The organism is Sphingomonas sp. CFBP9019 (genome assembly GCF_034045155.1).
GTDB lineage: Bacteria > Pseudomonadota > Alphaproteobacteria > Sphingomonadales > Sphingomonadaceae > Sphingomonas > Sphingomonas aerolata.
The window spans coordinates 1-114,884 of sequence record NZ_JAXCWK010000002.1 but is presented as its reverse complement, the minus strand read 5'-3'; the positions used below and the strand labels follow the sequence as shown (position 1 = coordinate 114,884).

Sequence of the window (114,884 nt, the reverse complement as noted above, 5' to 3'; positions counted from 1 at the left end):
TCGTAATAGCCGCCATTATAATAGCCGCGGTCGACATAGCGGTCGCGGTTGCTGCTCGCGATCGCCGCACCGACACCGAGCCCAAGGATACCGCCCAGCACCGCCGCACCCGCGACATTGCCGCCGCCGCGATGGTGATACCCACCCCAGCCGCCGCCGCGATAGCCGCGACCCCAACGCTGCGCATCGGCTGGCGCTGCCGCGGTCAACGCGGTCGCCGCAAGTGCGATGCCGAGACCTGCCTTTTTCATCAATCCGTTCATCGAGAACCTCCTCTACGTCCGGTCCGCATGAAGCAAACGCATGAACCGCGACCGTGGTCCCGCTCTATCCGAGTCGGGCTGAACCGAAGCGGAATGTGCTGTTAAGCTGAGGTTTAACGGCATGGAGAGCATCTCCGCCCCGCCCTCACGGCGTGCTAGGTCTCGTCGCGATATTTCATCTCGAGGAACCGACCGCGCGTCGCCAGCGTGTCGAGATCGTCCTGCGCGAGCCTTTGCGTCATCTCGCCAATCTCCTGCTCGATCAGCGACAGCCCCGCGACGAGTTCGGCATCGGGCGTGCGGCCATTGCGCGGCGTCGTGCGCAGCGCCTGGGGCACGCGTTCGTAATCCTTGACGAACGCGGGCAGCTGCTCGCCGACCAGCTTGCGCACCTCGATCGCCTCGGGCGCGTCGTCGGCGAACCGCGCGAGTTGCGGCGCGAGCGTTTCGAGCCGCAGGCCGATCCGGTCGACCAGGGTCACTGCGGGCGCGGGCAAGGCGGGGCGCTGCGCCTCGAGCCAGCGTTCGGTCTGCCGCGGCAGTGCCTTGATATCGACCGACGCGAGCCGCTCGGGCGTCGGCGCGCGCTCGGCGGGCCACACTGCGAACAGCAAGGTCGCCGCGACCAGCAACGCCATCACCAGCATCGCCCCGCCGATCCCGAGCGGCACCACCCAGCCGATCACCATGGCGGCAATCAGGATCACCGCATCCGCCACGACGATCCGCGTCAGCCGCTTGCCGATCGCCTGCGTATTGCGCGCACGGGCCCGCGTCGGCATCCGCGCCGCGCCGACGGCGCCGCGGTCGTCCGAGATCCGCGACCAGGAGGCGCGCGCGCTGGCGATGGCGTCGTCGACTTCGCTCACGCCCTACATCGCCTCCAGCTTGAACGCGCTCGGCGACGGGCCGCCCAGCTGTCCCTGCGTCGCCCCCTCGGCCCGCGCGATATAGCCGCGCGACTTGTCGACCTCGTTCGACAGCGCGCCGACCGTGGTCTTCATGCTGTCGAGCGCCTTCAGCTTGAACACGTCGATCGCGTCCATCGTGTCGTAGATATTCTGGAACGCGCGTTGCAGCGTTTCGAGCGGGATGGTCGCCGATGCGGCCTGTTCGTGGATCTGCGCGGTCTGCGATTTCAGCAGCTTGCCGGTCGAGTCGATGATGTTCGCGGTCGTCGTGTTGAGCGCGGTGATCTGTTCGAGCACCAGCTTCTGGTTGGTCAGCGCCTGTGCGACCGTCACCGCGGTACGCAGCGCGGACACGGTCGTGGTCGAGGCGCGATCGACGCCCTTCACCAGCTCGACATTGTTCTTCTTGACCAGGTCGAGCGCGAGATAGCCCTGCACGGTGACCGCCATCTGCGTCAGCAGGTCCTGCGTGCGCTGGCGGGTGTAGAACAACGCCGTCTCGCGGATCGCCTTGGCCTTGGCCGGGTCGCTGTGGTCGAGATCGTTCGCGACGTCCTCGAGCTTGGCATCCATCGTCTTCGACAGGTGGATCATCTGTTCGAGCCGCCCCATCGCCGCCCACAGGTTCGCGCGCTCGGTATCGATCGCGGCATTGTCCATCAGCAGCTCGTCCTTGCCCGACGACAGGCTCTTCAGGATCTGCGCGATATGCGTTTGCGACGATTTGTAGCCGTCGAAATAGTTGCGCATCTTGCCGCCGAACGGGATGATCCCGAACAGCTTCTGCGGCGCGGTCAGGTTGCCCTTCTTGCCGGGATCGAGATCCTCGACGACGCGGCGCAGCTCGGCCAGATCCTTGCCGACGCCGGTTTCCTGATCCATCGCGCGGACCGGGCGATCGAGGAACCGGTTCGACTGGCCCGCCGCCTCGCGGATTTCCTTCGCCCCCATCGCGGTGATCGCATCGACGCGCTTGCCGAATTCAGGGCTGTTGACGTCCTGCGCGACCAGATCGGTGACAAAGCCTGCGACGCGATCGTCGAGCTGCGACTTCACCCCCGCATCGACCGGCACGAGCCCGGCGGCCTTCGTCGCGGAGACGGTCGGCACGGGGTCGGGCGGCGTCAGGACCAGGCCAGGCTCGGTCGTCAGCGTCTCGGGTGTCGTCGCCATGCAATCCTCCAATCGGTGCCGCATCCTAGGGGAACGACACCCGCATTCAACTGTGGTGTCTAGATAATACACGCAGGCCACGCAATCGTCTTGGCGGCTCGCCCGGAGACCGGTGCGGCCCACCCCGAAACAGGCTCGCGATCGGCGATTTTTCCGGCAGCGGGGAACCATTCGGCCGGCAATCGAAACGCCAAACTTGCCGCATCGCGGAATAAACGCTAAGCGCGCCTGCAAATTCCGTCCAAACCGAAAGCATTCCCATGAGCCTCCGCAACGTGGCGATCATTGCGCACGTCGATCACGGCAAGACGACGCTGGTCGACCAGCTCTTCCGCCAGTCCGGCACCTTCCGCGACAACCAGCGCGTCGAAGAGCGCGCAATGGATTCCAACGACCTCGAAAAGGAGCGCGGGATCACCATTCTCGCCAAGCCGACCTCGGTCGACTGGACGCCCCCGGGCGAGAGCGAGAGCATTCGCATCAACATCGTCGACACGCCCGGCCACGCCGATTTCGGCGGCGAAGTCGAGCGCATCCTGTCGATGGTCGACGGCGTCGTCCTGCTGGTCGATTCGTCGGAAGGCGCGATGCCGCAGACCAAGTTCGTCACCGGCAAGGCGCTGGCCCTCGGCCTCAAGCCGATCGTCGTCGTCAACAAGGTCGATCGCAACGACGCGCGCATCCAGGAAGTGCTCGACGAGGTGTTCGATCTGTTCGTGTCGCTCGACGCGAATGACGAGCAGCTCGATTTCCCCGTGCTCTACGCCTCGGGCCGCAACGGCTATGCCTCGACCGACATGGACGCGCGCGAAGGCACGCTGATCCCGATGTTCGAGACGATCGTGAAGCACGTGCCGCCCCCCGCCGTGGAAGTCGCCGGCGTGCCCTTCACCTTCCTCGTCACGCTGCTCGACCGCGATCCGTTCCTCGGCCGCGTCCTCACCGGTCGCGTCAATTCGGGCACCGTGAAGACCAACCAGGCGATCCACGCGCTCGATAACGACGGCAAGATCATCGAGACGGGTCGCGCGTCCAAGATCATGTCGTTCCGCGGCCTCGACCGCGTGCCGGTCGACGAAGCCAAGGCCGGCGACATCATCTCGCTCGCAGGGCTTTCGGTTGCGACCGTCGCCGACACGATCGCCGACATCACGGTGACCGAGCCGCTGCACGCGCAGCCGATCGATCCCCCCACGCTGTCGATGCGTTTTGCCGTGAACGATTCGCCGATGGCGGGCCGTGAAGGCACCAAGGTGACGTCGCGCATGATCCGCGAGCGCCTGTTCCGCGAAGCCGAGTCGAACGTCGCCGTGAAGGTGACCGAGGCAGCCGACAAGGACAGCTTCGAAGTCGCCGGTCGTGGCGAGCTCCAGCTGGGCGTGCTGATCGAGACGATGCGCCGCGAGGGCTTCGAGCTCGGCATCTCGCGTCCGCGCGTGCTGTTCGGCGAGGACGAGGACGGCAAGAAGACCGAGCCGTACGAGACCGTCATCATCGACGTCGATGAGGAGCATTCGGGCACCGTCGTCGAGAAGATGAACATCCGTAAGGCCGAGATGACCGACATGCGTCCGTCGACCGGTGGCAAGACCCGCATCACCTTCTCGGCGCCAAGCCGCGGGATGATCGGCTATCACGGTGAATTCCTGTCCGACACGCGCGGCACGGGCATCATGAACCGGCTGTTCGAGAAGTACGGTCCGCACAAGGGCCAGATCGAAGGCCGCAAGAACGGCGTGCTGATCTCGAATGGCTCGGGCGAAGCGAACAACTACGCACTGGGCCCGCTCGAAGAGCGCGGCATCCTGTTCGTGGGTCACGGCGAGGCACTCTATGAGGGCATGATCGTCGGCGAGAACGCCAAGCCGGACGACCTCGAGGTCAACCCGATGAAGACCAAGGCGCTGACCAACTTCCGCGCAAGCGGCGGCAAGGACGACCAGGTCCGCCTGTCCCCGCCGAAGCGTGCGACGCTGGAGCAGGCGATCGCATACATCGACGACGACGAGATGGTCGAAGTCACGCCGAAGTCGATCCGTCTGCGCAAGCGCTTCCTCGACGCGAACGAGCGCAAGCGCGCGAGCCGGGCTAAGCAGAGCGCGTAAGCCTGGCATGGCGAAGCCGGCCAGGCTTACAAGCTCGGCCGGCCTCGCTCACGCGAGGTCCGACGACGCGGCTTAGCCGCGGCGCTCCCCAAAACGAAAAAGGCCGGAGGGAAACCTCCGGCCTTTTTCGTGTCCAGCGAAGCGCCCAGCCCTACCCTAGAATAGCCGCCGCCCGATCCGCCAGCCGCGCGATCGCCGCGCGGTGGATGCCGCGGGTGCTCGCGACAACCCCGAACGCCTGCGGGCGCGGCTTATTGAACACCAGCGGGATGCCGACGGCGTCGGTCACTGCGGCGCCCGCCTCGCTCGCGACCAGCGCGGCGGCGGCGATGTCCCACTCATTTCCCCAGCGCAGCGTCGCGACCAGATCCGCCCGGTCGGCCGCGACCATCGCGATCCTGAGCGCGATAGAATTGGGTTTCTCGACCACCACGAGATCGCGGTCCGCCTTGGGCAGCGCATCGGTCGGCACGCGCGATCCGGGAAAGTCAGTGCGGGATCCGGCGCGCAGCACTGCACCGTTGAGCGTCGCGCCTTCCCCCAGCGCCGCCGACCAGATCTCGCCTCGCGCCGGCGCATCGAGCACGCCGATCACCACCCGCCCGCGCTCGACCAGCGCGATCGACACGCACCAGCCCGGACGTGCCCGGATATAGTCGCGCGTGCCGTCGATCGGGTCGACGACCCAGAGCCGGTCGCGCGCGAGCCGCGCGGGATTGTCGGCGGTTTCCTCCGACAGCCAGCCGGCATCGGGCAGCAGTGCGGACAGCCGCACCTTCAACATCCGGTCGATATCGATATCGACCTCACACACCGGGCTGCCCGGCGTCTTTTCCCAACGGTGGAAATCGGTCCCGAACCGCGCGAGCGCCATCTGCCCGGCTTCGGCAGCGATCGATTCGACCGCCGCGCGCAACGTCGTGACGGGACCCGGGGGCGGTTCAGCCACTCGCCACCGTCATCCCCTCCACGCGCAACGTGGGCACGTTGATGCCGTAGCGGAATTCGAGATCGTTGGCGGGGGTCATCGCCAGGAACATGTCCTTCGCATTCCCCGCGATCGTGAATTCGGCGACCGGCCCGGTGATGACGCCATTCTCGATTCTGAAACCCGCCGCGCCGCGGCTGTAGTCGCCGGTGACGCCATTCGCGCCGCCGCCCATCAGTTCGGTGACATAGACGCCCGACACGATATCCTCGATCAGCGTCTCGGGGGGCATCGTGCCCGCTTCCATGAAGACGTTGCTCGTCGACACGCCCGGCGCGCCGTTGACGCCGCGCGCGGCATGGCCGGTCGGCTCGAGCCCCAACTGCCGCGCCGAGGCCGAATCGAGCAGCCAGCTTTCGAGCATGCCATGTTCGATGATCGCGGTCGGCGACACCGGCAGGCCCTCGCCGTCAAACGGCCGGGATCGCAATCCGTAGGGCCGATGCGGATCGTCGCGGATCGTGATGCCGTGCGCAAACACCTGCGAGCCGAGCGAATCGAGCAGGAAGCTCGTCTTGCGCGTGATCGCCTGCCCCGCGATCGCCGCGATCAGATGGCCGAGCAGCGAGCTCCCGACACGCGGATCATACACCACCGTCATCGGCCCGCTCGCGAGCCGCCCCGGATTGAGCCGCGCGACCGCCTGCTCGCCCGCGCGCTGCCCGATCGCCTCGGGCGATTCGAGATGCTGGCGGTGCCGCACGCTGTGATAGGCATAGTCGCGCTGCATCGCGCCGCCCTCGCCCGCCAGCACGCTCGCCGACACGCCGTAGGCGGTCGAGGCATAGGCGCCCGCGAACCCATGGCTGGTGGCCAGCGCCCAGACGCTGCTCGACGCGCTCGCGCCGCCGCCTTCGCTGTTCGTCACGCCGGGCACCGCGCGCGCCGCATCCTCTGCAGCGGTCGCCGCATCGCGCAACTGCTCGGGCGAGACCTCACCGTGATCGGCAAGCCCGAGCATCGGCGGTACGCCGTGCAACAGGCGGTTTTCGGGGGCGAGGCCGGCCCAGGCATCCTCGGGGGCCTCGCGCGCCATCGCCACCGCGCGCGCCGCGAGCGCGTCCATCGCCGCGGACGACAGGTCGGAGGTCGAGACGCTCGCCGACCGCTTGCCGACGAACACGCGCAACCCCAGGTCCTCGCTCTCCGACCGGCCGATATCCTCGAGCTTGCCGAGGCGGATCGAAACGTCGAGCGAGGCATCGGCGGCGAAGACCGCATCGGCGGCGTCCGCGCCGGCGGCCTTGGCGCGCGCTACGATGTCATGGGCGCGGTCGCGGGCTTGATCGGGTGTGAGCATGTCGCCGATCTAGGGTCACAGGCTCGTGCCGACAACCACGCAGGCGAGGAAGATCAGCAACCCGGTGAAGCGGTTGGCGCGGAATCGGGCGAGCGCACCGGCGCTGTTGTCCGCGCGCAGCGTGACGACCTGCCACCCCAGATGCAGCGCGGCGGGCGCCAGCGCGGCGATCGCGAGCGGATCGGGCCGCATCGTCCAGAACGCCGCGGCCCAGAACCCGACCGCGATCGCATAGAAAATCCCGACCCCCGCCTTTACATGCCGCCCCATGCGCAAGGCGGACGACCGGACGCCGATCATCGCATCGTCCTCGCGGTCCTGCAGCGCATAGATCGTGTCATAGCCGATCACCCAGGCGATAGACCCCGCATAGAGCAGCCACATCGGCAACGTCAGCGCGCCGGCGATGTCGCTCCACCCGACCAGCAACGCCCAGCTGAACACCAGCCCGAGCCATGCCTGCGGCCACCAGGTGATGCGCTTCATGAACGGATAGGCGGCGACCGGCGCGAGGCTCGCCAGCGCGACGACCGCGGCGAGCGGCGTCAGCTGCAGCAGCACGACCAGCCCGACGAGCGCCAGCGCGCCGAGCCAGATCCACGCCAGCCGCAACGAGACGAGCCCGCTCGGGATCGGCCGCGCGCGCGTCCGCGCGACCTGCGCGTCGAGATCGCGGTCGACGATGTCGTTGAACACGCAGCCTGCGCCGCGCATCGCGATGCTGCCGAGCAGGAACCACGCGATCAGATCCCAGCGCGCCCACGCCCCGCCCGCCAGCGCGATCCCCCAGGCGCCGGGCCAGAACAGCAGCCACCAGCCGATCGGCCGATCGAACCGCGCGAGCAGCGCCAGCCCGCGCAGCGTCGGCGGCAGCCGCGCGACCAGGCCGCGATGTTCGCTGTCGGGGACGATGTCCATCGGGCTCGGTGTGGTCTGCATGACGCGGGGCGTAGGAAGACGGCGTTTGGCGCGCAAGCCCGCAGCGGCTAGGATAGCGGCAGTGTCGCGTTCGAGCCCCTTTGCATGATCGGCCTGTCGGTCGCGGTCGGCCGTTTCGTCGAGGCGCTCTTCTGGGGCATCTTCCGCGTCGCCGGCGCGGTCGCGGGCGCGCTGATCCTCGGCATCGCGGTCGCGATCATCGTATGGATCGTCGCCCGCAAACTCTGGAACCGCCGCTAACCAATCCCCCCTGACGGCGGAGGATCGCGAACGAGCGAAACGCCCTCCCCGCATGCGGTGGGATTTGCTAGGCCCCCGCCATGCCTGCAACCCCAGCCTGGCCGCCGCAATCCACGCCGCGGCTGTTCGTCGACACCCCGCTCAGCCCCGGCCCGCTGCCGGTCGACGGCCCCGCCGCGCATTATCTCGCCGGCGTCATGCGGCTGAAGATCGGCGACCCGGTCAAGCTGTTCGACGACCGCACCGGCGAATGGCTCGCCACCGCGACCAGCGTCGGCAAGCGCGACCTCGTCCTCGATGTGACCGAGAGTCTCCGCGAACGCGAGGCGGTACCCGATCTGTGGCTCTGCGCCGCGCCGCTCAAGAAAGGCCGGGTCGACTGGCTCGCGGAGAAGGCGTGCGAGCTCGGCGTCGACCGGCTCGTCCCCGTCGTCACGCGCCGCACCGTCGTCGACAAGCCCAATACCGACCGTCTGCGTACGCACATGATCGAGGCGGCCGAGCAATGTGGGCGCACCGCGCTGCCGCAGGTCGCCGAACCCGCAAAGCTCACAGCGCTGCTCCGCGACTGGCCCGCCAATCGCATCCTGTTCTTCGCCGACGAGACCGGCGGCGCGCCCGCGTTGGCGACGATGCGTGCGCATGCCGGTCCCGCGGCGATCCTGATCGGCCCCGAAGGCGGTTTCGACGCCGACGAGCGCGCGGCGATTCGCGCGCATCCCCAGGCGGTCGGCATCGGGCTCGGCCCGCGCATCCTCCGCGCGGAAACCGCCGCGGCGGCGGCGGTCGCGCTGTGGATGGCGGCGGCGGGCGATTGGGCGGCCGAACCGCCCGTCCCGTCACCCGTCGCGTGACATTGCTACCGACCGGTCCGAATCCCCTCTAGCACCCTCGTTCATCGCCGCGTAAGGCGCGGCGATGACGAGCAAGACCGCCCCTGCAAAGACCAGCCCGACGATCGAGTCGCGCGACCAGTTGATCGCCAGCTTCGCGCGTGGTGAAAAGCCCAAGGACCGCTGGCGGATCGGCACCGAGCACGAGAAATTCGTGTACGCGAAAGACGACCATCGCGCGCCTTCGTACACAGAGGCGAGCGGCATCCGCGCGCTGCTCGGCGAGCTTGAGCAATATGGCTGGGCGCCCGTGTTCGAGCGCGGCCCCGATGGTACCGAGAACGTCATCGCGATGACCGGTGCGGACGGGAGCATCAGCCTGGAGCCCGCGGGCCAGTTCGAACTGTCGGGCGCGCCGCTCGAGACCCTTCACGAAACCTGCGCCGAGACCGGCCGTCATCTCGAACAGGTCAAGGCCGCGGGCGAAAAGCTCGGCATCGGCTTCCTCGGTCTCGGCATGTGGCCCGACAAGACCCGCGCGGAGCTGCCGATCATGCCCAAGGGGCGCTATGCGATCATGCTGCGGCACATGCCGCGCGTCGGCAGCATGGGGCTCGACATGATGCTGCGGACCTGCACGATCCAGGTGAACCTGGATTACGCGTCGGAAGCGGACATGGTGAAGAAATTCCGCGTCGGCTTGGCACTCCAGCCGCTCGCCACCGCGCTGTTCGCCAATTCGCCGTTCACCGAGGGCAAGCCCAACGGCATGCTGTCCTATCGCAGCCATATCTGGTCCGACACCGACCCGCACCGCACCGGCATGCTGCCCTTCGTGTTCGAGGACGGCTTCGGCTATGATCGCTACACCGACTATGCGCTCGATGTGCCGATGTACTTCGTCTACCGCGACGGCAGATATATCGACGCGGCGGGGCTCAGCTTCCGCGACTTCCTGAAGGGCGAGCTCAGCGTCCTGCCCGGCGAGAAGCCGACGCTCGACGACTGGACCGATCATCTCTCGACCGCCTTCCCCGAGGTGCGGCTGAAGACCTTCCTCGAGATGCGCGGCGCCGATGGCGGACCGTGGAACCGGATCTGCGCGCTGCCCGCGCTCTGGGTCGGGCTGCTCTACGATCAGGGTGCGCTCGATGCGGCCTGGGATCTGGTGAAGGACTGGACGATCGACGAACGCCAGTCGCTGCGCGATGCCGTGCCCAAGCTCGGGCTGAATGCGCCGATCGCAGGTGGCGGCCAGTTGCGCGACATCGCTGCACAGGTGCTCGATATCGCGGGTGCCGGCCTGTCGTCGCGCGCGCGCCTGAACAAGGCGGGCGACAACGAGACCGGCTTCCTCGATCCGCTGCGCGAGATCGTCCGCTCGGGCAAGGTCCCCGCCGAGCTGCTGCTCGACAAATACAACGGTGTCTGGGGCGGCGATATCGCCAAGGTATACGGCGTGGAAAGCTTCTAGGCGCCTGACGCTCGGCGCGATCCCGCCACCCACGCCAGGAGGCGCGGTACCGGTCCGTTGCGCGCCATCCAGTCGCTATAGGCGCGGTAATCGGGGTCGAGGCCGAGATGCCGCTCCTCGGTCCGCGCACGCCAGTAATAGACCCCGCTGACCGCCGCGAGCAGCAGGGTCGCGCGCATCGCGTCGATCGGCGTCCCCGTCGTCAGCACGGGGATCGTCGACAGCCACCAGAACAGGTTCTTCGACAGATAGGCGGGGTGCCGCGACCAGGCATAGGGCCCGTGCGTCAGGATCCCGCGGTTGGTGAGATTGGAGAATTGCAGGCCGAACGCCATCGTCGCCCACGCATAGATCGCGGTCAGCGCGACCAATACCGCGCCGATCAGCACCAGCAGGACGGGGTGATACTGGAACCAGACGTCCCATTCCTGCGTGCCCGGGTGATAGTCCATCGGTCCGCCGTCGCTCATGAGGATGATCGGCGGATAGCACATCAAGGCCGCCATCCAGGCGGCTGCGAACGGATTGGCGCTGCGGATATGCGAATCGAGCGGTCGCAGCGTCAGGACATAGCCGACCGTCGCAAAGGCGACGTCGATCAGGAACATGAAGGTGATCAGCCACCTGGCGAGCGCGACAGGGTCGCGCAGGATCGCGCTTGTGTCGCCGCGGATGAACTCGCCGAACCCGCCCGGCACGATCGCGAGCATGAAGGCGAGGAAGAACGCCTTCACTCCCCAGCTGCGTAGGTGGTTGTGGAGCGCAGCACGATCGACCCCCGGCTGCCCGGTCAGCCATGCCCCGAGCGACCACGCTCCGTCCTTCGGCGCGACCAGATAGCGGTCGAGCCAGAGGACATAGGGGATCGACACGAGCACGAGGATCGGCGCGGCGTTGGTGAAGCACCACATCGCAAAGGCGAAATTCCCCTCCCAATAGAATCGCCCGGTGCCATAGATCACCGCGATCCCGGCCCAGGTCACCCAGAAGGCGGCGAGCTTGGTCAGGCTGACGTCGATCGTCTCGCGCCATGGCCGGGGCCGCGACCAGTCCAGCCCGGTGCTCGGCCGGCGATGGACCTTGTCGACCAGCACCGACCACAGGATCATCGGGACCGCGCAGGCGAGCAGGTTGACCAGCGCGGCATAGGGCCCGTCCATCCCCCAGCCGCGCGCGCACGCCACCCAGCCGAGCACCCCCGCCAGCCCCGCCAGCCCGGCGCCGTGACTGACCGCGGACGCGGGGCGCGGATCCGCGGCGCGGCGCCGTTGCAGGGTCAGGCTCGTCGTCTCGGGAAGCACAGGCGCGTCGGACATGGCGCCACGGGTAGCCGATTTTCGTCAGCAAACCATGAACCATCCTGCCCCGGCTTGCACCACCCCACGACCCGCGCTATCGCGACCCTACACCTTCTGCCGCCCGTCTCGCCTTCGCGACGGTCAGAGCGGGGGCGCAGGCCGCGGCAACGCCGGCTTCGCGGGTATAGTACAATGGTAGTACAGCAGCCTTCCAAGCTGAATACACGGGTTCGATTCCCGTTACCCGCTCCATCGTTTCCAATAGCGCCGACCAGTCTTGACGGGCGTGACCCGATCATTGCCTGACTATGCCGTGAGATGCGCTGTTATAGGCGGCGATAGCCGGCATGGCGAACTCTGTGCCTCACAGCACCCGCCCCGCCGCATTTTCTGATTATTAGAAGTCGGGCTCCCCATTCCGATTTCGACATGACCCGTTTGCTGATTTCTGGTAACTCTATGGCGCATATTACCGATGATTTCGGGATGAAATACTATTAGCAAGTCTTTTCAACGATGGGACGTCGACTTCACCCTTTCGCTTCACAATCGAACCGGAAAGTATTTTATCGGCAGGGATATCATCGACACGCTGCCGGATGTATTTCGCAGCGTGAAGATATGGAGACTTCCCGAAAGGGTCGGCGTCAATGCCTTGTCCCGCAAAGTCATCGGTCGATTATGGGCCGAAGAAGATCGCCTCAGAGCCCGGTATCCCAGGCTGCTGCCGCGACAGCGGAGCCGACGCGCGGTCCTTCATCTCGATCCGATGACCGTGCTGGGCTGGCACGTCACGTCGCATGATGCCGTGCTGTGCCACGATCTCGGCCCCCTGACGCATCCCGAACTCTTCGCCCCGTCCGTCACCGCGCTCTACGAGCGGGTCTATGCACGCATCGCCGAACGCCAGCCCCGCATGGCCTTTGTCAGCCAGGCATCCAAGGCGGCATTTCAGCGCCTCTATGGCACCGGGTCCCCCGCCACCGTGATCTATCCACCGATCCGCACGGGCGTGGCGGGTGGCGCGCAACACGCCGTGGACGGCGTTGAAGGCCTGTTTCTGCTGACCGTGGGGAGCATCGGGCGCCGCAAGAACCAGCTGGCCAGCATCCGCGCATTCGCACGCGCGGGCCTTGCCGATGCGGGCTATCACTATGTCATCTGCGGCAGCCGCGAACCGGGATCCGAGGCCGTCATCGCCGAGGCGGAGCAAACCCCCGGCGTCATCCTCCTGCCCTATGTCTCGGACGAGCAGTTGCGCTGGCTCTATGCGCATGCGCGGGGGTTCGTGCTGGTGAGCCTTCTCGAAGGATTCGGCGTCCCCGTCGCGGAAGCGATGCGCAACGGACTGGTGCCGCTGATCAGCGCCAACAGCGTCCTCGAAGAGGTCGCGGGACCAAGTGCGATCGCGGTCGATCCGCACTCCGTCGAGGCCATCGCCGCGGGAATGACACAGCTCGCCGAACTCCGCTCGGACCAGATCGCGGCACGGCGGGTCGATCTCGAGGCGCGTCTCGACGCGTTCTCAATGCCGACCTTCGTCGATGCGTGGAGGGCCTTTCTGGGTGCCGAGGCCGAGCATCGGCCGGCGCCGCTCGTCGCATCGCGCTAGCCGACCGAAACGGCGCGACGCGGGAGGAGCAGGCGCGCGCCCAGAAAGGCGAGCGCCGGCTTTTCGACGAAACGGCGGACGATCTCCGCCACGATCAGCGCAGCCCCCACGATACCGACCGCTGCGATCAGTCGCTCGGCGAGCGGCTGGCCCGCCATCAATCGAGAGAGCAGCATGACGACCGGCAGATGCGTGGCATATAGTGGGAAGGAGACATTCCCCAGCCATGTCAGCACGCGCGACTGCTCTCGTTGCCCAAGTGCGCCGAGCAATACGATCATCGGGTTGGCGCACAGGATGTAGAAGAGCGACAGCGGGATGCCAAACCAGGAGACGCCGGGCACGATCATCGGAAAGAGGAGTGCGGCGATCAGGATCACGGGCGCAACATCCGCCTTCACGCGACGCGCCTCGTAGATCCGGTATGCGACCACCCCCATGCAGAAGGACGCCAAGGCCCTGACCGTCGTTGGCACGATCATATCGACCGACTGATAAAAGAAATGGACGCTATTATGGTCGATGGCGACCCAGGTGATCGCGACCGAAAGGACGAAGGCGATCGTGATCAGCCCGCGATTGCCGAGGGCCTTGACGGATACCGCCCAAAGCAGATTGACGAGGATCTCTGCAAAAAGCGACCAGTAGACGCCGTTGAACCAGACCAGATTCTGCCCCTCGAGCCGCGGCAGGACGATGAGGGACAGGGCAAACGCCCGATAGGCGGATGACGCCCCCGGGCCGCCCGCCATGCCGAGCGCCACGAGCAAGGCCGCCACCGATCCGGCGAGCACGCTCGGCCAGAGCCGAACCACCCGTGACATCAGAAAGCGAGCGAACTCACCGCCGCCCTCGCGCAACCGCCGCTCATGCGCGAAGGCGAGGACGAAACCGCTAAGACACAGGAAAAAGTCCACCGCGATATTGCCATGGACCGTCATTCCGCTCGGAAACTTCAGGAAGATGCCGATATGATATGCCACGACCATCAGCGCCGCGACCCCCCTCAACCCATCTAATGCGACAAAGCGACGTTTCGAGTGTTCGGCGGCCCGGACAGGCTGCATATACATTCCCCCAGCGCTTATCCCGATTAGGCGGGGCAAAACACAAATATCGGGAGAACTGTCGGGGGCATCGACAGACAAGTCTATCGTGTTTTTTGACCAAGACCGTCCCAGGTCGACATGATTTCGACGGCTTTACTATTCTGGCGTTCTGATGTTCGCTCACGCATGACCGCAAGGTGGCCGATCTTCGTTAGCGGGGCGGATCGGATATGGGGCATTTCCCGCCAGCAGGGCCCGCGTGCGTGCCATAGCTTACCCCTCCCCGGCAATGCCGGGGAGGGCGCGGTCGAGGACAGCTGTCAGAGGGCGAGGTCGGGGCTGCGGTCCGCCTTGACGCGCATCGCGGCGGGGCGGGGCTTGGTCGCGACATGGACCGCCGGCGAGGCGATGGCGAGTTGCAGCGTATCGGCGGTATTGCCCCAGTGATCGGCGAGCAGTTCGGGATGCTCATTGAGCTTGATGCCGTAGCTCGGGACGATCTCGCGGATCTTGGCCTGCCAGCCGGCGGTCGACAGCCGGTTCGGAAACACCTTCTTGAGCAGGTCGAGCATGATCGACGGCGCGGTCGACGCACCCGGCGACGCGCCGAGCAGCGCCGCGATCGAGCCGTCCTTCGACGCGACGATCTCGGTGCCCAGCTTCAGCACGCCGCCCTTTTCAGGATCACGCTTGATGATCTGCACGCGCTGGCCCGCCTGCCACAGGCGCCAGTCGCCGTCCTTGGCGCCGGGGAAATATTCGCGCAACGCCTCCATCCGGTCGGCATCCGACATGATCAGCTGCCCTGCGAGATATTCGACCAGCGCGAAATCGTCCCAGCCGACCGCGACCATCGGCCGGAAATTGTCGATCGTCACCGATGCAGGCAGATCGAAATAGGACCCCTGCTTCAGGAACTTGGTCGAGAAGGTCGCGAACGGTCCGAACAGCAGCGCCTGCTTGCCGTCGAGATAGCGGGTGTCGAGATGCGGCACCGACATGGGCGGTGAGCCGACCGCGGCCTTGCCGTAAACCTTGGCGAGATGGCGGTGCGTGATCTCCGGCTTGTCCGCGACCAGGAAGGATCCGCCGACCGGAAAGCCGGCATAGTCGTCCGCCTCGGGGATGCCCGACTTCTGCAGGATCGGCAGTGCGCCGCCACCCGCGCCGGCAAAGACGAAGCGCGCATTGATGACCTGCTTGTCGTCGGTCTTCATGTCGCGCGCGGTGACTTCCCAGCCGCCCTTGGCATTGCGCTCGAGCGAACGGACCTCATGCCCCGTCGTCAGCGTGAAGTTCGCCTGCTTGTCGAGCGCGGCGATATATTGCCGCGTCACCGCACCCCAGTCGCAATCCGTGCCGAGCGGCGAGCGGGTCGCCGCAAGCGGCAGCGCCGGATCGCGGCCCTGCATCATCAGCGGCACCCATTTGGCGATCTGGGCGCGGTCGGTCGAGAACTCCATGCCGGAGAAGAGCGGACTGGCGCCCAGCGCTTCCCAGCGCTTGCGAAGGAAGGCGACATTGGCGTCGCCCCAGACGAGGTTCATGTGCGGGGTCGAGTTGATGAACGTCCGCGGTGCGCCGAGCATGCCGGCCTTGACCTGGTGGCTGAGAAACTGGCGCGTGACCTGGAACTGCTCGTTGATCTCGACCGCCTTGGCGATCTCGACACGGCCGTCGGCCGCGTTGACCGGCGTGTAGTTGAGTTCGCACAGCGCCGAATGGCCGGTGCCCGCGTTGTTCCAGCCGCCCGAGCTCTCCTCGGCGACCTTGTCGAGACGTTCGACCAGCTCGATCGTCCAGCTCGGCTCGAGCTGGCGCAGCAGCACGGCGAGCGTCGCGCTCATGATGCCGCCGCCGATCAGCAGCACGTCGACCGAACGTTCCGTCGTCGCGGCCTGCGCCGGCGACAGGGGAACCATGGCGGAGGACCCTGCGACGCCCGCAACGATCGCCGAGCCTAGAAGATTGCGGCGCGTTACGCCCGTGCCGGCCGCTGGAGCTTCGCCTGACTGCTCGGCGGTCCGCGTGTCGTCGTTCGATCCAATTCGCACTATGATGCCTTTTTCGTTACCGCCTGCCCGCCCCCGATCCCGGCCCCCGAGGGGCGGAGACGGCTAAGGGCGCATCGCCGGATGATGGATGGGCTGCGCAGGATCGGCCGAAAGACGCACAGAAGCGATCGACCGAGCACAACGGTTGCTCAAAGTCCTCGCCCATTTGCCGGAATTTATTGGGAGGCCCGCAAACCAGTAAAATTGACGGGTATCCGAGACTTATATGCCATCGCAGGCGCAATTTTTCAAGCTTTGGATGGCGGATGGCCGGATCGGGGCCCGCCATGCGCGGCGTATCGAGCCGCGCGGCAGCAGCCGCGAAGACGCCCGGTCGGCGCCGGCCGCAGGGATCTTGTTCGTCCGTCCGCCAAGCTCGACCGGTCACCCGGCCAGCTTGCGGATCAGCAATCCACCAGACCCGCGAGCAGATCGCTCATCCGCTGACGCCCGACGACCGACAGCTGAATATGCGATCGTCGACCGTCATTTTTGTCGCGGGTCCGCAGGACGAGACCCGCCTCCTGCAGGATCGCAAGGTAGCGCAGCGCCGTCGCCGAGGGCGCCCGCGCGCCGATGCACACCGCGGACACGCTGAGCTGACGCCCCTCGTGATGCGAGATGAACAGGTCGAGCAGCATGTCCCAGGCGGGTTCGGAGAACAGGTCCGCGCCGAATGCCGCGTCGCGCTGGCGACGCAGTTCGTACAGATGCTTGGCAGCGCTCACCAGGCGGGCGGGATCGACGGCGGCGGGTGCAAGAGCCGGCCCGGGCCGTGCGCCGTTCAAGAGTCGCATGAAAGGAATGGCATAAGACATTTAAAGCCTCAGATGCAGGGCTAAGGAAGGGTCGGGTCCTGGCGGCTCCAGTCGAGATCCCAGCCTCGCGACCGGACCCGTCTGGCATGCCGCATCGTTCCGACGGCGAGCAGCAGGACGATGGGGTAGCTCCACATGACCGACAGGACCGCATAAGCGAGCCGGATCACGTCGGGGTTGATCGCCCGGGCCAGATGCGCCCCGGTTCCCAGTGCATGGAGCGCGGTGACCCAGGCCGGCCAGAACCGATCGGCGTGCAGCGTGATGGCGATCATCACGCCGAGCAGGACGATGTCGACGGTCATGATGCCGATCTCGACGTCGACGAACTCGCCTGCGCCAAGCTGGTGAAACATCCGCGTGGCCAGTGCCGCGAGCAGCAGGGCAAGCCCGGTCAGCCGCTCGGGGGCACCGCCACGCCAGAATGCATAGCCGGTCGCCGCCAGTTGCAGCGCGTTGAAGATCCAGACGCGGTCCACGTTATCGGGTCAAGCGATCCACCGGCCGCGTCGTCAGGCGGCAACGACGAGGTGCAGCAACGCATCGTCGCGCAGAGCCCCTTCGTTGGGCGGACACTCGCCCTCGTCACCATAGGCATAGAAGGCACCGAGGCCGATTTCGCTGCGTACCGCGACCAGCGCATGGTGCGCGTCGACGAAGCGCTGGCGGGCCTTGATCAGATCGGACGATGCATCCGCGACGAGTTGCAGCGCGGCGATCCCGGTCGCGACCGGCAGTTTTGCCGCCGCACGCTGCTGCAACAAGGTCGCGACGCACGATGCGGCGAGCGACGCGGCCTGGTCGACCGCCGCCTCCGCCTTCAGAAAGTCTGCGGTGACCCTGTCGGTTGCCTGACGACGTTCCTTCAACATGTCGAATTTCCCACCCCAGCGCGACGAATGCTCGACCCGGGGAGAGGCGGCGCTGCCGCGAACCTGCCTGAACAGGCTCGTCATGGTCATCGTCATCGTCACCAGCGCCACCGTGGTGATCGCCAGCAACGCCATGAGCCCGACCAGCCGGATCAGCCTGTCCCCCTTGGACAGGCGGTTCCGCGCCGCTCCCTCCGGTCCGCCTCTGGGCGTCATCCCTATGAAGCGGCGGACGAGCCCCCATGGATCGTCCTGGCCGACCTGTGGCGGATGCGACGGCGCGCGCGCTACGTCGATTGGTTCGGATGGGAGCCGATCATACGTCGCGACCAGCAGGTCCGACGACGGCATTGGCGACGTCCCGTCCTCCGTCCTGTCGTTCGCGGCGCGGGGCGCGGGCGTGGCGGAGGGCATGACGCGGGGCTCTGCGAGCACATCGAAATCCCCGGCGGTTTCGTGCCGTTGCAACAGCCGCGCAGCCTCGAACCGCGACCCCGCGCCCAGCACCTGAACCGCGCGTTCGATCCGCTTGTCGATCGCCGACGGCGACACGCCGAGCAGCGCTGCGATCTCCTTCGAATTGTGATGCGTCAGGACCAGTCGAAGACAGGCCCTTTGCGCTTCGGTCAGGAGATCAATGCGGCTGGCAGACATAGACCTACATTAACCGCAATTCTGCGGTTAGGCATCCCTGTTTGAAGCGCGCCGAATGCCGTCGCGGGACGCGTTTTCGCGCACGATGTCCGCACGACATCCCGGCACAGATCTGAAGGTTGTAAGGTTCGCGCCTGGCCTTGCTACCGGCGAAGGACCAAAGCTTGGGCGGTGATACCGCAAAGCTTTGGTGGACAGGGCTGCTACTGCGTACATTCCATTAAGGTCCTGTAATATGTGCATTATTCGAATTTTCGCATCGTCTAGTGCCCCCTTGCGTGCCCCCAATCGATCCCCCCTGGAAATTTGAGGGAGCAAGTTTGACCAGTGTCATGCTGGGACAGGAGGCTTCGCCAGACGCGCTTTTAGCCACGTATCGACGTCCGATTGCCACCAGCCGATGCAGCGCTTCGTGAGGGGGTGCTGGGCGGGAAAGTCGTTGTTCGCGACCATCCGGTAAATCGTCGCACGGCTTAGTCCGGTGCTCGCAATCACGTCGTCGATACGCAGGAAACGACCCGCTGCACTGGCATGACCATCTTGCTTCGCTTGGGCGACGTTCTTCATGCGGCTTCCTCGAGGCGCTCGGCGTCGTGCGACCCCGCGAAGCTGGGCTGCGCGTTATGGATCTTCAGCTCCATCTTCGGCGTGCCGTCCGCGTTCAAAACAGGACGCTTCGACTTGCGATATCGCGTCCTGCCATCGACGGGCGGCGTAGTGCGAACGACGTGCGGAGCTTGCCGGTTGTCGTTCTTTGCAATGGAAGCCGTTAATGTGGCGGCTGAAAACTTGGGGTTTGTCATCGAATGCGTTCCGGCAAGGCGGTGGCGTTCTCGGAAGCGCGTTCCGAGAGATGGCTAGAAAGGACGTGTCGAAATTAGCGGATCCGCTTAGCCTTAGGCGGTCGCAGGCGCGGCTTGCTGGTCACGCGGCGCGCCTCGGCCAGTAGCGACAGTCATCAGCGGACCAATAAGACAGAAAAAACCTCCCCAATCGGGTGGGGCCTCGGCACGGTTTCGGACGAAGTGTACCGGCAGCCGGGTCGCCAGGGCTCACGATCATGGAAAGGTACCGTCTTCCGGCCGATTCCAGACCTCATAGAGTACAGCTGTGACGTCGACCGCGATCATGGCCTTTGCGCCATCCTTGGTGGCCTCGCCGCTCGCTTTCGGACCCCATGCAAAGCGATATTCGTCGCCCTCGCCGGTGCGCCAGAAATAGGTCATTTCCTCAAGATTGGCGCTGTGGCCAGCGGGATCATCGGCCTTTGGTTGCTCGGTGACGGTTAGGTAAGCGTGTAGGTGCCGGTAAAAGTCCTCGCGCTCTACATTCTCCCGGATTTCAGCAATTTCACGAGTTAGGCGCTTTTCTCCATGCGCTTCTCCTGCCGCCGCAAGCATCGCCTCTTTAAGCTCTTCCTCCTGTTCATCTTCGGAAAGATCGACGAAAGCTGCGACAATGCTCGGGTTCTTGTCGCGATCGAAGCCGGGTGAATTTACGAGGTTCCGTAACTCCGCCTGCCTGAGCATTCTCGCAACAAAGCTATCTTCGACAATGAAAAGCGACCACAGACCATAAACTTGGTTACGGTTCAGCCCCAACCCGTCGAAGTAAGCAATGGCCTCGCGGTAGACGCGACCAATCGACAGCATACCCTCGATTTTTACCCCGAGTATGCGAAGCTGGTTCATGATCGCGGCGATATTTGCCTCATACCAGGAGAAGCGGAGCTTAAAGCCGGTTCCCGTAGGGGCTTCCATCGGACGCAGCACACCGCCGCGAACCCAGAACGTCATGACGTCCCGAGGAATTGCCGCCTTGACCATGATATCGCCGCGTAGAATCGGCTTTTGGGTAGGCATCGGCCTTCCTTATGAACAACTGACGCTCAGCATTAAGTGACAATAGGTCACTCTGCAAGCCGTGATTAGTAAGGGCTTCGTCCGCGCCTTAGCCGACTCGCTGTGCTCTGCGTCAAAAAGGCGATCCCGACACGATGCAGCGTACGTTCTTCTCGCTGTAAAAGCGGAAGCGCGACGAGACCTGTCATTGCAGATTTCCACTAGCCTAGGCGCCCCTCCCGGGCGCTGGATCTCGATTGGCATTCGTTGACGATGAAGTCCTCGCTGTCCGCAACCGATTAGAAATCGTTGGACTATGGTAGCGCTATCGATATCATTGGAAAAGAACGATAAGATCGGGAGAGCGACCATGGGATTCGGACCCCGCTTGAAAGCCACCCCTCAATGGGTTCGGCACCCTTTTTGGCACCTCTCCTGCTTGACGATTTGCGCAATTTCGCCCGCGCTGGCGCAGACCGATGTCATGGCTCGTATCGTCACCGCGGCGCAGACGAGCCCGGCCGTCAGTGATACGGGTAATCTTGCAGGAGCAAGCGCACGCCCGGCTTCCATCCTGACCGCGCGCGCAGCAGTGGCCGCAATGGTACAAGCCAATTGAAACGTGCCGTGCTCATGGCAGTTGCGCTGCTGGTGGCCGTTCCGCTCGGGGCGCAGGATCCCGCGCCCGAGCAACCGCCGCACTACACGGTGATCAAGCTCTGGCCCAACGGCGCGTCGGGATCAGTTGCGCACCGTGGCGAGGCCGAGATCGCCCGCGACTATTGGGTACGCAACATCCATGATCCGTCGCTGATCGCCTTCCCCGCCGCGCCTGCGCACCGCAACGGGGCAGCGATGGTGATCATGCCTGGTGGCGGCCACAAACTGCTCGTGTGGACCAATGAAGGAACCAAAGTCGCGACCGCACTGAATCGCATGGGCGTCACCGCGTTTGTCCTCAAATACCGGCTCGCAAACGAGCCTGGGTCGAAATACTCGGTCGAGGGCAATGCGGCGGACGATGCGCGGCGCGCGCTGCGCTGGGTTCGCGCGCATGCCACCGACTATGGCATCGACCCGACGCGCGTCGGTGCGATGGGCTTTTCAGCCGGAGGCGAACTCGTGTCGCTGATCGCGGACAATCCAGAGCCAGCACGACGCAGCGCCCTCGATGCCGTCGACAAACAATCCGCACGCCCTGATTTCCAGGTGCTTGTCTTCCCCGGACCGCGTGGCATCCCAGCCACCGCCGTCAAGAACGCGCCGCCGGCCTTCCTGGTCGCCGGAAGCCGCGATCCCTGCTGTGCAGCACCCACCGTCGCGCTCTACGAACAGCTCCGGAAGAGCGGCGTGTCGGCTGAGTTGCACATGTATGCGGACAGCGGCCATGCGTTCAACCTCGACGAGTCGGATCGGATATCGATCCTGCACTGGCCTGATCGCCTGCAAGACTGGCTGGCCGACAGCGGCTGGCTTTCGCCCCGAGGGACGAAGTGACGTGCAGATGGTACCGCTCGATCGGATCCAGCATCCTGCGCTGCGATCCGCAGTCTCCATTCACGAACTGGCATTGCCGGACGCCAGCAACCCGCGTGAGATCCGCTGTCCATTCAAATCTCCGGTTCGGGTCATGATGGCCGCCGTCGCGCTGCTAGCGTGGTCAAACACGACATCGTCCGCATCATGTTCGTCTCCGGCGGAGCAGGTGACGACATCATGATACGGTTGATGATCATCGGTGCTGCGGCGATCGCCGTTCTCGCTCCCGCAAGCGCCGACCCGACCCCTGCTGCCGACGCATTTTCCGTGGTCGTAGAGGTCGATGCCGGTCGTCCCGAACGGCCCGTGGACCCTGTGTGGCGCTTCTTCGGCGCTGACGAGCCAAACTATGCGACGATGAAGGACGGACGAACCACGCTGGCGACCTTGGGCAAACTCGCGCCCGACTACGTGTATTTCCGCACCCATAACCTTTTGACCTCGGGCGATGGCACCCCAGCGCTGAAATGGGGGTCCACTGGAATCTATTCGGAAGATGCGAGCGGTCGCCCGGTCTATGACTGGACCGTGGTAGACCGGATTTTCGACACGTACCGCGCGCGCGGCGTCAAACCCTATGTCGAGCTCGGCTTCATGCCCGAGGCAATGTCGACTAGGCCGGTCCCCTATCAGCATGACTGGCGGCCGGGCAGCGGCGCGTTGCGCACCGGCTGGGCCTATCCACCACGCGACTATGGGCGTTGGGAAGACTTGATCTACCAGTGGGTGCGTCATTGCGTCGACCGCTATGGCCGCGAAGACGTCGCGAGCTGGTATTTCCAGACCTGGAACGAGGCCAACCTGCCGCAATATTACTGGGGCGGCACGCGCGAGGAATTCTTCCGTTTGCACGATGCCGCGGTGCGCGGTGTCCGGCGGGCGCTACCCGGCGCGCGGGTCGGAGGACCGGACAATGCCGGCGCCGGTGACGACTTCCTGACGGCATTCATGGCTCACGTACAGGCGGCGGGCACACCGACCGACTTTCTCTCCTTCCATGCCAAGGGCCAGCCCGAGCTGGTCCAGGATGCGAAGGGCGGCCATGTGCGCATGGGCCTGAACACCCACCTCAAAGCCGCCGAGCATGAATTCACAGCGATTAGCGCCAACCCGGCATTCCGCAACAAACCCATCGTAATCGGCGAATCCGATCCGGAAGGCTGCGCGGCCTGCCAGGGGCCGGCCAATGCGTACCGCAACGGCACCATGTACTCGAGCTACACCGCGGCATCCTTTCCCCGCCTGCTGGCGCTTGCCGACCGCCATCGCCTCAATCTGGAGGGCATCCTGTCGTGGGCGTTCGAGTTCGAGGATCAGGCACCGTTCGCGGGCTTTCGCCAACTCACCTCGAACGGCATCAACCTGTCCGTCATAAACATGTTCAAGATGTTCGCACAGATGAAGGGGCGCTACGTCCCCGCCATGTCCGACCATCAGGTCGCGTTGGACACAGTGATGACCAAGGGCGTGCGCGGCACCGCGGACGTCGGCAGCGTCGCCAGCCTCGACGGCGATAAGCTTGCGGTGCTCGTCTGGCACTATCATGACGACGATCTGCCGGGGCCGAAAGCCGCGGTGCGACTGCAGCTGCGCCGATTACCGCGCGCCGTTGCCAAGGGCGCGACACTGACCCACTACCGGATCGACGCCAGCCACTCGAACAGCTTCGCCGCATGGCGCGCGATGGGATCGCCGCTCGCCCCGACGAACGAACAGCGTGCCACGTTGCTGAACGCCGCCGAACTCGCGACCATGGATGCCGCGCCGACGCGCCTCACGGCTCGCAGGGGTGACGCCACGCTGGCGTTCGATCTGCCGCGGCAGGGCGTCTCGCTACTGGTCATCACGCCCGCGCCACGCGAAACCGGGCATCGGCGGACCGGTGGCAGCAGCCAATGAGACGCCGGGCAAATGCCATCCGAGCCCGGCAATGTGGACGGACGTCCAGCGCCGACGCATCACGCGTTCGACGCGATAATCGGCTGGTCGCTCAATCGCGTTTGCGACACACCGGCCGCCTGTATTGAGAGGATCGCCTGTGCCTGCCTATCCTAGACTGTCCATGGCTGCGCTGTCGCTGCTGATCGGCTGCGGACCGACGGACCGCGCCGCACCACCGGCCGGCTCGCAGGCGCCCGCGCCACCGGTGAACTACGGCGCGGCGACCCCCGCGTCGTCCAAGCCGTTCAAGGTCGATCCCGTCGCCGCGTTCGACTCCCCCTGGGCGCTGGCCTTTCTGCCGGACCAGAAGATGCTGGTGACCGAAAAGCCCGGCCGGCTGTGGCTGGTCAGCGCGGCGGGCGTGAAGACGCCGGTCGGCGGGGTGCCGCGCGTCCACTTCGAGGGACAGGGCGGTCTGTTGTTCGTCGCCACCGCGCCCGACTTCGCGCAGAGCGGGCACGTCTACCTCACCTATGCCGAACCCGGCGCGGGCGGCGACGGTCTGGCGCTGGCGCGCGCGACGCTCGATCCCGGCGCGGCGCAACCGGTGCTGAAAGACCTTCGGGTTGTGTGGCGGCAAACGCCCCGCGGCAAGGGCGGGCAGTTCGGCGGCTACATCGCATTCTCGCCCGACGGCCGCTATCTTTTCCTCACCTCCGGCGAACGCCAGCGTTTCACGCCCGCGCAGGACCCCGATCAGGCGCTCGGCAAGATCCTGCGGTTGACGCTGGATGGCACGCCGGCGCCCGGCAATCCCGGCGCCGGCAAGGTCGGCGCGACCACCATCGGCATCATCGATCCGCCGGAAAATACCGGCGGTGCCGCCACCGCGCCGGTGCGCCAGGTCACGATACCCGGCCCGAACCTGACCCGGGCGGAGACCTGGACGACGGGGCATCGCAACCCCTACGGGCTGGCGTTCGATGCCAAGGGTCGCCTTTGGTCGACCGAGATGGGCCCGCAGGGCGGCGACGAGCTGAACCTGATCGAGCCCGGCAGGAACTATGGCTGGCCGATCGTATCCTACGGCAAGAACTACGACGACACGCCGATCGTCTCGCCCGCCGGCAAGACGAAATTCCAGCAGCCGGCGCTGTACTGGAGCCCGATTATCGCGCCGGCCGGGCTCACCTTCTATGACGGCACGATGTTTCCGCAGTGGCGAGGCTCCGCCTTTGTCGGCGGACTCGCATCGGAAGCGCTGATCCGCATCGCGTTCGACGGCGCGGTCCCCAGCGAAGTCGAGCGGTGGAGCATGGGTGCACGGATCCGCGCGGTCATGGCCGGCCCGGACGGGGCGCTATGGCTGCTGGAAGACGGACCTGACGGGCGACTGCTCCGCCTGCATTCCAATCGCGCGGGTTGAGAGTTCGACAGGGGGGGGAGCAGAACCAAATCTGCTAAGAGGCGCCAGCTCCGACGCGTGGCTTATGGCTTGAGAAGCCACGTTAACGCCGCACGGACGCCCGAATGGACGGTCAGCTGGTCCTTGGGGCTCTGCAACTTCAGACGCTTGTCCAAGAGGCCCGCGGCCACTGCCAACGAACGAGAATTGCGCCAAAATTCTTCAAAACTTGTCGGCACTGCGAAAAGCCAAGGTTAAGCGTAAATCACTGCTCGTGAGCCGCCGTTTAAGCGTACTGGTGGGCATGGTCATCAGCAGATTGTCGACCTAGATGGCGGCGATGATCGATAAGCGGACCTCCTCCATGCCCCCCGGTGAATTCGTCGCGTTCGTCGCCGCGCTGATGGCGGTCAACGCATTGGGCGTGGACCTGATGCTGCCTGCGCTCGCCGACATCGGCCATCAGCTTGCCGTCACGACGGCCAACCACCGACAGTGGATCATCACGGTCTACATGCTTGGCTTCGGTGCTGGACAGCTCGTCTACGGCCCGCTTGCAGACAGATTTGGCCGCAGGCCGATCTTGCTCGTCACCATTGCGGGCTTCGTGGCAGCCAGCATCTTCGCCGCAGGTTCGCAAACATTCCCCGCCCTTCTCGGCGCACGCGCACTCCAGGGCCTCATGTCGGCATCGACGCGTGTACTTGCGGTCACGATCGTGCGTGACCGCTATTCGGGTCGCCAGATGGCGCGCACGCTCTCCGTCGCCCAGATGATCTTCTTCCTGGTACCGATCATGGCGCCCAGTCTCGGCCAGGTCCTGCTGGCTTTCGGACCCTGGCGGTTCATCTTCTATGCGCTGGCGGCCTTTGCGGCTGTCGTCCTTGCCTGGTCGACGGTCCGTCTACGCGAATCCCTGCCGGTGGAACGTCGGTCGCCCTTGTCGCGGGCGTCGCTCGGCCGCGCCTACCGATTGACGCTAACGAACCGCTTCTCCGCGGGCTATGCCGTGGCGGCGTCGATGACATTCGGCGGCATCATCGCCTTCGTTTCGTCCGCGCAGCAGATCTTCGTCGATGAATTCCATGCCGGTGAACGCTTCACGATTCTGTTCGCCGTCTGCGCCTTCTCGATGGGCTGTGCATCCTTTGCCAACAGCCGCCTCGTCGAGCGGCTTGGCACCCGCCTCATCTCCCAGTCCGCATTGCTCGCGTTGATCATGCTGTCGCTTCTCCACCTCGTCGTAATCGGCGTCGGACGGGAGTCGCTGGAGACGTACATGCTGTTCCAAGCGCTCAGCATGACCTGCATCGGACTATGCGGGTCGAATTTCGGTGCGATGGCGATGGAGCCTGTCGGACACATCGCCGGTACCGCGTCCTCGATACAGGGTTTTATCACCAGCGTCGGTGCGGTGATCGTCGGCTCCATCATCGGGCAGGCCTATGACGGAACAACCTATCCGCTGGCCTTCGGCTACCTGGCGATCGGCGTTGCAGTTCTGTGCGTCGTGTACTTCACGGAAGGACGAAGGCTGTTCCAGGCTCGACATGCTAGTGGCACACAGAATTCGGGACACGAATAGACTAAATTACGGCCACTAGGCCTAATAGAATTTCCATTTTAAGCCGGACCCCCATTTAACGGACATTGCAGAGCAGTGCTGCGCACTACAATATCGTTCGATCTAATCCAACCGGCGCGTAAGTGCTCTGCTGGGCAAATGGATGGTTAGTCTCTGCCGTTCAGCTTCCTTAAAGCGAGCAGCCTTTTTCACTAGGTCACGTATGGCTGCACGACCAACAACCCTATCGCCGCCAAGCCAGCCACTGCCAAGCGCAACCGCAGATGCTAGGATAAGGAGGCCATAAGAGTCAGGTGCGAAATGCTCAATTATGTCGATGGTGCCCCTTTTGCCGTGATCGCGGCTTGCCTTCATACCGAGGCTTTCTGCTTGGCGACCGGCGGGCCTTTAGACCCACAAGCGATCGTTCAGTGCCCGAACGCGGCATCCCAGAATCGGCCGTTCGTTCACGTAACCGGCCGAGGCCATGGTGTGATCCTCAGGCTATAGTCACGCCGCTGCACGCCAGCGGAATCTACTCACATCAGCGTGCAACGGCGATCTGTTATCCGATCATGAGCTCGGAATGATCATCGCGGCGAGATCGGTGAGTAGATCGGGACCTGTAGGCTCCCATCCCAGCCGCTCCTGCGTCAAGACGCTCGACGCGGTCATGTCGAGAGCAGCGAAGGGAGCCATCCAGCCGAAGAAGCGCTCGATGTCTTCGGTTGCGATCGAACGTACCGGCAATCCGGTTCCCTCGCCGATGGCCTCTGCGATCGTGCGTGCATCGACGCCCTCCTCGACCGACGCATGGTATCGCGCGCCCGGCTCGCCGCGCTCGAGAGCCAGCACGTATAGCTTGGCGACATCGCTGATATGCGCGGCAGCCCAGCGCGTCTTCCCTTCGCCGAGATACGCCACCGCCCCGGCACGGCGGGCCTCGGCGATCAGCGGCGTGATCAGACCGGCCTTGGTAGTATCGTGCACCTGCGGCAGGCGAATGGTGCGGACATCGATGCGGCGGGCGATCAGCGCTGCGGCGGCCAGCTCCGTCACGATGCGCGGATTGGCGTGGAGCGGGTTAAGCACATCCTCGGTCGCAGGACCGCCGTTGCGCGGCGTTCCAATACCGATGCCCGAGGTTATCAGGATCGGCTTGTTGGTTCCCGCCAGTGCATCGCCCATCGCGGCGATGTTGCGTTCATCCTTTCGAGTATTCTCGACGAAGTTGGCAAAGTCGTGATCGAATGCGCAGTGAATGACCGCGTCAGCCGCAGCGACACCACTCGCAAGGGTCTCCGGTCGTTCCAGGTCGCCCCGATGAACATCGGCGCCAGCCGCTTCGAGCTGCTGCGCGCCCGCGTCGGAGCGAGTGAGCCCGAGCACATTGTGACCGCGGTGGAGTAGCTCGGGAATGACATGGGAGCCGATAAAGCCGGTCGCACCGGTCAAGAACACGCGCATGGAAATCTCCTCGTTGACGAGGGATGTATCGCCTTGCGCCCGACCCTGTTAAAGTAGTGAGCTTATCGTGGTATAAGCTGCAACAGGATACATCTTGTCTACTGACGCACCAAATTCGCTGGGCACATACCTGCGCGACCGCCGCACTCGCCTGGACCCGGCGACTTTCGGGCTCAGCGGCAGTCGCCGCCGTACGCCCGGCTTGCGCCGTGAAGAGGTTGCGAGCCGCGCGAATATCAGTCCGACCTGGTACACCTGGCTCGAGCAGGGCCGTGGCGGCGCGCCATCTGCGGATGTCCTCGATCGCATTGCGAAGGGGCTGATGCTGACCGAGCCGGAGCGCGAGCACATCTACATGCTCGGACTGGGTCGTCTGCCAGAAGCCCGCTATCAGCCGGTCGACGGCATCACCCCTCGCCTGCAACGGGTACTCGACGGGATGGTGCTCAGCCCCGCGATCATCAAGACCGCGATGTGGGACGTTGTCGGCTGGAACCGTGCCGCTGCGGTCTTACTGACCGACTATTCCAAGCTGCCGCGCGAGGGGCGCAACATTCTGCGTCTGATGTTCGGCAGCGACCATGTCCGCGCCCGCAATGCCGATTTCGACAGCATCGCCCGCTTCGTCGTCGGCGCCTTCCGCGCCGACGTGGCGCGCGCCGGCGCTAGCACCAGCGCCGAGGTGATAAAGCTCGTCATGGAGTTGTCTCGGCTCAGCCCTGAGTTCGAAGCGCTGTGGCAGGACAACGACGTGGTCGCTCACGGCGAAGGAATAAAACGTATTCACCATCCCGACGCGGGGCTGCTGGCAATGGAGTTTTCGTCGTTCGCCGTCGAAGGAAGGCCGGAACTGGGGATGATTATCTACAACCCCGCCACGCCTGACGATGCCGAGCGGCTGCGGGTGCTGCTGGATGAGCGTGAGAGCTGATCTCGGGTGAAGACGCCGGGGCACATTGGATCCATACCCGGACATTCGCGCGCCTTTCCGCGGTCCCCAACTTAAGACATTCATTCATCCCCCGCGCTGACTGAACTTGGCGCATGATCCCCCGCCATGGACGTCTTGAATGGAGAGGAGAGCGGAACAGCTGCTTCGAGCCAGGACAGGCGCGTAGCCGATTATGGTTCATGTGCAGCGGACGGCGACTTAGCGCTGTCAAACGCCCTTTAAAGGCTAAAGACCGGCGCGCAAAAGTAGCAGTTAATTAGTCGTCGAGCGGCAAAAGGGTGCGCGTTACCGCACTTGTCCCATCCCCGTGCCAATTTTCGACCACAGTGCATCTCGAAGCCAGTCGCCAACGACTGCCACGAGGCGAGGCGATCCGAGATACGGGCCCAACCTTGACGCCTCATCCGGCTCGCCTGCAACCGCGCCTTCTTGGAACGAATGACCGAGCCCGTCGAGCATTACAATTTGAGCGCGACGGTTGCTCGCCAAAGCGGCACGCGCCGCGGGTGCGTCATCCACCAGCGTATCCTTGGTTCCGTAGATCGCTAGAACGGGGATATGCAAGGCCCTGAGATCGGAGGCCGAGCGAAGCTTTCGTGCGCCCCAGGCCTCTGGAACGTCGATCATGGCGAGCGCTTGTTCCGCCTGAGCGCGCGGGAACCCCGCTGACTCGAACCGGTCGACGGCGTTGGAATGAAAACGTGCAATCGTTGCCGCATCTCCGCTGTCTACACGAGCCTGGAGCAAAGCCATGGCCGCATCCGTCGCCGGCCCGACGAGGGTGTCACGGCCCCCGCCAACCATCTTCATCATCTGCTTGTAAAGCCCCTTCCTGACATAGGGCAGCCCGTCGCCGACATTGCCCGCCAGCGTCACCACGGCCGCGATGTCGGGATCGGCAGCCGCCGCTGACGGCGCGATCACACCGCCCCCGCTATGGCCGACCAACGCAATGTGGCTGCCAATAATATCCGAGCGATGGCGCATCGCCGCGACCGCGGCGCGGGCATCCGCGGTCAGCCGCTCGACATCCTCCTCGTAGGTGCCCGTCGACTGCCCGACACCGCGCTTGTCATATTCCAGGGCAGCGATGCCGTCGGCGGACAGTCTTTTAATTATCTCGGAAAAGCCACCGCGTTTATTGGGCCCATTCCCCTCGATCAGCACGGCCAAAGGATAGGGACCCTTGCTGTGCCCTGCCGGCAGGTACAGCGTTCCCGCCAGAACAACACCCGGCTCAGATGAGATGCGAACATCGGTGGCGGTCGGCCCGGGCACGGCCAAGCGCGCGCGATTCGACGAAGGGATGCCGACCTCTGCCTGTGGCTGCGCCTCTACGCGGCCGGCGATGCCTGTCGCGAGAAGCGGAAGAAGGGCCGTCAGCATCCTATAGGGCGAGCCGCGGGACGCACTAGTCATGGTTTTCATTGTTGCTCCACTTCCTCACCAAGCAGCACGGCCGGTATGCCGTGCCGAAGTCCTTTCACCGTTCGCTGCCGAACAACCGCTCGTAACATTCAGCAGCTATCGCTCCGCATTATAGAAACATATGTAGATTTATGAGTGGTGCTAGGGCGGCTCTGACCAAATCATTCAAGCTGATGAACGGCCCCTTCGAAGTTATTTGCGAAGACGTGGCGTTGACCTTGTGAAATCATAGGGTGTCAAACCCTCATGTAACGTAATCCTGCTCGGCGTAGGTAGCCGGTCAAGGCGCAGCCTGCGCACCGAGCGTGTTCCATCCACGTCGAGCCCCTGATCGGCTACAACGCCGACGTCGACGTGGGGCAGGATGTACGGCCCATCTGCATCTCTCGCGACAATGTAGGATACCGTCCGCTGATCATTGAGCAGCATCTTGCCGTCGGCCAGCTTTACCGTGCCGCAGCAGTCGTTGGCGAATAGGCCGGCCTCCCCGGCATCAACGACAGGCTTACGCGGGAAGACGAGAAGAGTGATGAGCAAGACAGTGCCGGCAGCGACGACACCGAAACTGATAACTCGCCACATCTTCGCTCCCCTTTCACCGCGTCGGACACTGTGTCCCCGTCGGTTCTGCCCACACCTAGGCGGCGTTTTGTCGGCCGTAAGCGTCGAACCTTACCACCCTCGCTGTAGGCACAGAGCAACATATGTAGATTTAAGAGTCAAGTGACTCCGCAAAGTTCCGGTCGTTCGCCCGGATCGTCGAAAGCACCTCACACTACCGGGCGAGCAGTTCGGATGAGGCGTCCGATGAAATCCGAATGTGCCACCGCGAAATGGCTACCACCGCCACAAATTCGATCACCAGCTCCGCGATTGGCACCCCCAATGACGACAGATCGAGCATCAATACGCCCATAAACAGCGACAACGTGATCATTGCTGCTCCAATCAGCGTGCCGCACTTTACGATGCGCGGCCAATCCCCCTCTACGAGCATCCACGCGAGACAAAGGTGCGCCATACCGAGCAGAAGCCACGTGATAAGCAATATCGGGATTGCTCTGTTTTGAGACCAGATCAAATAGAGGTTCGGTCCGTCGCCGGAGCTTGGGATAACGAAAGGCGGACCGTCTGCCGAAGACAGGAAGCCGACCGCCTGCTGGAACTGCAGAGTTGCCATCGGAATGAGTAACCCCAGAGCAAGCGCGTAACTCGCAAGGATCAGGCGTCCTTCGCTGTGCTTCCCGATCTCTCGCCACGCTACGAACAGGCAGCCGAGAGCGAACTGGAATGGACGCCGATCCTCCACCGCAGCTTCGAACTCCGCTTCCATGGCCATCGCCCATGTTCGGCGATCCGAGCCGAGAGACCGACTGGCCAATGACAGCAGAGCTCGCGACACAGCTGATTTCACGCGAAGGCGGCCTTGGTGAAAGTCATTGGGCCGGCAGGTGTGGCCATACGCGCAAATGCCACTCCAGCACTCGTTAAACGGTATGCATGTCGAGCAGGACGGCCAGGGTGTTCCGGTTCACGCCACTCGGCCTCGACAAGCCCTTGGTCGGTCATGCGGATCAGTAGCGGGTACAGCGTTCCAGACAGGAGCCCCGTCTCTTTCATCAGATCGTAGCCGTGGCGCCACTGCTGAGTGTGCGCCGACAGTGCCTCCAGCAAGAGGAGCATTTGCTTCGATGGTCGACGATTACGGGCCATGCTTTTACTCAACCTAAGTAGAGTTATCTGTCAACTGTTCCCAGAAAGTATGGACCTACTATAGCACCCGATGGATGGCCGACTGTGGACGGCACTGCCCGACAGAGTGGGGCTGATAGGACCCATCAACCGCCGTCTACGGCGGACGGTACGCTTCCCAGTTTCGAACACCGGCTCATGTGTTTCGCATTAATTAAGCCAGCCCCCGTGTCCTGAGGGAAGCGTTCAGATAGAATGCCTTCACCTTTTGCGTTTAATTAGAGACGTGTGAAAGCCACTGAGAGCCCATTCGTTCGCGACATTCCTGACGGAACGTACGTCGAGCTTGTTGCCAGTCTGTGCGGCACGCGCATGCCCGCAGCGATCATGACGTTGCTGTTCCTCGTGGTTGGTGTGCTCAGCGTTCACGCCTCACGGGATATCGCTCTAGCGAGCTTGGTCGCTATAGGAACGATCGCGAGCGTAGCCCGCCTTGCCGTTTTGATCCGCGGGAGACGGCTGTGCGATAACCCCGAAATGCCCTTACTCACTGCCAAGCGTTTTGAGCGCCGGTTTGCACTCACCTATTGGGCCTTCGCGACTGTCTTCGGTCTATTTGCCGCACGATCGTACATGCTGCCGCTTGCAGAATGGCAGATGCCCATCGGCATTCTCGTCGTGGGATACGCCGCAGGAGCAGCATCTACGGTCGCTATGCGCCCTTACATCGTGATTACGAGCCTGATTGTCGCGGTAATCCCGCCAGCTTTAGTTCTTCTACTGCGGGGAGATCCGAATGCGATCGTTTCGGCTCTTTGCCTATTTGCGCTGCTCACAGGCGGCCTTCGTAGCGCTAGCCAACGATATCGTTCGCAGTTGGCAAAGACGACAACGCGACACGCCTTTGCTCGTCAGGTCAAAACGGATCACCTCACTGGGCTTGGCAACCGGCTGGCTCTCGCCGAGGCATTTGAGACAAACGCCCGGCCAGAGCGACACGGACGTATCGCGTTTCACTATGTCGACCTCGACGACTTCAAGCCGGTCAACGACCGGCTTGGTCACCAGGTAGGCGATAGCTTGCTATGCTTGGTCGCCGATAGGTTGCGGACATCTATAAATCCTGAAGACATGGTTGTTAGGCTTGGAGGCGACGAATTTGTCGTCGTGCAAATGGACTCCGAGTCTGACTTTGACGTTGAGCAACAAGGATTACGCATCGAACAGGTCTTGAACCGCTCCTATGTGTTAGAGGGCCATTCGGTTAACTGTGCCGCCAGCGTCGGATCAAGCCGCTCTACTGGTAACAATCAGAGCATGAATTGCCTTCTGGTGGCTGCGGACGAAGTGCTGAGGCGGAGAAAGGCAGAGCGAAAAAGCCGCCTTGGAAGTCCGCCTGTCAATACCGGCAGTCCCAACCAACGTGATGCGATTGATTACGTCTCGGTCGCGGAAGGACGCACAGACAGCCATTCGGTCGCGCACGACATGCTCAGTGATGGCGAAGCGTATGAACGATTAGCCGCTACCGGCATCGCCGCAACAACTTGGGAGAGTGCGCCGGATGGTCTTATTGAGACCGACAGTCCCAGCTGGCGGGCCTATACCGGTCAAAGCTATGACGATTGGAAAGGATATGGTTGGCTAACCGCCATCCATCCCGACGACCGAATAGCTACGATGCAGAAGTGGCGTGAGACCGTACACGATCGGCAAGCGGTTGACGCGGAGTACCGGCTAAGAGGGAAGGACGGGCAGTACCGTTGGATGAGTGTGCATGCCGTTCCGTTGTGCGCCAAGGACGGACAGATCGTCAGGTGGCTGGGTATCAACATCGATATTGATGATCGAAAGCAGCAGGAGCATTTACAACATAGCACCGATCTTTCGGTTAAAAATTAAAAAGACCCACAACCGGTCATTCCCATGCGAATTTCGACCTCCCAACTTCCGCCATTCGTTAATGTCCGCCGGACCTGAAGCCAGTCTTTACGGCGATAGCGTAACTGACCAATCACCGCGGGGCCGCGGTCCACTCCCCGGTTCCGATGAGCATGTGGCACAGATTTTCAGGCCAGACCTGTTCGTCGGTTACCTTAAGTTCCGCTTGGCTCCACCACCGGTGGACGGACATCACGGTATGCTCCATTTTTGGTCCAGTTAGCGGTCGACACGGTACTTCGATGGACCCGAACAACGAAAAATCGCTCGTCCGCCTCAACTATCTCGCCAGTAGGTAGTACAAAGGATGCGAGCCGCTGTGCGACTTGGCGGCCCGCTGTTTCGATCACGACACCTGTTTCCTCAAACAGCTCTCGGATAGCCGCCTGCTCAAAGGCCTCCCCTTCGGCAAGGCCGCCTCCGGGCGTAGCCCAGAAGGTTTGCCCGATCAGGGCGCCCTCCTTATGCTCGAAGCGAAACACCAAAACGCGATCGTCTGGATCAAGAATTAACAATCGGGAGGACGGTCGTCGAAGCACATCGTCCTCTAAAGCCGCAGGAACCGATCCGGCAAGCTAGAGCCGCGTCAAACACCCACCGTTTGCGGCAATCCGCGAGGCTCACGTCTCAGAAGAGCTTGCGCAGACCGAGCCGGACGGAGCGACCTAACGGATCGATGTACGCGGCTTGGAAACGGTTTGGGACGCGGTCAAGCCGATCACGCACGTTGATCCGATCGTTCAACAGGTTCTCGACAGTGAACTGCAGCATCATGGCTTTTGCCCAGGGACGTTTAACGATCTGGTCGACCTTGAGAGATGCGTAGGGCACGAGCCACGTCCGCCCCGAAAAGCGGAGGTCCGACGCTGCCAGGTCGCTGCGGATTCGGGTCGGCCCCTGCAACCGGCCGTACAGCCCAATGTTCGCAGCCCCGAGCGATCCGCTCAGGTTCAGTTCGGTTTCCCAGCGGGCCCGCCCACCGGTGCCGGTCAGCGTGTCGCCATCCAGCAAGTCCAGCGCCGGTAAATCGCTGCGCAACGACAGGCGACCGTTGAGCCGCCACGTCGTGGTCATCGACACATAGATTTGCGGCCTGGGCTTGGGCGCGGCTGGCGGCGGGCTGTCCTTCGCAGCGGTGCCGGCGGGCGGCGTCGGCGGCCGGGGGGTACGACCGATCGGCGTCGACAGGCTGAGCGTAACCTGCATCTTCTTTTCGCGTTCGCGCGCGATGTTGACCGGGCTGAGGTCGGCGCTGACGAGTTGCCCTGCGGCATTGCGCTGAAACGCGGCGGCAAACGCGCTCTGGAATGCGGCGGTGGCGCTGCCCAACGTCGCTGTCTGATTGCCGATGCGCGTTTCGAGATAATTGGCGGTAAGCCGCAGATCCTTTGCCTTGATCGGTGATACGGCCACACCCAGCGTGACGATCCTTCGGCGCTCCTGGGCCAGAGCGGCATTACCACCGGCGATCGTCGTGACGAACACACTGGTGCCGGTGGTGAAGTCGAAAAATGGCGTGTTCGGGGTGGTGACCGTCGGATTGGTCAGCAGCGCGATTGCCGGCGGAGTCTGCGCTTCGTTGACCGACGCGATCAATTGGATCGGCTGCACCGGCGACCATGTCAGGCCATAGTTGGAACTCACCAGCCGACCGTAGTCGGACACGTTCGAGACCCCGATCATAGCGTTGACCGACAACAGCCCGAGGAACGCAAGGACGTCCTGATTGGCCGAGGCGATCGGAAGATCCGCATTGACGCTTGCCCCCTTCGTCGTGCGCGTGAGGTCCAGCGTCGACTGTTGCAGACCCGGCAGGCTGCCCGAACTGCTCGATCTTGCGTAATCTCCCGTCAGCGTGATCTGCGCATCGCCGGCCGGCAGCTTGACTAGCGGACCGTTCGCGACCGCCTTCGTCAGCAAGGTGCCCGTCACGGTCCGGCTTCGATAGTCTTGACGCAGCGCGGACGCTTCGGGGCTCGGCATCGCCAGCGGATCGCCGCCGGCATCGATCGAGGCCTGCAAGTCGTCGATCGGAACGCCCTGTTGCGAACGCGCAAGCCCCCGCACCCGGTCGTAGCTGGTCGTGACGTTCCACCCCCAGCGCCGGATACTGCCCTGTAACAATCCCGAACCATGCAGGGTCAGGCTCGTGTTTCGCTGCCGGAGAACCGCGTCGGGCAGATAGCGGTATAGCAGGACGTCGTCGGCAAAGGGCAGCGCGCCACCCCCTCCCGGTACGTTCAGCAGTGCGGGCGCCAGACCGTTCAGGCCAATGCTCCGCTGCGCTTCCATCGACAGATTTAGCGATCCGCTCATCGACTTGCCGATCGGCGCCGCGACGGTGCCGCCGACGGAGATCCTGTCGGTGCGCTGCTGGAGTGAGCGATAGCGCCCGACATCGGTAACTGCAGGCGCACCGGCACCGGCACCGGAGACGTAGCCTGCCAGCGTCCGCCGACTTGCCGGATCGTTCGGCACTGCGGCGATCGTAACTGGATTACCGACCAGCGCATCCAGTGCGGGATCGATGCGACCCCCGCCTACCCCCGCAATATTGCCGCCAAGGGCATACAGCGTGTCCGGATCGGGCACGATCGCCCGTTCGCTTTGCAGGATCGGGTTGAGCCGCAGATGCGATATGGTCAGTGTCGCGCGGCGCGGGCCGTCGATACGGGCGGCGGTTACCTCGACATAGTTCGTCTCGCCCCCACCCTCCGTCGTGGTGCCGGTGGCCTGCTGATACTTGACGGCGCGAAACGTCTTTTTGGTGATGAAGTTCATTACGCGAACAGTGGCGGGGAAACCGAAGCGTGCAGCTTCGGACTCCGGCAAGACCTCGATCTTCTCCATCGCTTCCTGCGGCAGGCTGTAGAGCTCGTTCATGCTCGACATCCGCCGACCGTTAAGCAGATAGACCGGATCACCGCCGCTCGCCGACGTCGTGAGCGTTTTCAGGCGTTCAAGCAAAGTCTTCAGATCGGTCGCTCCCAGCGCCTGGATCGCCGCCTGATCCAAGGTCGCGGTCGGATCTACCGCTCCAACCGCGCTACCGGCGATCCGTTGAGCCGTGATGACGATGTCGTCCTTGCCGGACGATGGTGCCTCCGGAGGTATTTCCTGAGCCGTTCCCTCCCCGGAACATGCCGCACACCCTGCCAGAATGGCGAGCGCCGTCCGATAAGCAATAACCTGTAACTGGCATCTCGTGGGTCGGGGATCACGAAGTCTGTGATATTCGATCATCGTGACGGTCTCGCGAATGGGTTGGTCAGAGTGGAGCGAGCCATCGTGTTCGGAATGCGGCGCTTTCGGGAAATGGGAAGGGCATGAGCAGAGTCTGGTTCGTTCTCGATGCGTTAGCCGGCCAGATGGTCTCCCTGTTCGCTTTTAATGTCGTCTGATCAAAACAATCTGGAAACACGTCTTGGCGGACGCACCACGGCCATGGCCTAGATCGTTATACGGTTTTCGACCGCAGACGCGGTCCAGTCTGGATAGCTGTTGAAAGCGAGATTTTCCGCGACAGGGAGCTACTAGAAACGCCATTTAAATGTCACAGCCGCTGCCGGGGTCGTGGCAACAGGGCTCTTTTGCTGAATGACGTGGATGGTCGTGTCGGCGTTTAACGGCCCTTTGAATTCGGCAATGAGGGGCTTGGCAGCAAATCCGCTTACGTCACCCAGCCAGATGTCCATTCCCTTTGGAGCGCACACGATGATCTCGTCTAACTGCCCTCGATCCAAGCACGTCGGTTCTCTGGGGCGCACCTTGGCAAGGTCGAAATCCACGACCTTTGGAACGACCGTCATAGGTCCGGTCTGCGATGCGACCGCTGCGACGATTAGGACGATTCCCATCCGTGTCTCCCTGTTCCGGCCTGGCTATTGTCGTAGTTAGTGGCAGCTCGCCCGCGACGATGCTGCATCCAGTGCGGTCCGTATCGCCTGACGAGGGTCCACCACCCGGGCAAGCTCCGGTGCTTCGACCCGGACATGTTCGTGGCCGCTCTGCCATTGCTGGCGCCACCAAGCATTCCCAGTGCTTGCATCGATCGTCGGCAACCAGATCCGAGCACGCCGCAGCAAAGCGCTCGGAGCGATCAGCTTCCTGTCTGCGGCGATGGCGTGAGATAGATCCTTTGCCAGTTCGACGTTCTTGGCGTGGCCCATGTCTCCAGTAATCTGCTCGAGCTCCTGGATCAGGTCACGCCTCGCCCTGTCCCATTCGTCTGCAGAGAGGCCCGCCGTACCTAGTCCGCATGTGGTACGTTTGAGGTCGACCAGTGCTGGCTGCCATGCGTCGCCCGTGAAGTTGTCCCACAGCATGATAAGCCGGTGGCCTTGCTCACCATTCTCGATGAACATTCCGACCTTCCCCGACGGACTGCCAGGCTGAGCTCTTGCCAGTCGATTGTTGACCGCGCGGATCGCCAGCCTGTCCATGAGCTCTGCGTCCATCTGCGATCTTTTGGAGCCGCGTGACGAAAGTGTCGGCATCGCCACGGTGATCAGCGCTGTCCTGCGGCCCTGCGGCAGAGCCGAGAAACTGATCGGCGCGATGCGATCGTAACGCAAGCGCGGAACAGGGACGTGGACGACCGGCGACCCGATGCTTTTCCAACTTCCGAAACGTTGGGCGATAAGAGCCTTCGCGGTGGTCGGATCGACGTTTCCGACGATCACGACCATCATGTTTTCTGGTCGGTACAGGCGGCGGTATAGGGCGCGGATCGTTTCCACGCTCGCTGTCGGTACGTCGTCAGAATTCTGCCCATCGATCACGTCGGTCGGAGATCCAGGTGCTACGTCCGCGATGTAATCGGCGTAGATCACGTTGCCGGGCTTCCTGCCAGCCATCTCGCGCATCACGTCCGCACGCTGGTCGTCCACTGCATCGGACCTGAACGTGAGATCGGTCGCGACCTCGCGGAACAGACGCAGCAATGTGTCTAAGTCGGCCGTCCGCGTCGTCTTGGTCGACACGAAGTAATTGGTCTCGCGCCAGCTCGTCGTTCCGGCGGAAGGTGCGGGGAAAGTCAGCGGCAAACCGATCTTCGGCAGATAATGCAGATCGTTCGGCGCGTTTAACGTTGGACTGACGAATACGAGATGCTCGATGAGGTGTGTCAACCCGCGCTCGCCCGGCCGTTGCTCCTCGATGAAGCCACCTTCGTTTCGCATGAGCAGGCCTATGCCTGGTTCGTCTCCCTGCCTCGGGAGGATCGCATAGCGTACACCGTTCGGAAGACGCCCACTAACTACAGGCCTCCAGTCGACTTTCTGTACAGCGTTCGATTTTTCAGCAATTATCGCGGTACGGTTAACGTCGCCCGCATGTATGGCGGACCCACTGGAGAATAAGGCGACGACGCCTAGTCGGAGAAGCCAGCTCGCGAATACTCTGAAGCGCAACTTCCAGCCTCCTACCGACGTCCGGCCTGCCTTCTTTCGCCGGTCCGGAACGAAACTTGGGATATCATGCGAGGTATTTAAGGCGATAAGGTGGCAGATCGCGTGAGGCTTCCGGTCAGAACCTTGCGTCAGCGGAGACCCAGTATCGGACATTCCCCGCCCGTTTCGGCTCCCCACTTTCTGCCATCCATCCATATTGGCAGCGGAGCCGATGCCGAGCCTCGGTCTTGATTGATGCACCGCCCGCTTTCTCAAAAGGATCCCGTTCGTGAAAGCTCGGGCGTTCCGCCCTGGTCTCCGCTTTGGAAGCGTCGGCGAACACCTGCTTGGCGACAGGTCATGGCGCCGCCCGACCAATCAGAAGACCTTCCGCAGATTGAAGCTGAATACGCGACCGAGCGGGTCGAGATAGGTAGGCTGGTAACTTAGCGGTGTCCCGCCGGCGAGGTCGCGCACTTTCGGGCGGGTCTTGAAGAGGTTGGTGACGCCGATGGTGGCACGGGTACCTTTCAGCCATGCGGGGGCGTCGGAACCGCCGAAGCGTTCAGCAATGTTGGCGAATAGGTTGACGTTCACCGTCGCGAATTCGTCGAAGCGCAGGTCGTCCACGGCGTCGCCCGATCCGCGGGTCCAGGTCCCGCTCCGCCAGGTGGCCGTAACGCGGGCACCCAGACCACGCTTGAAAGCGCCGGCCTGGAACTCGACCTCGTGACGACGCCTGCCACCGCTGAAATCGACCGCACCGCCATCCAGCAGGTCGAGCGCGGGAAGTCCCGCCCGCAGGGTGATCGCATCCTGCAGATACCAGTTGTGGTATAGGCTGACGAACATCCGGCTCGTCAGGTTGGCAACACTTCGAGACATCGCGCTCCCCGTCTCGGCCCGGGTAAAGACGGCGTTCGGCAGCGCCCGCCGGGCTTCCGCCTCGCTCGCAAACATCCGCGCCCGGGCGTTCTGGATGGCTGGGGGCACCGGTCCCAGCGGCCGGGTGAAGTTGATGCCCCAACGTACCTGCTCCTGACGGGCCTCGGCGAAGTTGAGTGGACGTCCGTCGATCCGCTGAATTCGCCCTTCGCCATTGCGCGTGAAGCGATCAGAGAAGGCGGCCTCGATCCGCGGTGCCACGATCGGGAAGGCGGCGATCGGGTCGTCGATCCGCGTGGCGACATAATCAAAGCTGAAAGTCAGGTCGGTGCGGGTAAGGGGGCGGACGTTCAGCCCCAGCCGGACGACGTGACGATCGTCGGGACGCAGGGCCGTATTGCCGCCCGTTAAACGCGTGACATCGACCACCTCGCCCAGGCTGATATCAAACGTCCGGACATTGGGGGTGACCAGCAAGGGTCCGGAGAGCTGCTCCAGCGTCGGCGCGCCTTCCTCGTCGGTGACGGAAGCAATGAAGCCGACCGCATCCACCGGCGACCAGGTAAAACCGTAGCCGAAGGTTCGCAGGCTGCCGACATCGGACAATCGCTCGACCGCGAGGTTCATGTTGGCGGAAAGGTTGCCGATCGGGGACGCCATCCTGCCGGTACTGCTCAAAAGGGGAAGGTCGAGACTGACCTGCGCCGACGCCTGGCCGCGGGAGCGGTCGGATTGGCCATCCGCGCCGCCACGCGACGATCGGCCCTCGAAGCCGCGAACATCGACACCGCCGCGCAGGCTCGCCGACACTGGTCCTGTGGGTAGTTCCAGGACCGGGCCGGTCATCAGCAGATCGGCATTGGCAAGCGTGTCGATCGACCGTGCCTCGTCGCGCCTGCCGGTTGCATCGGCAATGTCCGTGCGTACCTTGGTACTGGTGCGGTCGTAGTTGCCGGTGAACGTCCACAGCCACCGCCCGCTCCTGCCGCCCAGCGTGGTGCCGAGGTGTCCGACGCGCCGGTCGCTGTCGCGGCGCAGCGGACCATCCTCGCCAAGTCCGAGCAGGCTTACGCTGCTCTTCGCGTCGAAACGGGCGTTCAGTGTCGCGGACACGTCGTTCAGGACATGACCGCTGATCAGCCCGTTGACGGAGCCCTGCTCGCTTGACGGCAACAGCGTCCGGAAACGACCGAGTTCCGGCGATCCGGAAAACTGCCGCACATCCCGGTCGCTCTCTAGCAACGACGCGGCCCGGTTGTACGTTGCGCCCAGACTGATGCGGGTATCCCCGCGGAGCTTGAGATAGTCGACATGGCCGACGCCGGTGTCGCGCCCTCCCTCAGTCGGCGCGAGATAGCTTGCCTGGCCGACGCGAGAGGTGAAGCGCTCGTACGTCATCACGTTCACGACCTTCCGGTCGGCGCGATAGCCGTATCTGAGCGCCAGTTCCTCGGGAAATACCTCCATCCGCTCGATCGCCTCGGTGGGTATGCGCGCGATCTCGGAGAAGTCCGACACGCGCCGCCCGTTGAGCAATGTGACGGGGCCGCTGTCCCCGCGCCCGCGGTTGCTTGCCACCTGCGGGCCGATCGCCTCCAGCAGCGCGCCGATATTGTCAGCACCGAACGCCCTGATATCGAGCTGATTGAACGTGCGTTCGGCTGGGAGGTCGCCGACCACCGCACCGCGCGGCCGTTGTCCGTTCACCACGATGTCGCTCCCGTTCGCGCCTGCACCGGACCCACCCGCCGCCCTCATCAAAGAGGACGGGTTCTTGCGGAACTGTTCTTCGAGCTGAAGCTGGATCTCGGGAGGCAGAGGTTTCCCGTCGGCACTGCGAAACTCCATCCGGGGTGCGGCGTCTTTGGAGGGAAGCCGAGTGTCGATCGGTAGATCCGTCCGGCCCGGCTGTGCCGGAACCTGGACCGGCGGGGAGGACGCGGCGGACTCTGGCGTCTGTGCGTCAAGCCCACCCGACGCCACGCCAGCCAACAATCCTGCCACCAGCCCATGTCCAGCCTTCATGCCATTTCCTACGAACCGTATGTCCGGCTGGCGTTCGAGCGGATTCGGGTAGCCTCGTGATGGCCGTTCGGTAGCGTGCCGTGATACGCAAATGCTACATAGCGTTGGTAGAAGCACAGCCATGGAACCCGAGCTCATCGCCGCCAGCACGATCCTCATCGTCGACGACGATGCCAGCATCCGCGATGCACTCGCAGATTTTCTTGGCGGGCACGGTTATGCGGTCCGTACCGCCGGCAACGCTGCGACGTGCGAACGCGAAGTGGCCAAAGCTTCCGTCGATCTGATCGTGCTCGACGTGATGATGCCGGGAGAGGATGGGCTGTCGCTGTGCCGCCGCCTTGCCCCCGCCGGCACGCCGATTCTGATGCTCAGCGCCCTCGACGCCGTCACCGACCGGATCGTTGGGCTGGAAGTCGGCGCCTGGGATTACTTATCCAAGCCGTTCGAGCCGCGCGAACTGCTGGCACGGGTGCGGGCGCTGCTGCGAAGGCCGGGGGTGGAGCGTCCCACTACCGCCCGCGCATCCTGCGGAGTGGTGTTCGTCGGTTGGTGGCTCGATATGGCCGAGCGACGGCTGCGCGATCCCGACGGACGCGCGCTGTCACTAAGCGAGGGCGAACACGCATTGCTCGCGGCATTCGTGCGCTGCCCAGGCCGCATCCTCACACGCAATGCACTGCTCGACCTCGCGCGCGGGCTGGATGCCGCGTCCTATGATCGGGCGATCGACATTGCCGTCAGCCGCCTGCGTCGTAAGCTGGCCGAGGCGCATCCGGCCCCCCTGATCGAAACGGTGCGCGGTGTCGGATACCGCTTCCTGCCGACGGTCCATGCTGCATGAGACGCACACCTAGTGCGCTCGTGGCGATCGGTGGCTTTGGCGTTGCCGTCGCCACATTGAGCGTCGCCACCACCGCCGCGATCGTCATCCTCGCGCCCCAGCCGCCCGTACTTCGCATCAGCGCGAGCAAAGCTATCGAAGCGTTGCACAGGCCTGTTCCCGGATTTGATCGCTATTTCGTCGCCGAGCCGCCTCAAGGTGCACGCCTGACGATGCTGGAAGGACTGATCGCAGCCGAGGTTGGCCGGTCTCCACGCGATGTGCGGGTGACATGGCCGGACGGTACGGCGCAGATCGGCATACATGTGCGGAAAACGACAATCAAAACGGTGCGAAGCCCCGGTGCCGCTGCACTGCCGCCGGCGTTCGTCCTCGTACAGCGGGCGCAGGGCCGTTTCGATATGGTCGCGCCAGGTGCCGCGGGCGGCGTGGTCCGCTCCGCACTCATCGGCCTGCCAATGACCGCCTTCACGACAAGCCTACGACAGCCGGGTGGTCGCTGGCTCAGCGTGGAACCGACGCGACCCTTCCTTGGCGGGTGGCAGCGCAACATCCTGATCGCGCTGGCCATCAGCCTTCTGCTGCTTGCTCCTATCGCGTGGATTTTCGCGCGACGACTGACCCGTCCCTTCCGCGCCCTCGCCGGGGCGCTCGACGACGATCGCGCAGTCCCGCTCCCGCACGAAGGACCGCGCGAACTGCGCGAAGCGGCTGCGGCGATCGCGGCTATGCGCGACCGGCTCGCCATCGAGGCGGTGGAACGCTCGCGAATGCTAACCGCGATTGCCCATGACCTGCGCACGCCGCTGACCGGCCTTCGCTTGCGGATCGAGGCCGCGCCCGAACCGCAGCGTGCCCGCATGGTCGAAGATGTCGAACGGATGCAGGCGATGATCGGGGAGGTTCTGGCTTTCGCACGCGACGCCGCTGCGCCTGCCGAAGTGGTCGATGTCCGGCCTCTGCTCGACGCAATTGTCGAGGATATGACTCAGGGCACCACGATTCTCCGGCTCCTGCCCGGCGACAAGGCGCGAATTGCGGCGCCCGAACTCACCTTCCGGCGCGCGGTCGAGAACCTCCTGCGCAACGCAATCGATTATGCAGGAGGCGGCAGGCTTACCGTGCGCCAGGCCGGCACCAACGTTTGCATATCGATAATCGACGATGGCCCCGGTATTCCAGCCGGGGATCGCGAGCGTCTGCTGCGTCCGTTCGAACGTGGCGACGCTTCTCGCAATCGCGATACGGGCGGAGCAGGCCTCGGCCTCAGCATCGTCCGCGACTTCGCGGCCGGGTACGGCGGTGACTTCACCTTGGCCGATGCCCCGAATGGCGGAACCATTGCGACGCTTAGCTTGCCTTCGGCGTAACGGCCCGCTCCGTTCGTCGGCGCTGCTCAGACGCTAGCATATATCTATACCGGTTCTACGCGACGTCCCCTAATCGAATTCAGTCATGTTCGTTATTAGACGGCTGCCGTCCGACCGTTTTCAAGCCGCGTACCGCAGATAGCTTTCCTTGCCTGCCCTCGCGCAGCGAGGACCCATACCCCGCCATTCGAGTGCCCTTCCCCGCTTCTCAACTTCAGACACTCATTCATGTCCTAGGCGAGGTAGTGCCGCAGGCAGTCCCCTGACTGCTCAGCGAAGCCCCTAGTCCGTTGCGTTACAAGGCGATCCCCGGCCCTAGGATCGCGACAAACGCTACCGTCGCGAAGATAGCAGCCACGCGTAGCAGCCAACTTGGCGAAAGTGTGGTCGCCGATGCGGCAGCCGTTGGCTTAACGAACCGCCCCATGCTCAACAGGCCGGCATTACCGCCGAGTGCGACCCCAATCGACGCGCCGATCGTAGACCGCCAGTCACTACCCGCCGCCAGCGCCGCAGCCAGTGAGATCGCCCCTGTCGTCATCCACACAATGACCGCACACCGCCGTGCCTGCGCCGCCAAACCTTCACCGTCTAGCATGCGCGACAGCATTCCCGCAGCGAGGCGTACGACGGCATAGTAACCGGCGATGCCGACGACCGCGAGCGCAACACGCGCGAGAACAGGATCGGTCACCCCCGCCATCACTCCGCGCCCGTTCCAATCACCGATGCCGAAGACTGCGGAGAAGACGAGATAGCCGAAGGTGGTCAATCCGTTGAGTGCGAACACGATCCAACCGGCGAGCCGCCCCCTCAGCGAGCCGCTTCCTCGCCAGACGAGCCAGCCAAGCGCGGCGAGGATGACGTTGACCGCGGTTCCAGCGCCTGCGACGATCCGCCCGCCCCACAGCGACATTGCTTGTGAGTTGCATCCGAAGTGGAAGGTGCTCCAGTTCGTTGGATCGCCCCCCATTGCAGAGCAGGCGAGGCCGTGCCCCATTCCCTCGTGCAGCGTGGCCGCCGCGACCCACGCCAGCGCCGCCAATGCGACGACGTCCGCGAGTGGCGCGCGCGGATCGGTAGACGACCGCGGCGTCATGCCGGCACCGATGTCGCGGTTAGGCGCGTCCGCACCAGCCAGCCACCGGCGCCGAACAACGCGAGGTTCAGCGCGATCATCAGGGGCCAGTGGCTGCGCGGGTCACTGAACCGGCTGATGCCCATCATTGGATTGATCAGCAGTTCGGTGACGAACGCCATCCACAGGCCGACATAGTTCATCGCCATCCGTCGCTGGTGGGTGACGAGGTCGCCAGGCTCACGCGTCCGGCGCCAACGACGTAGCGCCAGCAGCCCCATCGCCAGCGTGGCGATATTGACGAGCGCGATAACGTGAAAGACGTTGGGCCGCCCCGTGAGGTCGTACATCGACAAGGCAGTAGCGTTGATCGCCAGGATCGTGGCGGCATAGATCCTGCCAACGCGCCTGTGCCGCGCTGTCCCCTTAGGCACCATCAACACGACTGCGCCGCTGACTAACGCCACGCTTCCCATCGCGACATGCGCCGCGCCGATTGCCGATATCCCACCCATCGTCCGTTCCCTATCCCCAATACAGGAGCGGTGATGGTCAATCGATCGCGGTTCAGTAAGGTGTGATTGCGCCGGAAAGGCACAAATTTCGCGAAACCGGTTTGGCGTTACGTGAATTCGCCGCGCTCCAGCCAACCTCGCGCTCGACACAGCGCGACGCTCGTCTCGCTGACCGGCACGCGCGACCCGTCGGCGAGGTGAAGCGACCAGCGCCGCCCGGTGCGCTCACTGCCCGTAATGGCGCAGTCTGCGACCCAGGCTCCCCGGTGGACCTGCGCACCCTGCATGTCGGATAGGTCGCCGACGGCATCGCGGAAACGATAGTGCACCAGCAGCGTCCCCCCACCGCGCACGGCGAGGCGGCAGTAATGATCTTCGGCTCGAACCGACAGCAGGTCCGCCGGATCAATGCCAGCGCGGGCGAGAATGCCGAAACTCGCGGTTGGCGTCGCTGGCGAGCATGCAGTGTCTTCTACGTCGCTGTCTTGCCTAGCCAAGGTATGCCGTGCCCGCGTGGCGCGGAGAAGGACCATCACGAAGCCCGTCACCAGCAAACCATAGAAGAACGGTTTCCAGTCGACCGAGGCGTCGGCCCGCCCCATCAGGCGGTAGAGCAGCGGTACCTCGATCGCGAGCAGCGAGTTAAGGAGAAGGGCCCCCAGCGCCATCCGGCCGGGGTCGTCACGCTTGCCAGGCAGGGATCGTCGCCAGGCGGACCAGCCGAGCATGTTTACGCCGACCAGTGCGCCCCAGAAAGCGAGCGCGAGCACAGATCCGAACGCCGTAGAGACGCCAAAGGCGTCGACGATCGTGAGAATGATTGTGATGCCTAACCAGATCACCGGTGGCATTCTGCCTGGCGTCGCAACGGTCGCAAATCGTATCCTGGCGGACCCTGTCACTTAATCCTGCACCTCGGATAGCTTATGGTGGCCGTTTAGATGCGCCATTCGCTGACGTCGATGGCCTCGCCACGACGCCGGTTCCGCGGGCGGGTCTGATGTTCGGTAAACGGTTTCTGGTAACGGGCTCCCTCCAATCCGGTCAGGTTGCCCTCTCCCGCATTGGGAGCCGCCAGCAACGCTTCCCTGATCGCTCTTGCTGTATTAGGTAAGTGTTACAGCTCCACCGAAGGGTTAAAAATGCGTTGGTTGTCGAGGTTCCTGGTAACGATCGCGGCGGTATCAGGCGTGTCGGTCGCGGTGGCGCAGGCGTACCACCCCTTCGACACGAGCCGACTGAAGGGACCGCGATCCGGACTGAAGAACCAGCTGCTCGTGCTTGGGAGCACGCACCTTTCTGGCATGCCTGCAATGTTCCGACCTGAACAACTGGGTCCGGTCCTCGACAAGCTGGCAGCGTGGCGTCCACAGGCGATCGCGATCGAGGCGGTGTCTGGGTCCCAGTGCGATTTCATGCGGCACTACCCTGATCGCTACAAAGACAGCGTCGAAAGCTACTGCTGGGATCCGGTACCCGCCGCCAAAGCTACGGGGCTGGACGTGCCAGCGGCAACGGCCGCCTGGAATCAGCTGCTCGCGACCTGGCCCGCAGCACCTTTGTCTACCGACCGACGTCGCCTCGCCGCCTTGTTCCTTGCCGGCGGTGAGAGCGCCTCTGCGCTGGTTCAGTGGCTTCGCCTCCCCGAGAACGAACGTCACGCCGGCGAAGGCCTTGATACTGCATTAGTCGCGAGGCTCGAACGCCTCCGCACTCGGAATGACGAGAGCCTGCTAATAGCAGCCGCCTTGGCTGCCCGGCTCGGGCTTGAGCGCGTGTACGCGATGGACGATCACACGGCCGACGCGCCGGTTGCCGACGAGAAAGGCTACGAAGCTGTCATCTCTAAAGCTTGGGACAACGCCGCCATGGCCAAGCGCAAGTCAAGAGATGCGGCGCTGACCGCCCGGCTCGGGCAGCCCGGCGCGATGCTTGCGATGTACCGGGACTTAAATCGGGCTGACCAGGCGAAGCTCATATTCACCAGCGACTTCGGCGCTGCCTTAGAAGAGCCGTCGGCAGACCGTCTTGGCCGTGGCTATGTCGGCTATTGGGAAACGCGCAACCTGCGCATGGCCTCAAACATCCGTGACATGTTTGCGATGCAACCAGGTATCCGCGGCCTTATCGTCGTTGGTGCCTCGCACAAGCCATACCTTGAACGCTACCTCGACCAGATGCATGACATGACGGTCATCGACGCCGAGAATGTGCTTCGCTGAACCGTGCGCCTTGGTTGCTGGTACGTGGCCGCAATACGAAAGGTTGCGAAGTCATGATCAACCTCAGAGACCCAGATGCAGACATTCCGCTGGTAGCTTCGCCTCCCCAACTTCGGCCATTCATTCATGTCTGTAGCTATCGTCGGCAACCTGTCTTTACTGCAATAGACAAACCGGCCGATCGCCTTCAGGGCGCAGTCCTTTTATCCGTCTCGGTCCCCTCCCCGGGGCAGTGACTGAAAGAGGCAGACTCGTTGCCTGATCTCCGCTTTCAGGTGCGCCGACCACATGCCAGTCACGGGATACGCGACTGGGCGAAGCATCGACCACCCCTTCGGCCCATCAACCGCCGGATGATTCTGCGAACGCTGCCTTCCGACGGGCGACCGCTGGCTGAAAGGCGCTCGTCGCTCCCGGCGAACGACTTTGGCCATCCTCACAGCCGGACTGCGGTAGGGGATCGACGATGCGGACGATTGCGCGGAACCCCGCCCCCATCTCGAACGGTATGGCGGAGCAACGTGGAGCTGACCGTGATCGATCTTTCCTGCCGCGGCTTCACGGCTGATCCCTGGACGGGAAATACCGACCCATGATGGCCACGGACTGGAAGGGTGGCCAAGCCCTTCGTGCCGGTGTTCGTCTGCTGCGCTTCAAGATGTCTACCCAAGCGCTTGGTCGGATCGGGCTGTGGGCTGTCTTATCGGCCCGAACGGTCCGTAGCGCGTTCCGTGATGATTTCGGCATCGCGGCGAGTTCGATTGCGTTTGCCGCTTTTCTAGCGATGATCCCGCTCGCTGGCGTCATTGCTGGCGTTTACGGCATGGTGGTTCCACTAACCGTGGTCGCCGACAATATGTACAAGATCGTTGCCATCCTGCCGGTCAGCGCGCAGCATTTGGTGGCGGCGAACCTGAACCGCGGGCTTGCCAGCGGTCGCGACGGGATAGTCACGCTAATCGTGTCGCTCGGGATCGCGCTGTTTAGTGCGCGTCGTGCGGGACGGTCGCTGCTTCACGGAATCAACCTAGCCTATCGGATCGAACGCGAGCGTAGCGGACTGCGTCGACAACTGGTGTCGACAATCGTGGTCCTGGGCTGCGCCGCGCTGGTACTGACCGCACTTATCTCACTGTCCATCCTCACTTTTCTCCAGAGCTATGTTCCCGACGGACTGCCGGGTGCCCGGCTGGCGTCGGCGATCACACTATTCGGTTCGCTGACGCTCGGCGCAGGCGGTGGCCTGATCGTTCTCTATCGCTATGCCCCGGCGTCGGAAGCGATCGCATGGCGCAGCGCCCTGCCAGGCACGATCGCCGGCGTCGCCCTGTGGCTGACCGCTACAATGATGTTTCGCGCCTATGTCGCGCGGTTCGCGCGCTTCGACGACACCTATGGCTCGCTGTCCGCGGTCGTGGTGTTGATGCTCTGGCTGATGGTGTCGGCCTGGGCCCTTCTGCTCGGCGCACGGCTCAATGCCGAAGCCATGCGCCATGCCGGCGAACACATAAAGGAACGTGCCGAATGACCGACATCCCCGTGCAGGACCGCTATCGCAACCGCCTGCTCGGCATCATCACCGCGATTCTGCTGATCGCCGCGTTGCGCATCGGCTTTGCGGTCATCATGCCGATAGCCTTTGCCGCAATCATCGTCGCCGCGCTCTGGCCACTGAAACGCTGGCTGGCGCGGTTCATGCCCTCCTGGGTCGCCTATACGCTGACGCTCCTGTCGCTGGTCACGATCCTCGGAGCGTTCGCCGCGGCGGTGTACCTCTCGGTCGGCCAGGTGATCGGCGCGGTTGCGTCGCAATGGGCAGGTCTCGAGCGCGGTTATAGCCACCTCGCCAACTGGGCGGCGGATCGCGGCGTGCCGATCGCCGGGACGATCAACCGGCAGCGGATCACGATGTTGGTCCAGATGCTGGCGAGCGGCGTCTACGCCTTTGTCACCTATGTCGGCTTCATCGGGATCGTGGTGATGCTCGGCTTGCCTGAAGTGCCACGGCTTCGGCGCAAGCTGTACGAGATGTTCGAGGGCGGTGCGCGACGTGACATGCTCGAAGTCGGCGAGAAGATTTCCGGCCAGATCCGCCGCTATCTCGGCACCACGCTTGCGACCAGCATCCTGACCGGCGTCGCATCGTCCCTATGGTCGTGGATGACGGGGCTCGAGCTAGTGCTGGTCTGGGGTATCCTCAACTTCCTGCTCAACTTCGTCCCCGTCATCGGCAATATCGTCGGTATCGTCCCGCCCGTGGTCTTCGCGTTCATCCAGTTCGGCGGATGGCAGATGCCGTTGCTGGTGTTCGCAGGGTTCGTTGTTCTGCAGATGACGATCAGCAACGTCGTCTACCCGATCCTGCAGGGCAAGCAGCTGTCGCTGTCGCCGCTAGCTATCATCGTCGCGATGACGTTCTGGAGCTGGGTCTGGGGCATCGCCGGAGCACTGATCGCGGTGCCGCTGACCGCAGCGATCGTCATGATCTGCGGACAGTTCGATCGTAGCCGCTGGATCGCAAAGCTGCTGTCGTCGTGACGACGAAGTGAAGTGCCTGATGAGCAGGACAAAAGCCTTGGGTCCGCGATTACGCCACCAGAACATGCAGTCAAAAACAGGGGATCGAGAATGAAGAAGACACTCGTAATCGCGATTGCAGCAGGGCTCGCTTCGCTTTCGGCCTGCAACTCCAGCCCACGCGAACAGGCCGCAGACAAGATCGGATCCAACACCGAAGCGGTTGCGGGTAATCTAGAGGATGCTGCCGACCGGGTCGATAACGAAGCCGTTGAGGATCGCCTGGAGAACAAGGCCGACGCCGTTCGCGCAACCGGTCAAAACCAGGCTGAAGACATGCGAACGAATGATCCCGACACGAACCTGTCGAACGGCATGTAATTTTGCGAGACAGGACGAGCCGCTCCCAAGCACGGCTCGCTCTGGAGGGGCGTCCAAGTAACATTGGGCGCCCTTTTCCCGTTACTCCCCCTTTTTAAGCGGCCTTCAAGACAGATACTGAAAGCCCGACCTTTCCATCTATTGGCGTCCCTGACGCTGATTGACGCTCTGTGAATCTGCGGCTCCGGCGAGCACCAACGCTGCGGTGAGGGCAGCGGAAAAACATAGCTTCGACATCTCGTTCTTCTTGTTACTGCTCCTTCAATACGATGCTCGCCCCTTTCCGTCGCGCGCAAATTGAAATCACAGCGTTGCCGTCTTCTTGATCTGGCTCGAACATAGAAAGATCGCAAGGTTACGCTGCGGAAACGTGAGTACACAGAGGTGGCGCCTCCTGCGTAAATGCTTCGCAACACCGAAGAAGACCCACATGCAGACGTTCACGCCGCTTCCTCTGCTGCCTACAATCAGACATCGGTTCAGGTTGGCGCGCCATGCTCCTTAGTTGCTTGCGGCACGAATACCGAGAGCGCCAGTGTCACGCCTGCGATCAGCAGGACGCCCCAAAACGTCAGATGCAGGCCGTGCGCCAGCCCTGCCCGGCTCGCCACTGCGCCTGCCGCCGACCCGTGGCCCGCGAGCAGTTGCTGGACCTGTTGCAGCGACCCGGCGTGGCCGCGCGCGAGGCTGGCATTGAGTACGGTGCCGAGCACCGCCGCCCCAAGCGTGCTGCCCAGATTGCGGGCAAACAGGTTGGAGGCTGTCGCGGCCCCACGCTCTGCCCAGCCCACGCTGCCCTGGATCAGCACGATTGCGGCCGTGCTCAGGAATCCCATCCCGAACCCCATCACCAAGGATCCGAACCCCGCCACGAGCGGCGGGCTCAGCGGGGACAGCAGCACAAACGGTATCGCGCCCACCGGCAGCAAGGCCGCGCCGAAGATCAGGATCGGTCGCAGGCCGAGACGCCCGAAGTTGCGCGCACCGACCGTCGCCGCCATCGGCCAGCCAAGCACCATAGCAGTGAGCATGAAACCCGCCTCAAGCGGCGAACGCCCCATGACCGCCTGGACGTACATCGGCAGAAAGGTCGTGAGGCCAATGACTGCCATGCCGCTGAACAGAGTTACCGCGTTGGTCGCAGCGATCGTGCGGCGTGCCCAGAGCGTAAACGCGATCATCGGATCACGCGCGCGCCGCTCCTGCACGACGAACAGCGCTCCGGCAGCGATGCAGACCAAGGCGGCGATCGCGGCGGTGCCGCTGCCAGCCGGCCCGGCTTCGGTGAGTGCCACCATCAGCGCCGCGATCGCGACCGTGAACAAGCCCGCCCCGATAGCGTCGACGCTGCGCTCTTGCGTCGACACGGTCTCGCGCAGGAACAGGTAGAAGCCGGCCGCCGCAGCGAGTCCGATCGGTACGTTGATCCAGAAAATCCACGCCCAGTTGAGATGCTGCATGATGAGACCGCCCGCCAGCGGCCCGATCACCGACGAGACACCCCACACGCTCGCCAGCCAGCCTTGAACCTTGCCGCGCTCATGCGTCGCGTAGAGGTCGCCGATGACCGTGATCGACACCGGCTGGATCGCGCCTGCACCCAGGCCCTGGACGAGACGAAAAACGATCAGCGATGGCATTGACCAGGCAAAGCCGCACAGCACCGAGCCGACCAGAAAGATGCCGATGCTGACAAGTAGTACCGATCGCCGGCCATAGAGGTCGGCAAGTTTGCCGAACACCACCGTCGTCGCCGTCTGCGCGAGCAGGAAGGAGGAGAATACCCACGCATAATATTGCAGGTCTCCGAGCTGTCCGGCGATTTGCGGCATCGCGGTGGACACGATCGTCGCCTCGATTGCGATCATGAACGACGCCGCCATCACCGGCCGCCAGGACGAAGCCCCGACGCACGGCAGGTGGCTTGGAAGCCTCGGTCATGCCACCGCCTACGGGTCTCTGGCGGCGTTCCGCAATCGTCCAGAGCAAGGCGATCGCCCACATGGCGAATCCTCCGAGCGCCAGCGCACAGCCCACCCACCCGGTAGCCGTCCAGCCATAGCCGGCCGCCACGACCATCCCGGCGAGCCACGGGCCGAGCGCATTTGCCGTGTTGAACGCCGAATGATTGAGCGCCGCCGCCAACCCTTGCGCGTCCTCCGCCACATCCATCAGCCGCGTCTGCAACACGGTGCCGAGCGCACCGCCGAGCCCGATCGCGAACACCGCCAGGATGATCGACCACAAATGGTGCGCCGCAACGGTGTAGACCGCGAGTGACGCGGCACTCCACACCAGCAACGCGCCCGCGGTCGGCATCAACGCGCGATCGGCGAAGCGCGGGACGATCAGATTGCCCGCCGTCATGCCGATCCCGAACACTGCGAGCACCAGCGGCACGACCGTCGATCGCACGCCCGTCACCTCGACCAGCGTAGACGCGAGATAGGTGTAGACCGCGAACAGCCCGCCAAAGCCGATCGCGCCGATCCCGAGCGTCAACCACACTTGCGGACGGCGCAACGCACCCAGTTCGCGCAAGGGGCTGGCGTCCGCGTCGGGCCGGTCGCGCGGGACGATCGCCAGCACCAGCACCACGGTCGCGAGCGCGCACACGGTCACCACGCTGAACCCCCAACGCCAGCCGGCCACCTGCCCGAGCCAGTTGGCGAAGGGCACGCCAATGATGGTGGCGGTCGTCAGCCCGAGCATCACGCGCCCCACGGCTTGCGTGCGCTGCTCCGGGGGGACAAGCGACGCGGCGACCAGCGACGCGATGCCGAAATAGGCACCGTGCGGCAATCCGCTGAGGAAGCGGAAGACGAGCATCGCGTGATAGGATGGCGCCAGCGCGCTCAGCCCGTTGGCGAGGGCAAAGAGCGACATCAGCACGATCAGCAACGTGCGGCGGCTGAGGCGGGCGCCGAACACGGTCAGCAACGGCGCTCCGACCACAACGCCCAGCGCATAGACACTGATGACGTTTCCGGCCGTCGGCTCGTCAATGTGCAACCCACGCGACATGTACGGCAGCAGGCTCATGGTCGCGAACTCGGTCACGCCGATCGCAAAGCCGCCGAGCGCCAGCGCGAAGTGAATAAGCCCGACCGACGCAGGCCGGTCAGACGGAGGAACAGGCATAAATTTAGTCCAGATTGTGCGGTGCAGCAACGCGCGAACAGTTATTTGGCTGGCCTTGATACTCCTGATGGGGGCAAGGCATTTGGAAGCCCTGCTAGGCACTAGCGATCCGCGACCGACAGCCTCGGGTAATCTTGTCCAATTAGTGGCATATCAGGTGCGCGCTGGATCAGGAACCGCGGGGTCACGCGCCAAAGATCTTGGCACCGCGCGTTTCCAAAAAAACGTTGATCAGGGTGCTGGCTTCTCAGACCCACAAGCCGACATTCGTAGGCTCTCGTCGGCTACCCAATATCGGCCATTCATTCATCAGATCGATGCGCCGCACCTGCAGGCTAATCCGTTACACAGGCGGTTGGAAGCGCTCACCGATGAGAATCCCTTGTTTGGCCGTCTGACCTCAGTTGGTCAGAGGTTTTGATCTGGAACACACTGCCCGCTCGTTGCGCAACAGCGTCACCACTTTAATGGGCGACATACGAGGTCGTCGTGATGCGATGCACGGTCTGTGCAACGCCGTCCGGAAGTCAAATCGGGCCATTTTCCTTGGCGGTCGCGACCCGGGGTTGGCCTCCCGGCTAAGCGATACCTGTTTCGATCATACCCGCGGCATCGGCCGTAAGCTCGATCTTCGAATGATCGGGCACGTCCAGCGCGACGGTGGCGCCGAGCATCGGCTTGTCAGCGCGAGAAAGTACAATACGCCATCCGTTCGCGGTGCCTGGCGGGCCTTCAAACGGCAGCTTCGCCTGCGCCTCGAAACAGCCGACGCGCGGAAAAGACCACGCCCTCCTTCTTCCTGTCCTGCTCCCAAAGCGCGAACACCGAATTGTCCCACGCACGCACGTCGCCTGCCGGCAGGTTCGTTTCAAGCAAGCCGGTGCGGCGCGTTAGGGCGGCATTCGGCTGAGCCTGTTTCCGTGGAGCTTTTAGCTTGCCGAACTCGAGGTCGCCGCCGACCGGCCTCGGTTTGCTCAGTTCCGCCAGAGCAATCCGCGCGGGGCTGGCACCATCGCGCTCGATCTAGACCTCATGCGCATGTACGACTGCAGGGATGTAGAGGATGATTGCTGCGCAAGGGAAAACCCCTGAGCTACGGTTTTTCAGGATCGCGCATTGGCGCGAGCGGGAACGAAATTGAGCGCGAGGAAGGCGATCCCGGCGCCGGCCATGATCGCGCCTGCCCAAAGGATCGGTCCAAAGATCCATCCTCGGGCAAGAAGCGCGGGCGCGACGCTCACGACCAGCGAAAGCCAGCCGCCGGTCCGCAACATTTTACACCGCGCTGCCTGCGGACATGCCCCGAACCGACGGCGATGACGCGCGTCGGTCGCCAGGCCAAGCAGGAAGAACGCGGCGCTGGCGAGCAGAAGTGACAGGACGCTCATTCCGCGGGCTCCGGAACCCTGGAGGCGGTGGCGGCTTCAGCCCTGCGAACGCGCTTTGCAGCGGGGCGATGGTGCGCGACGCGGCGGGCAAGCAGTAGAAACCCTATCCCGAAGACCAAGATCGCCGCATCGATGCCAGCGATCATCAGGTCGCCTATCGCCAGCGACGCGAACAACCCGCGATCGGTCGCGACGACGTCGTACATTGGCAACGCAACGAGCAGCACCCCGGTCACCGCGAATAGCGAATGCCAAACGCGCGCCGGCCTGACGACGAAGGCCGTCAGCGCCGCGGCAGCCCAAGCGATGAACAGCATGTGCATCTCCCAATCGGCGCGTCCGCGAAGTGCTACCGGGAGTAGGCGGTTGGCCCAGAAAAAGCACGTGATCCCGAGGGGGAAACCGCCCATCACCGCGACGTTGAGCCGCTCGACGAGGCGGAACCCGAGATGCGGCCGGGTCGGATCGGGCAGGCGCTCGCGACGCTTGACGGTCCATAGCACGAGACCGCTCGCGACCATCAGCGTGCCCGCGATCCCGCACAGGAAGTAGAGCCAGCGGCCGCCGTCGCCTGCAAACCGTCCGGCGTGGAGCCCGATCATCGCGCCCGCGGTCTCGGCAGCGGCGCCCGGTGGCGGCGAACGCCAGACGAGGCGCCCGGTCACGCCGTCATAGGTCAGTCGCGGCGTCCGCGAGGACAGCATCGAATTGGCGCTCTGGCTGATCGTGACCCGTGCAGCGGCGTCGCCGGGATCGCTGACCTCGATGAAACTGGCGGGCGCGCCGAGTCGGCGTTCGGCGTCGGTCGCGATCCGTCGCAGATCGATCAACGGCGTGGGACGGCCGGTCCGCTCGACCACGTTGGCGGCCGGGAACAGCGCGGCGAACAGGGTATTCTGATCATTATAATTGGCGACGACCGCCCACGGCATCAGCAGCGTCATCAACGTGACCAGCCCGGTATAGGTGATCATCAGGTGGAACGGCAGCGCCAGCACCGCGGTCGCATTGTGACCGTCGAGCCAGGATCGCTGGCCCTTGGCGCGTCGCAGCGTGAAGAAGTCCTTGAAGATCTTCTTGTGCGTGACGATCCCGCTGACGATCGCCACCAGCATCATCATGGTCGCGAACCCGACCAGCCACCGCGCCCAGATCACCGGCATGTAGTGGAGATCGAAGTGGAACCGGTAGAAGAACTCCCCGCCCCGCGTCTCGCGCGCCTGCGCGACCTGTCCGTCGGCACCGATCAGTGCCTGCGTGTCGCCGCGCCCTCGCCTGCCTCGCCTGCCACGTTCTTCGCCGGGCTTGGGTTGCGGCACCCAGAAGACTTGCGCACCGGGCGATCGTTCCGTCGCTACCGGGATAATCCAGCTCTTCGCATCGGGCGCTTTGCGAGCAAGGAACGCTTGCGACCCTGCCAGCACGCGCATCGGCTGTTCGACGCGCGCGATCTCGGGCCGCATCCAGCGGTTAAGCCCCTCGCGCCAGAACGCGATCGTGCCGGCGACAAAGACGAGGAACAGGATCCAGCCAAGCAGCAATCCGGACCAGGTGTGCAGGAACGCCTGCGACTGACGGAAGCCCTTGCTCATACCCGCCCCGTCGCGCCGATCGATATCCACGTGATTGCGGCCGCAACCGCCGCTGCGAGGCCGAGTGTCCAGATCGCGCGCCAACCGCTACGGGCCGCGAACGCCCACATCGCCGCAAGCGCGCACAAGGCGAGCGCGATCAGCGCGGCGGTGACGGTCGCCTCGGCACGATCCCCCGGCAGCAGCCGCGCAAGCGCCATCGCCCACAGGCTCGCAGTTGCATAAGCGAGCGGCACGGAGGCGACGACGCGCAGCGCGATGTCGCCGCGCCGCGCCCAGCGCGCACGGGCATGCGCATCGCCCGCCGTCATTCGAAGCTGTACCGAAGCGTCGCGAACGCGGTGCGCGGGCTGCCGTAGTAGTTGCCGCGGCCGGTGGCGGCGATGCGCGCGTAATAGCTCTTGTCGAGTACGTTCGCGACGTTGACCGAGACACCCACCCGCTCGTTGAACTTATAGCCTGCGCGCAGGTCAAGCACTGCATAGCTTGGCTGGCGGACGATGGTGGACCGGGTGCGCAGCGTACCGTCGGCGTTGAACACCGGCGCATTGCCGCCATAGGTCGAACTGAACCACGTTACGCTACCGCCAAGGCTCGCGCCTGCCAGTGGCCCATCGACCGGGGCGTAGTTGGTGAACGCCTTGATCATGTGCTTGGGCACGATCGGCACGAGCGGCAGCCCCTCGAACGCGGTGGTCTGGTCCTCCAGATACTTGGTCTTGGTGTAGGTATAGCCGCCATTGATCCGCCAGCCGGGCAGGATCTCGCCGGTCGCCTCGGCCTCGATACCGCGCGAGCGGACCTTGCCGGTCTGAAGCACGACGGTCTGAATGTCGGGATCGTTGAACAACCGGTTGGTCTGTGTGATCTGGTACGCCGCCGCGGACAGCAGCAGGCGATCGTTCATCAGCGAAAGCTTGGTGCCTGCCTCATATTGCGCTCCGACCAGCGGCTCGATCTGCTGCCCGTCGGGACGTGCCCGGCCGACCGGTGCCGCCTGCGGCGTGAAGCTGTCGGCATAGCTCGCATAGAGATTGAGCTGCGACGTTACGTCCCAGACAATACCGGCATAGGGCGTGAAGCGGTTGTCGATCCCGTAGCGGGTCGACGGTGGCAAGACACCGCTTGGTGTCAGCAACGTGGTCGTCGTGGTATCCCACCATGTCACGCGCCCGCCACCGATGAGCGTCAGGCCGGCGAGCGGGCTCAGCCGCATCTGCCCGTAGATGCCGTACTGCTCGACGTCGGTCGAGGAACCGCCGTAGGCCTGCAGCACGCAATTGGCGGGCGCGGGTGTGATCGTGGTGCTGGAACTGGGACAGGTCGCTCCCGTCCCCTGCACCGGATAATAGGGCGAGGCGCCATACGGGTTCAGGGGCGGCTCGAACGGCGACACCGGGTTGTACACGTCGATCCGCGCATAATTGGACAACCGCGTGAAATACGACGTGCCCGAACTTGCCTGATAATCGGTGCCGAGGATCAGCGTCTGGTCGCGCCCGAACAGCGGGAAGCTGCCAATGCCGTTGAAATCGAACGAGCGCGTCTGCTGCTTGCTGTCGCCGCGATAGGCGATGTGGCTGGTCGAGCCATTGGTCGCGGTGACCGGCTGGTTGCCGATATAGCTGTAGATGTCGACGCGATCGACGTCGGTGAACAGGCCGGTCGCGCGCAACGTCCAGCGATCGCTGATCTTGTGCGCGAGTTCGGCGAACCCGGTCCAGGTCTCGGCGTTGAACCGGTTCCAGTCGGCACCGAGATAGGTCGATCGCTTCACGTCGAGCAACTTGCCGTCGCTGCCGTCCGCGCTGCCGATGATGCCCGGCAGGCCCGACTGCACCGCCGGGCGGAAGCGATCGTAATAGCCGCCGACGGTCAGCGTTGTGCGCTCGCCGATCTCGAGCGAACCGACCGCGAACCCGCCAATGCGGTTGCGGTGCGCGGTTGCGAAGAACTGATCCTGGTCCTGTGCCATCGCACCGAACCGCAACCCCGCCTTGGTGCCGATTGGCGTCGAGACGTCGAGCTCGAAGCGTAGATTGTCGTAGCTGCCGGCACCGGCGCTAGCCTGCATCTTGAACGCGTCGAGCGGTCGCTTGCGCACCATGTTGATGCTGCCCGCCGGATTGCCCGACCCGCTGAACAGGCCAGCTGGGCCGCGCAACACTTCCAGCCGATCGTAGAAGAACAGGTCCGGCACGGCGGACGGGAAGTTGAACGCAAAACTCGGGACGCCGTCAATCAGGTAATTAGTGATCGCGAACCCGCGCGAAAAGAACGAAGGATCCTCGCTGCCGACGCCATTGACGGTGATGCCATTGGTCGCGGTCAGAGCGTCTTCCAGCGTGAACAGGTTCTGCGCCTCGATCTGATCGCGATCGATCACGGTAATGGTGTTCGGCGTGTCCTTGAGCGGCGTCAGGGTCTTGCCGACCGCACGACCATAGCTTTTGCCGATGACCATGATTTCGTCGGACTTCTGCGCATCGTCCGATCCGGTGGACGTTTCTACGGTCGTTGGCTCCTCAGCTGGAGCTGGCAAAGGTGTCCCGACAAACGCTGCGCTCGCCAGCAATACACTCGAAAAACTCATACCGACCCCCCGTTGACGGGAGGCCTCTATGCGCATTGCTGTTGCGAGTCACTATCAATCTAACGGTTTTGTCATAATTAGGAAGAGATGAGTATCGTACGATGGGTGCGACTGGACGCCCGTGGCGTGAAATATTGTGCAGCGTGGGCATCACCGACCAGCTATCTTGATACGCATTGGAGAGCAGCTAGACCCAGAAGCAGACGTCCCCGCCCCCTGCCCAGCTTCCCAACTACCGCCGCTCGTTCATCTCCGCGTTACGACTGCTTTTGGCGGCTAACCCTGCGAATTCGAATGTCGCGGTTGGGCGATAGTTTAGGATGCAGGCTGTCCGAGTCCGGGTTTTGTGCCCGATGAGCTTTGGACGCCATTTGCAGGAGGTTCAGGCACGGGATGAGGGGCGACGCTACGTCGAACCGTAGGTGCCAATCCAGATTCCTCATTCCACAGAACCAGGATTGTAGCGATCGGTGCGGCGGTGAGGATCAGCAGGAAAAGGCCCATCAGCCATTCGTTGGTCTCTAGCGGCTGCGAGAAGCTACCGCTGGGCTGCATCGACGGGCTAGGTCGCATCGGGCGCCTGCCGGCTTTCCTGGGGTGAAACGGACGGTCCCCAGTCGCTCGGTGGGCAGACGGCCTGATCTGCGAGCGATCGTAGGCGGCGCGTGATTCCTTCTTTCCCAAAACGGAATACGCCTCGTTGATCGCTTTCGCACGAGCAGAAACATCCGCACCATGATTGGCATCGGGGTGATATTGACGGAGCAGCGCTTTCCACGCGGCGTGGATAGTTTCTCGACTTGCCGTCGAGGGCACCCCTAGGACAGAATAATAGTCGGGTGAGAGAGCCATCTAGCCGTTACTTGCGGCTAAAACGCGAAAAAGGAAAGTCCGCCCGTCGCGTGATCTTAACTTCGTCTTCTCAGAGATCCAAAGGGTGGCTTTAGGGGCCAACAGTCGGATGGAAGCGACATTCAAGCAGCGCCCGCCGCTCCCCCAGACGGTCGCTCATTCATCTTCGTCCCGCTCAGCTCAACGGCCACCAGTCACTGTGCCCTGTTCCAAATTCCGGATTCGGACGGGACAAAATCTCAACGGTGTCGACTGGTTTACCAAGGGGCTGACTGCATAGAACTTACGCTTCGAGACCGTGCCGCCGTCCCTGCGGATTCAATACGGGCAAGCCTGTTTAGCCGTCAGGGCACGTCGAGCCCGCTTGGCTATCGGGCGGCCGCTCGCTTCGCCGCACCGCCGCCAGCAGCGATCCACTTGTCGATCTTAGCCTCTAGCACCGGCATCGGCAGCGCTCCGGTATCAAGCACCTGCGCATGAAAATCGCGCGGATCGAACTTCGGGCCAAGCATCGCCCGCGCCTTTGCCTTGGTCCCCGCGATCGTCAGCTGGCCGATCTTGTAGGCGAGCGCCTGTCCCGGAATAGCGATGTAGCGCTCGACCTCAGCAGTCGCATCGGTGCGCGCCATCGGCGAGTTGGCGAGCATGTAGTCGATCGCCTGGTCGCGCGTCCAACCCTTGGCGTGGATCCCGCTGTCGACCACCAGCCGCATCGCGCGCAGCATTTCGTCGTTCAGCCCGCCCATCCGCTCATACGGATCGGTCTCCATGCCGAGCTCCTTCCACAGGCTTTCGGCATAGAGCGCCCAACCCTCGACATAGGCGGTGTTGCCACCGAACCGCATGAACGCGGGCAGCGCGGTGTTTTCCTGCGCAGGGCTGATCTGGAAATGATGCCCCGGTACGCCCTCGTGGAGGAACAGCGTTTCCATTTCCCACGTGTACCGCGAGGGCAGGTCGTAGGTGTTGTAGTAGAACACGCCCGGTCGCGACCCGTCGGGCGTGCCCCCGTTGTACGATCCGGCCGCCTCGGTCTTTTCCTTGAACGCCGGGACCGGGCGGATATCCAGTGTCGTCTTCGGCGTCAGCGAGAATTGCTCGGGGATTAGTTTGGAGATACGCGCCTCGATTGCCCGGTAACCGTCGCGCAACTGGTCCACCGAGCTCGGCTGGAATTGCTTGTCGGTGCGTAGGAAGGCGAAGAACGTCGGCAGGTCGCCCTTGAACCCGACCGCCTGTTTCTGCGCTTCCATGCCCTTCAGGATTCGCGCGACCTCGGTTAGGCCGAGCTGATGAACCTGCTCCGCGGTCATTGGCAGCGTCGTGTTTTGCCGGATCAGAAAAGTATAATAGGCGTCGCCGCCGGGCAGGGAGGATAGACCTACCGTGTCGCGCGCGGCAGGCAGATAGACGTTAACGAGGAAATCGCGCATCTGCCGATGCGCAGGTATGATCACGTCGCGAATCTGCGCGCCATAGGCCGCCTTCAGACGCGCCTGGTCCGCTGCGGGGATCGTTGCCGGAAACGTCTTCACTGGGCCGTAGAAGGTCGAGCCCTCGACCCCTTCCGCGATGAGGTTGTCGAACTCCTGGATCATGTTGGTGACGACCAGTTTAGGCTGGACGATCTTGTCCTTCATCCCCTGCCGGAACAGTCCGATCGCGCGGTCGAGGACAACGGCATATTTCGCGTTGCGCTTCAGATTGTTCTCATAGTCGGCGAGCGTCTTGAACGGCGCGGCGCCGTTGCCCGACGCGAAATCAGGATAGAAGGTCTGAAACCCGTTCATATGGTCGATCGGCAGGTCGCGCTGCACCTTCAAGAGCGCGGGCGCAAAACCGGCGAGATCAGTCTCGTTTCGCGTCTTGAAGACGTCATAGGCGATCTGATCTGTCGGGGTCAGCTTGGTACGATCGATTGTGTTCAGGGTCGCGAGGTCATGCTCCACTGCCGCGCGCTCGGCCGCGAGATACGCATCGGTCAGATAGTCGCCAAACCGGTCGGCGTAGCGCAGGTCGCCACGGAAAACCGCCTCGATGGGATGACGCTTCAAGCTCGACTCATCGCTGTTGTAGAACAGCTGCTTCAAACGCGCGTCGTCTGCGCTCTCACCCGGCTGCACGACCGGCGCGGGTACCGCCTGCCCCCTCGCCGCGGCAGTCGCCAGCGTGGTGGACAGTAGAGCCGCTAGCATCAGTTTGACGGACAATATGCGGCTCCTTGGGTTGCGACGGTGCGAGGGTTAGGATGCGGCCATGGTTCCCGCAAGCGAACGAGGGTTAACGCGCGCCTTCAAGTCAAAATGAGCGACTGGAGGTCGGATTATCTCGCTTAACGTCGGGTCGGCAGCGAGGTCATCAAGGCAGGTTCTGCAACGAGAATAGCCGGGGAAGGCTCAGGCCGGCATTTTGGTCCACTATCTCTTCGGACCGCTACTTTGAGAACGTCAACCTGCTCAGATCATAGAGAATTGCGAACAGGACCCAAAAATGGCCCCTCAGGGCCCCATAGCCTCGCCCCAACTCCGGCCGTCCGTTCATTTGGCGATACGCCTTTTTTTCGGCGCCTCGTACGAGAGCTTCGATCAGATGGAACGTAGAGAGGTGGTCTTGACGACGCGATCGTGATTAGCCGTCACTCGAACTCAAGGTCTTTGATACGCACGGCATATGGTGGACAGTAAAGTCCATGTGCTTCGGTAGATTTTGCAACCACCGAACCGGCGTTGATGACGCACCCCTCTCGCACGATAACGCCTGGGTAGATGGTAACGTTGGCGCCTACCCAGCAACCGCGCTCAATCAGGACAGGTCTGAGGCGATCGCCGTCCACGCCCCGCCGCCAGACCGAGCGAGTGATGTGATGGGTCAGCGAGATGATCGTGCACCGGTAGCTGATCCGCACCGCCTCGCCGATCTCGACGCCACCGCCGGCATCGATCAGTCCTTCCGGGCCGACGAACGCACCCTTGCGCAGCGTCAGGCGATGCGGATCGATAACCGTGCAGCTCGGATCGATAAAGGCCCCTTCCTCTATCGTGATGAGGTGCAGCATGTCTTTTGTCAGCACGGGCGTCTTTTCTCAGTTCTACAATCCGCCGTCCGTCGTCGAGGCGTCCCTCGCGGTCAACTCGCTACCGCCTCAGTACCTGACCTTCGCCCCCGCGTAAAAATACCGACCGACAGGCGAGATCGGCACGTTGGTCTCGAAGCCGATGTCGGGCTTCTGATCGGCGAGGTTGTTGACCCCGCCATAGAATGAGAACCGCGCGTCGATCGCAACCTCCGCCTGCACGTCGTGCTGCCACAGCTCCTTGTACCGGAAATAGCGCGGATCGACGAGGCTTGGGTTCGCATCGGTATCGACCTTCGCGAACCGGCGGACGCCGTCCTGCCAGCGCAGGTTGTAGCTCAGCGTCAGCGCCCCCGCGGTCCAGCTCGGCGAGAAGGTGAGGGTATATTTTGGACGGAACGGCTGATCGACATTGTCCTCGGTGATGGCGCCCGGCGTGGCGACCTGTTCGAGCTTGTCGAGATAGCCGCCGACTAGCCGGATATCGAACGCGCCTGCTCGCGCCGTCCGGAAGCGATAGGCAATGTTGAGTTCGGCGCCGGCGGTGCGGAACGCCGCTACGTTCTGCGGCTGGACAACATAGCCATTGATGAACCCGGTGCCGCGCTCGCGGCTGATCGCGTTGCAATAGGCGTTGTCGAGCGTCGGCTGGTCGACGCACAGCGACGCGATCGTGTTCGCATCGGGCGTGTTGATCGCGTCGCGCAGCCGGATATCGTACCAGTCGAGCCCGATCGACAACCCCGCAATTGGCCGTACCACGACGCCTGCAGTCCAGGTACGGGCGACTTCGGCGCGCAGATCCGGATTGCCCTGCTGCGTGCCGGGGATGAAGATCGTCGCGTTCGGGTTGTTCTGCGCGGTGAAGGTGGTGGGATTGCCCCCTGCGCCGGTGATCAGCGTCTGGCAGTTCGCGGTGCGGAACTGCGTCCCGAGCGTGCGGTTGCCGAGGTAGCAGGGATCGGAGAAGAAGTTGCTGCTGCCGGTCTGCGGACGGAATATTTCGCCGATGTTGGGCGCGCGGACCGAGCGGCCGTAGGAGCCGCGGAAGCTGATCTCGCGGATCGGCGCGTAGATGCCGTTGAACTGGTACGCACGGGTCGAGCCGACCGTCGAATAATACGAATAGCGTCCCGCGGCACCGACCGAGAGCAGGCTGGCGAACGGTACGTCTTTCAGGATCGGCGCGTTCAATTCGCCGAATGCTTCCCAGACATCGAAATGGCCGCTCGACGGGGTCGGCAGGATGTATTCGTCATACTGGTAGAACAGATTGTCGGTGATCGCCTGCGCCGGACGGAAGCTGCTCGACTCGCGGCGATATTCGCCACCGACAGCAAACGCGACCGGGCCACCGGGCAGTGTAAAAAACTGTCCGAAGTCGCCGTTCAGCGAGGCGTTAGCGACGTGCTGAGTCAGTCGCGCATTGCTGGCCGGGTTGCTAAGGAAATAGCCGAACGAGGCCGGGTCCACGGTGCTGCCGCCGAACGTATTGACCGGGACGCAGCCGGCCGCGCGGGCGTCGGCCGAACGGCAGACGATCGTTCCCCCCGGCGCGCGCACCGCATCGAGCGCGTTCAGGAAGCGATCGTTGAGACGGTCGTTGAGCTTGGTCGCGCGGACGTCGGTCTGGCCGTAGGTGTAGGAGACGTCGTAGCTGGCGTGCTCCGATATGCGACCGGTGACGTCGACGACGCCGCGATAGGTGCGCCGGCGGTCTTCCTCGCCACGCCGCGGGATGTCGAAATTGTTGCGGTTGACATCGACCGAGCCGAGCCCGGCAGCTCTCGCGGCCGCCAGGATGCTTGCCGGGATATACGGATTGTCGAGCGCGATGGTCGCCGGATAATTGCCGCCATAACCGCCGAAGCTGGTCACGGTCGACTGGACGAACTTGCCCTCAAGGCTGATCTTGAACGCGTCCGAGGCGTCGTAGTGCGTCAACGCGTTGACCGCATGGCGCCGGGTGCGCGGGAAGATATCGCCGATATACCCAGCGACGGGCGTATCGTCGCCGCCGATCGAATACCCGTCGTTCTGCAGGAAGCGCCCGGGCGTGTAGAGCCCGCCGTCGCCGCGGAACGTCTGGTCGCCGATATACACGATGCCCTGGTTCGAACTGTACGGATAGCGCAGGTCGCCGATCGGTCCGATCTTGTAGCGCCCAGCGCGCGTCGGGTCGTAATTGTCGAGGTTGACGAAATACTGGCGGTCGCCCTGTGCGAGAGACCGACGATCGTCGTTCGCGAGCGGCTGGTCGGCGTTATACTCGTACGCGAGCGTCAAATTGCCGCGGCCGTCGGCGAAGTTGCGGCCTGCGATCAGCGAGGCAAAGCGGTTGGCGGCGTCGCCACGCTCGGAGATACCAAACTGGCTGCGGGCCGCGACGCCATCGAAGTCGCGCTTTAGCACGAAGTTGACGACGCCCGAGACGCCATCCGCGCCGTACACAGCCGACGCCGCGCCCGTGAGCACATCGACTCGCTCGATCAGGTCGGTGGGGATCGCATTGATGTCCACAGCAGCGGTGTCAGGCTGGCCGGCGACATGGCGGCGGCCGTTGACGAGCACCAGCGTCCGGTTGGGGCCAAGCCCCCGCAAGTCGAGCAAGTTGAGCCCGACCTGCCCGAAGCTGCCGTCCGCCTGCGCGTTGCCCGCCGTCCGCGTGCTGTCCCGCGAATTAGTGAGCGCCGGCACGCGCTGGAGAAAGGTCGTGACGTTGGTGTTGCCCGACTGCTGGAGGTCGGCCGCGCTGAACGAGACGATCGGGTTGGGCGCCGCGTAATCGGGGCGGGCGATGCGCGAACCGGTCACGACGATCTCACTTGCTGCTTCGGGGGCCGGGGCCGGGTCCGGCGCGGGCGCATCGGTGGCCGGTGAAGTGATCTGTGCCTGTACCGACGTTGCCGCAAGCATCGCGACGCCAGACAACAGATGACGGCGGCGAAGGATACGCATGACTTCTCTCCCTGTTCGCCGGCATTGGCCCCCGCCAGCGTCTCCCCCGGCTTAAGCTCATCGGCCGCCACGGGGCAAGCATGTCGCCCGTGCAATCCCCACCAAGGCATTAACCTAACGCAATATTTCGCTGGTTGTCGCCTCCCGCAGAGGGTGGCGTGGAACGCCGCGATGCGCCACGATCCGGCGATGGGGGCACAGCCGCACGACTGGACTCGACGAAGCGCGCTCGGGCTTCTGCCGACGCTCGGCCTCGCGGCTTGTGCCCGATCGCGCGCCCGCGAACCGCTGAAATTCTGGGCGATGAGCTACGAGGGCGATTATTCGCCGATGCTGATGCCCGCCTTCACCGCCGCGACCGGGATCCCGGTCGACATACAATCGCTGCCTGCGACCGCAGCACACGAAAAGCTGCTGACCGCGCAGGCTGGCGGCGCCATGCCCGACGTGCTGATGCTGTATACCGGCTGGGTCCAGGAATTCGCCACGATCGGTGCAATCGCCCCCGTCCCGTCGCCGGCCATGGTCGCCGATCTGTTCCCCGGGGTGCTCGACGCGACCCGTGTCGGCGGGCGCGACTTCGCCGTGCCGTGGTCGGTCGCGCCTCAGGTCCAGTTCTACCGACGAGATATCCTCGCCAAGGCTGGCTATGCCGCGCCTGCCGAAGACTGGGACGGCTGGCTCCGCATGGGTCATGCCATCAAGCGACAGCGGCCGGACGACTTCGTGTTCATGCTTCTGCTCAACTGGCCTGACATGCTCATCACGATGCTCGGCCAGACCGGCGCGACGCTGCTGCGCGACCATGATACGCGCGGCAATTTCCAGACGCCGGAGGCTCGTGCCGCGTTCGCCTATTACGCGCGTATATTTGCCGAAGGGCTCGCGCCAAAAGCGCTCTCGACCGAGATTCAGGATCCGGTCGCGGCGTTCGCGCAAGGCTATTTCGCGATCTGGCCGACCGGGCCGACGACGATGCTCGACCTCCATCGACGTGCCGCGGAGATCCCCGCCGAGCGCTGGGCGACGGCGCGGCTCGCGGGTCCGCACGGCGTCGGCGCAGTGTCGGGGCTGAGCACCAGCCTGTGCGTGTCCGCGTCGACACCGCGCCCGGCCGAAGCTTGGGCCCTGGTCCGCCACCTCAGTTCACCGGCGAGCGAACTCCGCTACCAGACCATGATCGGCAATCTCCCGGCCCGGCTTAGTGCGTGGACGTCGCCGCAACTCCGCGCGCCGATACTCGCGCCGTTCAAGGCACAGATGCGCTTCCCTGCCACCGCACCGAAGGTGATCGAATGGGAGCGGATCAAACTCGAAATCCAGTTCGCCGCCGAACGCGTCGTTCGAAACGTCCAGACGATTCCGCAGGCGCTCGCCGGGCTCGACACGCGCGTCGACCAGTTGCTCGCCAAGCGCCGCGCGCTGGTCGAGGCGGGCACGCTGGCATGACCCGCCAGGAACGGGCCGCCTGGCTCTTCTCCGCACCGGTCCTCGTGATCATCGCATTGGTCTTCGTCCTGCCGACCGCACTGGCGATGGCGTTGTCGGTCACCGATTACTCGATCTACGCGCTCGCCGACTGGGCGAACCTGCGCTTCGTCGGGCTCGGCAATTTCATCGACCTGTTCTCGACGCCGCTGTTCTGGCGCGCGATCGGCAATACCGCGCTGTTCGCCCTGCTCGGCGTGCCGATGGCGATCGGTGCGTCGCTCGCCGTCGCGCTGCTGCTCAACGACGCGACGGTGCGGTGGAAGCCGCTGTGGCGCGTGCTGCTGTTCGCGCCCTACGTCACCAGCATCGTCGCGACCGCGGTGGTATGGCGCTTCCTGTTCAACGAACGCTCGGGGCTGATCAACCGCGCACTCGCGACAATTGGGGCAGCGCCGGTCGACTGGCTGGGCAACCCGCACACCTCGATTCCCGCGATCCTCATCTTCGTCACGTGGAAGATCTTTGGCTATAACATGATCGTCTTCACCGCCGCGCTGTCTGCAGTGCCGCAGGACCTGATGGAAGCCGCGCGGCTTGACGGCGCCGGTCGCTGGGGCCGCTTCCGCCACGTCACCCTCCCTGCGATCGGCCCGACGTTGCTGCTCGCCGCGGTGATGAGCGTCGCGGGCTTTCTCCAGATCTTCGCCGAGCCCTATGTCATGACTCTCGGCGGCCCTGCGCAAAGCACCACGACGATCCTGTATTTCATGTTCGACGAAGGCTTCAAATGGTGGAATCTCGGCCAGGCCAGCGCAGTCGCGTTCGTCCTGTTCCTGATGATCCTCGCGCTGACGATGGTGCAGACGCGGATCGGGAGGCGCTACGAATGGCTCTGATAAAACCGCGTGCGTTCCTCGCCAATGCGGCGGTGGTGCTGCTGACCGCGCTGACGATCGCGCCACTGCTCTACATGGTGATCGTCTCGTTCATGCCGCGCGGCGAGTCGAGCAACCTCCCCACGCCGCTCTGGCCATCGCGCTGGTCGCTGGAGAATTACCACGAGCTGCTCGTCCGGCGGCTGATCGATGACGCGTGGTTCGACTACCGGATCGTCCCCGCACTGTTCAACAGCGTCGCCATCGCCACGATCTCGACGCTGCTCGGCCTGCTGCTCACGGTCCCCGCGGGCTATGCGTTCGCTAAACTCCGCTTCCGCGGACGAGAACGGCTACTGAAGATCCTGATCGCATCGCTGGTCGTACCGGGCCAGGTTGCGATGCTGCCGCTGTTCCTGATCTTCAAGCGGCTCGGGCTCGTCAACAGCTATGCCGGCGTGATCCTGCCAAGCCTCGCAGGCATCTTCGCGATCCTGTTCGTGCGGCAGGCGACGCTGGCGATCCCCGACGAGATGATCGACGCGGCGCGGATCGACGGCGCGAGCGAGGCGCGGATCTTCGTCACGATCGTCCTTCCGCTGCTCACCCCGATCGTCGTCACGCTGGCGCTATTCATGTTCCTAGGCTCGTGGAACGACTTCCTCTGGCCGCTGATCGTGCTGGCCGACCAGCATCTCTACACGCTGCCGGTCGCGGTCGCGGCGATCGCACGCGAGCATTCGGCGGATGGCGAGCTGATGATGGCCGCCGCGGTCGTCACGACAATGCCCGTGCTGCTGCTCTTCCTGGCGATGCAGCGTTATTACCTGACCGGGCTGCTCGGAGGCAGCGTGAAGGGATAGGCGCGGCCATCGGCGCCGAACACATGCGCGGCATCGGGCGCAACGCCGACCCGCAGGGCTTCGCCAAGCGTGATCGAGCGGTCCCCCGGCAATTGCGCGACGATCGTATCCGCCGCGCCGCGCGCGCCGAGATGCGCGAACGACAACGGCCCGAGCCGCTCGAATAGCTCGACCGCGCCAACGAACGGCCCCGCGTCGTCGACATACAGATGTTCGGGGCGAACGCCGAGCGTGACCGGCGAACCTACCGCATCCGCCGGGACGATCGCGCCGGTCCTTACCGTCTCGCCGCCTGCCAGCCTTACCGTCGTCCCGTCAGCATCGACCGACGCGATCGTCGCCGCCAGCAGGTTCATCCCGGGCGAGCCGATCGCCGCGGCGACCGCCAGGCTCGCCGGTCGGCGGTACACTTCGATGGGCGGCCCGACCTGCTCGACACGCCCCTCGCTCATTACGACGATGCGGTTGGCGAGCGTCATCGCCTCGAGTTGATCGTGCGTCACGTAGATCATCGTAGCGCCAAGCTGTTGATGCAGCCGCGCAAATTCGTGCCGCATCCGCGCGCGCAGGTTGGCATCGAGGTTCGACAACGGCTCGTCGAGCAACAATACCTTCGGTCGACGCACGACTGCGCGCGCGATTGATACCCGCTGACGCTGCCCACCCGACAAGGCTCGCGGCCGCCGGTCGAGCAGATCCGACAGATCGAGCATCGCCGCGACCTCCGCGACGCGCTCGGTAATCTCGCGCTTGGCGACTTTTGCGACCTTCAACGGAAACGCGATGTTCTCCGCGACTGTGAGATGCGGGTACAGCGCGTAGGACTGGAACACCATCGCCAGCCCGCGATCCGACGGCGCCGCATCGGTCACATCGCGTCCGCCGATCGCCACCCTTCCGGTGCTTGGGACCTCAAGCCCGGCGATCATCCGCAACAATGTCGACTTGCCGCAACCCGACGGCCCGACGAGGACGACGAACTCGCCGTCGGCAATCGTCAGGTCGGTCGGCAGGAGCACTATGGTGTCGCCGAAGCTCTTTGAAAGTCCGCTGATTTTGACGCTCGCCACCGCATGTCCTTTACTTATCACACGTTGGGTAGCGGCTGACACGACAGCGGGCAAAGCCATCGTACCTTGCAACCAAGCCGCTACGCGCTGACGAGGACCCACTTCCGGCCGCAGCGACTGCGCGGCGCCGCCCGAAACCGACAGCTCGTTCAGCATCATCGACGGCTGATCAACCACATTTCTAAACCGACGGTTTACTGCGCATGCGTATACTCGATTGACCGATGTGGGCCGATGGAGATGATCGATGGGTCACTCGTCAATGGACCCCGCCTTTCACGAACTTCGTCCCTGGAACGAAGGACGGCTGATTGGTGCGAAGCGGGCGCTAAAACAGCAACAGGTCTGGGCCATTCGCTTCTGGCTTGACCAGCAGAGGCGACTGCGCGACCGAGCGCTGTTCGACTTCGCCATCGACAGCAAGCTGCGCGGCTGTGACGTGGTCAGGGTGCGGATCGGCGATGTAGTTTCCGGCGGGCGCGTCCGTGACCGCGCCGTCGTGGTTCAGCAAAAAACCAAACGACCGGTTCAGTTCGAGATAATGGACACGGCGCGAAAGACGATGCGGGCATGGTTGGAGCGACGTGGGGGGACACTGAACGACTTCGTTTTCCCGAGCCGCAACGATTACATGGACCACATGAGCACGCGGCAATATGCCCGCCTTGTGCGCGACTGGGTGGTCGGCATCGGCCTTCCAGCGCAGGATTATGGGACGCATTCGCTACGGCGCACGAAAGCGTTGATCATCTACAAGGCGACTGGTAACCTCCGCGCTGTTCAGATCCTTCTCGGCCATGCCAAGATCGACAGCACGGTGCGCTACTTGGGCGTTGACGTGGAGGGCGCTTTGGAATTGGCCGAACGCACCGAGATCTGAGAGACCCATTTCCGGTCATTGACGCCGCCCCGAGCGCATCTCAACTTCCGACATTCGTTAATCTTGATCGGACGACAGGTAAGATGCCGGGCCTTTAACGCTGAACTACGATAGTCGGTGGAAAGCCGTCCGACCGCTTTTGAAGATGCTGAGGCAAATCACCGATGTCGTACACGCTGCCGCCTTTAAGGGGTGAACCGAGTATCTGAAGGTGGACAGCGTTCCCAAAGCCCGATCCGTAGGCTTGAGACAAAGCCTAACTGCCAGCGAAGATCGGCCGGCCGGCGATCGCGGCCAGCGCCGCAATGCCGCAGGACCGACCTTCTCGATGTCGTCGGTCATAATGCTGCCCTCATACCGGTCGGGAATGGCATCGAGTTGAACGGTATCGGTAATGCCGGGATCGCCGCTTGTGCTGCCGAGCGGCCCCGCTACCATGACCTCGGCATCCGCATCTCGCATTCGCTGGAGGAAGCGGTTCGGCCACCCCCAGAAGGCCCAGCGCAAGTTGACGGGAACGCCAATCGTGCCATGGCGACAGCTCTCAGGCACGTAACCGCTCCAGCCAACCGCGAGGTATCCAAAGGAACATGCCTTCGTGCGATCGACTGATAACACCTTGGTAGTTGGAGCAAGGGCTCCGACCCGATCAAGAACCCTATCGCTGGCCACAATGCCTATTCGCTTGCCCGTCTCATCGCCTTTTGCCTTGAGGTACTTGACGAGTTGATCGGCTTCGGCTGGGTCGTTGCTCTTGATATTGATCAGAAAACGCCTGTCCGGAAACTCGGCCAGCACCTCATGGAGAGTCTTCATCTGCCCCACGAATTTACCTCGAAATGGGTAGGTCCTACCGCCGTCCGTCGTGTAGCCATAGCCAAGATCGAGCGTGCGAAGGTACTTCATGCTCAACTCGCGTGTCACGCCCTTGCCGTTCGTACGGCATTCCACCGACCAGTCATGGAATACGGCGAACTCGCCATCCGTGGTGGGATGAACATCAAGTTCGATCTGATCCGCGCCTAGATGGAAGCTCGCACGCATCGACGCCATAGTGTTTTCTATGAACGGATTGGTGGGCGGACGCATCCGAATGGCAGTACAATCACTCTGCTTCAGATTTGTTCGGTCGAACGTCTGATGTACGCCACGGTGGGCAAGGATGTTAGGTCGCCCTACTGGTGCAGCCGCAAGCCAAGATGCGTTCAACAAATAGATGCCGACCAGTCCGATTCCGGCCACTATCCCTGTGAACCGCCACTTTTTCATCCACGCCTCCACTCATCTCAGCGTCCGCTATCAGGCATGCTAGAGACGTCTTCGAACGGCGACAATTGCGTCAGCCGACTGGCAGCTTTCCGGCCGAGACGACCTACATACGTCCGTTCGCGATCGACCATACCGTGCCCGAAAGCGGACGGACATTAATCCGGCGATACGAACCAGTTCACAGAGTTTTCGAACCATAAACCAGCACCTGAATCGAGTGTAGCGTTTCTGGCCGATATGTGAGACGACTAGACTATCCGTCCCGATCCTGCTTCGCTAACTTGGACACATCGGAGAGGTGTGACCGCGTGAAACTCGTTATCCCGCTGCTCGGACTCGCGGCAGCTTCGCTCGCTGCTGCTCCCACTTTGCCTGTTCCCTCCCCACTGCCGTACCAATGGAACAATGTCGTGATCGGCGGCGGCGGGTTCTCGCCTGCCATCGTGTTCAGCGTCGCAGAAAGGAACCTCGCATATTTGCGTACCGATGTGGGTGGCGCCTATCGCTGGGATGCCCTGACGCAGCGCTGGATTGCGCTTCAGGACGGCCAAGCGCAGAACAGCTACATGGGCGTCGAAAGCATCGCGCCGGACCCGGTGGACCCAAACATCATTTACATCGCCGCGGGCATGTACTTCGGCCAGCCTGCGGCGATCATGCGGAGCGCCGATCGCGGCACTTCCTGGCAGGTAACGCCGGTTCCCTTCAGCATGGGCGGCAACGAGGACGGTCGCGGTCTGGGCGAGCGCCTCGCGATCGACCCGGATCGGCGGACGCACCTGTTCTTCGGATCGCGGCACGACGGTCTTTGGGACAGTGAGGACAGCGGCCGGACGTGGCACAAGGTCGAGCGGTTCCCGTGGAAGGGGCTTGGCCGTCCCGCCGCGAACCACACCCATGGCGGCGTCTCCTTCGTGGTCTTCGGCCCGCCGGGCGAAACTGCCCTTGGCCGGTCGCGCGCCATGTATGCCGGCGTCGCAGACGCAACGGTGCAACACCTGTACCGCTCGACCGACGCCGGTCGAAGCTGGAGCGCCGTCACCGGAGGTCCGGCCTCGACCATGCTGCCCGTCAAGGCGGCAGTAGACCAACAGGGCATGCTTTACATCGATTACTGCTCCGACATCGGTCCGAACGGGATCGCACTAGGTGAGGTTTGGAAGCTCGACCCGAGGCCGGGCGGATGGACGAACATCACGCCTGCGCGCGGTGACGAGGCCGAGGGCGGCTACATGGGGCTCAGCCTCGATCGGCTGCAACCCGGCCGGCTGGCGGTGTCGACGGTCGATCGCTGGAACCATCGCGATACCGTCTGGCTGTCGTCCGACGGGGGCGCGCACTGGACGAGCCTGCGGGAGCGGAGTTCACGCGATCTCTCGTCGGCGCCTTGGCTACGGCTCGACAAGGGCGGGTTTGGCGGCTGGATCGCGGGTCTGGCGTTCGATCCGTTCGACGGTGCCACGCTTGCCTATGCCACGGGGCTGACGGTGTTCCGAACCAAGCAAGCGGACAAGGCCGACATGGTTTGGCGGCCCTGGGTCACCGGGATCGAAGAGGCGGTGCCGCTCAGCCTCGTCAGTCCGCCCGAGGGACCCCACTTGATCTCCGGCATCGGCGACACGCACGGCTTCGTCCACGATCGGCTCGACCGCGCGCCGGAGCGGGCCTTCGCCGATCCCGACCTGCCGCAGACTAACAATGTCGATTATGCCGGCGTGGCGCCCAAGATCATCGTTCGGAGCGCATCAGGCTATTCCCCCGATCCTGAGGGGGCGTCGCTCGGCTGGTCGGAGGATGGAGGCCGCAGCTGGCATAAGATGCTGGCGTCGCCGATCGCGATCGGGTCCGCCGCGCCACGGCGGATCGACGCCGATGGCCAGGCACCGATCACTGTTTCGGCGGATGGGAGCACCTTCCTGGTGTCTGGGCTAGTGACGCTCGCCACGGCCGATAGGGGGCGGATCTGGTGGCGACCCAAGGGTTTACCGGAACGCACCTATGCGGTCGCCGACAAGGTCGACCCCCTTGCCTGGTACGCAATCGACTATGCTGGCGCGCGTATCTTCCTCAGTCGTGACGGGGCGAAGACGTTCACGCAGGCGCCCGCGCAGGGACTCCCGGCCGGCATTGCCAGCTCGCGCCCGGCGGCACGGGAGTTTCAACCAATGGCGGCGGCAACGCCGGGGACGGCTGGCGAGCTCTGGCTGATCCTAGGCGGCCGCTTCTTCCACACCAGCGACGGTGCCCGCACGTTCGTTGCGTCCACGCCAGTCGATCCGGTGTTGCGTGACATGTATTTCGTGAGCTTCGGTCTCGGCAAGGCGGCGCCCGACGGGCACGTGCCGACTCTCTACGCCTTCGGGGTCACGAAGACGTTTGGCGGGCTGTGGCGCTCGACCGACGCGGGCGCGCGCTGGTTCCGGATCAACGACGACGCGCACCAATGGGGTCTTAGATACCGAGTCATCACGGGCGATCCTCGCCTCTTCGGCCGCGTCTACTTGGCGACCGATGGCCGGGGCATCTTCTACGGAGATCCTTTGCCGCAGCCCGTGGGTGCCGGTGTGCATTGACCCAATTGCGGACGTTCGAGTGCCCTTCCCCGCTCCCCAACTGCAGACATTCGTTCATCCCCGCGCTGACCTGCCCGCTTGCGAGCTTCGGACGCCCATTCATATCGAACTAACGCCGTTATCGGAGGGGCTGGAACAGCAGCCGACGTTGATAGAAGCCAATCAAGCAGCCATCTTTCGTCCTTGACCTTATCGATAATCGATGCACATTGTTTATCGATAAGGAGTCGAAGATGCAGGACAAGGGACTGCGGATAATCAGTGGCGTGTTGCGCTTCGCCAATGGCGCCAATTGGCTCGCTGCGATCGGTTTTGCCGCAGCGGTTGCCCTGTCTTTCGTCTTCGGTGATGTGATCGCCGGACACCTGTCCACCAAATACCCGAACAGCAACATAGTGGGTATTATCGTCATACTGCGCATCATGGCGGTGCTCGGCATCATCGCAGCTGTGGCAGTGCATCAAATCTTCACGCGCCTGCTGGCGATGGTCAGCACGGTGCGCACAGGCGATCCATTCGTCGCTCTCAACGCGGATCGACTAACCAGGATCGGCTGGGCGTTGCTGACACTGCAACTGCTCGACCTGGCCATGGGGCTCATCATCTTGGCGCTCGATCGGATGGGTGCCGACCACGCAACCTGGACGCCAGCCTTCACTGGCTGGATCGCCGTCATCATGGTGTTCGCGCTTGCTCGCGTTTTCCGGGTTGGGACGGCTATGCGCGACGACCTGGCGCTGACCGTCTGATGCCGGTAATCGTCAAGCTGGACGAGATGCTGGCCGCGCGAGGCATGACCCTGACCAGCCTGTCGCAGGCGATCGACATCACTATGGCTAACCTGTCCATCCTGAAGACGGGCAAAGCCAAGGCGATCCGCTTTTCGACGCTCGAGGCGATCTGCCTGGCGCTCGATTGTCAGCCCGGCGACATCCTGAGTTTCACGTCAGAGGGGGAGTGAAATGACTGACGGGCATAAGAAGCCACGTGGGACCCTGGCAGGGTTACGGGATGTCGGGCGGGCGGCGTACGAGACGTACAGGTTTGGCGGCACCATGGTTCTGGCAGCGCCGTTGCTGCTGCTCATCGCGGTATTGCCAGAGTTCCTGCAGCATGCCGCCGAAATCCATATCGGCATGTTCGAGTCCATGAGCCGTTTTCGCGCTCTCTCGTCGAGCCCGCTGCGCTGGAGCTTCGGCTACCTGAAAGTAGCCGGCTTCACGATTACGATACTTGCGACGGCCCGCTATTGGGCTGTCGGGTCCATACGTCGAACGCTGATGGTGCCGCCTGCAGCCCTGGCCCGCGTGATTGCTGGGCTCCTGATCGGATTTGCAGTCGCGTCACCTTTCGCCTGGCTTAAGACCCAGGGCCTTGCCCCCGCAATTAACATTCCGCTTCAGATCCTCTCGGCAGTGATCCAGGGAGGGTTCCTCGTCTATGTGGTGGGTGCGTTGCTAGAAGAAGCAGCCGTTACGCCGAAACGGGCCATGACATCGCTCCTGCCGGCAGCTGTCGTCCTCATCCTTCTCGCAGCCCTCGCGTTCGCGCCCTCGCAGGCGTTGCACATGGCAAATCATAAGCTGGCGATGGGGCAGCCAGCGGCAGTCGTATGGATTCTAATGATCTTCGATGCGCTATGGGTCGGCTTGTTCGCAGGGCTAGTTGGCTCAGCGCTATTTGTTGGCGTCAGAACTGGCCTGACTTGGCGGGGTTGGACGGTGTCACCGGATACCCTTTGCCGGAGCCGTCCATGATGGGTTGCTTAATAGCCGTGGCACTTTGAACCGACCTCAGTGGTCGAGACGTTTGATCTCCTCAAGGCTACAGCGACCCATGTGTGGACGGCTCTCCGTTGGCAAGCTTGAACAGTAGCGTTGCAATGCTGGTTGGTGCGGCCATGTGTCCGACCTGTTAGTGCGGCTCATAGCGCCGCTGGCCATAATGCCATTCGCGCGGTTCGGGTCCCGATCACAAACACGCACTCGAGGTGCTTGGGTCTTTGTGGGTTTTCCCGATCCGGCGGTTCAACCGGCTTGTTGCATTAGCTCCTATCCGCCCTTCCCAACCTCGTCCGGTGCGGTCGTCCGCACCGTATCCTGTTACGCGATCTGCGGCTCGCGATAACGCTCGCCGCTGGCCATCATCGCCCAGATCATGCGGGCGTTCTTGTTAGCGAGCGCGACCGCGGCGACCTTGGTCTTCCGCCTGGCAAGCAGTTGCACAAGCCAGGGCCGCTTAGCCCCGTTCCGTTCGGCATAGCGCACGACTGCCATAGCGCCGACGATCAGCATCTGACGCAGGTATTGGTGGCCCGCCTTCGTGATGCTGCCCAGCCGCTCCTTTCCGCCGCTCGAGTTCTGCCGCGGCACGAGGCCTATCCAGGCAGCCAGGTTGCGGCCCGAGCGGAAGATCGCGGGGTCAGGAACCGTGGCGACGATGGCGCTGGCGAGCAGTGGACCCACGCCGGGTATCTCCATCAGTCGGCGACCAAGCTCGGTCTCGCGTGCGCTCGCCAGGATGCGACGATCGTTCTCGAGGATCTGCTCCTTTACGATGCGCAACTGGGCTGCCAGCATCTCCAGGCAGAACCGCGCATCGGCCGGTACGCGTTCATCGGTAGGATCAGCGATTACGTCGAGGAGCTGCTCGATGCCGTTTCTGCCAATCGGCGCTGCAATCCCGAACTCGGCCAAGTGCGCCCGCATCGCGTTCGACAGCTGCGTGCGCTGGCGGTTGAGGATCAGGCGGACACGATGGAGCATCATCGCGCTCTGCTGCTCGGGCGACTTGATCCCGACGAAGCGCATGGTCGGCCGGGTCACGGCCTCGCAGATCGCCTCGGCATCAGCCGCGTCGTTCTTGCCTCGCTTGACGTACGGCTTCACATACTGCGCCGGCATCAGCTTCACGTCATGCCCGAGCGCGACCAGCTCGCGCGCCCAGAAGTGTGATGTCGCACACGCCTCAATGCCGATCAGACACCGGGGGAGCTTGGCGAAAAACTTCAACATCCGCCCACGCGTCAGACGCTGGCGAACAACCGCTGCGCCATCAGCATCCACTCCGTGCACCTGAAACACGTTCTTCGCGATATCCAGACCGATCGTTGTGACGTTTCCCATCGTGGCTCTACTTCGACTCTCCGCAGAACATTCTGCTGGAGGGTTGGAGAGCCGTCCACGTCATCACAATCGGACGTTTAGGAGGCCTCGCCCCTTTTCCAACTTCGGACACTCATTCATCTTTAGATGATAGTGCATACTGCCAAAGTTTGATCGTTAGCATCCTAGTACGATGGCAATACACAAAGCTTTGACGATATCATTTCAGCCTAGCCAGGCCGGTCGCAAAGTATATAAGGTCAGTAACTAGAACAGCGTGATCAGGCTTAGGTAGCCGTTCAGTGCTGGCCCGAACCTTGGGCTGAAGATCGGATGCACCGTTACTCCTAAGCCCGGCTGGATATAGATCCCCGCCGCAGCGCGATAGGCGTAGCTGGCCGTGGCAGCCCAGGTACCTTTGTAGAATGATTGGTTTATCGGGACACGAGCGCGCAGTCCCTCCGGACTATACACGTTATACGTTGTTACCAACGACGCCAGATCGAACGGACGGCTTTTGATGAGACCGACGCCATAGACACGGCCTTCGTAATATTGCGTGAAGAAGTTCTGTTCCGGTGGCGCATAGTTGAATGTCGCTCCGGCATAAATTCCGCGAAAGGGTTTCGCCGGATCGGTCTGCGTCAGCTGTCGATCGGCAGCGACGAAAACGGCCCAATTATCTTTTTGCGCACCATCCGAGAAACGATTGTAGCGCGTCGAATTGTGGATGCCGCCGAACCGTACCCAGGCAGATTTCGTGCCGGGCGCCGATGCCCGATTGAAACCGATTTCGTCGATCAATAAGACGCCAGTACCTGGCGGAGAGAAACGAAAACCCCCCGGGTTTACGGCGTTTTCCGCTGTCGCGCCCCCTGGTGGCAAGCTGCGCTGAATACCGAATTTGTTGTAGAAGCCGGTCTTGGATCGTACCCGGACGTTGATACCGGGCGCGGCAAACCCGCCATAACTCAAACCGAGTTGGAACGGGATCGTCGCCTGCGGTCCAAGGTTTCCGGTTGCCAGATTGCCACCGACGTTGATCCCGAGGAACTCCTGCGTGTTGTCGATGTAGCCCGCTTTGAAGTCCAACACCCCGGCGATCACATCCTGATAATAGTGGAGACGACCGATCCGGATTTTCTTCGGACCGTTCACTGCTGGAAAGCTGTTGTCGACGATGCTCAATGTCGTCGCGATCTGTCCACCCTTGAGCCCAATACGGCCGAGGTCATAGGTCGCGGTGAGGCTGGCCGTGGTATTGGTCCGAGTTATCCGCTGACCGTTATAAAGCTGTGGTCCACGATAGCCGCGATCGTTCTGCAAAAAGTCATACTGGAAATTAGCCGTATTTATCGGCGAAATGCCGATGCCGATATCGGCGAGCGCATCACGAACGCCCAGATGATCGGCGAGGATCGTATCGGCGACCTTGGGATACGAAATCGCCCAGCCCTTCAGACTGAGATCGTCGAACCGCTTGAAGCGATCGGGCGCGGGCAACGCGCTGTCGTCTGGCAGAGCGCTCGTCGTGGCAGGCTGTGTCGTCCGTTCGGGGGGAACAGGTCGCGCAGGCACCTGAGCAAAGGCCGCGGCCGGGGCTGACAACGCCAATAGCGCGGCAACGCAGCGGAATGCGGTAGGATCGGACATACGCAACTCTCCAAATATCAGCGACGCGTCGCGCGCTCCGCCTGCGCCCAGGCCAGCGCCATCAATTCGGGCAGCACCGCGACGCGCTGGCGTGCCTCGGCGGACGCCGCCGTACCGTTCAGCACACGGCCCTTTATTCCGTGGAAAATCGCGGCGAGGCGAAAGAAGTTGAACGCGATATAGAAGTCGTATCCGGGCATCGAAGCCAAGCCACGCCGGGCACAATAGGCTTTTAGATAAGCCTCTTCCGACGGGATCCGCAGCAAAGCCGGATCCACACCGCCGAGTCCAGCTACAATATGTGCCGGCATCCGGTACATCATGGCATGATAGGCGAAGTCCGCTCCCGGATGCCCGAGTGTCGACAATTCCCAGTCGAGCACCGCCAAAATCCGAGGTTCGCTGGGATGAAAGATCAGATTGTCGCAGCGGAAGTCGCCGTGCACGATGGACGATGCATCGTCGTCAACGGGAATGTTCGCAGGCAGCCATTCGACGAGTCGGTCCATATACGGATCCCGCCCCGCAGCATCGTCGGACAGATACTGGCTCGACCACCGCGCGATCTGACGTTCGAAGTAATTGCCGGGCCGGCCATAGTCCGCGAGCCCGATCGCGCCTGGATCGATCCCGTGAAGCTGCGCCATCGTCGCATTCATCGCATCGAAATACGCAGCCCGCTCCTCGGCAGGTACGTCAGGAAAAGTTGCGTCCCAGACGACGCGCCCTTCGACCATGTCCATGACGTAGAACATCGTGCCGATCACCGTGTCGTCCACCGACAATCCGTGCACGTGCGCCACCGGAAAGCCGGCACGCTCGAGGGCGATCAGCACCCTGGCTTCGCGGTCGACGGCGTGAGCGCCCTTCAGCAACGGCCCGGGCGGCTTGCGACGCAGGACGTAACGTCGTTTCGGCGTAGCCAGATGGTAAGTCGGATTGGATTGCCCACCGCGAAACTGCGTGACGATCAGCGGCCCCTGATAGTCCGCCACATGCTCGCGCATCCACCTGTCCAACGCGCCTTCGTCGAGCTCGAAACCTGGGCGTACCGGCGTGGTCCCCAGATTGGCATCGGTGACTCGCGTCATGACGTGCTCGACCCGCAACTTGCGGCGCCGCGGTAGCCGTTCACCGGGAAGGCCAGCGCCAGTCCAGCGGCGAAACGCGCGGTATCGCGCCGACCAACCCTGGTATGCCAAACCCTCAAAGCGTCTGCCCGTCGTCGATCGTCATCACCGAACCGGTCAGGTTCCGGCTCGAATCGGACGAGAAATACAGGATCATCGCGTCAATCGCGTCGCTGTCCATAACGCGCTTTCGCGGAAAGGACGCGAGCAGCCCCTGCCCCGCCGGCTGATCCCAAAGCGTTTCGTTCATTTCGGTGGAAATATAGCCGGGGCAAAGCACGTTGACGTTGATGCCCTTGCGTGCCCAATCCTTCGCCAGCGATCGCCCCATCTGGGCGACGGCAGCCTTTGTCGCGCTGTACGGGGCAATGCCCGCCCCCGGTTGATGCGCAGTGATTGACGATATTATCGTGATGCGACCATGTTCGCGGTCCTGCGATCCGGCTGCCACCATGCGCCGCGCACCTTCGCGTGCCGTCAGGAACACGCCCCGCAGATTGACCGCGACGATCCGGTCGAAGGCGTCGGCCTCCAGCCCGAGAGAACTGCCTGCTACGTTCAGTCCAGCGTTAGCAATGACCGTATCGACCGGGCCGAAGCGTGCTGCGGCTTCGTCATAGGCCGTGATGATCGAGGCCTCGTCGGTGACATCCATCGCCAGCGGCAGCGCTTCGCCGCCATTGTCCGCTATCTCCTGCGCAAGCGTGTCGAGCAGTTCGGCACGCCGCGCACCGATCACCACTTTCGCACCGCTCGCCGCCAATATGGTCGCAAACCGACGCCCCAGTCCCGATGAGGCCCCGGTGACCAGCGCGACCCGCCCGGTCAGGTCGAACGAAAATCCAATCATGCCGACACCAGTGCCGCAACCGCACGCGCGGCCATGGCCTTCTTATCGAGCTTTCCGGTCGCGCCGATCGCCATCTCATCGACCAGGACCAGATGTTCCGGCCATTTCTTACGCGACATTCCTTCGCGTTGGAGATGCGCGATCATCTCGTCGAAACTGATCGGCGACGCCCCATCGCGTATCCGACAGACTGCGCAAGCCTGCTCGCCAAGCTTGCGTTCGGGAACGCCGACCACTGCCACCTCGGCGAGCGCCGGGTGGCGCAGCAGTGCGGCTTCGATCTCGGCGGGGTCGATGTTCAGACCGCCGCGAATGATCTGGTCCTTGATCCGACCCACCACCCGGACATAGCCCTCATCGTCGCGCACGATCTCGTCGCCGGTCAGGTAATAGCCGTCGGGCGTCATCCGCTCCTGTCCGGCTCCCAGATCCTCGGCATAGCCCAGGAACAGCGACGGTCCGCGCACGCCCGCCTGTCCACGCTCACCGCGTGGCAGCGAGCGACCGTGCAGATCGAAGGCTTCCTCGAGCGTTCCCGGGAAGGGTCGCCCATCGGTCGATTGACGCCGCACGAGCGTGTCTGCCGGCACTGTCGAACAATGTCCCATGCATTCCGACATGCCGAACATACGCAGTGCTTTCAGGCCCAGCAGAGTATCGGCATCGGCGATCAATTCAGGCGTCATCGCACTACCGCCAACGGCCACCGCGCGTAGCGGCAATCGCCCCGACCACGCGCCCGTCTTCGCCGCTTCCACCATCGTATACAGATGCGTCGGCACCATGATCGCCCAGCCGCAGCCATGAACGGTCGCACGTCGCATCGCTGTCACGGGATCCCATGGATCGATCAGCACGAGGTGGTGGCCAAGCGACAGGGCGAAATGCGCGGTGAACGTGAAGCCCGGCGCGCTGTCGAGCGGTACGATCCCCAGGATCGAGTCTCCTGGCTTCAGGCCGGCATTGGCAGCGCAGGCACGTGTCGCGTAGTTCAACGCCGTCGACCCGTGCATCACGCCCTTGGGCACGCCTGTCGTACCGGACGTGAACCCGATCAGCGCGGCGTCGCGGTTGCGAAAATCATTGGAGCGGACTGTCGAAGGAGCGGGATCGATGCGGATCGCGTCGTCGGTATCCACGACGATATGCGCGGCGTGGCCAAGCCGGCTCTCTAGCATCGTGCGGTCGGCTTCGGACAATTTTGGCGAATAGGGGCAGAAGATCGCCTCGCACGCCGATACGGCGAGCGCCACGACCAAGGTGCTCGCGCGCTTGTGCCCGGCGACCAGCACGCGCGATCCTGCGCCGACACCCGCTGCACACAGACGGACCTGCAGGGCTTCCGCCTCGGCACGAAGCTCACCCCGGGTCCATCGTCGATCATGGCACTCGACCAGAGCCGTCGCGGCTGGATCTTCGTCGGCCCTCGCCACGAACTGCGGCCACAGCCGGTCGTCCGACCAGACAAGTCCATCCGCGCTCAGGTCAGCCAAGGGATTGCCCTCCGTCCACGAGGAAAGTCTGGCCGGTAATGAAACTGCCGGCCTGGGAGGCAAGCAGGGCCAGCGTACCTGAGACTTCGTCGGGGCGTCCGAAGCGCCCCATCAGGATGCGTGCCCGGGTCTTGTCCTGAATCGCGGGATCAAGCGTCTCTGTCATTCCGGTCTCGATCGATCCGGGCGCGATCGCATTCACGCGTATGCCGTGTTCAGCCCATTGCGCAGCCAGATCACTCGTCAGGTGGACGATAGCCGCCTTGCTCGTGGTGTACGGCACGACCTGGCCATCCGCTGGGCGGTAGGAGATGAAGGCGCCGACCGAGGCGATGTTGACGATCGCACCACCGCCATGCGCGATCATGTGCGGTGCCGCATGCCGACAAGCGAGGAACGTGCCGGTGACGTTCACCTCCATGACCTTGCGCCAGCCCTTGAGCGGAATGTCCTGTGGGAGCCCCCACCACGAGGCACCGGCATTGTTGACGAGGATATCGAGACCGCCAAGTCGAGCGATCGTCTCGGTCACGGCGGCCTCGACGGAGTCCTCATCCGAGATATCGCAGGACAGTCCGATCGCCTGCGTGCCAAAGCGCTCGGTGATCGTGTTGGCTAACGCAACACATTCGTCGCCGTTGCGGGAGGCGAGTGCTACGGCGCAGCCCAGATCCGCCAAGGTCGCGGCCATCGCCTCTGCCAGTGCGCCGCGTCCGCCCGTGATGAGCGCACGCTGGCCGTCCAGTCGAAAGCCTTGAGCCAAAAAGCCAGGAGAGAGTTCACTCATCTCCATACTCCTTCGACTGAACCTGCGCTTCCAGCAGATCGACCTCCTCTGTGATCAGGATGATCCGCCGACCGCCCATCCCCCGGGTCTGGGCAGTCGCCGCCTTCCATTCGGGCGAGGCGAAGGCGACGTCGAGCGCCGCCTGATCAGCGAAGGTCAGCACGGCGTGCCCGTCCCATCCCGGCGTTTCGGGACTGTCATAGTCCTTCGTCACGACGCCGTGGCGATACGCGACGAGACCAGGCAGTACCCGGGCGGCACCGGCATGGGGCCCGCGCCACCACTCGGTGAAACGCGCCTGCGTCCAGTCGTCGGGACGGCTTGCGAGCACGACCATGCTGACCTTCGTCACCTTAGTTGCCCGTCCAGACCGGCTTGCGCTTCTCTAGGAACGCGGCGACGCCTTCCTTCGCATCGGCGGAATGGTGGACGACGTTGCAGGTCATCGTCTCAAGCGTGATGAGCGTGTTCGTGTCCGCGTCCATGCCGCGGTTCAGCGCCATCTTGGTCATCCACATGCAGAACGGGCTCTTGTCGATCAGCGGTGCGCAGAAGTCGGCGATCAGAGCATCGAACTTGTCGGCGGGTGCAGACGCGTTGCACAGGTTCCACTCGACCGTCTCGTCGCCGGTCAGCAGTTTGCCGGTCAGCATCAGTTCCTTGGACTTGCGCATGCCGATGTAGCGCGGCAGGCGATAAATCGGTCCGGCACCGCCGAACAGCGCGCGGCGGATATGGAAATCGCCGATCTTCGCTTCCGATGCAGCCAGTGCGAAATCGCACGAGATCATCAATTCGAAGCCACCCGCGACGGCATAGCCTTCGACTGCAGCGATGGTCGGCTTCGACATGTTGTAGATCTTGTCGTAGGTCCGCGCCGAATCGATCGCGAGCTGCAGCGAGACCGTGCTCTCGTGCAGCACCGGACCAACCAGCTGGTCCAGATCGGCACCAGAGCAGAACGTGTTGCCGCGTCCGCGAAACACCACGGCCAATGCCTTCTTGTCGGCAGCAGCGCGATCGACCGCGACCTCGAGTTCGCGCAGCAGCTGGGGGCTGACGCAGTTCCGCTTGTGAGGCCGGTTCAGCCAAATCGTGCAGATACCATTATCCGCCAGTTCATACTGGATGACGTCTTTTTCGAGTTCCATGTCGCTCTCCGTTTTTAGTGATGAGAATACTTGTAGAAAGTTCAGTCCGCTGCCGGTTCCAGCAGCGCGCCAACGGCCATCCAGGCGGCAACCCCTGCTGCGGGGATCGCGCAGAGCACCGCTTCGGCGATTTCCTCGTCGCTGGCGCCCGCCCGGCGGGCACCGCGAACATGCGTTGCCGCCATCGGGCTATACCCGGCCGCGAGGATCGCCAGCAGCAGCAGTTCGCCATACTTGGGCGACAGCGGGTTCGCGTGGATGCTGCCGCGACGCATGAGATAATATGCGTCCGCGGCCCGCGGCACGAGCCGCAGCAACTGGGCCAGCGGCGGCGGAATCGTCCCGAAATACGCCTCGAAATTGGCGACTGCTTCGCCAGGTGCGGCGTCGGGTAACGGTTGTGGTTTCGGTAACTCGCCCAACGCCATCGTCCTGGTCACTAGTTCGGCGAATTCCAGCGCCGCACCTTCACCGCGCAGGCTGCTCAAGACGATGATTCCGGCAGTCGCCTCCGTCACGGTGAGACCCAGACCCACGCCACGGACGAGTTCGCGGCGAGCAAGATCGGGATAGCGCCGATCGATCGCAGTGACCGCGACGAACAACGCCTTCAACCGCGCCGGAACGGCTCCGTCCCGATCGATGACGTCGCGAAAGGCCGCATACCCAGCCAGCGTGTAAGGGGCGTGAGACCGCAGCAATACCGCGTCTTCCAGCCCGTTCGACGAACTCATCAACACTATCCTCTCTCGCCGCCAATTGTGTCGACCGTCCGGTCGGGCGTCAATCTTTTTTCTTGGTTGGCGGTCCGGTGGTCGCGATTACCATCCTGCCTAACCGATACTCCAACGTCAGTATCTAAGCACCGTCCGACCGGACGGTCGCCTGTCTAATTGGTCAATGGATTTCACTAATCGATATCTGCCGAACCCGGCGATTTTGCGCGTCCATGTTCCGCCCCAGGCGCCACAAGACCGGTTGACAGCCGACCGGTCGGTCGAATAGCTTTATCAGTACACGACCGACCGGTCGATTGAGTGATGATTTAGTTGTTAGGCAGGGGTAGCCGCATGAATTTCGAGCATTCGGATCGATCGCAGGCCTGGATGGGCCGTGTCCGCGCATTCATGGACGAGCATATCATTCCTGCCGTTCCTGTTTATCACGAGCAAGCCGCGAAAATCGATCGCTGGAACGATATTCCGCCAATATTCGAAGAGCTTAAAGCCAAAGCCCGCGACGAGGGATTGTGGAATTTCTTTATGCCCCCTTCGGAGCATGACGACGAATTCTTCACCAGTCCCGGGCTGACGAACCTCGATTATGCCCCGATCGCGGAGCTGATGGGTCGCGTGTCATTCGCGAGCGAAGTCTTCAATTGCATGGCGCCCGACACCGGCAATTTCGAGGTGCTTCACCGGTATGGTACGCCTGCACAAAAGGCACGTTTCATGGTGCCGCTGCGTGACGGGATCACGCGGTCTGCGTTCCTGATGACCGAACCCGCCGTCGCCTCGTCCGACGCGCGCAACATACAGACCGCGATCCGCCGCGATGGCGATGAGTATGTCATCAACGGCCGTAAATGGTGGTCGTCCGGTGCGGGCCATCCCAAGTGCGACTTCTTCATTCTCATGGGCAAGACCGACCCCGACGCGGCGGCCTATAAACAGCAATCGATGATCCTGGTGCCGCGCGACACGCCGGGCGTGACCTTGCTGCGCCACCTGCCCGTATTCGGTTACGATCACGCGCCGCACGGCCATTTCGAGGTATTGCTCGAGGACGTTCGCGTGCCCGTCGACAACATGCTGCTCGGCGAGGGACGCGGCTTCGAGATCGCGCAGGGCCGCCTCGGGCCCGGCCGAATCCATCATACCATGCGCAACATTGCGACGATGGAGGTGGCGCTCGAAAAGATGTGCCGGCGACTCCTGACCCGCCATACGTTCGGCAAGGCTATCGCCGAACATTCGGTGTGGGAAGAGCGGATCGCGCGCGCGCGTTGCGAGATCGAGATGACGCGCCTCCTATGCCTGAAGGCGGCCGACATGATGGACACCGTGGGCAACAAGGCCGCCCGCGCGGAAATCGCGATGATCAAGATCGCCGCGCCCCGCATGGCGCAGCAAATCGTCGACGATGCCATTCAGGCGCATGGCGGTGGAGGCGTCAGTGACGATTTCGGATTGGCCGAGTTGTGGGCGAACACCCGCATCGTCCGTCTGACCGACGGCCCCGACGAAGTGCACGAACGTCAGCTCGCACGCATGGAATTCGACAAGTACCGTGGGGAGTTGGCGGCATGAGTGCTCCCGCTGCAACGATCGGCCAGACCGAAGCAGTCGTGCCTGGTACCCAGTTCGACGAGGCGACGCTGGAGCGTTACCTCGTTGGGGCAGTACCTGGGTTTTCTGGTCCCATGGCCGTCGATCAGTTTCAGGGCGGCCAGTCCAATCCGACATTCCTGCTGACGACTCCGGATGCCAAATATGTATTGCGCCGGAAGCCGGCTGGCGTCCTGCTCGCGTCGGCGCATGCGGTGGATCGCGAATATCGCATTACGCGCGCGCTGTTCGAAGCGGGGCTGCCCGTTCCCGAACCGCTGGTGCTGTGCGAGGACCTCGATGTCATCGGCACAATGTTCTACGTCATGCGACATGTACCCGGCCGCGGCTTCTGGGACCCCCGCATGCCGCAATTGTCCCCGGCCGAGCGCGCGGCGGTGTATGATTCCGCAAACGACACGCTCGCCCGACTTCATCGCGTTGATTATGCGGCGCTCGGTCTTGCCGACTATGGTCGCCCGGGAAATTATTTCGTCCGTCAAATCTCACGCTGGACGCGCCAATACGAGGCGTCACGGACGATCGATATACCGGAAATGGACTGGCTGGCCGAGTGGCTGCCAGGGGCCATTCCGCCAAGCGACGAACGCACGACGATCATCCACGGCGACTATTCGTTCCACAATTTGCTGATCCACCCGACCGAACCCCGCGTCGCGGCGGTGATCGACTGGGAACTGTCGACGTTGGGGGATCCGCTCGGGGACCTGACCTATCACATGATGGAGTGGTTTCGCCCCGAGGGGGTTGATGTCCGCGGAACGTTGCGCGGCGCCGACCTGACGGCCCTCGGTATCCCGACGCCCGAGGCTTATGCCCGGACGTATTGCGAACGCACAGGGTTCGACGTCGACCCCACGCATCCCTTCTACACCGCGTTCAACCTGTTCCGGGTTGCGGCCATCTTGCAGGGCATCGCCGGGCGCGCGCGAGACGGTGTGCAGACCGCCGCCAATGCAGGCGAAATCATCCAGCGGATCCGTCCCCTCGCCTTGGCCGCATGGCACTCAGCGCGCGAGGCCGGCGCAGGCTGACCTTCCTTTCGCGGCCCGAAACCTACCGTCGGGTCACAGCGACCATCTGACTACGGAGCGAAACAAGCGACCATCAGATCCGACAACAGATCGGACGATATAAAGGAGAGGATTATATGACGCGATCGATGATTCCGTTGGCGCTAGGTGTTTCGACGCTGGCCCTGCTTACTCCGATGACGGCTTATTCCCAAGCCGCCGGCACCACGACGCCCGGGGAACAGGAACCCGTTATTCCGACTACGCCAGCCCCCCCGGCCGGCAGCGTGACGGACGCGGTACCGACGCCGCAGGCAACAGCGGCAACTGGCATCGCCGGCGACATCATCGTCACCGCGACGCGGCGGTCCGAACGTCTCCAGAATGTACCGATCGCCGTCAGCGCGCTGGGGGAAGAGCAAATTCAGGCTCGCAAGGTCGACAATTTCGCCGAGATCGTGAAGATCGCACCTGGCCCCACCTTCGTACCGGTCAAAGGTACATCGGTCGTTACGGTACAAATCCGAGGTCAGGGTACCATCAACGATTCACCCGGTTTGGAAAGTCCGGTCGGGGTGTATATCGACGACATATTCTACGGGACGCTCGCGTCGTTCGACGCCAATCTCTATGACGTCTCCCAGGTGTCGATACTTCGCGGACCGCAAGGAACGACCTTCGGTCGCAATGCCGTGGGCGGCGCACTCGTCGTCACCAACAACATGGCCGAGATTGGCGTCAGCAGCGGCCGCGCGACGTTGACTGGAGTGACCTATAAAGGCGGACGCGGCGGGTTGGAGGCTGACGGATTCATCAACGTACCGATATCGGAAACTCTCGCCGGACGTTTCGCTTACAGCGTGAAGTCGGTTGGCGGATATCAGCACAATTTGATCACCGACAACTACCTCGCGAATAACAAGGTATCTTCCTATCGGGCGTCTGTTCGCTGGCGGCCCAACGAGAAATGGAACATCGTCGCGAGCGGCTCCTACCTACGCCGCGTTGGGTCCGGCGATGGCCCTACCATAGTCGGCGACGGCGCCCTGGCGGCATCGGTACAAGAACGAACGAACGGCAATCTTCACAAAGTGCTTCTCGATGACGATGGGTTCACGCGGCGTACGATCGGCACCGCGTTGCTCAATGCGAGTTACGAGACCGCCATCGGACAGATCAGTTCGATCACGGGATACCGATACCTGAAGTCGAGGCTTGCCGAAGACGCCGATGGAGGCCCGAACCCCGTCAACTTTCCTTCACTCAACACGAACGACGAGTGGCAGGTAAGTCAGGAATTCCGGTTCACATCAGACCTTGGCGGCCCCTTCGATTTCGTCGCGGGCGCATATTTCGGCTATGAGGACTTGAACCACAAGATCACGTTCGGTTTCGACGGTCGCGATCCGAACCTCTTCTTCTCGGTCCTCAATGCGGGTCGATATACGCCAGGTCAGACGTTCGAGGGACAGATCGAGAATCGCAGCTTCGGACCGTATGCCGAGGGAAAATACAAGTTCACGGGCAAATTGTCGCTGACCGCCGGCCTTCGTTACAGCTACGAGCGCAAAACGGGCTACACGCAGCATATCGGATCGTCTCCGTTCCAGGGCGGTCCTTACTTCCAGCAACTGCCGGCCAATGACGATGCGGTCGACAGCTGGAAAGGTTGGACCCCGCGCGTCATCGCGGAGTATCACCCATTCCGTGGCAGCCTGTTTTACGCATCGGCGTCGCGGGGCTTTCAGGGTGGCGGCTGGTCGTTCAACGTCCGAACGCCGCTGGCTGCTGCTACTCCGCTGCGCGCCCAAACGACGTGGAGCTATGAGGTCGGCACAAAGACCGATCTCTTCAATCGTGCGCTCACCATCAATATCGCTGCCTTCCACGCCGACACGGCCAATCTCCAAGTGCGGTCACAGGTGGACGGCGTGTTTCAAGACTCGAATGCAGGGAAGCTTCGGTCTCGCGGCGTCGAGGTCGAGGCAGTGGTACGTCCGACGTCCAACCTGTCGATTGGCGCCAATTATGCTTACACCGACGCTTTTTATGCAAGTTTCGCCGGATGCACTGCAGCAGGTTTGAATTGTACCGGGAACCAGGCTCCATTCACGCCGAAGCATGATTTCACTGCCCTTCTCGATTATACTGCCGATCTTGCGAGCGGCGCTTCGGTGATCTTTCACTTTGATACGAAGTTCGCCAGCCCGTTTCAGGTTACCTCAACCGGACTTGGCCAGCCCGCAGTACGACTGACCGAGCGCAAGAATGTTGCCAATACTTCTTTGACTTTCAAACCGGCCGCCGCCGACTGGGATATCCGTGTCTGGGCGCGCAATCTGTTTGACAAGCAATATGCCACCAACGGTCTCCAGTATAACTTCTATCATGTGTCGCGCGCCGAAGTTGCCGCTGCAGGTGGCTTGGGCAACCTTGACGTTGAACGGATCACCGTCGGCGCACCGCGAACGATCGGTGCGACCCTGACGATACGATATGGGAAATGATATGATGGGACAGGCCGCAGATACCCCGACGACGGCATCACGACGGATCGCATTGTTGGTGCTGATCGTGGTGTCGGTGTTCAACTATCTCGATCGGACGGTGATCTCGATCTTGCAGGTGCCGATCAAGCGCGACCTGTCCCTCAGCGATGCTCAGCTCGGCGCGTTGACCGGGCTGACGTTCGCCCTGTTCTATTCCACGCTCGGCGTGCCGATCGCGCGGCTGGCCGATCGGTACAGTCGCAGGATCGTGATTGCGGGATCGTTGTTGCTGTGGAGCGCGATGACTGCGGTAAGCGGGTTCGCTGGCAGCTTTGCCATGCTAGTTTTCTTTCGCATTGGCGTGGCGCTGGGAGAGGCAGGCAGCATTCCCGCAAGCCATTCGATGATTGCCGACTATTATCCGCCGGAGCGCCGGGCGACGGCGCTCGGTATCTGGGGGCTCGCACTCCCGATTGGGGTCATGCTGGGGTATCTGTCGGGCGGCTGGCTCGCCCAGGCGATCGACTGGCGGGCCGCTTTGTGGATTATCGGAGGGATCGGCGTCGTGCTGGCACCGATCGTCCTGATGATGCTCCGGGAACCGGTTCGCGGGCGCTACGATGCCGGGCCCGCCCCCGACGCCATGCCGTGGCGCGACGGGCTGGCGCTGATGGCGCGACGGCCGAGCCTTTTGCTGCTGTTCGCCGGTGGCGCGCTGAACAACGTCGTGCTCAGTGTTGCGCTCAACTGGAACGCGCCATTCTATACGCGGCTGCACGGCATGGCGCTTGGTGACGTCGCAACTGCGCTGTCGCTGATGACAGGTCTTGGCGGCGCAATCGGTATTTTCCTGGGAGGGTGGCTGACCGATCGTATCGGGGCCGACAAGCCTCATCTCCGGCCGGTATTGACCGGGATTGCTCTGATCGCGGTCACGCCTGCCGCACTCGTCCAGCTGTTGTCGCCATCGACCACGGTATCGCTGATCGCGTGTGCGATGACGGTCATGCTGCTGTTCTTCTACTACGCGCCGATCATCGCGATGACCCAGACGCTGGTGCCGGCATCGATGCGGGCATTCACGTCGTCGATCCTGTTGCTGTCGGTCAATCTCATCGGGCTCGGTCTTGGACCATGGCTGACGGGCGTCCTGAGCGACGTCATCGGCATGGGCGACCAGTCGTTGCGCTATGCGATGGCGGCGATGTCCTTCGTCGGAATCTTCGCAGGGTCATGCTTCCTTCTCGCCGCCCGCTATTACAAAAAGGATTTGGCAAAATGAGCGATTGGTCGAACGGCTGTGCTGTCATTACGGGTGGCGGCAGCGGAATCGGCGCTGCACTTGCGCGCCATGCAGCGACATTGGGCATGAACGTCGTGCTCGCGGATATCGCGGTCGAAGATGCGCAGGCGGTCGCCGACGAGATCGGAGCCGATCGTGCGATCGCGCTGCGTTGCGACGTGTCGTCCGAAGCCGACGTCACCGCGCTCGCCGATGCTGCGGAGGCCCGGTTCGGCCGTGTCGGCGTGCTCTGCAACAACGCCGGGATCGTGCCTGGTGGGCGTCATCGACGTGTGTGGGAATATACCGAAAACGACTGGCAATGGTCGCTCGGCGTTAATTTGGGGGGCGTATTGAACGGCATGCGCGTGTTCGTGCCCCGTCTATTGGCGGCGGAAGCGCCTGCGCATATCATGAACACGGCGTCGGTCGCCGGGCTGGTCAGCGGGTCGGGATCGGCCTGTTATGGCGCGGCGAAGCACGCCGTGGTCCGCGCGACCGAGGCCCTGTATGCGGGCTTGCAGGAAATGGAGGCTGCGATCGGTGTCACGCTGCTTCTGCCCGGCCTGGTAGCGACGCGGATCTACGATGCCGAGCGGTCTCGTCCGCAAGCGTTGGCGGGGCCAGATGGTCCGCCCAGCGAGTCCGCCGCTCTGGAAGCGATGCGCGACGATCTCTATCGCGGCGCACTTACTGCCGAACAGACCGCCACCATCGCCTTCGACGCGATCCGACAAAACCGCTTCTACGCGACGACGACCGACGCGTTCGATCCCGCAATCCGCGCGCGTGCCGATGCGATCCTGTCCCGGACGAACCCCCATTTCGAGAGCATCGTCGACATGAGCCGCAAGGATGCCGGATTGGCGGTCACGTCGGCGGGATGAGCTTCGTCGGCCGCTCTGTACTGATATCCGGTGCGGCAATGGGTATCGGCCTCGCTACCGCGGGTCGCTTCCTCGAGCACGGGGCCGATGTATGGCTCGCCGACCGAGACGAACGCGCGCTCGCGTCTGCGTGCGGTGATCTCCCCCTTGCCCGCCGCGATCGTGCCATCGTGCTCGACGTCACGAACGAAGATGACTGGGCGGACGCCGCCAGTCGCATCGCCACGGCCGGCGGGTTGGACGTCCTGATCAACAACGCCGGGCGGGGTCATTTCCGTATGCTCGCCGATACCAGCCTTGCCGAGTGGCGCGAGATCCGCGCGGTCAATGTCGACGCACTGTTCCTCGGCACGCGCGCGGTGCTGCCGATGCTTGACGCGTCGGGATCCGGTGCGATCGTCAACGTCGCGTCGATCCGGGGCATGACTTCGGGGCCGGGATCGGGTTCGTATAGCGCGGCAAAAGGTGCGGCGCGCATGTTCGGCAAGGCGGCCGCGTTGGAGTTCGCGGCGCTCGGCAACGGCGTGCGCGTCAATACGGTCAATCCCGGCCTGATCGACACCCCGCTATCGCGTGCGGTATTCAACGATCCCGCTGCGTCTGCCAGGCGATTGGCGGACATCCCGCTCGGTCGCGCGGGGACTGCGGAGGAAGTCGCCGACGCTATCGTCTTTCTCGCAAGCGACGCCGCCGCCTATATCACGGGTGCGGAGGTGACGATCGACGGCGGCCAGACCGCGGGCTGACGCGTCACGCCGTGACCAGCAGCGTCCCGTCATTACCTCCGTCAAACAGTGCGACGAACGCTTCGGGCAGACGCTCGAACCCGGCGCGCTGGTCGACGCGGACGGTGAGCCGGCCCTCGTCAGCCCAATCCCGCAACTTCGCGCGCGCAACAGCAGCGCGACCGACGAAATCACCGACTACGAACCCTTCCATGCGAATGCGGCCATAGACCAGCTTCATCATGTCTCGCGGCCCTGGAGCGCCGCCCGCCCGGTCGTAGGATGATATTTGCCCACACAAGACGATACGGCCAAAATCGGCCATCGCGTTCGCCGCAGCCTCGAGTTGCTCGCCACCGACATTGTCGAAGAACACGTCGATGCCGCCGGGGCACAGTTCAGCCAAGCGGGCCGGAACGTCATCGTTGCGATAGTCGATCGCTGCCGTCGCACCGAGTTCTTCGACCAGCTTGCGACATTTGTCGGGCCCCCCTGCGATACCGATCACGCGACAGCCTACTATCCCCGCGATCTGGCACACCAGCGAGCCAACCGATCCTGCCGCGCCTGACACGACGACGGTTTCGCCCGCCAGAGGCCGTCCGATGTCCAGCAACCCGAAATAGGCCGTCAGGCTGTTCGGTGAATACAGGCCAAGCGCCTCGATGAGTGTCACGTCGGCAGGTATCGGAAACGGCGGAACGGGCGCTGTATCCGGACGCAGCACGCTCCAGTCCTCCCACCGCGCCATCGCGACCATCCGGGTGCCAACGGGATGATCCGGATGGTTCGACTGCACGACCTCACAGGCTGTCATGCCGGCGATCGTGCCGCCGATCGGGATCGAGCCGCGATAGCTTGCGGGGCCGGCGTTCAGCCAGTTGCGGATCGTCGGAGCCACAGCGAAGATATGGTTGCGGACCAACACTTCGCCTTCGTCCAGCGCGGGAGGCGTGAACGGCTCGGTCAGCATGGCAAAATCGCTCGTCGCGACGCGCCCGTCGGGCCGCTTGGCCAAAGTCCATTTGCGGTTGAACGTCACGCCGCGAGCGCCACGCGCGCCTCACTGGCACTGCCGAATACACGTGCCAATAGAATGACCCGGCGCAGGCCGCGTCCGACTGGAAGTTCGTCGGTCACGCCCATGCCGCCGTGAAGGTGCACCGCCTCCTCGGCAAGCCGCTGTGCGGCGTCCGCGACATAGGCCTTGGCGCCCAGCACGCCACGCACGAACCCGGCATCATCGCGGTCGACGATCGCCGCTTTCAGCATGAGCGATCGCGCCTGTTCAAGCGCGACGAACATCCGCGCCAACTTGTGCTGAACGACCTGAAAGGTGCCGATCGCGACGCCGAACTGCTGGCGCTGGCGCACATACTCCACGGTCTGCTCGTACAGCGTGGACATTGCCCCCACCAATTCGGCCACGTGGCAAAGGCGAATCATTGCCAGGGTCGTATCGCCGTCCCCTTGCGTCAGGGCCAGAGCGGGCGTGCCGTCAAACCGCATCATGCCGGCAGCCGATCCGTCGATCAGCCGCACCGGGTCGATCGAAAGCCCCTCGGCGTCGCGTTCGACGAGCCAGGTCGCACCGTCGCCTATCACGACCAGTGCGGCTGCATCGACTGCGGACAATACAAAATCCGCACGTCCCGTCAGCCGCGGGCCATCGTTCGAGACATCGGCCACCGCGACAGCGAGCACGTGATCGCCCGTCATCGCCGGTGCTACCCATGTCTCGATCGCCGCGGCGTCGCCCCCACGGGCGATCGCATCCGCGGCGCCGACGATCCCCTCGGCTAGTGGCGTGATCGCAAGCGCGCGACCGAATTCTTCCGCAACGATCATCACGTCCTGCGGACCGCCGCCCAGGCCACCCGCTGCTTCGGGCAACAGGAAGCCGAACAGTCCCAGTTCGTCCAGCGCACGCCAGTCGTCCTGCAAGATCGGCCCCTCGCCCGCCGTCGCGGAGTCCGTCCGATCCGCCAGAAAACGGCCGACGGTATCGCGCAACAGGACCTGTTCCTCGCTGGGGGTGATGTTCATGTCACACCCGCTCCACGATCGTGACGTTGGCAATGCCCCCGCCCTCGCACATCGTCTGCAAACCGTACCGCCCACCGCGCGCATGCAGCGCATGAACGAGAGTCGCCATCAGCTTCGTGCCCGTCGCACCCAGCGGATGGCCAAGGGCGATGGCACCGCCATTCACGTTGAGCCGTGCTGGATCGGCACCGAGCGCGGACAGCCACGCCATCGGGATTGATGCGAATGCCTCGTTCACCTCGAACAGGTCGATCTGATCCAGCGTCATGCCCGCACGCTGCAGCGCACGACGGGTCGCGGAGATAGGCTCCTCCAGCATGATGACCGGATCGCCCGCCGTCACGGTGAGGTTGTGGATGCGCGCGAGCGGCGTCAAGCCATGCGTCCGAACCGCTTCGGCGGAGGCGACGAGGACACCGCTGGCACCGTCGCAGATCTGGCTGGCGGTCGCCGCGGACAAGGTGCCCTTCTCGCTCAAGAGCTTGACCGAACCGATCGACTCGAGCGACGCGTCGGCACGTACGCCCTCGTCATGATCATGCACGACCGATTTGCCATCCACATCGATCGTCGTGACCGGAACGATCTCGGCAGCGAAGGCGCCGGACGCGCGAGCGGCTACCGCCTTGCGGTGGCTTTCCAGCGCATAGGCGTCCATCGCAGCGCGGTCGAAACCGTATTTGTCGGCGATCATCTGTGCACCGGTGAACTGGCTGAAGCCCTCGACGCCGTAGCGTTCCAGGATCTTCGCCGAGAAGGGACTGCCACCCATGCCGGCCTTGGCGGCCAGCGCCACGGGCGATCCCATATGGACGCGGGACATGCTCTCGACGCCGCCGGCGATCACCAGATCCTGCGTGCCAGACATCACCGCTTGAGCCGCGAAGTGCAGCGCCTGCTGCGAGCTGCCGCATTGACGATCGATCGTAACGGCAGGCACGCTGTCGGGCAGTGACGACGCAAGGACGACGTTACGGCCAAGTGCGAAGGTCTGCTCGCCGATCTGGCTGACGCAGCCGATGATGACGTCGTCGATCGTCGCTGGATCGACACCGGTCTCGGCGATGATGGCGTCGAGTATCGTCGCACCCAGGTCGGCAGGGTGAATCCCTGCAAGCCTGCCATTGCGACGGCCACCGGGAGTACGTTTCGCGGATACGATGAAAGCTTCTGGCATGAAAATGGTCCTTCGATGGTCAGAGGCCGACGGCGGCCTTGGCAATGATGGTGAGCTGGATTTCGCTGGTGCCGCCGAAGATCGACCACGCCCGCGCATTGAGATAGCGTGCGGCGGCCAAGCCGGCCTCGGGCGGACCGACCAGTGCGGGCGCGTCGGCGGCGTGGAACGGGCGTTCGGCGGGGAGTTGCAAGCTCGCCATGCCGAACGCGTCGATCGCAAGACCCTCGATCCCCTGGCGCACTTCGGAGGCGATGAGTTTCACCGCGAGGCTACGCGCATGCGGTGGATTGCCCTGCTCGATCTCCAGCAACGTGCGCAACTCGGTCATCTCGAGCGCTTCCGCCTCCAGCCGCAGCCGTACGGCGCGATCCGCAAGTTCGCCGGTCAGCGTCGTGGCGCGTGTCAGACGGTCGAGATCGGCCAGCAGTTGCGGCGCATAGCCGGTACCACCGCGCTCGTTCTCGAGCAGGAACTTGGCGATCGTCCACCCCTGCCCTTCCTCGCCGACCAGGTTCGCGACGGGGACACGGACGTCTTCGAGAAAGACCTCGTTGAGTTCATGGTCTCCCGATGCGCTCAGGATCGGTCGGACGGTAACACCGGGCGATGCCATGTCGATCAGCAGGAACGAGATGCCGCGCTGCGCCTTGACGGTGGCGTCGGTGCGTACCAGCGCGAACATCCAGTTCGCGAATTGCGCCTGCGTGGTCCAGATCTTCTGACCCGAAACGACATAATCGTCGCCTTCGCGCACCGCGCGCGTGCGAAGCGAGGCGAGGTCCGAGCCTGACCCCGGTTCCGAAAAGCCCTGCGCCCAGATGTGCTCGCCGCTGCGCAATGCGGGCAGAAACCGCTCCTGCTGCTCATCGCTGCCATAGGTATACAGGACAGGCCCGACCAGCTTCAGTCCCATACCGGGCAGGATCGGTGCGCCCGCGGCCGTGCATTCGGTCTCGAATATCCAGCGGCGCACGGCATCCCATCCCGGACCACCCGCTGTCTTAGGCCAGAAATAGACTAGCCAGCCCTTGGCGTTCAACGCCGCCTGCCACGCGAGATACACATCGGGTTCGGCGAACACGCCCGACGTCAGGGTTGCGCCCTGCCGCATCGCCGGCGTCAGCGCGTCCTGCAGAAACGACCGCACCTCCGTACGGAAAGCCTGCTGTTCCGGGGATAGCGAAAGATCCATCACGCGCGCTCCACGATCGCGACGCCCGAGACGCCGGGGGCGCCATAGACGTGACTATAGCCCAACCGGGGGCTGCCCGGCACCTGCCGCGCGCCGGCCTGGCCGGTCAGCTGGCGGTAATTCTCGTACACCTGCCGCAACCCCGAGGCGCCGACCGGCTCCCCGCACGCGAGGCAACCGCCATCGGTGTTGACCGGCAGCGCACCGCCGATCCGCGTGCGTCCCTCGGCTAGCCATCGTTCCTGCTCGCCGTCGGCGCAGAAACCGTTCTCGGCCATGTGCATGATCTCTGCGCCGCTTTCGGTATCCTGCAACTGCGCGACGCTGATATCGGCAGGACCGACCCCGGCCATCTCATATGCGGCGCGCGAGGCGATCTCGGTGGGCGATGGCCCACGATCGATTGCCAGCGCCGGCGAAAAGACCTCGAACGACCCCGGCGGTCGGCTTCGGACCGCGGCCGCACGAAGCCGCACCATCGGCAATCCCAGTTCGCGTGCGCGCTTGCCACTGGCAAAGATCAGAGCGACCGCGCCTTCGCCGGGCGAGCAGAACATGAACTTGGTCAGTGGATCGCTCACCATCGTCGATTGCAGGATCATGTCCGCATCGACCGGTTCGCGCCGCCATGCATGCTCGGTCAGCGCACCATTTGCGAACGCCTTCTCGGCGACCGCCGCGAGCGTCGGTGGCGTAATGCCGTAAGCTGCCATGTACCGCTGGATCTTCATCGCGAAGAACTGCGTGGTCAGCATCAGGCCAGTCTCGCCATACCATTCGGGCAGGCCCCAATCGGCAGGCTTCGGATCGAAGGCACCGCGCGGATGCTTGTCGAAGCCGACGGCGATACCCAGGTCGAATTCGCCTGACTTGATCGTCGTATACGCGCCGAACATCGCCGAGCCGCCGGTCGCGCACCCGTTCGACACGTTGATGAACTGCAAGCCGGTCAGTCCCAGATCGGAGACCATCGTGTCGGCTTTGCCCGCAGCATCCGATCCACCATACGCGAACTGCACGTCGGGCCAGGCAAGACCCGCCTCGGCGAGTGCCGCGCGCACCGCGAACGCCCCCTGCTGCAAGCCGCTGCGCCCCGGCGTACGGCCGAACGGGTGGATGCCAGCACCGACGATGAAGACGTCGCTCATGCCGCGATCCCCGTTGGCGCGAAAGCGAAGGTCGTACGAACCTCGCCATCCATTCGCGTAAAGGCCTGCGCCACCAGCGTCATCGGCATGTCGATCGCGAACTGGTCGATCGGTGCGCCGGTCAACCGACCCTCGACGATCAATGCTTCACCCAGAGCCACATAGCCGACCGCATAGGGTTCGAACGCTTCGGGCCCCGCATAGGGCGGCGACTTGGGACGGAAGCGCTGCACCGTCCACGACCACAAACGGCCTTCGCGGGGCAAGGTTACCGTTTCAAAACGGTCCTCGTCATCGGGTAGCGGAAAGGCGATCGCGCCCGTCATGCGATCGCGACCCGCCAACAAGGCGACGTCGCCCTCTCGATCGCGGACAAGCAAGCGATCGTCGATCAGGGGCGCATCTTTCTGCGGTGCATCCAGCATATCTCTCTCCTTAGTTCGAGAGACTAGCGGCATTGCCTATGATACGCCGCTGACCTTTGTGTCAGCGCACCTTGCCGAGAAAGCCGAGCTGCGCCGCCTTGAACAGCGCCTGGTCGCGATTGACGGCATCGAGCTTCTGCGCGGCGGAGCGGATGTGAAAGCGGATGGTGGTGCGCTTCAGGCCAAGGATGATCGCGATATCGTCGTTGGTCTTGCCTGCCCCCGCCCAACGCAGACACTCTACCTCCCGCTTCGTCAGGGCCACTCCCGCTAGCTGCTCGCGTGGATGTTCTGTCGCCTTGACGTAGCTGGTGATGAAGATTCTCGCGAGCAGCGCCAGTGCCTCGTCATGCGCGCCGAAGATCGCGCTCAGGTCCTCCACGTCATGATCATGATGGACGAAGCTTGCAGCGCCGATCTGACCGAACGGGAGATGCACCGGCGCCACGATCGCCGCGCGCGTGAACGCCCGCGCCTCAAAATCGGAGAGGTCGAGCGCTTCCAGCGCACGATTGCGCGACCGCGAATAAATGCCGCTTCTGTTGCACCAGAACGGTTCCCCCTCCAGCCGACACGCCTTGGGCAAAGGCGACGTCAGTCCGAGCAGGGGTACTTCCCACCATAACGCCCCAGCCTCGCCCGGCGTGAAGACATCGCCGGCGAGTACGCGGCCGTCCACATCCTTCATCGGCGTCGAGGTGGCGATATTGTGCGTGATGTTGACGAGTAGCCCGGTGCGCTCGCTCACCGCATCGCGCAGCGCCTCGGCAGCCGGACGTATGTCTGCGGACGTCTGTATCCGTACCGCGTCGAGGATATTGTCGTCGATCAGCATGGCAGCGTGGAGGGACTCACCGTCCAAGCATAAACACGGTGAGGATCAGGTCGCGATCGGTCGTACATGGACGGGGTCTAACAGGATCGCCGCCGGCGCGTTACCCCTGCGATGGGTTGGTCTTGAGCCCGTCGAAGAAGGGTTGGCATAGCGCATCCGCGACTTGCTCCGGCGTCTGTGTCGGGGCCAGCGGCGGGTACCATTTATACGCCCAGTTGCACATGCCCAGGAAGCCGTAGGTCGTAATGGTCGAATTGACGCTGCGGAATTCGCCGCTCGCTATGCCGGCCTCGATCAAGCCCTTCACGCGGGCGAAATAATCGCGTCTTGCCTGGCGGATAGCATCGCGCATTTCCCCTTCCAGATCACCGTAATTGTCCATGAAAGCACGAACATAGCCCGGGTGGTTGGCGATCTGAGTCAGGATGCCGACGCACGCCGCGCGTAGCGACGGTACCGGATCGGAGCCCTCCTCCACCGTAAGCCCGGCAAGCAAGGCCTGGATATGCGTATCGTGGATCGCGTACAGAATGGAAATCTTGCTCGGGAAGTAATGGTACAGGGTCGGCTTTCCCATGCCGACCTCGTCCGCGAGCATCTGCATCGACGTATTGTGATACCCGACTTTGTCGAACAGGCCGGCGCAATGCTCGATGATCGCAATACGCTTCTCATCATGCGCTTCCGTGCGAACCTTGGTCGTCTTTGCCGGCATGCGGTGTCGTATCCTGTTGTCTATCAGTTGTCGTTCGTATGCCGTTCGAGCGCGTGCGTCCATGCATCCGAGCAGCCTTGGCCTGTTAACCGCCCTTTGGCGCTTCCATCGCGGTTGCGCCGATCACCCATGCCGACAACCCGGCGACCGGGACCGCGCAGAGGATGGCTTCGGCGATCTCGGCCTCGGTCGCGCCCGCCTTTCGTGCGCCATCGATGTGAACGGACGCCCAGTTACTATAGTCCGCGGCGAGCACGGTCACGAGCAGGAGTTCCGCATGAGCCGGCTCCAATGCGGTCCCCGACAGCGTCCCCTCACGCATGAGATAATAGGCGTCGGCGCCGGTGGGCACGAGATCAAGCAACAGCCGAAGCGATGGCGGCACCGTACCGAAATACTTGATGAAATTGCCTTCCGCGTCTCCCTCCTCGACCTCAACCGGCTGCTCATCGGCCTCGATCACGGCATCGTCGGGATAGGTCACGCTCAGCACTTCGGCGAAACGGAGCGCCGCCCCCTCGCCTCGCGAACTCGACAAAATCGTCATCGCCGCGGCGGCATGCTCGCTCGTCAGCCCAGCGGTCGCGGCCTGCGCCAGTTCCCGTCGAGCCATCGCCTCATAGCCTTTCGTACAAGCGGCCGCGGCGACAAACAGACGCTTGAGCGAAGCCGGCAGCGCACCGTCCTCCTCGACCACCTTACGAAACCGCGCATAACCCGCGACGGTCTTCGGCGCGTTGGAGCGCAGTCGCCCGCTTGAAAGCAGCGGATTGTCTTCGGGGGCGTCGCGAGTCACGTCTTTCTCCTTCAAGCAGAAGCCGATGAGCCTTGGTGCGGCCTGTGTACCGCCCTTCTTAACGACCATCCAGACGCTGACAACAGTTGACGACCGACCGTACGGTCGATTATTCGTGACGGCGATAATCGAGAAGGATGTCAGGCTATGACGAACGACCGGCAATCGACGTGATGAGAGAATTGGAAAACCGCGTTGCCCTGGTCACCGGCGCAGCGTCGGGCATCGGGCGCGCTACCGCCCGTCGCATGGCCGAACACGGTGCGACCGTTATTCTCGTCGATCGAACAGCAGACGCCTTGCCTAGCGCGCTGGAAGACCTGCCGGCAGGTGCGCACCGCACCGTCACGCTCGACGTCACCGACGAAGCCGGATGGATCGACGTGGCGCGGACCATTGCCAATGAGATCGGGCATCTCGACATCCTGGTGAACAACGCCGGCTTCGGGACCTTCCGTTCCATCGCCGATACGACGCTCGATCACTGGCGGATGGTCATGGCCGTCAACCTCGACAGTATCTTTCTCAGCACCAAATATCTTCTGCCCCTGCTTGCGAAGTCGCCGACGGGCGGTGCGATCGTCAATATGTCGTCGATCCGCGGCATCGCGGGCGCCGCCAACACCGGCGCTTACTGTGCGGCAAAGGGCGGCGTTCGCATGTTCACCAAGGCCACTGCACTCGAATGCGCGGCCTTGGGCAACGGGGTACGCGCCAACTCCATTCACCCCGGACACGTCGCCACGCCCCTGACAGCGGGAGCGCACGCGTCGGAGGAAGGACAGCGCGCGCTGCTGGCGGACACTCCGCTTGGGCGCAAGGCCTCGCCGGACGAGATAGCCGACGCCATTGTCTTCTTAGCCGGAGACGGATCGCGTTACATGACGGGCTCCGAACTGGTCGTCGATGGCGGATCCACCGCACAATAGGAGACAGTCTTGAAGATCAACGACATAGCCGCCATCGTCACCGGTGGCGCATCCGGACTAGGCGGCGCCACCGCTGCGATGCTCGCGGCCAGAGGGGCCAGGGTAACGATCGTAGATCGGGATCGTGACGCCGCAGAGTCTCACGCCACAGCAATCGGCGGGCGCGCCGAGATCGTCGACGTAACGGACGACGCCGCCATCGAAGCTGCACTCGCCGAGGCGGAGCAGGCCCACGGCGTCGCCCGGATATTGGTCAATTGTGCCGGCGTAGCGCCCGCGATCAAGACCGTCGGCAAAGAAAACGTTCCGCATCCGCTCGACGCCTTCCGCCGCGCCGTCGAGATCAACCTGATAGGCACCTTCGCTATGATTGCCCGCTTCTCGGCGAGACTGGTCGCGGCCGAGCCGATCGGTGAGGAACGCGGCGTGATCGTCAACACCGCTTCGGTGGCCGCCTATGACGGACAGGTAGGCCAGGCAGCCTATGCCGCCTCGAAGGGTGGCGTCGTCGGCATGACGCTCCCCATCGCTCGCGACCTTGCGCAGCATCGCATCCGGGTGATGACGATCGCCCCCGGGATCTTCCTGACGCCGATGCTCATGGGCCTGCCACAAGCGGCGCAGGATTCGCTGGGAACGCAGGTGCCGCACCCTAGCAGGCTCGGGAAACCAGACGAATATGCCGCGTTGGTCGAAGCGATCCTAACCAATCCCATGCTCAACGGCGACGTGATCCGCCTGGACGGTGCGATCCGGATGGCACCCCGATGAGCGGCACCACCATTGCCGCAGCCGTGGCAGGCTTCGTTCGCGACCAGGTGGTGCCGTACGAACACGATCCCCGGCGTAACGCGCACGGTCCTTCGGACGAACTCGTCCAGGAGTTGCGCAATCTGGCGCGTGCGGCCGGAGTCCTGACCCCGCATATTCTTTCCGACGGCAGCCACCTGTCGCATAGAGATACGGCTAAGGTGCTGCGCGCTTCCGGGTTGTCGCCACTCGGGCCATTGGCGGTCAACGTCATGGCACCCGACGAGGGCAACATGTATCTGCTCGGCAAGGTCGCCAGCACCGAGCAAAAGACGCGCTTCCTCTCGGCGCTGGTGGACGGAACGGCGCGATCCGCCTTCTTCATGACGGAGCCAGCGGCCGATGGTGGCGCCGGCTCGGATCCGTCGATGATGCTCACGACCGCAACGCGCGATGGAAACCACTGGGTCGTCAATGGTCGCAAGGCGTTCATCACGGGCGCCGACGGTGCCAAGGTCGGCATCGTGATGGCGAAAGCCGACGAAGGTGCGACGATGTTCCTGGTCGACCTGCCCGATCCTGCGATCACGATCGAACGCGTGCTCGATACGATCGACAGTTCCATGCCGGGCGGTCATTCGGTTGTCGCTGTCACAAACCTGCGCATCCCGGCCGACCAGATGCTTGGCAATCCGGGAGACGGCTTCAAGCTCGCGCAAGTTCGGCTGGCGCCCGCACGGCTTACCCATTGCATGCGGTGGCTGGGTGCCTGCGACCGCGCGAATGAGATCGCGACCGACTATGCCTGCCGCCGCCACGCGTTCGGCAAGCCGCTGGTCGATCACGAAGGGGTCGGCTTCATGCTTGCCGAGAATCTGATCGATCTGAGACAGGCCGAACTGATGATCGATTGGTGCGCCGACGTGCTCGATACGGGCGCGCTTGGTACCGTGGAAAGCTCGATGGCAAAGGTTTCGGTCAGCGAGGCGTTGATGCGCATCGCCGATCGTTGCGTGCAGGTCATGGGCGGCACCGGCGTGACCGACGACACGATCGTCGCGCAAGTCTTTCGCGAGGTACGCGCCTTTCGGATCTACGACGGTCCCACCGAGGTCCATAAGTGGAGCCTTGCCAAGAAGATCAAGCGCGACTGGCGCGACGCCCAAGGTCCGGTTCAAACATGAACGGCTTGCTGTTCGAGCGCGTTGGACCGGTGGCTTGGCTGACCCTCGATCGCCCTGACGCAGCCAACGCGATAGACGTGCCGATGGCGAAGGCGTTGATGGAGACTACGATCGAGTGTGACGAAGACCCGGCGATACGGTGCGTCATCTTGACCGGAAACGGCCGCATGTTCTGTGCCGGTGGGGACGTCGCCGGCTTTGCAAAAATGGGTGATGCGTTACCCGCGCACATCAAGCAGACGACTGCGTATCTGCATGCCGCCATCACTCGCTTGGCGCGAATGGACAAGCCGCTCATTACGGCAGTCAACGGTCCAGCGGCGGGTGCTGGTATCGGGCTTGCCGTCATCGGTGACATCGTGTTGGCAGCCCCCGAGGCCCATTTCACGATGGCGTATACCGCACTCGGAATGTCGCCAGATGGCGGTACAAGTTGGCTTGTTCCACGTCTCGTAGGATTGCGACGGGCACAGGAACTATTCTTTTGCAACACACGCGTCTTGGCGACCGAAGCCGCCAAGATGGGACTTGTGACGCGCGTCGTAGAAGGCGGCAGCCTCAGAGAAGAGGCAACGGCATTGGCCGAAAAGTTGGTGACCTCCGCCACATTGGCACTGGGCGCAACGCGGCGTCTGTTATTCGATAGTCTGGTCACGCCGCTCGAAACACATCTCGACGCCGAAGCACGCAGTATCGCAAGTCAATCGCGACGGTCTGAAGGCCGCGAAGGCATCGCGGCCTTCCTGAGCAAACGCAAACCGACATTCCAAGGTGCTTCTTAGCCCTGTCTACACCGCGTTGAACGACAGAAATTCTGGAGACTGTATGACTTCGCCGATCCGCTCCGAACGCCATGACGACGTGCTCGTCATCACCTCGAACAACCCGCCGGTCAACGCGCTCGGCGCCGCGGTCCGCCAAGGCCTTGAGGCGGCGATCAAGGAAGGCGTGAACGACGATAGCATCACCGCGATGGTGATCCGCTGCGACGGCCGTACGTTCTTTGCGGGTGCGGACATCACCGAGTTCGGCAAGGAGATGGTCGAGCCCGGCCTGCCCACCGTCGTCGACATGATCGAGGCGTCGTCGAAGCCCGTCGTCGCGGCGATCCACGGCACGGCGCTCGGCGGCGGCTGCGAAGTCATGCTCGGTTGCCATTACCGCGTTGCCGTCCCCTCGGCCAAGATCGGCACGCCCGAAGTGAAGCTCGGCCTGCTCCCCGGCGCGGGTGGCACGCAGCGTATTCCGCGCATCGCCGGCGTGAAGCTCGCGCTGGAGATGACCGCGAAGGGCGATCCGATCTCGGCGAAGAAGGCGCTCGACGCCGGCCTGATCGACAAGATCGTCGGCGAGGATTCGCTTGAGACCGACGCCGTTGCATTCGCGCGCGAGATCGCGACCAAGCGTCCCCTGCCCCGTGCGTCCGAGAAGACCGCGCAGGCCGATCCGGATGCCGTGGCTGCGTTCAAGAAGGAGAACGCCCGTCGTTTCCGGAACTTCGACGCGCCGGCTGCCAACATCGCCTGTGTCGAGAAGGCTGCGGACCGCTCCAGCTTCGCAGAGGGCATCGCCTTCGAGCGACAGGAGTTCATGAAGCTCATGATGGGCGTGCAATCCGCCGCACAACGCCACATCTTCTTCGCCGAGCGCCAGGCCGCCAAGATCGACGACGTCCCCGCCGACACCAAGCTGCGCGAGATCAAGCGCGTCGGCGTGATCGGCGCGGGCACGATGGGCGGCGGCATCTCGATGAACTTCCTGTCGGCGGGCATCCCCGTGACGATCGTCGAGATGCAACAGGACGCACTCGACCGCGGCACCGGCGTCGTGCGCAAGAACTACGAGGCGACCGCCGCGAAGGGCCGGATCAAGTCCGAGCAGGTCGAGCAGGCGATGGGCGCGCTGAAGCCGACGCTGGACTTTGCCGACCTGGCCGAGTGCGACCTGATCATCGAAGCCGTGTACGAGACGATGGAGGTGAAGAAGGAGATCTTCACCAAGCTCGACGCGATCGCCAAGCCGGGCGCGATCCTGGCGTCGAACACCTCGTATCTCGACATCGACGCGATCGCCGCGTGCACCAAGCGGCCTGAGGACGTCGTTGGGATGCACTTCTTCTCGCCGGCCAACGTGATGAAATTGCTGGAGGTGGTGCGCGGCGACAAGACCGCTGACGATGTGCTGGCGACGGTCATGGCGCTCGCGAAGAAGATCAAGAAGGTCGCTGTCGTTGCCGGCGTTACGTACGGGTTCATCGGCAACCGCATGCTGATGCCGCGGCAGGTCGAGGCGACCAAGTTGCTGCTGGAAGGCGCGAGCCCGGAGCAGATCGACAAGGTCCATGTCGCGTTCGGGATGCCGATGGGGCCGTTCCAGATGAGCGATTTGGCGGGCGTCGACATCGGCTGGCACCGCGATCCGAGCCGGATCGAGAACATCCGCGATGCGCTGGCGGCGGAGAACCGCTGGGGCCAGAAGACCAAGGCGGGCTTCTACGATTACGACGAGAAGCGGACGCCGTCGAACTCCGCGCGCGTCACCGAGATCATCGACGACTTCCGCAAGAAATCGGGCGTAACGCCGCGCGAGATCAGCGACGAGGAGATCGTCGTGCGGACGCTCTACACAATGGTGAACGAAGGCGCGCTGATCCTCGAAGAGGGCAAGGCGCAGCGCGCGTCGGACGTCGATGTGGTGTGGATCTATGGCTATGGCTGGCCGGTGTACCGCGGCGGGCCGATGTTCTGGGCGCAGTCCGAGGGGTTGCCGAAGGTCGTCGCGGGGCTCGAGAAATACGGGTTCCCGGTAGCGGAGTCGTTGAGAAATGGGATACGCTGATCTTAGCATGCGCTGCTGTGCGGCATGCCGATGTCGCCCCGTCCGCCCGCTCCCGTCCGTGATTAGGTGGTACAACACAGGCTGCGAAGCCCGATGATCCCGTCGCCGGCCCGACAAGTGAGCAGAACGCTGACCGGGCGGCTCGCGCTTGTCACGGGCGCGGGTGGTGGTCTCGGCCACGCAATCGCTCGGAGCCTCGCTGAGACTGGTGCGGAAGTGGTAGTTCACGGTCGTGACCGGGGGCGGTTGGAAGCGGTCGTAGCCGAATTGGTGGATGCGGGCGGCTATGCCAAGGCAATTGTCGTCGACCTAGAGGACGAGAGCGCCCTTCGCGATTCCGTAACAGCGCTCGGTCCGATCGACATACTCGTCAGTAATGCGGGTCTACGCGATCGACGTCCCCTCGCTGAACTCGACCGCGCCGCTTTCCGCCGGCTGCTCGAAGTAAACCTTGTCGCTCCGTTTGACCTCGTGCGAATGGTGGCACCGCAAATGCGAGAAGGTGGGCGGATTATTACGATCACATCAATTGCCGGACAGATCGCGCGCGCTGGTGACGCCGCTTATACCGCCACCAAGGGCGGGCTTGAAGCGCTGACCCGCGCGCTCGCTGCCGAACTGGGCCCACGTGGGATCACGGTCAACGCGGTCGCGCCGGGCTATTTTGCGACTAATGCCAATGCGCCGATGGTGGCCAGCGAGGAGATCGCGGCGCACCTTGCGAGGCGCACGTCACTCGGCCGCTGGGGCCATCCTGCCGAGATCGCCGGAGCGGTCGTGTTCCTCGCCTCGCCGGCAGCTTCCTACATTACGGGCCAGGTAATTGCCGTCGATGGCGGATACCTTGCCCACTTTTAGGCCGTAGCTTGGTCGGCGTCGAGCGTATCGACCCAAACTCGGTCATTCGTGCTGCTCTGCCTGCTCCCCGGAAACGGACGCTTGTTCATGTGTCAAACCGCCGGTTAAGCCCGAGGCGTGGCGTCTGAGCTTACGACACTCCCCGCGGATATGGGCCTTGTCAGGCCTATGCTGTGCAGCACTGCCGCCTGTGTAAGCATAATCGCCAACCACCAAGTCGCGTCGGCCAAGCTGATCGACCAGGGATGGCCACGTAGATTGAGCGCAATCGAAAGAGCAGGCAGCACGAAGCCGATCCAAATTATGAACGCGCTTCCTAACGCAACTGTCCACGGCCCCGCGTCTACCGGGGCCAGGATAAGCGCGCCCGCCAGGATCGCCGCTAACCAGAATAGCGCCAGCGTTGCAGCTGCGATCGTTGCGCCTTTGAGTGAATACCGGAACCGGAAGAACAAGATGATCAATCCGGCAATCGTCGCCGCCCCAATCGGGAAAATGTTGCTAAGGATGTACTGCATCGACGTTAATCTTTCTTATAGAGTTTTTCTTACTACGGCCAGATCAATGCCCTCACAACTCTAGACAGTAAGTTGACTGTTCCTGTGCCTTCAGGCCCCCTGTGCACATGCCATTAGTCCCGAACCCTAACCTCTTTATGGCACCAGCCCTGCCGGGGAAGCTGCCGAGGCAAGCAAACGGGTTTGAATATTCTATCCTTGGCCATCTGTGCGCTTGGGCTAACGGATCCTCCGATCGGCGAGCCGCTCGACACGAAGCTGGTCAAACCTCGATGGACCCATAAGTCGCCGTTCGGGTGCCCTTCCCCGCCTCCCAACTTCCGCCGTTCATTCATCGGGTTCCACGGCATCGCTTGCCTTCCGTTTAAGCGGTCGTTCAAAATGACTGCCTGGAAATTGATGGCTTCCGAAAGTCATCCCGAACGATCCAAGATTGGCCGCCTTGCCTACACCCGCGCCCGGTACGACAATGCGCAGCCTTATATCGGTGTCCGCGCCTACCCTCCATCCCATGACGAACGACAGCTTCGAACTAATCGGGGCCGCCAGGCGCGCGGCTGAAAAGGCGTGGCGGGATGGTTACGCCTACACGAAGGCCGGTATCATGCTCGACGATCTGCCTCCTGAGGACGAACGGCCGCGCACGCTGTTCGAAGAGGATACGGCCAAGCGAGACCGGCTGATGGGCGCACTCGACGCAATCAATGGCAAATACGTGACGTGGACTGCGGTGACGGGGTCGCAGGGGTTCAAGCGAGAGTGGAAGCTCCGGTCGAAGATGCGATCGCCGGCGTGGACGACGGACATTGCTGAAGCGCCAATTGTCTCTGCGCGATAGAGGATCAGATGGAGACTGCCGCGTGGCGTTGCTCGGCATTGCGGCTTCTGAAAGCTCAACCCTTCGGGGAGGCGGACACGAGCTTAAACATCGCTTCCCCAATATATGCCCTTAGCGCGCGCCGCGTTAAGCTGATCGTCTTGCCCTCACCGAGACATGACGCAATTGCCGGCTTCAATTGCTCAGTGGCACCGGTATCTTGCAAGCTCCATGGACGTGAAATTAGCAGAACGTGAGCAGCAACCGGTGACGATCGAGCGACGCAATCGCCGAGCGCACGTTCCGGGCGGTAACTGGCCGGCAGTGCTGCAACAGGACCATTAAACTCATCAGCTAACTTGAGGGGGGGAAGGTCTTTTATAAGGCCCAGATCTGGCGCCTTCCGGAATTGAAGGCGGTATAGTGCAGGATACAGGGCACCCCGAAAAATGTCCGGCTGGATTATCATCATCGTAACAGAGCCCGGTCTGCTAGCGTCAACCGAAAGGCACTTAGAGTTTGACGCCTTTGACGCCAAATCAACATATTCTGCCGTATTGGGTATTGATCTGACAAATTGGCTAGCTACCGATCTTGTCTTTTTGTCCCGTATTATACAATCTGCATACCTCGCCACGAATATGTCAGCTTTGTCATGCCGTAAGTCGGTTCCCGACTGCGCGGCAACAGAAGCTGAGAGGGTGATCGCGCATGCCGCTGAAAATCTAGCTACGCTCAACCGATTCATGACAATCCCCACCATTTCTTATGTCATTCTGTGATTGGTCTATTTAACCCTACTAATAATGGCATCAACTTCGCGCGTTGGAAACACCGGCTACCTCATTGTCATGCAGTCTGCCGGGTCCGGCCAATTACACCTCCGGGTGTATTGGCGCCACCAGTTCGTTCGTGTCTCAGGCGGCCAGCACGCAGTGGCTTATGGTCAACTTTTCGCCCGAAACCAGTAATTGCGAACACAGCCTACTAGCTATTTCGTATCGCCTCCGGCTGGCGCATTGGTGACATAAGCTGTGAGCCTAAAGAGGATCAATCCCCGCTCGTTCGTCACATCGACGAGAAAATCCCGACCGTCCCATAAGACAGCTGGTTCGCCGTGCATGATCTGGCCGGCAAAAATTATAGCATGCTTCCTCGCTGCTGCGTGATCAGCCAACTCGGTCCCCTCACTATCGGGCTCATGCCGGTTGTCAGCCGTATTGAAGAAGTATCGTGCCATCGTGATGTTTCTCTGGGCTCGCAAACGGGCACAGGGGGGTAAAGTTGCTACGTTTCACAAGAGATGCGCTGCCGTGGATCAGTATGCAGTTTGCAGTGCATCGTGCCGCTCCGCGTCCGGCGGTGCGTTAACCGACGATCCGGATGCTCACGTCGATATAGTCCGGAAGGTTTGGGGCTGCATTGCGGGCCGCTGAGACACTATGCTCGCGACGTGGTCCGCGAATCGCCTGAGCGTCGGCACCATATCCGCCTGCGCCAGCTTGCGCGGATGGGGGTCGATCGCGCACAGCGTTCCGAAAAACGTCCCGTCCGAAAGGATGATCGGCAGCGACACATGGCTCTTGAAGCCATAGAGCGCGGGCGCCGGGTGGGTGTTCCAACGCGGATCGGCGGAGACGTCGTCGATCACTACCGCATTGCCGGACTCGCGGATGTCGTTGCAGATCGTCGTCGAGATGCGCAACTCATCTCCCGGCGACATACCGAAGTCGATCTGGTCGAGCACCTGGCACGCAATCCAACGCGCCTCCGTTATGCGCGCGACCGCGACAAATCCCATTCTCGTGAGTGCCGCCACATCCTCGAGAATGCGACGTATTTCGTCATCGTCGCCAAAGCGCGCAGCATCCGCAGCCAGTTCGTCGATCATATGTGATCCCCCAACCCAGTCGTAGTCACATATGATAGGCCTGACGAATCCTGCTTAATCGCAAGCGTACGTAGCCGTTCTGCCCACGGCGAATTTTCACGTTTTGAGCTAGAATATAGAAGATAGACCACAGTTCTAACATGCCATCATTCGCAAGAATTACTCAGATCCGCGGCACCCCCAGCGGCCTGATCGGTCACGTGATCCGCGTGAACCCTCGAATCGTATAAATCAAGATTAAGAGTGGGGCAGGATGTCGATCGATAAGGGAACACTATGATCGACCGATCCCTTATCAACTTACGCAAATACAAGGCGTAGGAGAAGATTATGAAGCGGCTTATTCTCACGGCAGCGCTGATCGCTACCCCCACACTGGTAGCGGCACAAAGCGTGCCATCCCCTGCTACCTATGTCATGAAAGCTGGCGCGTCGGACCAATATGAGATCCAATCGAGCAATCTCGTAATGGCCACTACGAAGAACGCCGAGCTTAAGCAGTTCGCCACGATGATGGTAAGCGACCACAACAAGAGCACTGCTGATGTGAAGGCCGCAGCTACGCAGTCCGGCCTGACGCCAAAGCCCCCGATGCTCGACGCGATGGGCCGCAAGAATATTGCTGCGCTCAAGGCGTCCAAGGGACCAGCCCGTGATGCACTTTATATCAAGCAGCAGAAGACTGCTCACCAGCAGGCACTCGCCCTTCACCAGGGTTTTGCCACTTCCGGTTCGGCTCCCGCGCTAAAGCAGGTCGCGTCGACCATCGCGCCAACCGTTCAGCATCACATTGAGATGCTGGCGTCCATGTAAAGACAAACCTCGACCCGTTTCGGCGGGTCGAGATCTTTGGTGACGCCTAACTACAAAATTTCGCGACGGAACTCTGAGCTCTGAGCTCTGAGCTCTGAGCTCTGAGCTCTGAGCTTTGCCGTCGCTAGTCCATAAGATACTGTCGGATAGCTATTTCTCAGGCCCGCTTCGCGACGTGTCGAGGTCAATGTCTTCACCCGGATTACCGCCACCTGCGCTGGCCCCACTGCCGTAAACTTCACCCGTTTTGTTGTCGATATATGCTCGCTTACCAGCCTCGCGAGGAATGTCCCTGCCGTCATCCCTTTCGACCGACCCGGCACCAGGCGCCCGGTCCCGGTTCTGTAGGTGACGCTCTGCGGCATGGTCCATGCTATCGTACTCGTCGCCCGAGTAACCATCACCTTTACCGAAACCGTCGTCGGCTGGGTTTGCGTCCTTGGATTTTACCCGGACATTTTCGTTAGGCTTCGGCGTGCTCTCGTCAGTCATGGCAACCTCTCAGTGTTGTTGGTGACCAACGCACAACCGGCAGAAAGCTCCGCGAATGTGATGAAGGCTTTGTCAGTTGACCGATACCGCGGTCGGCATAGCATCGCCTTGCCCATCAAGGGCTTGGAGATTGGCCACATGCGTACCCTGCTCGTCGCTGCCGCGTCTTTGTCGTTAATTGCCGGTGGGGCGCCTGCATTCGCCGCACCGTGCAAAGACGCCAAGGGACGCTTCACGAAATGCCCGCCCAAAGCACCGGCCAAGCCGGCCCGTTGCAAGAGCGCGAATGGCAAGTTTGCAAAATGCGGCACGGCTGGCGCCTAGCCTGTCTAAGGTGAGACGAGCGCGGGTGATCACACCCGCGCTCGCTAGGTGTTTAGTCCCGGCATCTGGTGGATCGGATCGACGATGAACCTGTCCGGCTCTGACGTCCAGACTTTGGCGATGTATTCGTAAGGCGTAAGGCC

Annotated in this window: 102 protein-coding genes, 1 tRNA gene and 2 pseudogenes (1 of these 105 running past the window's edge); 42 read left to right on the top strand and 63 right to left on the bottom strand. The window is 63.2% G+C overall.

From position 1 onward, the window contains the following. From SOM18_RS04605 to SOM18_RS04595, 3 genes are all read right to left on the bottom strand, one after another. Positions 1-263, bottom strand: partial view of a hypothetical protein gene (locus tag SOM18_RS04605; RefSeq protein ID WP_031393114.1) — the 5' portion only. Its footprint begins 112 nt before the window's first position; only the first 263 of its 375 coding nucleotides appear in the window; its start codon is at positions 261-263; its stop codon lies beyond the left edge, outside the window. A gap of 155 nt (positions 264-418) precedes the next feature. Next, positions 419-1,132, bottom strand: coding sequence for a hypothetical protein (locus tag SOM18_RS04600; protein ID WP_320481397.1), 714 nt, complete (start codon positions 1,130-1,132; stop codon positions 419-421). 3 nt (positions 1,133-1,135) lie between these two features. Further along, positions 1,136-2,347, bottom strand: coding sequence for a toxic anion resistance protein (locus tag SOM18_RS04595; protein ID WP_031441242.1), 1,212 nt, complete (start codon positions 2,345-2,347; stop codon positions 1,136-1,138). Positions 2,348-2,607: 260 nt separating this feature from the next. Between SOM18_RS04595 and typA the strand changes: the two genes are divergently transcribed. Beyond that, the gene (typA, locus tag SOM18_RS04590; RefSeq protein WP_031441243.1) at positions 2,608-4,452 is read left to right on the top strand and encodes a translational GTPase TypA; all 1,845 of its coding nucleotides are present in this window, start codon (positions 2,608-2,610) and stop codon (positions 4,450-4,452) included. A gap of 151 nt (positions 4,453-4,603) precedes the next feature. On the opposite strand, the gene SOM18_RS04585 is transcribed toward typA, so the two are convergent. Genes SOM18_RS04585 through ubiA form a run of 3 tightly spaced genes read right to left on the bottom strand, consistent with a single transcriptional unit; the run spans position 4,604 to position 7,679 of the window. Continuing rightward, the gene (locus SOM18_RS04585; RefSeq protein WP_081874346.1) at positions 4,604-5,401 is read right to left on the bottom strand and encodes a 3'(2'),5'-bisphosphate nucleotidase CysQ; all 798 of its coding nucleotides are present in this window, start codon (positions 5,399-5,401) and stop codon (positions 4,604-4,606) included. After that, positions 5,394-6,740 carry a TldD/PmbA family protein gene (locus tag SOM18_RS04580; RefSeq protein WP_056407249.1) on the bottom strand — a complete coding sequence of 449 codons (1,347 nt, stop codon included), beginning with the start codon at positions 6,738-6,740 and terminating at the stop codon, positions 5,394-5,396. The genes SOM18_RS04585 and SOM18_RS04580 overlap by 8 nt, the downstream gene beginning before the upstream one ends. A gap of 15 nt (positions 6,741-6,755) precedes the next feature. Beyond that, positions 6,756-7,679 carry a 4-hydroxybenzoate octaprenyltransferase gene (gene ubiA, locus SOM18_RS04575; protein ID WP_320481396.1) on the bottom strand — a complete coding sequence of 308 codons (924 nt, stop codon included), beginning with the start codon at positions 7,677-7,679 and terminating at the stop codon, positions 6,756-6,758. 84 nt (positions 7,680-7,763) lie between these two features. On the opposite strand from ubiA, the gene SOM18_RS04570 reads away from it, so the two are divergent. From SOM18_RS04570 to SOM18_RS04560, 3 genes are all read left to right on the top strand, one after another. Continuing rightward, positions 7,764-7,919 carry a hypothetical protein gene (locus SOM18_RS04570; protein WP_166746254.1) on the top strand — a complete coding sequence of 52 codons (156 nt, stop codon included), beginning with the start codon at positions 7,764-7,766 and terminating at the stop codon, positions 7,917-7,919. Between the two features lie 80 nt (positions 7,920-7,999). Continuing rightward, positions 8,000-8,773: a 16S rRNA (uracil(1498)-N(3))-methyltransferase gene (locus tag SOM18_RS04565; protein WP_320481395.1), complete on the top strand. Its 774-nt coding sequence runs from the start codon at positions 8,000-8,002 to the stop codon at positions 8,771-8,773. Between the two features lie 64 nt (positions 8,774-8,837). Continuing rightward, positions 8,838-10,226: a glutamate--cysteine ligase gene (locus SOM18_RS04560; protein WP_031439554.1), complete on the top strand. Its 1,389-nt coding sequence runs from the start codon at positions 8,838-8,840 to the stop codon at positions 10,224-10,226. On the opposite strand, the gene SOM18_RS04555 is transcribed toward SOM18_RS04560, so the two are convergent. After that, positions 10,223-11,542 carry a methyltransferase family protein gene (locus tag SOM18_RS04555; protein WP_320481394.1) on the bottom strand — a complete coding sequence of 440 codons (1,320 nt, stop codon included), beginning with the start codon at positions 11,540-11,542 and terminating at the stop codon, positions 10,223-10,225. The genes SOM18_RS04560 and SOM18_RS04555 overlap by 4 nt on opposite strands. 160 nt (positions 11,543-11,702) lie before the next feature. Between SOM18_RS04555 and SOM18_RS04550 the strand changes: the two genes are divergently transcribed. Beyond that, a tRNA-Gly gene (locus tag SOM18_RS04550) sits at positions 11,703-11,776 on the top strand. A gap of 517 nt (positions 11,777-12,293) precedes the next feature. Beyond that, a complete protein-coding gene (locus SOM18_RS04545; protein ID WP_052380912.1) occupies positions 12,294-13,136 on the top strand; it encodes a glycosyltransferase family 4 protein in 843 nt (280 codons plus the stop codon). On the opposite strand, the gene SOM18_RS04540 is transcribed toward SOM18_RS04545, so the two are convergent. From SOM18_RS04540 to SOM18_RS04505, 8 genes are all read right to left on the bottom strand, one after another. Continuing rightward, the gene (locus tag SOM18_RS04540) at positions 13,133-14,284 is read right to left on the bottom strand and encodes an acyltransferase family protein (RefSeq protein ID WP_152555472.1); all 1,152 of its coding nucleotides are present in this window, start codon (positions 14,282-14,284) and stop codon (positions 13,133-13,135) included. The two genes, SOM18_RS04545 and SOM18_RS04540, sit on opposite strands and share 4 nt — an antisense overlap. Before the next feature lie 221 nt (positions 14,285-14,505). Further along, positions 14,506-16,137: a malate dehydrogenase (quinone) gene (gene mqo, locus SOM18_RS04535; RefSeq protein WP_042467034.1), complete on the bottom strand. Its 1,632-nt coding sequence runs from the start codon at positions 16,135-16,137 to the stop codon at positions 14,506-14,508. Positions 16,138-16,643: 506 nt separating this feature from the next. Then, positions 16,644-17,036 carry a hypothetical protein gene (locus SOM18_RS04530; RefSeq protein ID WP_042467029.1) on the bottom strand — a complete coding sequence of 131 codons (393 nt, stop codon included), beginning with the start codon at positions 17,034-17,036 and terminating at the stop codon, positions 16,644-16,646. Positions 17,037-17,077: 41 nt separating this feature from the next. Then, positions 17,078-17,536 carry a hypothetical protein gene (locus SOM18_RS04525; RefSeq protein ID WP_042467030.1) on the bottom strand — a complete coding sequence of 153 codons (459 nt, stop codon included), beginning with the start codon at positions 17,534-17,536 and terminating at the stop codon, positions 17,078-17,080. 33 nt (positions 17,537-17,569) lie between these two features. After that, positions 17,570-18,583 (bottom strand): helix-turn-helix transcriptional regulator, encoded by a 1,014-nt coding sequence (locus SOM18_RS04520; protein ID WP_320481393.1) that lies wholly within the window; start codon positions 18,581-18,583, stop codon positions 17,570-17,572. A 330-nt stretch (positions 18,584-18,913) separates the two neighbouring features. Next, a complete protein-coding gene (locus SOM18_RS04515; RefSeq protein WP_192191366.1) occupies positions 18,914-19,150 on the bottom strand; it encodes a helix-turn-helix transcriptional regulator in 237 nt (78 codons plus the stop codon). Further along, complete coding sequence (locus SOM18_RS04510) at positions 19,147-19,386, bottom strand: hypothetical protein (RefSeq protein ID WP_320481392.1); 240 nt, start codon at positions 19,384-19,386, stop codon at positions 19,147-19,149. Before SOM18_RS04510 ends, SOM18_RS04515 begins: the two co-directional genes overlap by 4 nt. Before the next feature lie 255 nt (positions 19,387-19,641). After that, positions 19,642-20,445 carry a hypothetical protein gene (locus tag SOM18_RS04505; protein ID WP_320481391.1) on the bottom strand — a complete coding sequence of 268 codons (804 nt, stop codon included), beginning with the start codon at positions 20,443-20,445 and terminating at the stop codon, positions 19,642-19,644. Positions 20,446-21,057: 612 nt separating this feature from the next. On the opposite strand from SOM18_RS04505, the gene SOM18_RS04500 reads away from it, so the two are divergent. The 4 genes from SOM18_RS04500 to SOM18_RS04485 all read left to right on the top strand — a co-directional run bounded on the left by SOM18_RS04500 (position 21,058) and on the right by SOM18_RS04485 (position 26,834). Beyond that, complete coding sequence (locus tag SOM18_RS04500; RefSeq protein WP_320481390.1) at positions 21,058-21,921, top strand: alpha/beta hydrolase; 864 nt, start codon at positions 21,058-21,060, stop codon at positions 21,919-21,921. 231 nt (positions 21,922-22,152) lie between these two features. After that, a complete protein-coding gene (locus SOM18_RS04495; RefSeq protein WP_320481389.1) occupies positions 22,153-23,862 on the top strand; it encodes a GH39 family glycosyl hydrolase in 1,710 nt (569 codons plus the stop codon). A 163-nt stretch (positions 23,863-24,025) separates the two neighbouring features. After that, positions 24,026-25,270, top strand: a complete 1,245-nt coding sequence (locus tag SOM18_RS04490; protein WP_320481388.1) for a PQQ-dependent sugar dehydrogenase — start codon at positions 24,026-24,028, stop codon at positions 25,268-25,270. 310 nt (positions 25,271-25,580) lie between these two features. Then, positions 25,581-26,834, top strand: coding sequence for a multidrug effflux MFS transporter (locus SOM18_RS04485; protein WP_414712100.1), 1,254 nt, complete (start codon positions 25,581-25,583; stop codon positions 26,832-26,834). A 552-nt stretch (positions 26,835-27,386) separates the two neighbouring features. Here SOM18_RS04485 and SOM18_RS04480 read toward each other — a convergent pair. Further along, positions 27,387-28,280 carry an SDR family oxidoreductase gene (locus tag SOM18_RS04480; protein ID WP_320481387.1) on the bottom strand — a complete coding sequence of 298 codons (894 nt, stop codon included), beginning with the start codon at positions 28,278-28,280 and terminating at the stop codon, positions 27,387-27,389. A gap of 94 nt (positions 28,281-28,374) precedes the next feature. Here SOM18_RS04480 and SOM18_RS04475 point away from each other — a divergent pair, with 94 nt between their 5' ends. Next, positions 28,375-29,211 (top strand): helix-turn-helix transcriptional regulator, encoded by an 837-nt coding sequence (locus tag SOM18_RS04475; protein ID WP_320481386.1) that lies wholly within the window; start codon positions 28,375-28,377, stop codon positions 29,209-29,211. A 306-nt stretch (positions 29,212-29,517) separates the two neighbouring features. Here SOM18_RS04475 and SOM18_RS04470 read toward each other — a convergent pair whose 3' ends face one another. The 4 genes from SOM18_RS04470 to SOM18_RS04455 all read right to left on the bottom strand — a co-directional run bounded on the left by SOM18_RS04470 (position 29,518) and on the right by SOM18_RS04455 (position 32,373). After that, on the bottom strand, positions 29,518-30,660 hold the full coding sequence (locus SOM18_RS04470; protein WP_320481385.1) for an alpha/beta hydrolase: 1,143 nt from the start codon (positions 30,658-30,660) through the stop codon (positions 29,518-29,520). A 192-nt stretch (positions 30,661-30,852) separates the two neighbouring features. Then, positions 30,853-31,242, bottom strand: coding sequence for a hypothetical protein (locus SOM18_RS04465; protein WP_320481384.1), 390 nt, complete (start codon positions 31,240-31,242; stop codon positions 30,853-30,855). Between the two features lie 193 nt (positions 31,243-31,435). Next, a complete protein-coding gene (locus SOM18_RS04460; protein ID WP_320481383.1) occupies positions 31,436-31,993 on the bottom strand; it encodes a hypothetical protein in 558 nt (185 codons plus the stop codon). Between the two features lie 77 nt (positions 31,994-32,070). Next, on the bottom strand, positions 32,071-32,373 hold the full coding sequence (locus SOM18_RS04455; protein ID WP_320481382.1) for a PadR family transcriptional regulator: 303 nt from the start codon (positions 32,371-32,373) through the stop codon (positions 32,071-32,073). 351 nt (positions 32,374-32,724) lie between these two features. On the opposite strand from SOM18_RS04455, the gene SOM18_RS04450 reads away from it, so the two are divergent. Then, complete coding sequence (locus tag SOM18_RS04450) at positions 32,725-34,254, top strand: diguanylate cyclase domain-containing protein (protein WP_320481381.1); 1,530 nt, start codon at positions 32,725-32,727, stop codon at positions 34,252-34,254. A 194-nt stretch (positions 34,255-34,448) separates the two neighbouring features. On the opposite strand, the gene SOM18_RS19410 is transcribed toward SOM18_RS04450, so the two are convergent. The 5 genes from SOM18_RS19410 to SOM18_RS04430 form a co-directional block, all read right to left on the bottom strand. Then, complete coding sequence (locus SOM18_RS19410; protein WP_414712099.1) at positions 34,449-34,832, bottom strand: NUDIX hydrolase; 384 nt, start codon at positions 34,830-34,832, stop codon at positions 34,449-34,451. 88 nt (positions 34,833-34,920) lie between these two features. Then, complete coding sequence (locus SOM18_RS04445) at positions 34,921-37,536, bottom strand: TonB-dependent receptor (RefSeq protein WP_320481380.1); 2,616 nt, start codon at positions 37,534-37,536, stop codon at positions 34,921-34,923. 290 nt (positions 37,537-37,826) lie between these two features. After that, positions 37,827-38,150 carry a hypothetical protein gene (locus tag SOM18_RS04440; RefSeq protein WP_320481379.1) on the bottom strand — a complete coding sequence of 108 codons (324 nt, stop codon included), beginning with the start codon at positions 38,148-38,150 and terminating at the stop codon, positions 37,827-37,829. Between the two features lie 36 nt (positions 38,151-38,186). Then, entirely contained in the window at positions 38,187-39,473 is a 1,287-nt protein-coding gene (locus tag SOM18_RS04435; protein ID WP_320481378.1) for a M16 family metallopeptidase, read from the bottom strand. Positions 39,474-40,061: 588 nt separating this feature from the next. Continuing rightward, the gene (locus tag SOM18_RS04430) at positions 40,062-42,593 is read right to left on the bottom strand and encodes a TonB-dependent receptor (protein WP_320481377.1); all 2,532 of its coding nucleotides are present in this window, start codon (positions 42,591-42,593) and stop codon (positions 40,062-40,064) included. A 121-nt stretch (positions 42,594-42,714) separates the two neighbouring features. On the opposite strand from SOM18_RS04430, the gene SOM18_RS04425 reads away from it, so the two are divergent. Then, positions 42,715-43,437 carry a response regulator gene (locus tag SOM18_RS04425; RefSeq protein WP_320481376.1) on the top strand — a complete coding sequence of 241 codons (723 nt, stop codon included), beginning with the start codon at positions 42,715-42,717 and terminating at the stop codon, positions 43,435-43,437. Continuing rightward, the gene (locus SOM18_RS04420) at positions 43,434-44,807 is read left to right on the top strand and encodes a HAMP domain-containing sensor histidine kinase (protein ID WP_320481375.1); all 1,374 of its coding nucleotides are present in this window, start codon (positions 43,434-43,436) and stop codon (positions 44,805-44,807) included. The genes SOM18_RS04425 and SOM18_RS04420 overlap by 4 nt, the downstream gene beginning before the upstream one ends. Before the next feature lie 295 nt (positions 44,808-45,102). Here SOM18_RS04420 and SOM18_RS04415 read toward each other — a convergent pair whose 3' ends face one another. The 3 genes from SOM18_RS04415 to SOM18_RS04405 form a co-directional block, all read right to left on the bottom strand. Then, entirely contained in the window at positions 45,103-45,852 is a 750-nt protein-coding gene (locus tag SOM18_RS04415; RefSeq protein WP_320481374.1) for a hypothetical protein, read from the bottom strand. Between the two features lie 50 nt (positions 45,853-45,902). Continuing rightward, the gene (locus tag SOM18_RS04410; RefSeq protein ID WP_320481373.1) at positions 45,903-46,400 is read right to left on the bottom strand and encodes a DUF2306 domain-containing protein; all 498 of its coding nucleotides are present in this window, start codon (positions 46,398-46,400) and stop codon (positions 45,903-45,905) included. Between the two features lie 107 nt (positions 46,401-46,507). Further along, positions 46,508-47,251 (bottom strand): LytTR family transcriptional regulator DNA-binding domain-containing protein, encoded by a 744-nt coding sequence (locus tag SOM18_RS04405; protein WP_320481372.1) that lies wholly within the window; start codon positions 47,249-47,251, stop codon positions 46,508-46,510. Positions 47,252-47,542: 291 nt separating this feature from the next. Between SOM18_RS04405 and SOM18_RS04400 the strand changes: the two genes are divergently transcribed. From SOM18_RS04400 to SOM18_RS04385, 4 genes are all read left to right on the top strand, one after another. Continuing rightward, entirely contained in the window at positions 47,543-48,622 is a 1,080-nt protein-coding gene (locus SOM18_RS04400) for a DUF5694 domain-containing protein (protein WP_320481371.1), read from the top strand. A gap of 592 nt (positions 48,623-49,214) precedes the next feature. Further along, positions 49,215-50,150 (top strand): YihY/virulence factor BrkB family protein, encoded by a 936-nt coding sequence (locus tag SOM18_RS04395; protein WP_320481370.1) that lies wholly within the window; start codon positions 49,215-49,217, stop codon positions 50,148-50,150. Continuing rightward, positions 50,147-51,160, top strand: a complete 1,014-nt coding sequence (locus tag SOM18_RS04390) for an AI-2E family transporter (RefSeq protein WP_320481369.1) — start codon at positions 50,147-50,149, stop codon at positions 51,158-51,160. Before SOM18_RS04395 ends, SOM18_RS04390 begins: the two co-directional genes overlap by 4 nt. A 90-nt stretch (positions 51,161-51,250) precedes the next feature. Further along, positions 51,251-51,520, top strand: coding sequence for a hypothetical protein (locus tag SOM18_RS04385; protein WP_320481368.1), 270 nt, complete (start codon positions 51,251-51,253; stop codon positions 51,518-51,520). A 479-nt stretch (positions 51,521-51,999) separates the two neighbouring features. Here SOM18_RS04385 and SOM18_RS04380 read toward each other — a convergent pair whose 3' ends face one another. From SOM18_RS04380 to SOM18_RS04340, 10 genes and pseudogenes are all read right to left on the bottom strand, one after another. Then, positions 52,000-53,352, bottom strand: coding sequence for an MFS transporter (locus tag SOM18_RS04380; RefSeq protein WP_320481514.1), 1,353 nt, complete (start codon positions 53,350-53,352; stop codon positions 52,000-52,002). Between the two features lie 127 nt (positions 53,353-53,479). Continuing rightward, positions 53,480-54,661, bottom strand: a pseudogene (locus SOM18_RS04375) (MFS transporter); the annotation flags it as partial. Between the two features lie 1,103 nt (positions 54,662-55,764). After that, on the bottom strand, positions 55,765-56,049 hold the full coding sequence (locus SOM18_RS04370; protein WP_320481367.1) for a DUF3325 domain-containing protein: 285 nt from the start codon (positions 56,047-56,049) through the stop codon (positions 55,765-55,767). Then, entirely contained in the window at positions 56,046-57,641 is a 1,596-nt protein-coding gene (locus SOM18_RS04365; RefSeq protein WP_320481366.1) for a PepSY-associated TM helix domain-containing protein, read from the bottom strand. Before SOM18_RS04365 ends, SOM18_RS04370 begins: the two co-directional genes overlap by 4 nt. Beyond that, on the bottom strand, positions 57,638-57,952 hold the full coding sequence (locus SOM18_RS04360) for a hypothetical protein (protein WP_055875551.1): 315 nt from the start codon (positions 57,950-57,952) through the stop codon (positions 57,638-57,640). Before SOM18_RS04360 ends, SOM18_RS04365 begins: the two co-directional genes overlap by 4 nt. Continuing rightward, positions 57,949-60,105: a TonB-dependent siderophore receptor gene (locus tag SOM18_RS04355; RefSeq protein WP_320481365.1), complete on the bottom strand. Its 2,157-nt coding sequence runs from the start codon at positions 60,103-60,105 to the stop codon at positions 57,949-57,951. The genes SOM18_RS04360 and SOM18_RS04355 overlap by 4 nt, the downstream gene beginning before the upstream one ends. A 444-nt stretch (positions 60,106-60,549) precedes the next feature. Continuing rightward, positions 60,550-61,086 (bottom strand): J domain-containing protein, encoded by a 537-nt coding sequence (locus tag SOM18_RS19405; protein ID WP_414712098.1) that lies wholly within the window; start codon positions 61,084-61,086, stop codon positions 60,550-60,552. A gap of 368 nt (positions 61,087-61,454) precedes the next feature. Beyond that, positions 61,455-63,281, bottom strand: a complete 1,827-nt coding sequence (locus SOM18_RS04350) for a DUF885 domain-containing protein (protein WP_320481513.1) — start codon at positions 63,279-63,281, stop codon at positions 61,455-61,457. A 440-nt stretch (positions 63,282-63,721) separates the two neighbouring features. Next, positions 63,722-64,141, bottom strand: coding sequence for an acyltransferase (locus SOM18_RS04345; protein WP_320481364.1), 420 nt, complete (start codon positions 64,139-64,141; stop codon positions 63,722-63,724). An 87-nt stretch (positions 64,142-64,228) separates the two neighbouring features. After that, a complete protein-coding gene (locus tag SOM18_RS04340) occupies positions 64,229-67,117 on the bottom strand; it encodes a TonB-dependent receptor plug domain-containing protein (RefSeq protein ID WP_320481363.1) in 2,889 nt (962 codons plus the stop codon). A 171-nt stretch (positions 67,118-67,288) separates the two neighbouring features. On the opposite strand from SOM18_RS04340, the gene SOM18_RS04335 reads away from it, so the two are divergent. The 3 genes from SOM18_RS04335 to SOM18_RS04325 are packed head-to-tail and all read left to right on the top strand — an operon-like array spanning position 67,289 to position 70,286. Continuing rightward, positions 67,289-68,566 (top strand): extracellular solute-binding protein, encoded by a 1,278-nt coding sequence (locus SOM18_RS04335; protein ID WP_320481362.1) that lies wholly within the window; start codon positions 67,289-67,291, stop codon positions 68,564-68,566. After that, on the top strand, positions 68,563-69,444 hold the full coding sequence (locus SOM18_RS04330) for a carbohydrate ABC transporter permease (RefSeq protein ID WP_252574809.1): 882 nt from the start codon (positions 68,563-68,565) through the stop codon (positions 69,442-69,444). Before SOM18_RS04335 ends, SOM18_RS04330 begins: the two co-directional genes overlap by 4 nt. Beyond that, positions 69,435-70,286 carry a carbohydrate ABC transporter permease gene (locus SOM18_RS04325; RefSeq protein ID WP_234422797.1) on the top strand — a complete coding sequence of 284 codons (852 nt, stop codon included), beginning with the start codon at positions 69,435-69,437 and terminating at the stop codon, positions 70,284-70,286. The genes SOM18_RS04330 and SOM18_RS04325 overlap by 10 nt, the downstream gene beginning before the upstream one ends. Here the strand turns inward: SOM18_RS04325 and SOM18_RS04320 are convergent. Then, the gene (locus SOM18_RS04320) at positions 70,247-71,356 is read right to left on the bottom strand and encodes an ABC transporter ATP-binding protein (RefSeq protein WP_320481360.1); all 1,110 of its coding nucleotides are present in this window, start codon (positions 71,354-71,356) and stop codon (positions 70,247-70,249) included. The two genes, SOM18_RS04325 and SOM18_RS04320, sit on opposite strands and share 40 nt — an antisense overlap. Before the next feature lie 247 nt (positions 71,357-71,603). Between SOM18_RS04320 and SOM18_RS04315 the strand changes: the two genes are divergently transcribed. Further along, entirely contained in the window at positions 71,604-72,236 is a 633-nt protein-coding gene (locus tag SOM18_RS04315) for a tyrosine-type recombinase/integrase (RefSeq protein ID WP_320481359.1), read from the top strand. Positions 72,237-72,341: 105 nt separating this feature from the next. Here the strand turns inward: SOM18_RS04315 and SOM18_RS04310 are convergent, their stop codons facing one another. Further along, the gene (locus SOM18_RS04310; protein WP_320481358.1) at positions 72,342-73,505 is read right to left on the bottom strand and encodes a glycerophosphodiester phosphodiesterase family protein; all 1,164 of its coding nucleotides are present in this window, start codon (positions 73,503-73,505) and stop codon (positions 72,342-72,344) included. 410 nt (positions 73,506-73,915) lie between these two features. Here SOM18_RS04310 and SOM18_RS04305 point away from each other — a divergent pair, with 410 nt between their 5' ends. From SOM18_RS04305 to SOM18_RS04290, 4 genes are all read left to right on the top strand, one after another. Then, on the top strand, positions 73,916-76,078 hold the full coding sequence (locus SOM18_RS04305; RefSeq protein ID WP_320481357.1) for a hypothetical protein: 2,163 nt from the start codon (positions 73,916-73,918) through the stop codon (positions 76,076-76,078). Positions 76,079-76,311: 233 nt separating this feature from the next. Next, positions 76,312-76,827: a DUF2975 domain-containing protein gene (locus SOM18_RS04300; RefSeq protein ID WP_320481356.1), complete on the top strand. Its 516-nt coding sequence runs from the start codon at positions 76,312-76,314 to the stop codon at positions 76,825-76,827. After that, a complete protein-coding gene (locus tag SOM18_RS04295) occupies positions 76,827-77,039 on the top strand; it encodes a helix-turn-helix transcriptional regulator (RefSeq protein WP_320481355.1) in 213 nt (70 codons plus the stop codon). Before SOM18_RS04300 ends, SOM18_RS04295 begins: the two co-directional genes overlap by 1 nt. 94 nt (positions 77,040-77,133) lie before the next feature. After that, positions 77,134-77,835: a hypothetical protein gene (locus tag SOM18_RS04290; RefSeq protein ID WP_320481354.1), complete on the top strand. Its 702-nt coding sequence runs from the start codon at positions 77,134-77,136 to the stop codon at positions 77,833-77,835. 345 nt (positions 77,836-78,180) lie between these two features. On the opposite strand, the gene SOM18_RS04285 is transcribed toward SOM18_RS04290, so the two are convergent. The 9 genes from SOM18_RS04285 to SOM18_RS04245 form a co-directional block, all read right to left on the bottom strand. Then, positions 78,181-79,203: an IS110 family transposase gene (locus tag SOM18_RS04285; RefSeq protein WP_320481353.1), complete on the bottom strand. Its 1,023-nt coding sequence runs from the start codon at positions 79,201-79,203 to the stop codon at positions 78,181-78,183. Between the two features lie 246 nt (positions 79,204-79,449). After that, positions 79,450-80,835, bottom strand: coding sequence for a carbohydrate porin (locus SOM18_RS04280; protein ID WP_320481352.1), 1,386 nt, complete (start codon positions 80,833-80,835; stop codon positions 79,450-79,452). A gap of 17 nt (positions 80,836-80,852) precedes the next feature. Next, complete coding sequence (locus SOM18_RS04275; RefSeq protein WP_320481351.1) at positions 80,853-81,926, bottom strand: phosphotransferase; 1,074 nt, start codon at positions 81,924-81,926, stop codon at positions 80,853-80,855. Between the two features lie 115 nt (positions 81,927-82,041). Further along, on the bottom strand, positions 82,042-82,815 hold the full coding sequence (locus tag SOM18_RS04270; protein WP_320481350.1) for an SDR family NAD(P)-dependent oxidoreductase: 774 nt from the start codon (positions 82,813-82,815) through the stop codon (positions 82,042-82,044). Further along, positions 82,812-84,308 carry a class I adenylate-forming enzyme family protein gene (locus SOM18_RS04265; RefSeq protein WP_320481349.1) on the bottom strand — a complete coding sequence of 499 codons (1,497 nt, stop codon included), beginning with the start codon at positions 84,306-84,308 and terminating at the stop codon, positions 82,812-82,814. Before SOM18_RS04265 ends, SOM18_RS04270 begins: the two co-directional genes overlap by 4 nt. Further along, positions 84,301-85,095 carry an SDR family NAD(P)-dependent oxidoreductase gene (locus SOM18_RS04260; RefSeq protein WP_320481348.1) on the bottom strand — a complete coding sequence of 265 codons (795 nt, stop codon included), beginning with the start codon at positions 85,093-85,095 and terminating at the stop codon, positions 84,301-84,303. Before SOM18_RS04260 ends, SOM18_RS04265 begins: the two co-directional genes overlap by 8 nt. Then, on the bottom strand, positions 85,088-85,432 hold the full coding sequence (locus tag SOM18_RS04255; protein ID WP_056485474.1) for an EthD family reductase: 345 nt from the start codon (positions 85,430-85,432) through the stop codon (positions 85,088-85,090). The genes SOM18_RS04260 and SOM18_RS04255 overlap by 8 nt, the downstream gene beginning before the upstream one ends. A gap of 16 nt (positions 85,433-85,448) precedes the next feature. After that, a complete protein-coding gene (locus SOM18_RS04250) occupies positions 85,449-86,246 on the bottom strand; it encodes an enoyl-CoA hydratase/isomerase family protein (RefSeq protein WP_056485440.1) in 798 nt (265 codons plus the stop codon). Between the two features lie 41 nt (positions 86,247-86,287). After that, positions 86,288-86,980 carry a carboxymuconolactone decarboxylase family protein gene (locus SOM18_RS04245; protein ID WP_320481347.1) on the bottom strand — a complete coding sequence of 231 codons (693 nt, stop codon included), beginning with the start codon at positions 86,978-86,980 and terminating at the stop codon, positions 86,288-86,290. 336 nt (positions 86,981-87,316) lie between these two features. Between SOM18_RS04245 and SOM18_RS04240 the strand changes: the two genes are divergently transcribed. From SOM18_RS04240 to SOM18_RS04215, 6 genes are all read left to right on the top strand, one after another. Next, positions 87,317-88,555, top strand: coding sequence for an acyl-CoA dehydrogenase family protein (locus SOM18_RS04240; protein ID WP_082453020.1), 1,239 nt, complete (start codon positions 87,317-87,319; stop codon positions 88,553-88,555). Next, positions 88,552-89,628: a phosphotransferase family protein gene (locus tag SOM18_RS04235; protein WP_320481346.1), complete on the top strand. Its 1,077-nt coding sequence runs from the start codon at positions 88,552-88,554 to the stop codon at positions 89,626-89,628. Before SOM18_RS04240 ends, SOM18_RS04235 begins: the two co-directional genes overlap by 4 nt. Positions 89,629-89,744: 116 nt before the next feature. Then, on the top strand, positions 89,745-92,114 hold the full coding sequence (locus SOM18_RS04230) for a TonB-dependent receptor (protein WP_320481345.1): 2,370 nt from the start codon (positions 89,745-89,747) through the stop codon (positions 92,112-92,114). Between the two features lie 4 nt (positions 92,115-92,118). After that, positions 92,119-93,378, top strand: a complete 1,260-nt coding sequence (locus tag SOM18_RS04225) for a spinster family MFS transporter (protein ID WP_192191670.1) — start codon at positions 92,119-92,121, stop codon at positions 93,376-93,378. Then, positions 93,375-94,265, top strand: a complete 891-nt coding sequence (locus SOM18_RS04220) for an SDR family NAD(P)-dependent oxidoreductase (protein WP_320481344.1) — start codon at positions 93,375-93,377, stop codon at positions 94,263-94,265. The genes SOM18_RS04225 and SOM18_RS04220 overlap by 4 nt, the downstream gene beginning before the upstream one ends. Beyond that, a complete protein-coding gene (locus tag SOM18_RS04215; protein ID WP_320481343.1) occupies positions 94,262-95,011 on the top strand; it encodes an SDR family NAD(P)-dependent oxidoreductase in 750 nt (249 codons plus the stop codon). The genes SOM18_RS04220 and SOM18_RS04215 overlap by 4 nt, the downstream gene beginning before the upstream one ends. Before the next feature lie 4 nt (positions 95,012-95,015). On the opposite strand, the gene SOM18_RS04210 is transcribed toward SOM18_RS04215, so the two are convergent. The 9 genes from SOM18_RS04210 to SOM18_RS04170 all read right to left on the bottom strand — a co-directional run bounded on the left by SOM18_RS04210 (position 95,016) and on the right by SOM18_RS04170 (position 103,327). Next, positions 95,016-96,032 carry an NADP-dependent oxidoreductase gene (locus SOM18_RS04210; RefSeq protein ID WP_132898215.1) on the bottom strand — a complete coding sequence of 339 codons (1,017 nt, stop codon included), beginning with the start codon at positions 96,030-96,032 and terminating at the stop codon, positions 95,016-95,018. Continuing rightward, positions 96,029-97,036, bottom strand: a complete 1,008-nt coding sequence (locus tag SOM18_RS04205; RefSeq protein WP_320481342.1) for an acyl-CoA dehydrogenase — start codon at positions 97,034-97,036, stop codon at positions 96,029-96,031. Before SOM18_RS04205 ends, SOM18_RS04210 begins: the two co-directional genes overlap by 4 nt. 1 nt (position 97,037) lies before the next feature. Further along, positions 97,038-98,213: an acetyl-CoA C-acetyltransferase gene (locus SOM18_RS04200; protein WP_192191657.1), complete on the bottom strand. Its 1,176-nt coding sequence runs from the start codon at positions 98,211-98,213 to the stop codon at positions 97,038-97,040. Positions 98,214-98,232: 19 nt separating this feature from the next. Continuing rightward, positions 98,233-99,408, bottom strand: a complete 1,176-nt coding sequence (locus SOM18_RS04195) for an acyl-CoA dehydrogenase family protein (protein ID WP_320481341.1) — start codon at positions 99,406-99,408, stop codon at positions 98,233-98,235. Continuing rightward, positions 99,408-100,556, bottom strand: a complete 1,149-nt coding sequence (locus tag SOM18_RS04190; RefSeq protein WP_132898212.1) for a thiolase family protein — start codon at positions 100,554-100,556, stop codon at positions 99,408-99,410. The genes SOM18_RS04195 and SOM18_RS04190 overlap by 1 nt, the downstream gene beginning before the upstream one ends. Beyond that, on the bottom strand, positions 100,553-100,981 hold the full coding sequence (locus SOM18_RS04185) for an OB-fold domain-containing protein (RefSeq protein ID WP_320481340.1): 429 nt from the start codon (positions 100,979-100,981) through the stop codon (positions 100,553-100,555). The genes SOM18_RS04190 and SOM18_RS04185 overlap by 4 nt, the downstream gene beginning before the upstream one ends. 61 nt (positions 100,982-101,042) lie before the next feature. Continuing rightward, entirely contained in the window at positions 101,043-101,816 is a 774-nt protein-coding gene (locus SOM18_RS04180; protein WP_192191654.1) for a helix-turn-helix transcriptional regulator, read from the bottom strand. A 100-nt stretch (positions 101,817-101,916) separates the two neighbouring features. Continuing rightward, a complete protein-coding gene (locus SOM18_RS04175) occupies positions 101,917-102,531 on the bottom strand; it encodes a TetR/AcrR family transcriptional regulator (RefSeq protein ID WP_192191653.1) in 615 nt (204 codons plus the stop codon). Between the two features lie 85 nt (positions 102,532-102,616). Beyond that, positions 102,617-103,327, bottom strand: coding sequence for a carboxymuconolactone decarboxylase family protein (locus SOM18_RS04170; RefSeq protein WP_320481339.1), 711 nt, complete (start codon positions 103,325-103,327; stop codon positions 102,617-102,619). Positions 103,328-103,500: 173 nt separating this feature from the next. On the opposite strand from SOM18_RS04170, the gene SOM18_RS04165 reads away from it, so the two are divergent. From SOM18_RS04165 to SOM18_RS04140, 6 genes are all read left to right on the top strand, one after another. Continuing rightward, positions 103,501-104,256 (top strand): SDR family NAD(P)-dependent oxidoreductase, encoded by a 756-nt coding sequence (locus SOM18_RS04165; protein ID WP_320481512.1) that lies wholly within the window; start codon positions 103,501-103,503, stop codon positions 104,254-104,256. 9 nt (positions 104,257-104,265) lie between these two features. After that, positions 104,266-105,027: an SDR family NAD(P)-dependent oxidoreductase gene (locus SOM18_RS04160; protein WP_192191652.1), complete on the top strand. Its 762-nt coding sequence runs from the start codon at positions 104,266-104,268 to the stop codon at positions 105,025-105,027. Continuing rightward, a complete protein-coding gene (locus tag SOM18_RS04155; RefSeq protein ID WP_320481338.1) occupies positions 105,024-106,190 on the top strand; it encodes an acyl-CoA dehydrogenase family protein in 1,167 nt (388 codons plus the stop codon). Before SOM18_RS04160 ends, SOM18_RS04155 begins: the two co-directional genes overlap by 4 nt. Continuing rightward, positions 106,187-106,972: an enoyl-CoA hydratase/isomerase family protein gene (locus SOM18_RS04150; protein ID WP_320481337.1), complete on the top strand. Its 786-nt coding sequence runs from the start codon at positions 106,187-106,189 to the stop codon at positions 106,970-106,972. The genes SOM18_RS04155 and SOM18_RS04150 overlap by 4 nt, the downstream gene beginning before the upstream one ends. 43 nt (positions 106,973-107,015) lie before the next feature. Beyond that, entirely contained in the window at positions 107,016-109,028 is a 2,013-nt protein-coding gene (locus SOM18_RS04145; RefSeq protein ID WP_320481336.1) for a 3-hydroxyacyl-CoA dehydrogenase NAD-binding domain-containing protein, read from the top strand. A gap of 117 nt (positions 109,029-109,145) precedes the next feature. Beyond that, positions 109,146-109,886, top strand: a complete 741-nt coding sequence (locus SOM18_RS04140; protein ID WP_320481335.1) for an SDR family oxidoreductase — start codon at positions 109,146-109,148, stop codon at positions 109,884-109,886. A gap of 104 nt (positions 109,887-109,990) precedes the next feature. On the opposite strand, the gene SOM18_RS04135 is transcribed toward SOM18_RS04140, so the two are convergent. Then, on the bottom strand, positions 109,991-110,404 hold the full coding sequence (locus SOM18_RS04135; RefSeq protein ID WP_192191647.1) for a hypothetical protein: 414 nt from the start codon (positions 110,402-110,404) through the stop codon (positions 109,991-109,993). A gap of 511 nt (positions 110,405-110,915) precedes the next feature. Here SOM18_RS04135 and SOM18_RS04130 point away from each other — a divergent pair. Then, positions 110,916-111,242 carry a DUF4113 domain-containing protein gene (locus SOM18_RS04130; RefSeq protein WP_320481334.1) on the top strand — a complete coding sequence of 109 codons (327 nt, stop codon included), beginning with the start codon at positions 110,916-110,918 and terminating at the stop codon, positions 111,240-111,242. 428 nt (positions 111,243-111,670) lie between these two features. Next, complete coding sequence (locus SOM18_RS04125; protein WP_320481333.1) at positions 111,671-112,003, top strand: hypothetical protein; 333 nt, start codon at positions 111,671-111,673, stop codon at positions 112,001-112,003. A 209-nt stretch (positions 112,004-112,212) separates the two neighbouring features. On the opposite strand, the gene SOM18_RS19400 is transcribed toward SOM18_RS04125, so the two are convergent. Beyond that, positions 112,213-112,461, bottom strand: coding sequence for a DUF6894 family protein (locus SOM18_RS19400; RefSeq protein ID WP_414712097.1), 249 nt, complete (start codon positions 112,459-112,461; stop codon positions 112,213-112,215). A 147-nt stretch (positions 112,462-112,608) separates the two neighbouring features. After that, complete coding sequence (locus SOM18_RS04120) at positions 112,609-113,112, bottom strand: GAF domain-containing protein (RefSeq protein WP_320481332.1); 504 nt, start codon at positions 113,110-113,112, stop codon at positions 112,609-112,611. Between the two features lie 330 nt (positions 113,113-113,442). Between SOM18_RS04120 and SOM18_RS04115 the strand changes: the two genes are divergently transcribed. Then, positions 113,443-113,925 (top strand): DUF4142 domain-containing protein, encoded by a 483-nt coding sequence (locus tag SOM18_RS04115; RefSeq protein ID WP_320481331.1) that lies wholly within the window; start codon positions 113,443-113,445, stop codon positions 113,923-113,925. Between the two features lie 150 nt (positions 113,926-114,075). On the opposite strand, the gene SOM18_RS04110 is transcribed toward SOM18_RS04115, so the two are convergent. Next, a complete protein-coding gene (locus SOM18_RS04110) occupies positions 114,076-114,417 on the bottom strand; it encodes a hypothetical protein (RefSeq protein ID WP_320481330.1) in 342 nt (113 codons plus the stop codon). Positions 114,418-114,555: 138 nt separating this feature from the next. Between SOM18_RS04110 and SOM18_RS04105 the strand changes: the two genes are divergently transcribed. Continuing rightward, a complete protein-coding gene (locus tag SOM18_RS04105) occupies positions 114,556-114,741 on the top strand; it encodes a hypothetical protein (protein ID WP_320481329.1) in 186 nt (61 codons plus the stop codon). Between the two features lie 44 nt (positions 114,742-114,785). On the opposite strand, the pseudogene SOM18_RS04100 reads toward SOM18_RS04105, so the two are convergent. Further along, positions 114,786-114,884, bottom strand: a pseudogene (locus SOM18_RS04100) (IS481 family transposase); the annotation flags it as partial.

Excerpts from the sequence above, each read along its gene's own strand:
- SOM18_RS04470 (WP_320481385.1), bottom strand. The coding sequence starts at position 30,660 with ATGAAAACCATGACTAGTGCGTCCCGCGGCTCGCCCTATAGGATGCTG.
- SOM18_RS04370 (WP_320481367.1), bottom strand. The coding sequence starts at position 56,049 with ATGAGCGTCCTGTCACTTCTGCTCGCCAGCGCCGCGTTCTTCCTGCTT.
- SOM18_RS04200 (WP_192191657.1), bottom strand. The coding sequence starts at position 98,213 with ATGCCAGAAGCTTTCATCGTATCCGCGAAACGTACTCCCGGTGGCCGT.
- SOM18_RS04545 (WP_052380912.1), top strand. The coding sequence starts at position 12,294 with ATGACCGTGCTGGGCTGGCACGTCACGTCGCATGATGCCGTGCTGTGC.
- SOM18_RS04220 (WP_320481344.1), top strand. The coding sequence starts at position 93,375 with ATGAGCGATTGGTCGAACGGCTGTGCTGTCATTACGGGTGGCGGCAGC.
- SOM18_RS04225 (WP_192191670.1), top strand. The coding sequence starts at position 92,119 with ATGGGACAGGCCGCAGATACCCCGACGACGGCATCACGACGGATCGCA.
- SOM18_RS04480 (WP_320481387.1), bottom strand. The coding sequence starts at position 28,280 with ATGCGCGTGTTCTTGACCGGTGCGACCGGCTTTATCGGCTCCCATGTC.
- SOM18_RS04485 (WP_414712100.1), top strand. The coding sequence starts at position 25,581 with ATGGCGGCGATGATCGATAAGCGGACCTCCTCCATGCCCCCCGGTGAA.
- SOM18_RS04190 (WP_132898212.1), bottom strand. The coding sequence starts at position 100,556 with ATGAGCGACGTCTTCATCGTCGGTGCTGGCATCCACCCGTTCGGCCGT.
- SOM18_RS04430 (WP_320481377.1), bottom strand. The coding sequence starts at position 42,593 with ATGAAGGCTGGACATGGGCTGGTGGCAGGATTGTTGGCTGGCGTGGCG.
- SOM18_RS04355 (WP_320481365.1), bottom strand. The coding sequence starts at position 60,105 with ATGGTCATCGGCAAAAGCTATGGTCGTGCGGTCGGCAAGACCCTGACG.
- SOM18_RS04295 (WP_320481355.1), top strand. The coding sequence starts at position 76,827 with ATGCCGGTAATCGTCAAGCTGGACGAGATGCTGGCCGCGCGAGGCATG.
- SOM18_RS04350 (WP_320481513.1), bottom strand. The coding sequence starts at position 63,281 with ATGCTAGCGGCTCTACTGTCCACCACGCTGGCGACTGCCGCGGCGAGG.
- SOM18_RS04405 (WP_320481372.1), bottom strand. The coding sequence starts at position 47,251 with ATGCCACCGGTGATCTGGTTAGGCATCACAATCATTCTCACGATCGTC.
- SOM18_RS04215 (WP_320481343.1), top strand. The coding sequence starts at position 94,262 with ATGAGCTTCGTCGGCCGCTCTGTACTGATATCCGGTGCGGCAATGGGT.
- SOM18_RS04325 (WP_234422797.1), top strand. The coding sequence starts at position 69,435 with ATGGCTCTGATAAAACCGCGTGCGTTCCTCGCCAATGCGGCGGTGGTG.
- SOM18_RS04155 (WP_320481338.1), top strand. The coding sequence starts at position 105,024 with ATGAGCGGCACCACCATTGCCGCAGCCGTGGCAGGCTTCGTTCGCGAC.
- SOM18_RS04195 (WP_320481341.1), bottom strand. The coding sequence starts at position 99,408 with ATGGATCTTTCGCTATCCCCGGAACAGCAGGCTTTCCGTACGGAGGTG.
- SOM18_RS04300 (WP_320481356.1), top strand. The coding sequence starts at position 76,312 with ATGCAGGACAAGGGACTGCGGATAATCAGTGGCGTGTTGCGCTTCGCC.
- SOM18_RS04115 (WP_320481331.1), top strand. The coding sequence starts at position 113,443 with ATGAAGCGGCTTATTCTCACGGCAGCGCTGATCGCTACCCCCACACTG.
- SOM18_RS04330 (WP_252574809.1), top strand. The coding sequence starts at position 68,563 with ATGACCCGCCAGGAACGGGCCGCCTGGCTCTTCTCCGCACCGGTCCTC.
- SOM18_RS04275 (WP_320481351.1), bottom strand. The coding sequence starts at position 81,926 with ATGACGCGAGTCACCGATGCCAATCTGGGGACCACGCCGGTACGCCCA.
- SOM18_RS04180 (WP_192191654.1), bottom strand. The coding sequence starts at position 101,816 with ATGCTGATCGACGACAATATCCTCGACGCGGTACGGATACAGACGTCC.
- SOM18_RS19405 (WP_414712098.1), bottom strand. The coding sequence starts at position 61,086 with ATGGCTCTCTCACCCGACTATTATTCTGTCCTAGGGGTGCCCTCGACG.
- SOM18_RS04260 (WP_320481348.1), bottom strand. The coding sequence starts at position 85,095 with ATGAGTGAACTCTCTCCTGGCTTTTTGGCTCAAGGCTTTCGACTGGAC.
- SOM18_RS04465 (WP_320481384.1), bottom strand. The coding sequence starts at position 31,242 with ATGTGGCGAGTTATCAGTTTCGGTGTCGTCGCTGCCGGCACTGTCTTG.
- SOM18_RS04280 (WP_320481352.1), bottom strand. The coding sequence starts at position 80,835 with ATGTCCGATCCTACCGCATTCCGCTGCGTTGCCGCGCTATTGGCGTTG.
- SOM18_RS04395 (WP_320481370.1), top strand. The coding sequence starts at position 49,215 with ATGATGGCCACGGACTGGAAGGGTGGCCAAGCCCTTCGTGCCGGTGTT.
- SOM18_RS04520 (WP_320481393.1), bottom strand. The coding sequence starts at position 18,583 with ATGTCTGCCAGCCGCATTGATCTCCTGACCGAAGCGCAAAGGGCCTGT.
- SOM18_RS04175 (WP_192191653.1), bottom strand. The coding sequence starts at position 102,531 with ATGCCGGCAAAGACGACCAAGGTTCGCACGGAAGCGCATGATGAGAAG.
- SOM18_RS04425 (WP_320481376.1), top strand. The coding sequence starts at position 42,715 with ATGGAACCCGAGCTCATCGCCGCCAGCACGATCCTCATCGTCGACGAC.
- SOM18_RS04105 (WP_320481329.1), top strand. The coding sequence starts at position 114,556 with ATGCGTACCCTGCTCGTCGCTGCCGCGTCTTTGTCGTTAATTGCCGGT.
- SOM18_RS04120 (WP_320481332.1), bottom strand. The coding sequence starts at position 113,112 with ATGATCGACGAACTGGCTGCGGATGCTGCGCGCTTTGGCGACGATGAC.
- SOM18_RS04240 (WP_082453020.1), top strand. The coding sequence starts at position 87,317 with ATGAATTTCGAGCATTCGGATCGATCGCAGGCCTGGATGGGCCGTGTC.
- SOM18_RS04245 (WP_320481347.1), bottom strand. The coding sequence starts at position 86,980 with ATGAGTTCGTCGAACGGGCTGGAAGACGCGGTATTGCTGCGGTCTCAC.
- SOM18_RS04340 (WP_320481363.1), bottom strand. The coding sequence starts at position 67,117 with ATGCGTATCCTTCGCCGCCGTCATCTGTTGTCTGGCGTCGCGATGCTT.
- SOM18_RS04335 (WP_320481362.1), top strand. The coding sequence starts at position 67,289 with ATGCGCCACGATCCGGCGATGGGGGCACAGCCGCACGACTGGACTCGA.
- SOM18_RS04255 (WP_056485474.1), bottom strand. The coding sequence starts at position 85,432 with ATGGTCGTGCTCGCAAGCCGTCCCGACGACTGGACGCAGGCGCGTTTC.
- SOM18_RS04165 (WP_320481512.1), top strand. The coding sequence starts at position 103,501 with ATGAGAGAATTGGAAAACCGCGTTGCCCTGGTCACCGGCGCAGCGTCG.
- SOM18_RS04505 (WP_320481391.1), bottom strand. The coding sequence starts at position 20,445 with ATGCCTACCCAAAAGCCGATTCTACGCGGCGATATCATGGTCAAGGCG.
- SOM18_RS04515 (WP_192191366.1), bottom strand. The coding sequence starts at position 19,150 with ATGAAGAACGTCGCCCAAGCGAAGCAAGATGGTCATGCCAGTGCAGCG.
- ubiA (WP_320481396.1), bottom strand. The coding sequence starts at position 7,679 with ATGCAGACCACACCGAGCCCGATGGACATCGTCCCCGACAGCGAACAT.
- SOM18_RS04270 (WP_320481350.1), bottom strand. The coding sequence starts at position 82,815 with ATGATTGGATTTTCGTTCGACCTGACCGGGCGGGTCGCGCTGGTCACC.
- SOM18_RS04440 (WP_320481379.1), bottom strand. The coding sequence starts at position 38,150 with ATGGGAATCGTCCTAATCGTCGCAGCGGTCGCATCGCAGACCGGACCT.
- SOM18_RS04230 (WP_320481345.1), top strand. The coding sequence starts at position 89,745 with ATGACGCGATCGATGATTCCGTTGGCGCTAGGTGTTTCGACGCTGGCC.
- SOM18_RS04500 (WP_320481390.1), top strand. The coding sequence starts at position 21,058 with ATGGCAGTTGCGCTGCTGGTGGCCGTTCCGCTCGGGGCGCAGGATCCC.
- SOM18_RS04150 (WP_320481337.1), top strand. The coding sequence starts at position 106,187 with ATGAACGGCTTGCTGTTCGAGCGCGTTGGACCGGTGGCTTGGCTGACC.
- SOM18_RS04560 (WP_031439554.1), top strand. The coding sequence starts at position 8,838 with ATGACGAGCAAGACCGCCCCTGCAAAGACCAGCCCGACGATCGAGTCG.
- SOM18_RS04510 (WP_320481392.1), bottom strand. The coding sequence starts at position 19,386 with ATGACAAACCCCAAGTTTTCAGCCGCCACATTAACGGCTTCCATTGCA.
- SOM18_RS04460 (WP_320481383.1), bottom strand. The coding sequence starts at position 31,993 with ATGGAAGCGGAGTTCGAAGCTGCGGTGGAGGATCGGCGTCCATTCCAG.
- SOM18_RS04290 (WP_320481354.1), top strand. The coding sequence starts at position 77,134 with ATGGTTCTGGCAGCGCCGTTGCTGCTGCTCATCGCGGTATTGCCAGAG.
- SOM18_RS04565 (WP_320481395.1), top strand. The coding sequence starts at position 8,000 with ATGCCTGCAACCCCAGCCTGGCCGCCGCAATCCACGCCGCGGCTGTTC.
- SOM18_RS04580 (WP_056407249.1), bottom strand. The coding sequence starts at position 6,740 with ATGCTCACACCCGATCAAGCCCGCGACCGCGCCCATGACATCGTAGCG.
- SOM18_RS04135 (WP_192191647.1), bottom strand. The coding sequence starts at position 110,404 with ATGCAGTACATCCTTAGCAACATTTTCCCGATTGGGGCGGCGACGATT.
- SOM18_RS19400 (WP_414712097.1), bottom strand. The coding sequence starts at position 112,461 with ATGGCACGATACTTCTTCAATACGGCTGACAACCGGCATGAGCCCGAT.
- SOM18_RS04380 (WP_320481514.1), bottom strand. The coding sequence starts at position 53,352 with ATGCCGCAAATCGCCGGACAGCTCGGAGACCTGCAATATTATGCGTGG.
- SOM18_RS04595 (WP_031441242.1), bottom strand. The coding sequence starts at position 2,347 with ATGGCGACGACACCCGAGACGCTGACGACCGAGCCTGGCCTGGTCCTG.
- SOM18_RS04530 (WP_042467029.1), bottom strand. The coding sequence starts at position 17,036 with ATGCGACTCTTGAACGGCGCACGGCCCGGGCCGGCTCTTGCACCCGCC.
- typA (WP_031441243.1), top strand. The coding sequence starts at position 2,608 with ATGAGCCTCCGCAACGTGGCGATCATTGCGCACGTCGATCACGGCAAG.
- SOM18_RS04495 (WP_320481389.1), top strand. The coding sequence starts at position 22,153 with ATGATCATCGGTGCTGCGGCGATCGCCGTTCTCGCTCCCGCAAGCGCC.
- SOM18_RS04185 (WP_320481340.1), bottom strand. The coding sequence starts at position 100,981 with ATGCTGGATGCACCGCAGAAAGATGCGCCCCTGATCGACGATCGCTTG.
- SOM18_RS04205 (WP_320481342.1), bottom strand. The coding sequence starts at position 97,036 with ATGAACATCACCCCCAGCGAGGAACAGGTCCTGTTGCGCGATACCGTC.
- SOM18_RS04145 (WP_320481336.1), top strand. The coding sequence starts at position 107,016 with ATGACTTCGCCGATCCGCTCCGAACGCCATGACGACGTGCTCGTCATC.
- SOM18_RS04315 (WP_320481359.1), top strand. The coding sequence starts at position 71,604 with ATGGGTCACTCGTCAATGGACCCCGCCTTTCACGAACTTCGTCCCTGG.
- SOM18_RS04410 (WP_320481373.1), bottom strand. The coding sequence starts at position 46,400 with ATGGGTGGGATATCGGCAATCGGCGCGGCGCATGTCGCGATGGGAAGC.
- SOM18_RS04555 (WP_320481394.1), bottom strand. The coding sequence starts at position 11,542 with ATGTCCGACGCGCCTGTGCTTCCCGAGACGACGAGCCTGACCCTGCAA.
- SOM18_RS04235 (WP_320481346.1), top strand. The coding sequence starts at position 88,552 with ATGAGTGCTCCCGCTGCAACGATCGGCCAGACCGAAGCAGTCGTGCCT.
- SOM18_RS04420 (WP_320481375.1), top strand. The coding sequence starts at position 43,434 with ATGAGACGCACACCTAGTGCGCTCGTGGCGATCGGTGGCTTTGGCGTT.
- SOM18_RS04130 (WP_320481334.1), top strand. The coding sequence starts at position 110,916 with ATGACGAACGACAGCTTCGAACTAATCGGGGCCGCCAGGCGCGCGGCT.
- SOM18_RS04250 (WP_056485440.1), bottom strand. The coding sequence starts at position 86,246 with ATGGAACTCGAAAAAGACGTCATCCAGTATGAACTGGCGGATAATGGT.
- SOM18_RS04385 (WP_320481368.1), top strand. The coding sequence starts at position 51,251 with ATGAAGAAGACACTCGTAATCGCGATTGCAGCAGGGCTCGCTTCGCTT.
- SOM18_RS04435 (WP_320481378.1), bottom strand. The coding sequence starts at position 39,473 with ATGCGAAACGAAGGTGGCTTCATCGAGGAGCAACGGCCGGGCGAGCGC.
- SOM18_RS04365 (WP_320481366.1), bottom strand. The coding sequence starts at position 57,641 with ATGAGCAAGGGCTTCCGTCAGTCGCAGGCGTTCCTGCACACCTGGTCC.
- SOM18_RS04400 (WP_320481371.1), top strand. The coding sequence starts at position 47,543 with ATGCGTTGGTTGTCGAGGTTCCTGGTAACGATCGCGGCGGTATCAGGC.
- SOM18_RS04455 (WP_320481382.1), bottom strand. The coding sequence starts at position 32,373 with ATGGCCCGTAATCGTCGACCATCGAAGCAAATGCTCCTCTTGCTGGAG.
- SOM18_RS04490 (WP_320481388.1), top strand. The coding sequence starts at position 24,026 with ATGGCTGCGCTGTCGCTGCTGATCGGCTGCGGACCGACGGACCGCGCC.
- SOM18_RS04570 (WP_166746254.1), top strand. The coding sequence starts at position 7,764 with ATGATCGGCCTGTCGGTCGCGGTCGGCCGTTTCGTCGAGGCGCTCTTC.
- SOM18_RS04360 (WP_055875551.1), bottom strand. The coding sequence starts at position 57,952 with ATGACGGCGGGCGATGCGCATGCCCGTGCGCGCTGGGCGCGGCGCGGC.
- SOM18_RS04345 (WP_320481364.1), bottom strand. The coding sequence starts at position 64,141 with ATGCTGCACCTCATCACGATAGAGGAAGGGGCCTTTATCGATCCGAGC.
- SOM18_RS04125 (WP_320481333.1), top strand. The coding sequence starts at position 111,671 with ATGTCCGGCTGGATTATCATCATCGTAACAGAGCCCGGTCTGCTAGCG.
- SOM18_RS04310 (WP_320481358.1), bottom strand. The coding sequence starts at position 73,505 with ATGAAAAAGTGGCGGTTCACAGGGATAGTGGCCGGAATCGGACTGGTC.
- SOM18_RS04110 (WP_320481330.1), bottom strand. The coding sequence starts at position 114,417 with ATGACTGACGAGAGCACGCCGAAGCCTAACGAAAATGTCCGGGTAAAA.
- SOM18_RS04450 (WP_320481381.1), top strand. The coding sequence starts at position 32,725 with ATGCCCGCAGCGATCATGACGTTGCTGTTCCTCGTGGTTGGTGTGCTC.
- SOM18_RS04390 (WP_320481369.1), top strand. The coding sequence starts at position 50,147 with ATGACCGACATCCCCGTGCAGGACCGCTATCGCAACCGCCTGCTCGGC.
- SOM18_RS04285 (WP_320481353.1), bottom strand. The coding sequence starts at position 79,203 with ATGGGAAACGTCACAACGATCGGTCTGGATATCGCGAAGAACGTGTTT.
- SOM18_RS04445 (WP_320481380.1), bottom strand. The coding sequence starts at position 37,536 with ATGATCGAATATCACAGACTTCGTGATCCCCGACCCACGAGATGCCAG.